Annotated in this window: 116 protein-coding genes, 1 tRNA gene and 2 pseudogenes (1 of these 119 cut by a window edge); 47 read left to right on the forward strand and 72 right to left on the reverse strand. The window is 62.6% G+C overall.

The genetic code is table 11. The features are described 5' to 3' along the window. From HJB91_RS04855 to HJB91_RS04870, 4 genes are all read right to left on the reverse strand, one after another. A partial coding sequence (locus HJB91_RS04855) for an ACT domain-containing protein (RefSeq protein WP_221154066.1) occupies positions 1-148 on the reverse strand: 148 nt, incomplete at its 3' end. A 312-nt stretch (positions 149-460) separates the two neighbouring features. Further along, entirely contained in the window at positions 461-1,477 is a 1,017-nt protein-coding gene (locus HJB91_RS04860; protein ID WP_210629561.1) for an acyltransferase, read from the reverse strand. A gap of 54 nt (positions 1,478-1,531) precedes the next feature. Then, positions 1,532-2,812 (reverse strand): hypothetical protein, encoded by a 1,281-nt coding sequence (locus HJB91_RS04865; RefSeq protein ID WP_221153565.1) that lies wholly within the window; start codon positions 2,810-2,812, stop codon positions 1,532-1,534. A gap of 2 nt (positions 2,813-2,814) precedes the next feature. Further along, positions 2,815-3,864, reverse strand: coding sequence for a glycoside hydrolase family 5 protein (locus HJB91_RS04870; RefSeq protein WP_221153566.1), 1,050 nt, complete (start codon positions 3,862-3,864; stop codon positions 2,815-2,817). A gap of 135 nt (positions 3,865-3,999) precedes the next feature. Between HJB91_RS04870 and HJB91_RS04875 the strand changes: the two genes are divergently transcribed. From HJB91_RS04875 to HJB91_RS04885, 3 genes are all read left to right on the forward strand, one after another. Next, the gene (locus tag HJB91_RS04875) at positions 4,000-5,637 is read left to right on the forward strand and encodes a GumC family protein (RefSeq protein WP_221153567.1); all 1,638 of its coding nucleotides are present in this window, start codon (positions 4,000-4,002) and stop codon (positions 5,635-5,637) included. Positions 5,638-5,698: 61 nt separating this feature from the next. Further along, entirely contained in the window at positions 5,699-6,031 is a 333-nt protein-coding gene (locus HJB91_RS04880; protein ID WP_210629557.1) for a hypothetical protein, read from the forward strand. Between the two features lie 183 nt (positions 6,032-6,214). Further along, the gene (locus HJB91_RS04885) at positions 6,215-6,505 is read left to right on the forward strand and encodes a DUF982 domain-containing protein (RefSeq protein ID WP_221145690.1); all 291 of its coding nucleotides are present in this window, start codon (positions 6,215-6,217) and stop codon (positions 6,503-6,505) included. Positions 6,506-6,634: 129 nt separating this feature from the next. Here HJB91_RS04885 and HJB91_RS04890 read toward each other — a convergent pair. Continuing rightward, positions 6,635-6,719 (reverse strand) — tRNA-Leu (locus tag HJB91_RS04890). 169 nt (positions 6,720-6,888) lie between these two features. Between HJB91_RS04890 and HJB91_RS04895 the strand changes: the two genes are divergently transcribed. Continuing rightward, positions 6,889-7,302: a BA14K family protein gene (locus HJB91_RS04895; RefSeq protein WP_221153568.1), complete on the forward strand. Its 414-nt coding sequence runs from the start codon at positions 6,889-6,891 to the stop codon at positions 7,300-7,302. A gap of 10 nt (positions 7,303-7,312) precedes the next feature. Here the strand turns inward: HJB91_RS04895 and HJB91_RS04900 are convergent, their stop codons facing one another. Beyond that, on the reverse strand, positions 7,313-7,606 hold the full coding sequence (locus HJB91_RS04900; RefSeq protein ID WP_210629554.1) for a SelT/SelW/SelH family protein: 294 nt from the start codon (positions 7,604-7,606) through the stop codon (positions 7,313-7,315). Between the two features lie 125 nt (positions 7,607-7,731). Here HJB91_RS04900 and HJB91_RS04905 point away from each other — a divergent pair, with 125 nt between their 5' ends. The 3 genes from HJB91_RS04905 (at position 7,732) to HJB91_RS04915 (ending at position 9,561) form a co-directional block, all read left to right on the forward strand. Then, entirely contained in the window at positions 7,732-8,469 is a 738-nt protein-coding gene (locus HJB91_RS04905; protein ID WP_221153569.1) for a type 1 glutamine amidotransferase, read from the forward strand. An 11-nt stretch (positions 8,470-8,480) separates the two neighbouring features. Continuing rightward, positions 8,481-9,038: a sugar O-acetyltransferase gene (locus tag HJB91_RS04910; protein WP_210629552.1), complete on the forward strand. Its 558-nt coding sequence runs from the start codon at positions 8,481-8,483 to the stop codon at positions 9,036-9,038. A 70-nt stretch (positions 9,039-9,108) separates the two neighbouring features. Beyond that, positions 9,109-9,561, forward strand: coding sequence for a GFA family protein (locus HJB91_RS04915; RefSeq protein ID WP_210629551.1), 453 nt, complete (start codon positions 9,109-9,111; stop codon positions 9,559-9,561). Between the two features lie 3 nt (positions 9,562-9,564). On the opposite strand, the gene HJB91_RS04920 is transcribed toward HJB91_RS04915, so the two are convergent. The 4 genes from HJB91_RS04920 to tenA form a co-directional block, all read right to left on the reverse strand. Further along, positions 9,565-9,864, reverse strand: coding sequence for a CcdB family protein (locus tag HJB91_RS04920; protein ID WP_210629550.1), 300 nt, complete (start codon positions 9,862-9,864; stop codon positions 9,565-9,567). Positions 9,865-9,951: 87 nt separating this feature from the next. After that, positions 9,952-10,182, reverse strand: a complete 231-nt coding sequence (locus tag HJB91_RS04925) for a type II toxin-antitoxin system CcdA family antitoxin (protein WP_210629549.1) — start codon at positions 10,180-10,182, stop codon at positions 9,952-9,954. A 57-nt stretch (positions 10,183-10,239) separates the two neighbouring features. Next, a complete protein-coding gene (gene lepA, locus HJB91_RS04930) occupies positions 10,240-12,072 on the reverse strand; it encodes a translation elongation factor 4 (protein ID WP_085776615.1) in 1,833 nt (610 codons plus the stop codon). A gap of 77 nt (positions 12,073-12,149) precedes the next feature. Further along, positions 12,150-12,848: a thiaminase II gene (gene tenA, locus HJB91_RS04935; RefSeq protein WP_221153570.1), complete on the reverse strand. Its 699-nt coding sequence runs from the start codon at positions 12,846-12,848 to the stop codon at positions 12,150-12,152. A 137-nt stretch (positions 12,849-12,985) separates the two neighbouring features. Here tenA and HJB91_RS04940 point away from each other — a divergent pair, with 137 nt between their 5' ends. Both HJB91_RS04940 and HJB91_RS04945 read left to right on the forward strand, forming a co-directional pair. Beyond that, positions 12,986-13,555 (forward strand): XRE family transcriptional regulator, encoded by a 570-nt coding sequence (locus HJB91_RS04940; RefSeq protein ID WP_210629547.1) that lies wholly within the window; start codon positions 12,986-12,988, stop codon positions 13,553-13,555. A gap of 24 nt (positions 13,556-13,579) precedes the next feature. Then, complete coding sequence (locus HJB91_RS04945) at positions 13,580-14,098, forward strand: GNAT family N-acetyltransferase (protein ID WP_210629546.1); 519 nt, start codon at positions 13,580-13,582, stop codon at positions 14,096-14,098. Between the two features lie 15 nt (positions 14,099-14,113). Here HJB91_RS04945 and HJB91_RS04950 read toward each other — a convergent pair whose 3' ends face one another. Further along, on the reverse strand, positions 14,114-14,725 hold the full coding sequence (locus HJB91_RS04950; protein WP_221153571.1) for an HAD-IA family hydrolase: 612 nt from the start codon (positions 14,723-14,725) through the stop codon (positions 14,114-14,116). Between the two features lie 134 nt (positions 14,726-14,859). Between HJB91_RS04950 and HJB91_RS04955 the strand changes: the two genes are divergently transcribed. From HJB91_RS04955 to HJB91_RS04965, 3 genes are all read left to right on the forward strand, one after another. Further along, positions 14,860-15,885, forward strand: a complete 1,026-nt coding sequence (locus HJB91_RS04955; RefSeq protein WP_221153572.1) for a histone deacetylase family protein — start codon at positions 14,860-14,862, stop codon at positions 15,883-15,885. Positions 15,886-15,894: 9 nt separating this feature from the next. Further along, the gene (gene recX, locus HJB91_RS04960; protein ID WP_221153573.1) at positions 15,895-16,446 is read left to right on the forward strand and encodes a recombination regulator RecX; all 552 of its coding nucleotides are present in this window, start codon (positions 15,895-15,897) and stop codon (positions 16,444-16,446) included. Positions 16,447-16,539: 93 nt separating this feature from the next. Further along, the gene (locus tag HJB91_RS04965) at positions 16,540-17,433 is read left to right on the forward strand and encodes a DMT family transporter (RefSeq protein WP_221153574.1); all 894 of its coding nucleotides are present in this window, start codon (positions 16,540-16,542) and stop codon (positions 17,431-17,433) included. Here HJB91_RS04965 and HJB91_RS04970 read toward each other — a convergent pair whose 3' ends face one another. Then, on the reverse strand, positions 17,434-17,901 hold the full coding sequence (locus HJB91_RS04970; protein WP_221145706.1) for a group III truncated hemoglobin: 468 nt from the start codon (positions 17,899-17,901) through the stop codon (positions 17,434-17,436). It abuts the gene before it with no gap. 171 nt (positions 17,902-18,072) lie between these two features. Between HJB91_RS04970 and mbfA the strand changes: the two genes are divergently transcribed. After that, entirely contained in the window at positions 18,073-19,056 is a 984-nt protein-coding gene (gene mbfA, locus HJB91_RS04975; protein WP_221153575.1) for an iron exporter MbfA, read from the forward strand. 261 nt (positions 19,057-19,317) lie between these two features. Here the strand turns inward: mbfA and HJB91_RS04980 are convergent, their stop codons facing one another. Both HJB91_RS04980 and HJB91_RS04985 read right to left on the reverse strand, forming a co-directional pair. Next, positions 19,318-19,917 (reverse strand): transglutaminase-like cysteine peptidase, encoded by a 600-nt coding sequence (locus HJB91_RS04980; RefSeq protein WP_210629540.1) that lies wholly within the window; start codon positions 19,915-19,917, stop codon positions 19,318-19,320. A gap of 137 nt (positions 19,918-20,054) precedes the next feature. Continuing rightward, on the reverse strand, positions 20,055-20,906 hold the full coding sequence (locus HJB91_RS04985; protein WP_210629539.1) for a carboxylesterase: 852 nt from the start codon (positions 20,904-20,906) through the stop codon (positions 20,055-20,057). A 179-nt stretch (positions 20,907-21,085) separates the two neighbouring features. On the opposite strand from HJB91_RS04985, the gene infC reads away from it, so the two are divergent. The 5 genes from infC (at position 21,086) to pheT (ending at position 26,306) form a co-directional block, all read left to right on the forward strand. Beyond that, positions 21,086-21,622, forward strand: a complete 537-nt coding sequence (gene infC, locus HJB91_RS04990; protein WP_073990355.1) for a translation initiation factor IF-3 — start codon at positions 21,086-21,088, stop codon at positions 21,620-21,622. 366 nt (positions 21,623-21,988) lie between these two features. Further along, positions 21,989-22,192, forward strand: coding sequence for a 50S ribosomal protein L35 (rpmI, locus tag HJB91_RS04995; RefSeq protein ID WP_011423646.1), 204 nt, complete (start codon positions 21,989-21,991; stop codon positions 22,190-22,192). Between the two features lie 39 nt (positions 22,193-22,231). Beyond that, positions 22,232-22,636, forward strand: a complete 405-nt coding sequence (rplT, locus tag HJB91_RS05000) for a 50S ribosomal protein L20 (RefSeq protein WP_011423647.1) — start codon at positions 22,232-22,234, stop codon at positions 22,634-22,636. Between the two features lie 147 nt (positions 22,637-22,783). Then, a complete protein-coding gene (gene pheS / locus HJB91_RS05005; RefSeq protein ID WP_210629538.1) occupies positions 22,784-23,866 on the forward strand; it encodes a phenylalanine--tRNA ligase subunit alpha in 1,083 nt (360 codons plus the stop codon). A 16-nt stretch (positions 23,867-23,882) separates the two neighbouring features. After that, complete coding sequence (gene pheT / locus HJB91_RS05010; protein ID WP_221153576.1) at positions 23,883-26,306, forward strand: phenylalanine--tRNA ligase subunit beta; 2,424 nt, start codon at positions 23,883-23,885, stop codon at positions 26,304-26,306. A 51-nt stretch (positions 26,307-26,357) separates the two neighbouring features. Here pheT and HJB91_RS05015 read toward each other — a convergent pair whose 3' ends face one another. Continuing rightward, positions 26,358-26,717, reverse strand: coding sequence for a nuclear transport factor 2 family protein (locus HJB91_RS05015; RefSeq protein WP_210629536.1), 360 nt, complete (start codon positions 26,715-26,717; stop codon positions 26,358-26,360). A gap of 91 nt (positions 26,718-26,808) precedes the next feature. Then, entirely contained in the window at positions 26,809-27,804 is a 996-nt protein-coding gene (locus HJB91_RS05020) for an aldo/keto reductase (protein ID WP_221153577.1), read from the reverse strand. A gap of 129 nt (positions 27,805-27,933) precedes the next feature. On the opposite strand from HJB91_RS05020, the gene HJB91_RS05025 reads away from it, so the two are divergent. Next, complete coding sequence (locus HJB91_RS05025) at positions 27,934-28,842, forward strand: LysR family transcriptional regulator (RefSeq protein ID WP_221153578.1); 909 nt, start codon at positions 27,934-27,936, stop codon at positions 28,840-28,842. Between the two features lie 27 nt (positions 28,843-28,869). Here HJB91_RS05025 and HJB91_RS05030 read toward each other — a convergent pair whose 3' ends face one another. Next, positions 28,870-29,367: a ferritin-like domain-containing protein gene (locus tag HJB91_RS05030; RefSeq protein WP_210629533.1), complete on the reverse strand. Its 498-nt coding sequence runs from the start codon at positions 29,365-29,367 to the stop codon at positions 28,870-28,872. A 148-nt stretch (positions 29,368-29,515) separates the two neighbouring features. On the opposite strand from HJB91_RS05030, the gene HJB91_RS05035 reads away from it, so the two are divergent. Continuing rightward, a complete protein-coding gene (locus HJB91_RS05035) occupies positions 29,516-30,133 on the forward strand; it encodes a hypothetical protein (protein ID WP_221145999.1) in 618 nt (205 codons plus the stop codon). Here HJB91_RS05035 and HJB91_RS05040 read toward each other — a convergent pair. Both HJB91_RS05040 and HJB91_RS05045 read right to left on the reverse strand, forming a co-directional pair. Continuing rightward, positions 30,123-30,566 carry a GNAT family N-acetyltransferase gene (locus HJB91_RS05040; protein WP_221145714.1) on the reverse strand — a complete coding sequence of 148 codons (444 nt, stop codon included), beginning with the start codon at positions 30,564-30,566 and terminating at the stop codon, positions 30,123-30,125. The two genes, HJB91_RS05035 and HJB91_RS05040, sit on opposite strands and share 11 nt — an antisense overlap. 11 nt (positions 30,567-30,577) lie before the next feature. After that, positions 30,578-31,525, reverse strand: a complete 948-nt coding sequence (locus tag HJB91_RS05045; protein ID WP_221145716.1) for an aldo/keto reductase — start codon at positions 31,523-31,525, stop codon at positions 30,578-30,580. Positions 31,526-31,712: 187 nt separating this feature from the next. Here HJB91_RS05045 and HJB91_RS05050 point away from each other — a divergent pair, with 187 nt between their 5' ends. After that, the gene (locus HJB91_RS05050) at positions 31,713-32,699 is read left to right on the forward strand and encodes a Gfo/Idh/MocA family protein (RefSeq protein ID WP_210629531.1); all 987 of its coding nucleotides are present in this window, start codon (positions 31,713-31,715) and stop codon (positions 32,697-32,699) included. A gap of 9 nt (positions 32,700-32,708) precedes the next feature. Here HJB91_RS05050 and HJB91_RS05055 read toward each other — a convergent pair whose 3' ends face one another. Together HJB91_RS05055 and HJB91_RS05060 are read right to left on the reverse strand one after the other, a co-directional pair. Further along, complete coding sequence (locus HJB91_RS05055) at positions 32,709-33,086, reverse strand: GtrA family protein (protein ID WP_210629530.1); 378 nt, start codon at positions 33,084-33,086, stop codon at positions 32,709-32,711. Continuing rightward, positions 33,083-34,090 carry a glycosyltransferase gene (locus HJB91_RS05060; protein ID WP_221145718.1) on the reverse strand — a complete coding sequence of 336 codons (1,008 nt, stop codon included), beginning with the start codon at positions 34,088-34,090 and terminating at the stop codon, positions 33,083-33,085. The genes HJB91_RS05055 and HJB91_RS05060 overlap by 4 nt, the downstream gene beginning before the upstream one ends. A 162-nt stretch (positions 34,091-34,252) precedes the next feature. On the opposite strand from HJB91_RS05060, the gene HJB91_RS05065 reads away from it, so the two are divergent. Continuing rightward, positions 34,253-36,100 (forward strand): hypothetical protein, encoded by a 1,848-nt coding sequence (locus HJB91_RS05065; protein WP_221153579.1) that lies wholly within the window; start codon positions 34,253-34,255, stop codon positions 36,098-36,100. Positions 36,101-36,128: 28 nt separating this feature from the next. On the opposite strand, the gene HJB91_RS05070 is transcribed toward HJB91_RS05065, so the two are convergent. Continuing rightward, positions 36,129-36,371, reverse strand: coding sequence for a hypothetical protein (locus HJB91_RS05070; protein ID WP_020920162.1), 243 nt, complete (start codon positions 36,369-36,371; stop codon positions 36,129-36,131). A 338-nt stretch (positions 36,372-36,709) separates the two neighbouring features. Between HJB91_RS05070 and xseA the strand changes: the two genes are divergently transcribed. Both xseA and HJB91_RS05080 read left to right on the forward strand, forming a co-directional pair. Next, complete coding sequence (gene xseA, locus HJB91_RS05075; RefSeq protein ID WP_210629527.1) at positions 36,710-38,290, forward strand: exodeoxyribonuclease VII large subunit; 1,581 nt, start codon at positions 36,710-36,712, stop codon at positions 38,288-38,290. A gap of 2 nt (positions 38,291-38,292) precedes the next feature. Next, positions 38,293-38,883: an NAD(P)H-dependent oxidoreductase gene (locus tag HJB91_RS05080; RefSeq protein ID WP_210629526.1), complete on the forward strand. Its 591-nt coding sequence runs from the start codon at positions 38,293-38,295 to the stop codon at positions 38,881-38,883. A gap of 169 nt (positions 38,884-39,052) precedes the next feature. Here HJB91_RS05080 and HJB91_RS05085 read toward each other — a convergent pair whose 3' ends face one another. Then, positions 39,053-39,550, reverse strand: a complete 498-nt coding sequence (locus HJB91_RS05085) for a MarR family winged helix-turn-helix transcriptional regulator (protein ID WP_221122707.1) — start codon at positions 39,548-39,550, stop codon at positions 39,053-39,055. An 82-nt stretch (positions 39,551-39,632) separates the two neighbouring features. Here HJB91_RS05085 and HJB91_RS05090 point away from each other — a divergent pair, with 82 nt between their 5' ends. Then, positions 39,633-40,544 carry an EamA family transporter gene (locus HJB91_RS05090; protein ID WP_221153580.1) on the forward strand — a complete coding sequence of 304 codons (912 nt, stop codon included), beginning with the start codon at positions 39,633-39,635 and terminating at the stop codon, positions 40,542-40,544. Here the strand turns inward: HJB91_RS05090 and HJB91_RS05095 are convergent. Both HJB91_RS05095 and HJB91_RS05100 read right to left on the reverse strand, forming a co-directional pair. Further along, the gene (locus tag HJB91_RS05095; protein WP_210629523.1) at positions 40,492-41,745 is read right to left on the reverse strand and encodes an aminopeptidase; all 1,254 of its coding nucleotides are present in this window, start codon (positions 41,743-41,745) and stop codon (positions 40,492-40,494) included. The two genes, HJB91_RS05090 and HJB91_RS05095, sit on opposite strands and share 53 nt — an antisense overlap. A gap of 252 nt (positions 41,746-41,997) precedes the next feature. Further along, complete coding sequence (locus HJB91_RS05100; RefSeq protein ID WP_210629522.1) at positions 41,998-42,681, reverse strand: glutathione S-transferase family protein; 684 nt, start codon at positions 42,679-42,681, stop codon at positions 41,998-42,000. Positions 42,682-42,760: 79 nt separating this feature from the next. Between HJB91_RS05100 and HJB91_RS05105 the strand changes: the two genes are divergently transcribed. Beyond that, positions 42,761-43,204: a MarR family winged helix-turn-helix transcriptional regulator gene (locus HJB91_RS05105; RefSeq protein WP_210629521.1), complete on the forward strand. Its 444-nt coding sequence runs from the start codon at positions 42,761-42,763 to the stop codon at positions 43,202-43,204. Here HJB91_RS05105 and ybaK read toward each other — a convergent pair whose 3' ends face one another. From ybaK to HJB91_RS05120, 3 genes are all read right to left on the reverse strand, one after another. Then, the gene (gene ybaK / locus HJB91_RS05110; RefSeq protein ID WP_221145727.1) at positions 43,205-43,678 is read right to left on the reverse strand and encodes a Cys-tRNA(Pro) deacylase; all 474 of its coding nucleotides are present in this window, start codon (positions 43,676-43,678) and stop codon (positions 43,205-43,207) included. A 3-nt stretch (positions 43,679-43,681) separates the two neighbouring features. Beyond that, positions 43,682-44,032 carry an ArsC family reductase gene (locus tag HJB91_RS05115; RefSeq protein WP_210629519.1) on the reverse strand — a complete coding sequence of 117 codons (351 nt, stop codon included), beginning with the start codon at positions 44,030-44,032 and terminating at the stop codon, positions 43,682-43,684. A gap of 90 nt (positions 44,033-44,122) precedes the next feature. Next, positions 44,123-45,184 (reverse strand): succinylglutamate desuccinylase/aspartoacylase family protein, encoded by a 1,062-nt coding sequence (locus HJB91_RS05120; protein WP_221153581.1) that lies wholly within the window; start codon positions 45,182-45,184, stop codon positions 44,123-44,125. A 291-nt stretch (positions 45,185-45,475) separates the two neighbouring features. On the opposite strand from HJB91_RS05120, the gene HJB91_RS05125 reads away from it, so the two are divergent. Beyond that, the gene (locus HJB91_RS05125) at positions 45,476-46,039 is read left to right on the forward strand and encodes a methylated-DNA--[protein]-cysteine S-methyltransferase (RefSeq protein ID WP_210629517.1); all 564 of its coding nucleotides are present in this window, start codon (positions 45,476-45,478) and stop codon (positions 46,037-46,039) included. Between the two features lie 31 nt (positions 46,040-46,070). Here HJB91_RS05125 and HJB91_RS05130 read toward each other — a convergent pair whose 3' ends face one another. The 3 genes from HJB91_RS05130 to HJB91_RS05140 are packed head-to-tail and all read right to left on the reverse strand — an operon-like array spanning position 46,071 to position 48,113. Continuing rightward, complete coding sequence (locus HJB91_RS05130) at positions 46,071-46,805, reverse strand: SDR family oxidoreductase (RefSeq protein WP_210629516.1); 735 nt, start codon at positions 46,803-46,805, stop codon at positions 46,071-46,073. Positions 46,806-46,843: 38 nt separating this feature from the next. Then, complete coding sequence (locus HJB91_RS05135; protein ID WP_221153582.1) at positions 46,844-47,695, reverse strand: oxidoreductase; 852 nt, start codon at positions 47,693-47,695, stop codon at positions 46,844-46,846. A 43-nt stretch (positions 47,696-47,738) separates the two neighbouring features. Then, complete coding sequence (locus tag HJB91_RS05140) at positions 47,739-48,113, reverse strand: Atu4866 domain-containing protein (protein ID WP_221145731.1); 375 nt, start codon at positions 48,111-48,113, stop codon at positions 47,739-47,741. A 126-nt stretch (positions 48,114-48,239) separates the two neighbouring features. On the opposite strand from HJB91_RS05140, the gene HJB91_RS05145 reads away from it, so the two are divergent. The 3 genes from HJB91_RS05145 (at position 48,240) to HJB91_RS05155 (ending at position 50,717) form a co-directional block, all read left to right on the forward strand. Then, positions 48,240-49,136 (forward strand): LysR family transcriptional regulator, encoded by an 897-nt coding sequence (locus HJB91_RS05145; protein ID WP_210629513.1) that lies wholly within the window; start codon positions 48,240-48,242, stop codon positions 49,134-49,136. A 142-nt stretch (positions 49,137-49,278) separates the two neighbouring features. Then, positions 49,279-50,133, forward strand: coding sequence for a helix-turn-helix domain-containing protein (locus HJB91_RS05150; protein WP_221145733.1), 855 nt, complete (start codon positions 49,279-49,281; stop codon positions 50,131-50,133). Between the two features lie 38 nt (positions 50,134-50,171). Beyond that, positions 50,172-50,717, forward strand: coding sequence for a YbhB/YbcL family Raf kinase inhibitor-like protein (locus HJB91_RS05155; RefSeq protein ID WP_210629511.1), 546 nt, complete (start codon positions 50,172-50,174; stop codon positions 50,715-50,717). Positions 50,718-50,833: 116 nt separating this feature from the next. On the opposite strand, the gene HJB91_RS05160 is transcribed toward HJB91_RS05155, so the two are convergent. Further along, positions 50,834-51,364 carry a dihydrofolate reductase family protein gene (locus HJB91_RS05160; protein WP_221145735.1) on the reverse strand — a complete coding sequence of 177 codons (531 nt, stop codon included), beginning with the start codon at positions 51,362-51,364 and terminating at the stop codon, positions 50,834-50,836. A gap of 107 nt (positions 51,365-51,471) precedes the next feature. On the opposite strand from HJB91_RS05160, the pseudogene HJB91_RS05165 reads away from it, so the two are divergent. After that, positions 51,472-52,099, forward strand: a pseudogene (locus tag HJB91_RS05165) (GyrI-like domain-containing protein); the annotation flags it as partial. A gap of 25 nt (positions 52,100-52,124) precedes the next feature. Here the strand turns inward: HJB91_RS05165 and guaA are convergent. From guaA to HJB91_RS05180, 3 genes are all read right to left on the reverse strand, one after another. After that, on the reverse strand, positions 52,125-53,687 hold the full coding sequence (guaA, locus tag HJB91_RS05170) for a glutamine-hydrolyzing GMP synthase (RefSeq protein ID WP_210629509.1): 1,563 nt from the start codon (positions 53,685-53,687) through the stop codon (positions 52,125-52,127). A gap of 112 nt (positions 53,688-53,799) precedes the next feature. Further along, positions 53,800-54,438, reverse strand: a complete 639-nt coding sequence (locus HJB91_RS05175; protein ID WP_011423682.1) for a 5'-methylthioadenosine/S-adenosylhomocysteine nucleosidase — start codon at positions 54,436-54,438, stop codon at positions 53,800-53,802. Beyond that, entirely contained in the window at positions 54,435-54,884 is a 450-nt protein-coding gene (locus HJB91_RS05180; RefSeq protein WP_064707699.1) for a PaaI family thioesterase, read from the reverse strand. Before HJB91_RS05180 ends, HJB91_RS05175 begins: the two co-directional genes overlap by 4 nt. 241 nt (positions 54,885-55,125) lie before the next feature. On the opposite strand from HJB91_RS05180, the gene HJB91_RS05185 reads away from it, so the two are divergent. Continuing rightward, complete coding sequence (locus HJB91_RS05185; RefSeq protein ID WP_221153583.1) at positions 55,126-56,202, forward strand: DUF2252 family protein; 1,077 nt, start codon at positions 55,126-55,128, stop codon at positions 56,200-56,202. Here the strand turns inward: HJB91_RS05185 and HJB91_RS05190 are convergent. From HJB91_RS05190 to HJB91_RS05230, 9 genes are all read right to left on the reverse strand, one after another. Beyond that, on the reverse strand, positions 56,184-57,281 hold the full coding sequence (locus HJB91_RS05190; protein ID WP_221145745.1) for a DUF1513 domain-containing protein: 1,098 nt from the start codon (positions 57,279-57,281) through the stop codon (positions 56,184-56,186). The two genes, HJB91_RS05185 and HJB91_RS05190, sit on opposite strands and share 19 nt — an antisense overlap. A 4-nt stretch (positions 57,282-57,285) precedes the next feature. Further along, positions 57,286-58,386: an imelysin family protein gene (locus HJB91_RS05195; RefSeq protein ID WP_221153584.1), complete on the reverse strand. Its 1,101-nt coding sequence runs from the start codon at positions 58,384-58,386 to the stop codon at positions 57,286-57,288. Beyond that, entirely contained in the window at positions 58,386-60,161 is a 1,776-nt protein-coding gene (locus HJB91_RS05200) for a di-heme oxidoredictase family protein (RefSeq protein WP_259669837.1), read from the reverse strand. Before HJB91_RS05200 ends, HJB91_RS05195 begins: the two co-directional genes overlap by 1 nt. A 43-nt stretch (positions 60,162-60,204) precedes the next feature. Further along, on the reverse strand, positions 60,205-61,479 hold the full coding sequence (locus HJB91_RS05205) for an imelysin family protein (RefSeq protein WP_221153585.1): 1,275 nt from the start codon (positions 61,477-61,479) through the stop codon (positions 60,205-60,207). A 202-nt stretch (positions 61,480-61,681) separates the two neighbouring features. After that, positions 61,682-62,971 carry an RsmB/NOP family class I SAM-dependent RNA methyltransferase gene (locus HJB91_RS05210; protein WP_210629504.1) on the reverse strand — a complete coding sequence of 430 codons (1,290 nt, stop codon included), beginning with the start codon at positions 62,969-62,971 and terminating at the stop codon, positions 61,682-61,684. Positions 62,972-63,114: 143 nt separating this feature from the next. Beyond that, positions 63,115-63,477 (reverse strand): septal ring lytic transglycosylase RlpA family protein, encoded by a 363-nt coding sequence (locus tag HJB91_RS05215; RefSeq protein WP_184457978.1) that lies wholly within the window; start codon positions 63,475-63,477, stop codon positions 63,115-63,117. Between the two features lie 398 nt (positions 63,478-63,875). Next, complete coding sequence (locus HJB91_RS05220; RefSeq protein WP_221153586.1) at positions 63,876-64,745, reverse strand: SDR family oxidoreductase; 870 nt, start codon at positions 64,743-64,745, stop codon at positions 63,876-63,878. Beyond that, entirely contained in the window at positions 64,745-65,896 is a 1,152-nt protein-coding gene (gene queG / locus HJB91_RS05225; protein ID WP_221153587.1) for a tRNA epoxyqueuosine(34) reductase QueG, read from the reverse strand. The genes HJB91_RS05220 and queG overlap by 1 nt, the downstream gene beginning before the upstream one ends. Positions 65,897-65,908: 12 nt before the next feature. Then, positions 65,909-66,601, reverse strand: coding sequence for a glutathione S-transferase family protein (locus tag HJB91_RS05230; RefSeq protein WP_210629501.1), 693 nt, complete (start codon positions 66,599-66,601; stop codon positions 65,909-65,911). Between the two features lie 258 nt (positions 66,602-66,859). On the opposite strand from HJB91_RS05230, the gene HJB91_RS05235 reads away from it, so the two are divergent. Next, positions 66,860-67,657 (forward strand): undecaprenyl-diphosphate phosphatase, encoded by a 798-nt coding sequence (locus HJB91_RS05235; protein ID WP_210629500.1) that lies wholly within the window; start codon positions 66,860-66,862, stop codon positions 67,655-67,657. A gap of 232 nt (positions 67,658-67,889) precedes the next feature. Here HJB91_RS05235 and HJB91_RS05240 read toward each other — a convergent pair whose 3' ends face one another. The 8 genes from HJB91_RS05240 to dnaN all read right to left on the reverse strand — a co-directional run bounded on the left by HJB91_RS05240 (position 67,890) and on the right by dnaN (position 73,845). Continuing rightward, positions 67,890-68,042: a hypothetical protein gene (locus tag HJB91_RS05240; RefSeq protein ID WP_041678526.1), complete on the reverse strand. Its 153-nt coding sequence runs from the start codon at positions 68,040-68,042 to the stop codon at positions 67,890-67,892. 328 nt (positions 68,043-68,370) lie between these two features. Beyond that, positions 68,371-69,351, reverse strand: coding sequence for a complex I NDUFA9 subunit family protein (locus HJB91_RS05245; protein ID WP_210629499.1), 981 nt, complete (start codon positions 69,349-69,351; stop codon positions 68,371-68,373). A 108-nt stretch (positions 69,352-69,459) separates the two neighbouring features. Next, entirely contained in the window at positions 69,460-69,747 is a 288-nt protein-coding gene (locus HJB91_RS05250) for a DUF1330 domain-containing protein (protein ID WP_221145761.1), read from the reverse strand. Between the two features lie 25 nt (positions 69,748-69,772). Beyond that, positions 69,773-70,480 (reverse strand): orotidine-5'-phosphate decarboxylase, encoded by a 708-nt coding sequence (gene pyrF, locus HJB91_RS05255; protein ID WP_210629497.1) that lies wholly within the window; start codon positions 70,478-70,480, stop codon positions 69,773-69,775. Further along, positions 70,459-71,067, reverse strand: coding sequence for a histidine phosphatase family protein (locus HJB91_RS05260; protein ID WP_221145763.1), 609 nt, complete (start codon positions 71,065-71,067; stop codon positions 70,459-70,461). Before HJB91_RS05260 ends, pyrF begins: the two co-directional genes overlap by 22 nt. Before the next feature lies 1 nt (position 71,068). Next, a complete protein-coding gene (gene pmtA, locus HJB91_RS05265) occupies positions 71,069-71,668 on the reverse strand; it encodes a phospholipid N-methyltransferase PmtA (RefSeq protein ID WP_210629495.1) in 600 nt (199 codons plus the stop codon). A gap of 96 nt (positions 71,669-71,764) precedes the next feature. Further along, positions 71,765-72,670: a DUF72 domain-containing protein gene (locus HJB91_RS05270; protein WP_221153588.1), complete on the reverse strand. Its 906-nt coding sequence runs from the start codon at positions 72,668-72,670 to the stop codon at positions 71,765-71,767. A 56-nt stretch (positions 72,671-72,726) separates the two neighbouring features. After that, positions 72,727-73,845: a DNA polymerase III subunit beta gene (gene dnaN / locus HJB91_RS05275; protein WP_004673935.1), complete on the reverse strand. Its 1,119-nt coding sequence runs from the start codon at positions 73,843-73,845 to the stop codon at positions 72,727-72,729. A gap of 259 nt (positions 73,846-74,104) precedes the next feature. Here dnaN and rsmI point away from each other — a divergent pair, with 259 nt between their 5' ends. The 5 genes from rsmI to HJB91_RS05300 all read left to right on the forward strand — a co-directional run bounded on the left by rsmI (position 74,105) and on the right by HJB91_RS05300 (position 78,723). Next, on the forward strand, positions 74,105-75,022 hold the full coding sequence (gene rsmI, locus HJB91_RS05280; protein WP_210629493.1) for a 16S rRNA (cytidine(1402)-2'-O)-methyltransferase: 918 nt from the start codon (positions 74,105-74,107) through the stop codon (positions 75,020-75,022). Further along, positions 75,012-75,380: a YraN family protein gene (locus tag HJB91_RS05285; RefSeq protein ID WP_210629492.1), complete on the forward strand. Its 369-nt coding sequence runs from the start codon at positions 75,012-75,014 to the stop codon at positions 75,378-75,380. Before rsmI ends, HJB91_RS05285 begins: the two co-directional genes overlap by 11 nt. A 117-nt stretch (positions 75,381-75,497) precedes the next feature. Further along, positions 75,498-76,001, forward strand: a complete 504-nt coding sequence (locus HJB91_RS05290; protein ID WP_221153589.1) for a cupin domain-containing protein — start codon at positions 75,498-75,500, stop codon at positions 75,999-76,001. A gap of 87 nt (positions 76,002-76,088) precedes the next feature. Continuing rightward, complete coding sequence (gene gshB, locus HJB91_RS05295; protein ID WP_210629490.1) at positions 76,089-77,036, forward strand: glutathione synthase; 948 nt, start codon at positions 76,089-76,091, stop codon at positions 77,034-77,036. 154 nt (positions 77,037-77,190) lie between these two features. Then, positions 77,191-78,723 (forward strand): YifB family Mg chelatase-like AAA ATPase, encoded by a 1,533-nt coding sequence (locus tag HJB91_RS05300; protein WP_221153590.1) that lies wholly within the window; start codon positions 77,191-77,193, stop codon positions 78,721-78,723. Between the two features lie 88 nt (positions 78,724-78,811). On the opposite strand, the gene cysK is transcribed toward HJB91_RS05300, so the two are convergent. From cysK to HJB91_RS05315, 3 genes are all read right to left on the reverse strand, one after another. After that, on the reverse strand, positions 78,812-79,774 hold the full coding sequence (cysK, locus tag HJB91_RS05305; protein WP_221145771.1) for a cysteine synthase A: 963 nt from the start codon (positions 79,772-79,774) through the stop codon (positions 78,812-78,814). Positions 79,775-79,917: 143 nt separating this feature from the next. Then, positions 79,918-80,535: a LysE family translocator gene (locus HJB91_RS05310; protein ID WP_210629487.1), complete on the reverse strand. Its 618-nt coding sequence runs from the start codon at positions 80,533-80,535 to the stop codon at positions 79,918-79,920. Positions 80,536-80,649: 114 nt separating this feature from the next. Next, on the reverse strand, positions 80,650-81,549 hold the full coding sequence (locus tag HJB91_RS05315) for a DMT family transporter (protein ID WP_210629486.1): 900 nt from the start codon (positions 81,547-81,549) through the stop codon (positions 80,650-80,652). 112 nt (positions 81,550-81,661) lie between these two features. Between HJB91_RS05315 and HJB91_RS05320 the strand changes: the two genes are divergently transcribed. Beyond that, positions 81,662-82,126, forward strand: coding sequence for an Lrp/AsnC family transcriptional regulator (locus HJB91_RS05320; RefSeq protein WP_221153591.1), 465 nt, complete (start codon positions 81,662-81,664; stop codon positions 82,124-82,126). A gap of 85 nt (positions 82,127-82,211) precedes the next feature. On the opposite strand, the gene HJB91_RS05325 is transcribed toward HJB91_RS05320, so the two are convergent. Together HJB91_RS05325 and dut are read right to left on the reverse strand one after the other, a co-directional pair. After that, the gene (locus tag HJB91_RS05325; RefSeq protein ID WP_221153592.1) at positions 82,212-82,982 is read right to left on the reverse strand and encodes a hypothetical protein; all 771 of its coding nucleotides are present in this window, start codon (positions 82,980-82,982) and stop codon (positions 82,212-82,214) included. 56 nt (positions 82,983-83,038) lie between these two features. Further along, a complete protein-coding gene (gene dut / locus HJB91_RS05330) occupies positions 83,039-83,509 on the reverse strand; it encodes a dUTP diphosphatase (protein ID WP_221145776.1) in 471 nt (156 codons plus the stop codon). A 90-nt stretch (positions 83,510-83,599) separates the two neighbouring features. Here dut and HJB91_RS05335 point away from each other — a divergent pair, with 90 nt between their 5' ends. Beyond that, complete coding sequence (locus HJB91_RS05335; protein WP_221153593.1) at positions 83,600-85,183, forward strand: peptide chain release factor 3; 1,584 nt, start codon at positions 83,600-83,602, stop codon at positions 85,181-85,183. 33 nt (positions 85,184-85,216) lie between these two features. On the opposite strand, the pseudogene HJB91_RS05340 reads toward HJB91_RS05335, so the two are convergent. Continuing rightward, positions 85,217-85,498, reverse strand: a pseudogene (locus HJB91_RS05340) (HlyD family type I secretion periplasmic adaptor subunit); the annotation flags it as partial. Positions 85,499-86,116: 618 nt separating this feature from the next. Between HJB91_RS05340 and HJB91_RS05345 the strand changes: the two are divergent. The 3 genes from HJB91_RS05345 to HJB91_RS05355 all read left to right on the forward strand — a co-directional run bounded on the left by HJB91_RS05345 (position 86,117) and on the right by HJB91_RS05355 (position 87,784). After that, a complete protein-coding gene (locus HJB91_RS05345) occupies positions 86,117-86,383 on the forward strand; it encodes a BON domain-containing protein (protein ID WP_168295355.1) in 267 nt (88 codons plus the stop codon). A gap of 130 nt (positions 86,384-86,513) precedes the next feature. Further along, the gene (locus tag HJB91_RS05350) at positions 86,514-86,909 is read left to right on the forward strand and encodes a DUF1236 domain-containing protein (protein WP_221153594.1); all 396 of its coding nucleotides are present in this window, start codon (positions 86,514-86,516) and stop codon (positions 86,907-86,909) included. Between the two features lie 101 nt (positions 86,910-87,010). Continuing rightward, the gene (locus tag HJB91_RS05355; RefSeq protein WP_221136311.1) at positions 87,011-87,784 is read left to right on the forward strand and encodes a DUF1236 domain-containing protein; all 774 of its coding nucleotides are present in this window, start codon (positions 87,011-87,013) and stop codon (positions 87,782-87,784) included. Between the two features lie 296 nt (positions 87,785-88,080). On the opposite strand, the gene HJB91_RS05360 is transcribed toward HJB91_RS05355, so the two are convergent. The 4 genes from HJB91_RS05360 to HJB91_RS05375 form a co-directional block, all read right to left on the reverse strand. Continuing rightward, positions 88,081-88,482: a GFA family protein gene (locus tag HJB91_RS05360; protein ID WP_221153595.1), complete on the reverse strand. Its 402-nt coding sequence runs from the start codon at positions 88,480-88,482 to the stop codon at positions 88,081-88,083. A 10-nt stretch (positions 88,483-88,492) separates the two neighbouring features. Then, on the reverse strand, positions 88,493-90,019 hold the full coding sequence (locus tag HJB91_RS05365) for a S10 family peptidase (RefSeq protein ID WP_210629479.1): 1,527 nt from the start codon (positions 90,017-90,019) through the stop codon (positions 88,493-88,495). Between the two features lie 88 nt (positions 90,020-90,107). Continuing rightward, entirely contained in the window at positions 90,108-91,397 is a 1,290-nt protein-coding gene (locus HJB91_RS05370; protein ID WP_221153596.1) for an MFS transporter, read from the reverse strand. After that, positions 91,394-92,071 carry a FadR/GntR family transcriptional regulator gene (locus HJB91_RS05375; RefSeq protein WP_210629477.1) on the reverse strand — a complete coding sequence of 226 codons (678 nt, stop codon included), beginning with the start codon at positions 92,069-92,071 and terminating at the stop codon, positions 91,394-91,396. The genes HJB91_RS05370 and HJB91_RS05375 overlap by 4 nt, the downstream gene beginning before the upstream one ends. Before the next feature lie 506 nt (positions 92,072-92,577). Here HJB91_RS05375 and HJB91_RS05380 point away from each other — a divergent pair. Continuing rightward, positions 92,578-93,390 (forward strand): class II glutamine amidotransferase, encoded by an 813-nt coding sequence (locus HJB91_RS05380; RefSeq protein WP_221145787.1) that lies wholly within the window; start codon positions 92,578-92,580, stop codon positions 93,388-93,390. A gap of 37 nt (positions 93,391-93,427) precedes the next feature. On the opposite strand, the gene coaBC is transcribed toward HJB91_RS05380, so the two are convergent. Beyond that, on the reverse strand, positions 93,428-94,636 hold the full coding sequence (coaBC, locus tag HJB91_RS05385) for a bifunctional phosphopantothenoylcysteine decarboxylase/phosphopantothenate--cysteine ligase CoaBC (protein WP_221153597.1): 1,209 nt from the start codon (positions 94,634-94,636) through the stop codon (positions 93,428-93,430). Between the two features lie 198 nt (positions 94,637-94,834). Next, positions 94,835-95,599, reverse strand: a complete 765-nt coding sequence (locus HJB91_RS05390) for an SDR family oxidoreductase (RefSeq protein ID WP_221153598.1) — start codon at positions 95,597-95,599, stop codon at positions 94,835-94,837. A gap of 126 nt (positions 95,600-95,725) precedes the next feature. Between HJB91_RS05390 and HJB91_RS05395 the strand changes: the two genes are divergently transcribed. Both HJB91_RS05395 and HJB91_RS05400 read left to right on the forward strand, forming a co-directional pair. Continuing rightward, entirely contained in the window at positions 95,726-96,631 is a 906-nt protein-coding gene (locus HJB91_RS05395) for a LysR family transcriptional regulator (protein WP_221153599.1), read from the forward strand. A gap of 33 nt (positions 96,632-96,664) precedes the next feature. Next, entirely contained in the window at positions 96,665-97,903 is a 1,239-nt protein-coding gene (locus HJB91_RS05400; protein ID WP_221146012.1) for an MFS transporter, read from the forward strand. Positions 97,904-97,983: 80 nt separating this feature from the next. Here HJB91_RS05400 and HJB91_RS05405 read toward each other — a convergent pair whose 3' ends face one another. The 8 genes from HJB91_RS05405 to ubiE all read right to left on the reverse strand — a co-directional run bounded on the left by HJB91_RS05405 (position 97,984) and on the right by ubiE (position 108,148). Further along, positions 97,984-99,645: a urocanate hydratase gene (locus tag HJB91_RS05405; RefSeq protein WP_221153600.1), complete on the reverse strand. Its 1,662-nt coding sequence runs from the start codon at positions 99,643-99,645 to the stop codon at positions 97,984-97,986. Between the two features lie 67 nt (positions 99,646-99,712). Then, positions 99,713-100,042: a TfoX/Sxy family protein gene (locus HJB91_RS05410; protein WP_064800414.1), complete on the reverse strand. Its 330-nt coding sequence runs from the start codon at positions 100,040-100,042 to the stop codon at positions 99,713-99,715. Between the two features lie 3 nt (positions 100,043-100,045). Next, positions 100,046-101,143, reverse strand: a complete 1,098-nt coding sequence (locus HJB91_RS05415) for a DUF917 family protein (RefSeq protein ID WP_221153601.1) — start codon at positions 101,141-101,143, stop codon at positions 100,046-100,048. Beyond that, entirely contained in the window at positions 101,124-102,404 is a 1,281-nt protein-coding gene (locus tag HJB91_RS05420; protein ID WP_221153602.1) for a Zn-dependent hydrolase, read from the reverse strand. The genes HJB91_RS05415 and HJB91_RS05420 overlap by 20 nt, the downstream gene beginning before the upstream one ends. After that, positions 102,401-103,780, reverse strand: a complete 1,380-nt coding sequence (locus tag HJB91_RS05425) for a dihydroorotase family protein (RefSeq protein WP_221153603.1) — start codon at positions 103,778-103,780, stop codon at positions 102,401-102,403. Before HJB91_RS05425 ends, HJB91_RS05420 begins: the two co-directional genes overlap by 4 nt. 131 nt (positions 103,781-103,911) lie before the next feature. After that, complete coding sequence (locus HJB91_RS05430) at positions 103,912-105,489, reverse strand: aromatic amino acid lyase (protein ID WP_221153612.1); 1,578 nt, start codon at positions 105,487-105,489, stop codon at positions 103,912-103,914. An 88-nt stretch (positions 105,490-105,577) separates the two neighbouring features. Then, entirely contained in the window at positions 105,578-107,152 is a 1,575-nt protein-coding gene (gene ubiB, locus HJB91_RS05435) for a 2-polyprenylphenol 6-hydroxylase (protein ID WP_221153622.1), read from the reverse strand. A gap of 219 nt (positions 107,153-107,371) precedes the next feature. Then, entirely contained in the window at positions 107,372-108,148 is a 777-nt protein-coding gene (gene ubiE, locus HJB91_RS05440) for a bifunctional demethylmenaquinone methyltransferase/2-methoxy-6-polyprenyl-1,4-benzoquinol methylase UbiE (protein WP_210629466.1), read from the reverse strand. A 148-nt stretch (positions 108,149-108,296) separates the two neighbouring features. Here ubiE and mutM point away from each other — a divergent pair, with 148 nt between their 5' ends. Further along, on the forward strand, positions 108,297-108,637 hold the beginning of the coding sequence (gene mutM, locus HJB91_RS05445) for a bifunctional DNA-formamidopyrimidine glycosylase/DNA-(apurinic or apyrimidinic site) lyase (RefSeq protein WP_221153631.1). The gene runs 550 nt beyond the window's last position; 341 of the gene's 891 nt are visible here — the first part of the coding sequence; the start codon lies at positions 108,297-108,299; its stop codon lies beyond the right edge, outside the window.

A 108,637-nucleotide genomic window follows, 5' to 3' on the forward strand; every position in this document is an offset into this window, starting at 1 on the left:
TGACGCGCATGAAGAACCTGCCGGTATCGAGATCGTCGAACTGGCTGGAGTCGATGATGTTGCAGCCTTTGTCGGCCAGATAGCTCGAAATCGCCGCAACGATGCCGCGCGTCGATTTGCAGGATACCGTCAATACATAGCTTCTCATGTCTCTCCCTCTTCCCTCTTGGAGGCCGCAGCCCGTGCTTAGATCAAAGCCCGTGCCGCGAATAGGCCGGCGCACTTTCATTCATGCGACAAATTGCAAGATAAACCATCACGTTCCAGCAAGTTCTCTCATGGCCGTATCGGCTTAGGAGAAGTCGCTCAACGCCGCACCGCCAGCGCCGTCCGGATGTGTATTCTCGCCTTCAGTGGATGAAATTAAAGCATGTCGCTGAAAGCTGATGAGCAATATGCGACATCGAGAGGCGGGAAACCAAGCATGTGAAGGGCGGAAATTGAATCCGAAGGTTCACATCTAGGCCGGCGGCCTGCCTGCCACGGCCACCTTCCGGCGCGGCGTGGTGATTTCATGGACGATTGCGCCGCCGATTGACGAAAGCACCAGCGCCAGGATCACGAAGAGCACCGGTTGCTGCAGGATGCCGATCGGCAGGCGGTCCGAAGCCACCCTCAGGAAAGCGAGGGTGAAGGCGTGGGTGATATAGATGCTGTAGGAGCAGTCGCCGAGATAGTTCAGCCATCCCAGAACCGGCAGACGGGAAAAGTCGATGGAAACAGCGCCGTAGAGGATGAAGATCGCCGGGATGCCCCAGGCGTAGAACCGGCTCTCCGGCGGCATCAGCGCTTCGTTGACGACGAGGAACACAAAACCCGTGGCCAGTGCCGCCCATGCCCAGCGGTTCGGCAGAAGCACCTTCTGCCGGTAAAGCCAGCCGAGCACGACGCCGGCAAGAAATTCCAGCATGATCGGCTCGCCGTAGAACCGGGTGGCCGTTGATTCCGGAAGCAGCCGGCAGGCAATCAGGATGACGGCAAAGACGGCAAACATCACCGGAATCCGGCGGGTTTCCGAGAGCGGCAGCAGCAGTGCAAACACGAAATAGAAGAACATTTCGTAATTCAGCGTCCAGCCCGGCACGACAACGGGGGTGATCGTGCCGGGATCGGCGGCATTGGCCCATGGCAGGAACAGCAGCGAGGCAATGAGATGCGGAAGGTCGAACACCGTGGATTTGAGCAGTGAGGGGGCAGCAAGCGCCACGACAGCCGAAAACAAGGTTGCCAGCCAGTAGAGCGGGACGATCCTCCTGATGCGGCGGCGGGCGAAATCGATGGGGCGGATCGCCCGCCCGCTCGTCGTCAGCCACATCACGAAGCCGCTGAGCACGAAGAAGATGTCGACGCCGGTTTCGCCATAAAGAAAAGCCGTGGCGTCGACGGCGGGATTGACCTTGGCCAGCTGCAATATTGCATGGAAATAAACGACCATCAGCGCCGCAACCGCGCGCAGATATTGAAGCTGGACAAGCATCTGATGTCTTGCTCCTCGAGCTCGCGGACGCCGGTTTCCACCGTGCCGCTGCGGTCAACTCAGTACATCTGCCGCACGACCCTGCCGGATGCGCGGGCTGTCGTGGAAGCGCATATATCCGACGACGAACCACAAGAGGCCGGCAATCTTCATCGAGAAAACGGCGGTGCCCCCGATCATCATATTCAGAAAAATGAAAAGAGAAAGTGAATGGGCGCAACGCCGCTGCGCCGCCGTACGGCCGGCAGGGAACAGGCAGACGAACAGCCAGAGGGCGACGACGCCGAAGATCGTCGCCGCGTAGATCAGATAGACGTAGCCGCTGTCGGCGAACTCGGCGACCCTGTCGACCGAAAGCCCGAGAACGGCGAGCGGATCGAGCTCCATGATCTTCTTCATCGTCAGGTTGATGCGGCCGGTGAAATTGTCACCCGTCGCATTCGGTTTGAGGGTATAGACGATGAAGCCCGCGGCGACGATCAGCGGCATCAGCGCCAGATTGAGATTCCGCGGGATCTTCGGAAAGACGAAATAGCCGACGATGCAGGCAAAACAGAAGATCAGCATTGTGCGCGTGTCGTTCGTCACCAGGATCAGCACCGCCGTGCTGATGAAGAGCAGCCGGTCCCAGCGCCCCAGTCTTTCCCACATGGAAATCAGGTAGATCGCGATCACGCCGCAAAAATTGGCAAGCGACACCTGTTCGAGGAAGATCGACGACGAGCGATGGTCGATGATGCCGAAGGAAAATCGCTCGGGAAAGCCCAGCGCGTTCTGGAACAGGCCTGTCGTGTTGTAGCTCAGCGGCAGCAGCCCGCGCGTATTGGCGAAATAATCGGACGGATGCACGATGCTGACATAGAAGGGCACGCTGACGATCTCGAAGATCAGGAAGATTAGCACCGTAAGGCTTGCCCAGCGGAAGGCCAGCTTCATCGTTCTCTCGTTGCTCCAGCCGCCGAGGCCGGTAAAGCAGAAGATGATCAGCACGTTGCGGAAATGATCGACGAACGGCATGCGATTGAGCACGCTGACATAGATGGTCACGACAAGCGTGAACAGCAGGAACAGGAAGGCCGGCAGATCCGTCTCGTAGATCCCCTTATGAAGGATGTAGATGATTGCGCTTGCCAGAATCAGGCCTTCGCTGGCGGCGACATGCGTCATCGACAGCGGCATGATGTTGTGGTTGATGAAGGCGAGAATGCCGTTATAGAGCATCGAAAGCAGGCCGAGCCAGAGCACTGGATGGTCGATGCGCGACGTCCCCCCGGCCGCCTCGACGCGGTTGCCCGCCACGGTGAAAGTCGCTGCCTTCTGATCGACTGTCGCCACGGTCAGTTCCCCGCAGGCTTGACGGCGGTGCAGGCGCCGGCGTCCGCTTTCGCCGACGCGGCGAGAAGCCGCATCTGCGGTCGCTCGGGGCCCTTGCCCGGCTGAACGTTGAGAGGTTCGTCCGCCGGCCACCATTCGCCCGCCGCCCAATAGGACCAGCCGAGCCAGACATCGCTATTGTCGGACATGGTCGCGTAGATCTTGGTCAGGCCGCTCATGCAGTCCTTATCGGCGGAGCCGCCGAATTCGCCGAGAAAGCCGCGTTTATGGTTCCGCTTCAGCCAGGCGGTGACGCCGGCGATGGCCTCGACCGCGGTGGCGGCGCCTTCGCAGGTGGCATGGGTTCCCGACGAATCGACGTCGAGATATTGGTGGACCTCGTAAGCGTAGAAATCGAGCGGATCGCGCACGCCGAGCATCACCGTAGCGTTGGCGCCGCCGATCACATCCTCCTCCCAGCTGTGAGCGCCGCTCCAGGCGGTGCCTGGCACGAGGATAAGGTTGCGAGCGCCGACGGCGCGGATGGCGCGGATCGCCGCGTTGGCGGCATCGAGCCAGTCGGTGGCCTTGATGTCGTGCGGCTCGTTCATCAGGCCGAAGAGAACGCCGTCCTGATTGGCGAATTCGACCGCGAGCCTTGCCCAGAAGTCGGCGAATGCGGCGTCCGTCGCCGGCGGGTTGCCGATCTGCGCCTTATCGTAATAGCCGAAATTATGCGGGTCGAGCAGAACGGCCATGCCCTGCTTTCGGATCAGGCCGACCGTATCCTTGATCCGCTTGAATTCGTCCTCGTCCAGCCGCCCGCCTAGCGCCGGCTGCAGCCGCTCCCAGCGGAAGGGCAGCCGAATGATCGTCATGCCCTTCTTGGCGAAATAGCGGATCGTCTGCTCGCTCGGATAGATGTAGTTCGTGCCGTAGATGGCGCCGCGCTCGCTATATTCGCCGCCGGAAAGATTGATGCCGCGATAACACGGCGCGCCGGCCGCAAAGACCGGCGACGGCATGAGGGCGGCCGCAAGCAGCAGCGCCACCAGATGGCGTGTCGTCCTCATGGCTATCCTCGCAATCACGGCAACTCGCAACATCGACGTCGCTGCGCCTATCTTAACGGTCCGTTAGCTAAGAATTTCTAAAGTCTCGGCACCTCGGCTTCAGTCTTTCACGCTGGGCGGGACACGAGTGCGCGTATGAGCCAGTATGACAGGAACAGGGTAAGCCGGCTGCCCGGCTGGCGGAGTTACGAGCCGTCTCCGACTGCGTCGGAAGGCGTGCGCCCGCGCAGTCCCGTCGTTCGTCCGGATGATTTCGCCCGTCCCGAGCCCGAGCCAGCCCCTCCGCCTTTCGTGCCGCCCTCGGCACGGGTTGCAGAAATCCGTCGATCCGAGCAGCCGCCGCCCGCTGCAGTCGAACCGCCTGCGGCCATAGAACCGCCTGCGGCCCCAGAGAGGCCTGCGGCCAATGTGCCGCTGCAGAGCACAGCCGCCCCGCTTCTCGATCTCCGCTCCAGCATCGCGGCGATCTGGAGCCGCCGGCTGGTGGTATTTGTGCTGGCCCTTGTCGGAGCCGTTGGGGGTGGCGCGGTGGCGCCGCTGATCGGCCAGAAATTCACAGCCGTCAGCAGCCTTTATTTCGATCCGCGTCAGATCGGCCTGGCCGAGGCCGGCGCGCAATCTTCGGGCCCATCGCCGGAAATGATCTCGGCGCTGATCGACAGCCAGGTGCAGATTCTGACCTCGGGCAACGTGCTGCGCCGCGTCGTCGAGGCGATGAAGCTCGACCAGGATCCGGAATTCAACGGCGGCAGGACGGATGGCGCGGCCGTGATCGGCGCCCTGCAGAAGGCGGTTGTCATCACCCGCCAGACCGGCACCTATGTCGTTTCGCTCGCCGCGACGACCAACGATCCCGAGAAATCGGCACGGCTTGCCAACCAGGTGGTCACCTCCTTTACCGAGGAGGAAAACAGCGCCTCGAACGGCCTCTACGAAAACACCTCCTCGACGCTGGACGGACGCCTTGCCGACCTGCGCCAGAAGGTGCTGGAGGCCGAGCAGGCGGTCGAAACCTTCCGGGCCGACAACGACATGGCCGCGACCGAAGGCAACCTGATCTCCGACCAGCGCCTCGTCTCGCTGAACACGCTCTTGGTGACGGCGCAGGAAAAGACCATCCAGGCGAAGGCCCGCGCCGATGCCGTCGCCAATCTGCGCGTCGAAGACATCGTTGCCGGCAACCAGGCGGAGGGCGGCGTCACCTCGCCGCTCGTCAGCCTGCGTCAGCAATATGCTGCCCAGGCCGCCGCCGTCGGCAGCCTCGAAAGCCAGATGGGCACGCGTCATCCGCGCCTGCAGGCGGCGCGCTCCTCGCTGCAGAGCATAGCAGGCGAAATCAGGGGCGAATTGCAGCGCCTCGCCACCTCGGCAAAGGGCGAATATGAGCAGGCCAAGGCCGCTGAGGACAGCATTGCCAAGGAGCTTGCCGTTCAGAAGGCGCTGCAGGCAACCGTCTCCGACAAGCAGGTGGAACTGAACGAGTTGCAGCGCAAGGCGACGGCGGCGCGCGATATCTACGAAACGGTGCTCAAGCGCTCCAGCCAGACGAGCGAGGAGCAGAACCTCAGCCAGAGCAACATCCGCGTCATCTCGCCGGCTGAGCCGCCGGTCAAGGCCGATGGCCCGGGCAAGAAGATCCTGCTCGTCGCCGGCATCGTCGGCGGCCTCCTTGCCGGCTTCTTCATCGGCGCCGCCTTTGCCATTCTCGCCGGTCTCTTCGGCCACCCCGTCATCAGAGGTTATTTCAGGAAATCGCCCGCCGCGGCGGCTTGATGCGCGCCGTCGGTTTTCCTACATGGAGCAGAAGCGCTTTGTCGCCGGCAGGAGAATTCCCATGCGGCTGTTGATGATGCTTCTGATATCGCTTGGCGTCCTGTCCAGCCTCGCCCCGGCGTCAGCCCTCGCTGTCGATTGGACGAAATCCGTGGATTCGGCTGTTCAACCCCTCTACCCCTACAAGGGCCTTCCCGGCGTCAAGGCGCAGCCGGACAAGAAGGAAGAGGAATCCTATAATTGCCGCACCGAGACCGTCCAGCTTCGCCGCCGTTATGACGATATCTTCCGCTCTGGCGGCATGCCGACGCTGATGTATGTCTGCGAGCGCGACGGCTTCGTCACCATGGGCGGAAAGGTTCCGCTCCGCGGCCATTACCAGCCGGTGCGGTAAGGCCAATCGCCTTTCTCGGAGAAGACATGCAACTCGGCCGGTTTGTCCCCGAGCCCCGAAAGATTTCATCTCTTGCCGAGATCATTCACGAACCGCTGCTCGATCGGGCAACGAACGTGCCTCCGCTCCCCGGCACGCTTCTTGCATCATTACTAATATTCTAACCTTTGGGGAGAAAGTGTCATGCAATGGAACGCATCGGCGAATTTTGCGCCTCTTGTCCTCTTTCTTGGCGGCCGGCGAAGGGTCGTCAAGACGCTCCGAGACGCAGCCGAAGTTCTGATAATAGATTGGCCGTTCGACGATGGAGAGGAATATGTCGCGGCCGTAAAGGCTTGCGACGATGCCATCGCCGGGGAGGCCGGCTTGGAGGAATTGAGGGAATTGCTTCTTCGCGCCGCCAGGGAAGCCGGCATTACGGCTTTGTCGGTCATATCGGATAGCGGGAAGACGACCCCCCATATGGCGGCGTGACAGGGCTTCAACCTGCACCGCTCCTCGAACCGGTATCCAGACAAGCACGTGGATGGCCTCTGTCAACAGAGCCAAACGCGTAATTTTGGAAAGATTTGATATTTGATCTTGGCAACGATCAAAAGGAAATGGTGCCCAGAAGAGGACTCGAACCTCCACGCCTCGCGGCACAGGTACCTGAAACCTGCGCGTCTACCAATTCCGCCATCTGGGCGACGGAGAGCGATGTAAGGGGGCGGCTCATGACTGTCAACTGGGTTTTTGAAGTTTTCCTGACAGTTGGCAAAAAACTGCGTCTCGCATCGGGAGGAGTGCGGGCCGGGCCGGCATAGCGCTGTCGCCGGCGCGCCCTATATAAAGAGAATATCGAAAGGAAATGCGTCATGCCCGCTCCTCGCACGCTTCTGCTCGCCAGCCTCTTGGCCGTTCTGTCGCCCGCAACGGCAGCCGCCGATTCGCTGAATGTGGGTAGGCCTGGCCTCGGCTCGGTCAACACGGGATCGACGCTCTGCGATTTTCGTGGCTGCTTCGGCTTCGGGCCGCAGCAATGGCATCGCCCCGCGTATGTTCAGCCAAATTACCGTCCGAGGGGCGCGGGGCCGACCTATTACCTGCCGGGCGCGGCGGGGCGGCCGCAGCTCACCTATGATCCGCCGCCGGTGCCCCGTGTGCAGCCGAAGCAGGTGAATAAGCACATCGCCTGGTGCACCAATGAATACCGTTCTTATAATCCGCGGACGGATCACTTCCTCACCTATGAAGGCGTCTACAGGGTCTGCCGCTCGCCCTATCGCTGAGCGAGCTTGATCAGCTTTCGTGCGACACGCGGTCGACATGGCCGAGATCGCGGCCGGGCTCGATGATGTCGCGGACGCGTTGCTTGAGCTCCTTCGGCCCGGGAAAGCCGCCGTCGCGCTTACGCTCCCAGAGGAGATCCCCATTGATGCGGATTTCGAAATTGCCGCCGGTGCCCGGGATCAGCGCCACCTCGCCGAGACTGTCGGAAAAGGTGCTCAACAGCTCCTGCGCCATCCAGGCGGCGCGCAGCAGCCAGTTGCACTGGGTGCAGTAGAGGATCGAGACGCGGGCTTTTTCGGTCATGGCGTTTTCCTTTCGTTTGGCGTGATTTAAGCCCTTGCGGCGTGCGGACGCAATCGCACATGCGCAAGCATCTTGCGCGCCGTTCTTCGGCATGGTCTCTTCCTGCCGACCACCGGGGAGAACCTATGCGAGTCGCAGTCGTCGAAAATATGCGCAACACCGGCCTCGGCGCGCTTGCCACGGCGCTCGACGAGGCGGGTGCTGAGATCGAGTGGTTCCGGGTCTGGCGGGATGGCATCCTGCCGAAAGACATATCCGGTCATGACGCGCTCGTCGTTCTCGGCGGCGAGCAAAGCGCGCTGGATGACGAGACGCATCCCTATCTGCCGGAGCTCGCCCGGCTCGCGCGCCGTTTCGGCGATGCCGGCAAGGCCGTGCTCGGCATCTGCCTCGGCAGCCAGATTCTTGCGCGCGCCTATGGCGCCGACAACCATCTCGGAACCGCCCGCGAATTCGGCTGGCACAGTATCGGCGTCACCGATGAAGGCCGGGCCGATCCGCTGCTCTCGGCGCTTGGCGGCGAATTCACCATCTTCGAGTGGCATGCCGACACCTTTTCCCTGCCTGCAGGCGCCGTTCGTCTCGCGACAAGCGCTGTCGCCGAAAATCAGGCCTTCCGCATCGGCCGCGCCGTCTACGGCACCCAATTTCATTTCGAGGCCGATAGAATGGTTGTCGAGCAGTGGAAGGCGGAATTCCCTGACACGATAGAACGCATCGCGCCCGGCTGGCTGGAAAGCTATGCCGAGCTGACTGCGCGGCATGCTGGTGACGCCGATGCCGCTGGCCTTGCCATCGCCCGTGCCTGGGTCGGGCAGATCGAACAGCAAAAGGTCGAGATCCTGTCGCAGGTCCCGGCTTGAAGGGCAATGCGATGACACTAAGCGAACGCGAGAAGATGGCGGCGGGTGAGTGGTATTGCTGCCTTGACGATGAGCTCGATCACCTGCGCCGGCAGGCGCGGCTCGCCGTCCACGCCCACAATACGCTGCCGCCGGACGAGCGCGGCCCCGCTGCCCCCGCCCTCAGCGCGCTTTTTGCACGGGCCGCCTCCGATATCTTTATCGAAGCGCCGTTTCACTGCTCCTATGGCATCAATATCGTTCTCGGCGAGCGCGTCTATGTCAATGCCGGCTGCACCATCCTCGATTCCGGCAGCGTGACGATCGGCGATCGCACCATGTTCGGCCCCGGCGTGCAGATCTATTGCGCCGAGCATCACAATGACCCTGCGCTTCGCGGCGCGGGGATCGAGATCGCCCGGCCGGTCGCAATCGGCAGCGACGTCTGGATCGGCGGCGGCGCCATCATTCTCGGTGGCGTGACGATTGGCGATGGCTCGATCGTCGGTGCTGGTGCCGTGGTGACGAAGGATGTGCCGACGGGCGCGACGGTGGTTGGCAATCCCGCGCGTCCGATAAACCGCGTTTGAGATACGCGTCTAGGACTCTCGACAATGACGCCGCCTCCGCTAGATCAGGGGACGGAAGGGGAGAGATATCATGACATCACCGAATTTGCCCATGGAAGGCGGCTGCCGTTGCGGCCGGGTGCGCTTGAAGATCAGCGCTCCGCCGCTGCTCACCATGGCCTGCCATTGCACGGGCTGCCAGAAGATGACGGCGAGCGCCTACTCGCTGAGTGCTGCCATCCCCAGCGAGGGCTTCGAGGTTACCAAGGGCGCGCCTGTTATCGGCGGGCTGCACGGCGCCACCAAGCATTATTTCTGCCCGCATTGCATGAGCTGGATGTTCACCCGGCCGGAAGGCATGGACTGGTTCGTCAATCTGCGCGTCACCATGCTCGACGACCCGAGCTGGTTCACGCCCTTCATCGAGACATGGACGAGCGAGAAGCTGTCGTTTGCCGAGACAGGAGCGGTGTATAGTTACGAAGCGCTACCCGAGATGGACGCCTATGAGGGGTTGGTGAAGGAGTATATGAGCAGGGGATAAGGCTCAGAAGCCTTGGAAGAGAAAGTCCATGGCGCCGATGATGGCATCGCTTTTGCCCGATAGATCTGTGACGGCTTCTCCAATTTCCGATGTCGGGACAGACGCCATGCGCTGGGTGGCCATCACGTATGGTTCATTCTCAATGAGAAAGCGTGGGTTCAGTCGCGAGATCGTCCAAGTCAATTCCTGGACTGGATGCAAAGGAACCATGACTCTTGAAGGCAGATCGTCAAGCAGATTGGCTTGAAGGTCGACGGCAAGGACATTCCCACTTTTCAGGCGATAGACGTGAAAGCGTGCCATGGAGCAATTCCAGGAAAAGTGTGAAGCGGGTTTTCCGTCAGGAATTGCGTAATACAAGACTGCGCTTCAATGAAAAACTGAACCGCTCTAAAACTGACGGTACTTGGCGAGCGGCAGGCCGTGTTTTTCGACATATTCGTTTTCGAGCCGGATCGCCTCGGCGTTCTCGATCCGCCACAGCCGCTCGCGTTCCGCCTTTATCGCTTTCGCGATACCTTCTTCCGCCGCCCTGGATATGTTGATCTTGAGCTCGCGGGCCTGGGAAACGAGGCCTTCATCAAGTGAAAGATTCGCTGCTTTTCTCGCCTGATGACCCATAACGATCTCCTCGTCTTATGCGCAAATCATATGCGCATAAGACGTCATTGAGAAGCGTTATTCATCGCCCATCTTGAGCGCGGCGATGAAGGCTTCCTGCGGAATCTCCACCTTGCCGAACTGGCGCATGCGCTTCTTGCCTTCCTTCTGCTTGTCGAGCAGCTTGCGCTTGCGGGTGGCGTCGCCGCCGTAGCACTTGGCCGTCACATCCTTGCGCAGGGCCGAGATGGTCTCGCGGGCAATGACGTTGCCGCCGATCGCCGCCTGGATCGGGATCTTGAACATGTGCTTCGGGATCAGCTCCTTCAGCCGCTCGCACATGTCGCGGCCGCGCTTTTCGGCTGCCATGCGATGCACGAGCATCGAGAGCGCATCGACCGGCTCGCCATTGACAAGGATCGACATCTTCACGAGGTTGCCTGCGCGGTAGCCTTCGAGGTGATAGTCGAAGGATGCGTAGCCCTTGGAGATCGATTTCAGCCGGTCGTAGAAGTCGAAGACCACCTCGTTGAGCGGCAGTTCGTAGGTCACCATCGCCCGGGTGCCGACATAGGTCAGCTCGGTCTGGATGCCGCGGCGGTCCTGGCAGAGCTTCAGGATGCCGCCGAGATAATCGTCCGGCGTCATGATCGTCGCCTTGATCCAGGGCTCGCGGATTTCGGCAATCTTGACGACATCGGGCATATCGGCCGGATTGTGCAGTTCGCGCTCGCTGCCGTCGGTCATCGTCAGCTGATAGACTACGGAAGGCGCGGTGGCGATGAGGTCGAGGTCGAACTCACGCTCCAGGCGCTCCTGGATGATTTCGAGATGCAGCAGGCCGAGGAAGCCGCAGCGGAAGCCGAAGCCGAGGGCTGCCGACGATTCCATCTCGAAGGAGAAGGAGGCGTCGTTGAGGCGAAGCTTGCCCATGGCGGCGCGCAGGTCTTCGAAATCGGCGGCATCGACCGGAAAAAGGCCGCAGAAGACGACCGGCTGCGCCGGCTTGAAGCCCGGCAGGGCTTCCGCGGTCGGGCGCTTGTCTTCGGTAATCGTATCGCCGACACGCGTATCGGCCACTTCCTTGATCGAGGCGGTGATGAAGCCGATCTCGCCGGGGCCGAGGCTGTCGACATTGACCATCTTCGGCGTCAGCACGCCGACGCGCTCCACCTGATATTTCGCATCGGTGCCCATCATGCGGATCGTCTGGCCCTTGGTCAGCACGCCGTCGATGACGCGCACGAGAACCATGACGCCGAGATAGGTGTCGTACCAGCTGTCGACGAGCAGCGCCTTCAGCGGCGCCTTCTCGCCGCCCGGGCTCTTCGGCGCCGGCAGCTTATGGACGATCGCTTCCAGCACGTCGGGAATGCCGAGGCCGGTCTTGGCCGAGATCAGCACGGCCTCGGAAGCGTCGATACCGATCACTTCCTCGATCTGTTCCTTGATGCGGTCGGGTTCGGCGGCCGGCAGGTCGATCTTGTTGAGGACGGTGACGAGTTCGTGGTTGTTGTCGATCGCCTGGTAGACGTTGGCGAGCGTCTGCGCTTCGACGCCTTGGCTGGCGTCGACGACGAGCAGCGAGCCTTCGCATGCTGACAGCGACCGCGAGACTTCATAGGCAAAGTCGACGTGGCCGGGCGTGTCGATCAGGTTGAGAATGTATTTCTCGCCGTTGTTTGCCTGGTAGTGCAGGCGCACGGTCTGGGCCTTGATGGTGATGCCGCGCTCACGCTCGATCTCCATATTGTCGAGCACCTGCTCGGACATTTCGCGCTCGGCAAGTCCGCCCGTCGTCTGGATCAGGCGGTCGGCCAGCGTCGATTTGCCGTGGTCGATATGGGCCACGATCGAGAAGTTGCGGATATGGGACAGCGGAGTGGTCGAATTGGTGCTCATGCGCGCCATATAGCAGCGCCGCCCCCTGCCGCAAAGCGGTAATTATCCCCGAATTTACGCTATTTTGCGGGTCCGCGGCCAGCGTGTCAGATCGGCCAGGTCTCCAGCCGCCAGGCCGAATCCCAGAACATCCATTCATATTGCGAGGCGCGCACGAAAACGTCCATCATCGCGGCACGTTCCGTCTCCGATGCGGCGCGTGCGGCGATATCGGTCAGCGCGATCACCTCGCGGGCGCCGGCTGCAAATTGCGGATCGCCATAGGTGTTGATCCAGGCCTGGAAGACATTGCCATCGATTGCCGGCCTGCCTTTGATGCCTTCGCCGACATGCATGTAGATCCAGAAGCAGGGCAGGATGGCCGAAAGCGCAACGGCATAGGAGCTGTGATAGGCGGTCGCCAGAAGGAAATTCGTATAGGCGAAGCAGGAAGGCGAGGGCTCGGCGGCCGTCACGTCCGCGCTCGAAATGCCGAATTGCGAGAGGAAGCCCGCATGCAGGCCCTGCTCGACGGTGATGGCCTTCTGCGCCGAACCGAGGAAGCGCAGCACCTGTGCATTGTCGGGCGCCTTTGCCGCGACGATGGCGAGGCACCGGGCATAATGCTTCAGATAGATTGCGTCCTGCAGGATATAGTGACGGAAAACCTCCGGGGGCAGCGTGCCGTCCGAAAGCCGTTCCAGGAGCGGCAGTTGCTCGATCTCGGCCATAAGAGGCTTGATCCGCTCCCAGGCGGCGGCCGTGAAGCTTCCCGTGATTTCGGTGTTATGCATGCTGCCGTCCATGAGGTCCTCCGCTCTGCAAGCGCCGCTGCCATATATCGGCGGCGCGGCGGTGAAGGCAAGCGAGATGAAGCATCGACGGAGGCTTGATTCCATCATGAGATAATGTATTTCTCATATAGTAGAATAATGGATCGGCGATGGAACGGGAACTCGAACAGGCGATCGGTATCCGCATTCGCACATTGCGGCTGCAAAAGGGCCTGACGCTGGATGAGCTTGCCGAGGCGTCGGGCGTCAGCCGCGCGATGATCTCGCGCATCGAGCGGGCGGAGGCGAGCCCGACCGCCTCGCTGCTGGCAAGGGTCTGTGCCGCGCTCGGCCTGTCGCTGTCAGCCTTCTTTGCAGAGGAGGGGCAGCAGGCCTCGCCGCTGGCACGCCGGCAGGAGCAGCAGGTCTGGCGTGATCCGGAGACCGGTTATCTCAGGCGCGCGGTATCGGCGCCCGGCACCGGCTCTGCCGTCGATATCGTCGAAGTCGAATTTCCACCCGGCGCTCGCGTCAGCTTCCCACCGCATGCGGCATCCCATGACATGACGCAACATGTCTGGCTCTTCGACGGCGAGTTGGAGATGACGGCGGGTGAGGCGGTCTACCGGCTGCGTCCAGGCGATTGCCTTTTCATGCCCGTCGGCGAGGGCCATTCCTTTCATAACCCGGGTCATGCGCCGGCGCGCTATTGCGTCGTGCTCGATCGCGGCGGCCGATGACGACCTTCATTTCAGGAGAAGTACATGTCTGACATTCGCATCCTTTCCGCCGAGGAGGCCCGCGCTTCCATTCCGGCCCTCTCGGAAGTGCTGGCCGATTGCGTCACGGGCGGCGCCTCCGTCGGCTTCATGCAGCCCTATGGACCTGAAGATGCCGAGCGCTATTGGCTGGACGTTGCCGATTCGGTTGCCGGCGGCGGCAGCCTGCTTGTTGTCGCCGAACTCGATGGCCGGATCGTCGGCACGGTGCAGGTGGGCGCCGCGCTGATGCCGAACCAGCCGCATCGCGGCGATCTGAAGAAGCTCCTGGTGCATCGTTCCGCCCGCGGGCGCGGCCTTGCCCGGCTGCTGATGGAAGCCGCCGAACGCGAGGCGGCCGCCCGCGGCAAGACCCTGCTCGTGCTCGATACGGCAACCGGCAGCGATGCCGAGGCGATCTATCCGCGCCTGGGCTGGCAGCGCGTCGGCGTCATCCCCGATTATGCTCTGTGGCCGGAAGGCGGCTTCTGCGACACCACCTTGTTCTACAAGCGGCTCGCCTGATTGCGCCCGCGCCGCTCATGCCCACCTTGCGAATATGGGAAGCGCGCCGGCCAAGGTCGCCCCCGCCGTCCATTGTGCCGCGTTCCAACCGAACTGCCGCGCCGTTTCGACATTCGCCGCCATATCGTCAATGAATGCGATCTCCGCGGCCAGGACCCCGGCACGTTCGGTCGCCATCCGGAAGAAGTCGGGCGAAGGCTTGCTGTGTCCGAGTGCTGCCGAATAGACGATGTCGTCGAAATGGGCGCCAAGGTCCAGCTGTTCCATCAGGTAACGCGCCCGCCTGTGCTCTTGGTTGGTCGCCAGGAAGAGAGTGACGCCGCTTCGCCTGAGAGCGGCGAGATCCTCCAGCAGATTGCGGTCGAGCCGGGAATCGTTTTCGAACCAGTAATCGATCAGCGCCGCGGCGCTGAGATGGGGCGCGATCTTTGCGAGCACGTCGGCGAGCCTTGGCTCCAGTGCTTCGCGGCCGATAATGATGTCTCCCCAGTGAACCTGGAAAAACTCCTGCTGCAGCAGATCGGGTCGCAGGCCGAGATCGCGCTCGAGATAGGTGAAGTGGGGCAGCCCGTTGGTCGGACGGCCATGGATGAGCACGCCGTCGACATCGACCATCAGCACTTTCATGCGGCAGTTTCCTTCGGACTCAAAACCTCGCGAAGGGTGAAGTCATTTACTTTGGCGATCAAGGGCGCCGCGCCGGCTTTTTCGTCGCGGCCGACCCATGTAAATCTCGAATTCCAATCAAGGACGGATCCGAAATGCGCGTCATCTATTCCGAAGAGCACAAGCTGCGCGATGCCAGGACCGAGCTCTATGCCGGCCAGCTGGTGACGCCCTTCGAGGCGCCGTTTCGGGCCGAGTGGATCCTGGCGGCGGTCAAGGAAGCGGGTTTTGCCGATGTCGCAGCGCCGGATGCGCATGGGCTGGAAACGGCCCGAAAGGTGCATGATCCCGCCTATCTCGATTTTCTCGCCACCGTCTGGGATCGCTGGGTGGCGGCCGGCTTCGAGGGCGAGGCGATCGCCAATTCCTTCCCGGTCCGCCGCACCAGCCAGCGCGTGCCCGACAATATCGTCGGCGCGATCGGCCATTACGCCAATGCCGCCGACACCTCCATCACCAAGGGCTCCTATGAAGCGGCGATCGCCTCGATGCGTTGCGCCATCACCGGCGCGGATTGGCTGAATGCCGGCAACCGTTTCGCCTTTGCGCTTTGCCGGCCGCCTGGCCATCATGCCGGCATCGATCTCTTCGGCGGCTATTGTTTCATCAACAATGCGGGCGTCGCGGCCCAGCGGCTCATCGATCACGGTGCGAAGAAGGTCGCCGTGCTCGATGTCGATTTCCATCACGGCAACGGCACGCAGGACCTCTTCTATCACAGAGGTGATGTCTTCACCGCTTCGCTGCATGGCGACCCCATGTTTGCCTTTCCCTATTTCCTCGGCCATGCCGACGAAGAGGGCGAAGGAGAGGGCACGGGTAGCAACCACAATTATCCGATGCCGCCCCACACGCCCTGGCAGGTCTGGTCTTCGGCCCTTGCCGATGCGCTCGCCCGCATCAAGGCCTTCGGTGCCGAGGCGATCGTTGTGGCGCTCGGCGTCGATACCTTCGAGCGAGACCCGATTTCCTTCTTCCAGCTGAAATCGGAAGATTTCATTCGCATGGGGGAGATGATCTCCGCCGCCGGCCTGCCCGTCGTCATCTGCATGGAGGGCGGTTACGGCGTGCCGGAAATCGGCCTCAACGTCGCCAATGTCCTCAAGGGCCTGGAAGCCTGATCGCTTGATATGACCGACGACACCATTCCATCCGATATACCGACGCCGCGCATGCTGAGCTGGGCGCGCAATTCCGCCATCTACAGGCTGGAGCGGCGGATGATGACGGAAAAACAGCTGTTTGACGCCATCACCCGTAAGGCGAAGGAGAAGTTCGAGGATATCGGCGCGGCGCAACTCAAGGCCCTTGCCGATTTTGCCGTCAGGTTCGCTTATGACAACAAGGCGCTCGATGATCGCGCCTATGCCGAGATCAGCACGCGCTCCCAGCTGTGCGGCGGCAAATCGAAGCGCGCCATCGCCCGGAAACTTGCGGCCAAGGGTGTTGCTGGCGATAAGGTCGAGGCCGCCCTTGCGGAGGCTGACGATCTCTACGCCGCGGCGATATTTGCCCGCAAACGCGCCTTCGGTCCCTTCCGCCGCGTCCAGCTTGACGAAAAGCGAAAGGCCAAAGAGCTTTCGGCCTTCGCCCGTAACGGCTTCAGCTTCGATATCGGCAGGAAAGTGTTCGACATGAGTTTGGAGGATGCCGAAGACGTCATCCTGGCCCGCCGTCTTTGATATCGCATAAGGCCTTTTGCTGGCCGGATCAGAAGTTTGAATTTGTCGCTCGCAGGCCGTCTTCGTAAGAAGAGCGCACAATCGGGGGCGAGCATGGAAGAAAGAGCAAATGCTGGCGCGGGCACGCTGACCGCAGAGGCGTCAACAGCATTTGGCGGGGTAGCGACCGGTGGGCTGATGTGCCTCCTGTCCATGTCGTCGATCCAATTCGGCGCCGCACTCTCATCCTCGGCCATCTCAACCTATGGGCCGGCCGGCGCCAGCTGGCTGCGCCTGGCTTTTGCGGCCATCATTCTCGCCCTTGTCGTGCGGCCGCGCATCGTCAGCTACAACAGGGCGCAATGGACGAGCGCACTGGTTCTCGGCGCGACGACAGCGCTGATGACCATGAGCTTCTTCGCGGCGATCGAGCGCATTCCGCTCGGTCTCGCCGTAGCGATAGATTTTCTCGGTCCGCTGTCCGTTGCGACCATCGGCTATGGCCTCAGCCGGCGTCTCGTCTGGCCGCTCATTGCAGCACTTGGCGTTCTGGCCCTCGCCCATGACGGTAAAGGCTGGGTCGGCGATACCGGGGGCATTCTTTTTGCGCTCGGCGCGGGAACCGGGTGGGCGATCTATATCGTCCTGACAAAAAAGATCGGCGCGAGCTTCAAGGGGCTGGAAGGACTGTCCATGTCGCTGATGGTCGCCGCTCTTGTCGCCACACCCTTTGGCTTCGCCGGCGCCGTGCCGAAGCTCGATGCTTACGGCCTGGTTGAAATGGCGGGCCTTGCCATCCTTGTGCCGCTGCTGCCCTACACTCTGGAACTGATCGCCCTGCGGCGCATGCCGACAGCGTCCTTCGGCATTCTCATGAGCCTCGAGCCGGCCATTGCGGCACTCGCGGGTTTCGTCATTCTGGCGCAGCCGATGACGCTGCTGCAGATGGCCGGAACTGCCCTGGTCGTGGCCGCAAGCGCCGGCGCGACCTTTTCCGCACGGCAGTGATCAGCCTGCCTTTTTCGCCGGGTCGTCGAGAGCGGGATTGTAGAACAGCGACAGCGTCAGGCTTTTGGCGATCCGCTCTGCGGTCGCCATGAACCAGTCCTTGGCTTCCGGCGAAGGGGCGACATCGTCAAGTGTTGCGGCAAATAGCGACAGCCACTTCGGAAAAAGATCGGGCGTCAGGTTCTGAACGGTGGTATGCGCCTGCACCGGCTTGCCGCCATAGGCGCCGCTGCGGAAGGCGACGGCCGACCAGAAGCTCTTCATCTTCTCCAGATGCTCCGGCCAGCGGCCGGAAAGCCGCGCATCGAATACCGGGCCGAGATCGGGATGCTCCAGCACGCGCCCGTAGAAAGTCTCGACCAGCCTGCCGATAAAGGCCTCGTCGACCCCCATCGCCCGCATCTCGGCCTCCGCCTTTTCGCGGATCGCCGCGACATGGGCAGGGCGGCCCTGAATGTCATTGTTCATCATAAACCCCGGCGCCGCATGATGCGGCAGCCTCCATATAGGCCTTTACCCCAGCGAACCAAAGCCGCTCGTGCGGATTGCGGCAATCTGTCAGCCGGTCCGCCCCGGCCACTTGACCGCCATCGCTTCCTTGCTTAGATTTAGAATTATTCTAAATTATTGGAGAGATTTATGCTGGCGCGTTTTTTCAGATCGCCGAAACGATCCTTCGAGTCCCTCTCCGAGCAGGAGATTCTCGCCCTTGCGATTGCCTCCGAGGAAGACGACGCCCGCATCTATCTGGCCTATGCCGATAGGCTGCGCCCTGAGTTTCCGGCTTCGGCCAAGGTCTTCGAGGATATGGCCGAGGTCGAGGACGCGCACCGCAAATCGCTGTTCGAAATCCACCGCCAGCGTTTCGGCGAGCGTATCCCGCTGATCCGGCGCGAGCATGTGCAGGGCTTTTACGAGCGCAAGCCGGACTGGCTGAGAGCCAACCTGTCACTCGATGCGATGCGGCAGGAGACTGAGGCGATGGAGGAGCAGGCCTATCGTTTTTATGTCGAGGCGGCAAAGCGCACCACCGACGCCTCGACGCGTGAGCTTCTCGGCGACCTCGCACTCGCCGAACAAGGGCACGAAGACATCGCCCGCATGCTTGGCGACAAACATACGCCTGAGGATATCAGGCACGACGAGGACGAGACCGCGCACCGGCAATTCGTGCTGACCTATGTGCAGCCGGGCCTTGCCGGCTTGATGGACGGCTCTGTCTCGACGCTGGCGCCGATCTTTGCCGCCGCCTTCGCAACCCAGGACACATGGCAGACCTTCCTCGTCGGTCTTTCCGCCTCCGTCGGCGCCGGCATCTCGATGGGCTTCACCGAGGCCGCCCATGACGACGGCAAGATCTCCGGCCGGGGCTCGCCGATCAAACGTGGCCTTGCCTGTGGCATCATGACGGCGCTCGGCGGCCTCGGCCACGCGCTGCCCTATCTGATCCCGCATTTCTGGACGGCGACGATCACCGCCGCCATCATCGTCTTCTTCGAACTCTGGGCAATCGCCTTCATCCAGAACCGCTACATGGAAACCCCCTTCCTGCGCGCCGCCTTCCAGGTGGTGCTCGGCGGCGGCCTGGTCCTCGGCGCCGGCATCCTGATCGGGAATGGGTGAGGAGCGGTCGGCGAAGCCGAGCAATCGATCCAGTGAATCGATTGCAGCGACGAACGCCCTGAGCCAAAGCGAAGGGCCGGGAGACGGTGCGGCATATCAACACCTCATCTCCGGCGGCACGCACGATCAACGCTCAATGAGGTGCACAGCACGGACCTCGAAGGAAGAGGACTGCGAAAGCTAACGACGACGCGTCTCCAATCTCCAAAAAGCAAAAGGCCGGCTTTCGCCGGCCTTTTCCCCCGCATCCCCTTGAGATCCCTATCGAAGAGCGCCGACCAGAAGGTCGCGGCCGTTCTCGATGGTGACCCAGCGGCCAGCATTGTAGCTCGACTGGCGCTTGACGAAAGTATAGGCCGTCGCGAACCAGGGCTTCACGTCGGCAGCGAGATTATCGAGCACGAAATCGCCCTCGGCGGTGCGCAGCGTCAAGACAGCATGGCCTTCACCGTCAGGCTTGCGCACGACGGTCATCAGCAGGTCGGCGGCCGAAAAGCCGCGCTGGATCAGCATGCGGCGCTTCAGCAGCGCGAAATCTTCGCAGTCGCCGGCGGTCGTCGGATAGGCCCAGACCTCGTCCTTGCCGTAGATTTCCTTGTCGGTCATCGGCTTGATCGTGCTGTTGACCGTGGTGTTGAGCGAACGGACGAGCGACCACTTCGCCGGCGTCATCTCGATCGGGCCCGCATTGCGGTTCGCGCCGCATTCACTGCTGTGGATCTGACAGAAATCGTAATGGCCGATCGGCTGCGAAGTGGCATTGCCTGTTACCATGGAAGCATTTCTGCTTGGAGCTGGGATGGCGGCAGTCGCCATCGCAAACACGGCCATCATGGCCACAAAGACACCCTTGATCCGCACGCCCGCTCTTTCCTTGATCGCCCCTTAATTATTAACAAATTGTTAATGGAGAGGGCGGAGAAGAGTCAATCGTTACTTCTTGGGAGAGCGTTGCAACGCGCCAACATGGTTAAAATGCAACGGGTTGGCGGCTTGCGTTAGGGGAATTTCTCGGGCGGTGCTGTTCGAATGGGCATCTGCATATTTGTTGATGAACGAATGATGCCTTTGACGGCGCTGAGGAGAAGGGCGATATCGCCCGGGCGGGAAAGGCGGTGGTCGCCATCGCGGATGAAGGTCAGCACCACGTCGTCGGCGGGAAGGTGCTCCAGAAGCTTCATCGCGTGCGCATGCGGCACGTCCGGATCTTTCATGCCCTGCAGGATATGGACCGGGCAGCCCGTCTCGATCATGCCGTCGAGCACCCGGTTTTTGCGCCCGTCCTCGATCAGCGCCTGCGTATAGATGTTCGGTTCCGGGCTGTATTGGGAGCGCTCTTCGAAATAGCCGCGCTCCGCCAGCGACTTGCGTTCCTTGGCCTTAAGGTTCGGCTCGATCAGTTCGGAGGTGAAATCGGGCGCCGGCGCGATCAGCACCATGCCGGCGAGCTTCGGACCACCCTGTCGGGCGAGTTCCTGCGCCAGCCGGAGCGCGATCCAGCCTCCCATCGAGGAACCGACGAGAATGAAGCGCTCGGGCGCAACATGGCGGATGACGGCAAGCGCTTCCTCCAGCCAGCGCGAGATCGTGCCGTCGCGAAAGCTGCCGCCGGAAAGCCCATGGCCTGAATAGTCGAGGCGGATGCAGGCCGCACCGAGTTCGGCCGCCAGCCCATCGATCTCCGCCGCCTTGGTGCCGCTCATGTCGGAACGGTAGCCGGATAGCCAAACCAGCGATGGGGCAGCATTGCCGGCCTGCGCCGGACGCAGGAGCATGGCGATCTCCCGTGCCGCCTCGCCTTCGCCGACGGTCAGGAACTGCGGTTGGGCATTGCTGATCTGATCGGACATCGGCGAAACCTCCTGTTGTTTCGGCCTATAAAACAGATTCTTGGCAGGCTGACAGCTGGTGATTTTTCCGCTAAAGGATGATATTGACTCCGTTGCAGCGATAACGAGATACGTTTGTGCACCCAAGATTGAGCGTGCGCGGCTGCAACGTTCCGAAACAACGCGAGGAGAATACGACCATTCGCAGACCTTTTAAGACCGATGCGCCCGTGAAGGACGGACCGCGCTCGAATCGTGAAATCCGCATTCCCAAAGTTCAGCTGATCGCGGCTGACGGACAGAATATGGGCGTCGTGCCCACCGACCAGGCCTTGAGAATGGCGGAAGAAGCCGGCCTCGATCTTGTCGAAATTTCCCCGAATGCCGAACCGCCGGTGTGCAAGATCCTCGATCTGGGCAAGCTGAAATATGCCAACCAGAAGAAGGCTGCCGAAGCGCGCAAGAAGCAGAAGATCGTCGAAGTCAAAGAAATCAAGATGCGCCCGAACATCGACACTCATGATTATGAGGTGAAGATGAAGGCGATGGGCCGCTTCTTCGACGAAGGCGACAAGGTCAAGGTGACGCTGAAATTCCGCGGCCGTGAAATGGCCCACCAGGAACTCGGCATGAAGCTTCTGCAGCAGGTCAAGGCGGATACGACCGAGATTGCCAAGGTCGAGGCCGAGCCCAAGCTCGAAGGCCGTCAGATGATGATGGTGCTGGCGCCGAAGTAAGCGCCAGTCACTTCTTGCCCAAGGCCGTCCGCAAGGGCGGCTTTTGTGCGTTTGGCTACCCTGTCTTCAGCCTTTGTTTTATGCATGTCGTTATCCCGGAACCGCCGCACACTTCCGGGCGACATGCGTAGCCGAAGATTCCTCCGGGGCCCCGTTGCACTTTCGTGACGCTGCGGTTATAAGCGCGCGTCCGAACTGACCGGCAGGGCATGCCGTGGCAGTTTCGAATGCTTGCGGAACGGTTCGTCGCCGATGCCGCAGATCAACAACAAACGCTCCCGCACCTTGTTGCGACGACCGGAGAACCGGACTTCGCAAGGAGGGCTTTTTGATGAAGCGCGCAGGGAGGACAGAAGGAGTAGCAAAATGCCCAAGATGAAGACGAAGTCCGCTGCCAAGAAGCGGTTCAAGATCACCGCATCCGGCAAGGTCAAGGCGGCTGCCGCTGGCAAGCGCCATGGCATGATCAAGCGCACGAACAAGTTCATTCGCGATGCACGCGGCACGATGGTTCTCGCAGAACCCGATGGCCGCAAGGTCGTGAAGAACTATCTGCCGAACGGTCTCTGAGACTATTCCGGTAACGCGTTAGATTAAGGAGATCATGATATGGCACGTGTAAAAAGAGGCGTCGCAGCCCACGCCAAGCATAAGAAGGTTCTGAAGGCCGCGAAGGGCTTTTACGGCCGCCGCAAGAACACCATCCGTACCGCCAAGGCTGCCGTCGATCGCGCCAAGCAGTACGCCTACCGCGACCGCAAGGTCAACAAGCGCAACTTCCGCGCCCTCTGGATCCAGCGCATCAACGCTGCCGTCCGTGAATTCGGCCTGACCTATGGCCGCTTCATCGACGGCCTGAACAAGGCTGGCATCGAAGTCGACCGCAAGGTTCTGTCCGACATGGCGATCCACGAGCCGGAAGCATTCGGCGCCCTGGTTGCTGCCGCTAAGAAGGCCCTTGAATATCTCAAGGAAACCGGCACGGCTAACGAGTTTGAAGGCGCGGTTCGGTAACCAGCGCTTCCCAAGCTTGACGCTTTTTGAATTTTGGGAAACCCGCGCTGGTTTGGGCTGGCGCGGGTTTTTCTTTCTTTATATTCCTTGCGCCGGCCTCTCCAGCCTGCCTTTCGAACGCCGCCTGATCTGGACGGAAAGAAGACGATGTCAGATATCGACCAGCTTAAATCTACCTTGCTTGCCGAAATTTCCGCCGCTGGTGATGAGCCCGCGCTTGAAGCCGTGCGCGTGTCCGCGCTTGGCAAGAAGGGCTCCGTCTCCGAACTGCTGAAGACGCTCGGCGCCATGACGCCGGAGGAACGCCAGACCCGGGGGGCTGCGATCAACGCCCTGAAGAATGCGGTGACGGACGCCATTGCCGAACGCAAGTCAGTGCTGAAGGTTGCGGCTGTCAATGCGCGGCTGAAGGCCGAGACGGTCGATATCAGCCTGCCGGTGCGCTCCTCGCCCGCCGAGCGCGGCCGCATCCACCCGATCAGCCAGATCGTCGACGAGATCACCGCGATCTTCGCCGACATGGGCTTCTCGATCGCCGAAGGTCCCGATATCGAAACCGACTACTACAATTTCACGGCGCTGAACTTCCCCGAAGGCCATCCGGCCCGCGAGATGCATGACACTTTCTTCTTCAATCCGGATGAGAATGGTGAGCGCAAAGTGCTGCGCACCCATACCTCGCCGGTGCAGGTGCGCACTATGGAGACGCAAAAACCGCCGATCCGCATCATCATTCCCGGCAAGACCTATCGCCAGGACTCTGACGCCACACATTCGCCGATGTTCCATCAGGTCGAGGGCCTGGTCGTCGACAAGAAGGCCAATGTCGCCAACATGCGCTGGGTGCTGGAAGAATTCTGCAAGACCTTCTTTGAGGTCGACAGCGTGACGATGCGTTTCCGCCCGTCCTTCTTCCCCTTCACCGAGCCCTCCTTCGAGGTCGATATTCAGTGCGACCGCTCCGGTCCGATCGTCAAGTTCGGCGAAGGCACCGACTGGATGGAGATCCTCGGCTGCGGCATGGTCCACCCGAACGTGTTGCGCTATGGCGGGCTCGATCCGGACGAATATCAGGGTTTTGCCTGGGGCATGGGCCTCGATCGCATCGCCATGCTGAAATACGGCATGCCCGACCTGCGCGACTTCTTCAATGCCGACGTCCGCTGGATGACGCATTACGGCTTCCGCCCGCTCGACATGCCGACGCTGTTCGGCGGTCTGAGCGCTTGAACGGAGATTTGGGACGATGAAATTCACGCTCTCCTGGCTGAAAGAGCATCTCGAAACGGATGCCACGCTGGATGAAATCTGCGCCCGCCTCACCGAGATCGGGTTGGAAGTCGAGGATGTCGATGACAAGGCGGCGTTCAAGCCCTTCGTCATCGCCAAGGTCCTGTCGGCGGAAAAACATCCCCAGGCCGATCGCCTGAAGGTGTTGATGGTGGATACCGGATCCGGCGCGCCGGTGCAGGTCGTGTGCGGTGCCCCGAATGCACGCGCCGGCCTGGTCGGCGCCTTTGCCGCACCTGGAACCTATGTTCCCGGCATCGAGGTGACGCTGGCCGTCGGCAATATCCGCGGCGTCGAAAGCCGCGGCATGATGTGCTCCGAAAAGGAGCTTGAGATTTCCGACAATCATGACGGCATCATCGATCTGCCGGAGGATGCGCCGGTCGGCCAGAGTTATGCTTCCTATGCCCATCTCGACGATCCCGTCATCGAGATCAACCTGACGCCGAACCGGCCGGACTGCACCTCGATCCACGGCATCGCCCGTGATCTCGCCGCCTCCGGTCTCGGCACGCTGAAGACGCGGTCTGCGCCGTCCTTCGCTATCGAAGGCGAAACGCCGGTGAAGCTGACGCTCGATCTCGATGATCCCAGGCTCTGCCCAGGCTTTGCGCTGCGTCTCGTGCGCGGCGTCACGAACGGCCCGAGCCCGCGCTGGATGCAGCAGCGGCTCACCGCCATTGGCCTGCGCCCGATCAATGCGCTCGTTGATATCACCAATTACATGACCTTCGATCAGGGCCGCCCGATCCACGTCTTCGATGCCGCCAAGATAAAGGGCAATCTCACTGTCCGCCGGGCAAGGGAAGGTGAGACTGTGCTGGCGCTCGACCAGCGCGAATACAAGCTCGGCCCGAACAATGTCGTCATATCAGATGAAGAAGGCATCGAATCGATCGGCGGCATCATGGGCGGCGAACGTTCCGGCTGCGACGACAACACCGTCGACGTCCTGATCGAATCCGCTCTGTGGGATCCGATGAACATCGCCAAATCCGGCCGCAGTCTCGGCATCATCACCGATGCCCGCTATCGCTTCGAACGCGGCGTCGATCCGGAATACATGGTTCCCGGTCTCGAACGCACGACGGAACTGGTGCTGGAACTCTGCGGCGGCACCGCCGCCAGGGCCGAGATTGTCGGCTATCACGGCCACGAACCGAAGGTCGTCGATTTCCCCTATTCGGAGGTCAAGCGCCTGACCGGCCTCGACGTCTCGAATGAGGAAAGCAACACGATCCTGACGCGTCTCGGCTTCACGGTCTCCGGTTCCGGCGAGCGCGTCTCCGTCGCCGTTCCCTCCTGGCGCCCGGATGTTGACGGCAAGGCGGATCTCGTCGAGGAGGTCATGCGCATCCATGGCGTCGACAATATCAAGCCGGCGCCGCTCGAAAGCCATGCCGCCGTCAACGGAAAGATTCTGACGACTCTGCAGATCCGCACCCGTGCGGCCAAGCGGGCGCTGGCCGCGCGCGGCATGCTCGAAGCCGTCACCTGGTCCTTCATTGCGGAGGAACATGCGAAGCTGTTCGGCGGCGGTTCGCCAGCCCTCAAGCTTGCCAATCCGATCGCTGTCGAAATGTCGGACATGCGCCCGTCGTTGCTGCCGGGTCTGCTGACCGCAGCTCAGCGCAATGCCGACAAGGGTTATGCCGACGTCGCCATCTTCGAGGTCTCGGGCACCTATGAAAACGACCGGCCGGAAGGCCAGCGCCGCGTCGCCGGCGGCATCCGCCGCGGCACGGCCTCGCTCGCCGGCGCCGGCCGCATGTGGTCGAATGCAGCCAAGGGCGGCGGCAAGCCGGTCGACGCCTTCGACGCCAAGGCCGATGCGCTCGCCGTCATCGAAGCCTGCGGCCTGCCGACGAGCAACATCCAGATCGAGCAGGGCGGGCCCGAATGGTTTCATCCTGGCCGCTCCGGCACGATCAAGATGGGGCCAAAGATCGTGCTCGGCTATTTCGGCGAATTCCATCCGTTGACGCTGGAAGCCCTTGATGTCTCCGGCGCTCTCTGCGGCTTCGAAGTCTATCTCGATGCTATGGCGGAGCCGAAGAAGAAGGCGACCCGCACCAAGCCGGCGCTCGATCTGTCGCCGTTCCAGGCCGTCAAGCGCGACTTCGCCTTCGTCGTCGACAAGACGGTGGAATCAGGCGCGATCGTCAAGGCTGCGACCGGCGCCGACCGCAAGCTCATCACCGGCGTTAATGTCTTCGACATCTTCGAGGGCGCATCGGTCGGCGAGGGCAAGAAGTCGGTGGCGATCGAGGTTCAGATCCAGCCGGTCGAGCGCACGCTGACGGATGAGGATTTCGAGGCGCTGACGCAGAAGATCGTGGCGAGCGTGACGAAATTCACCGGCGGTGTGCTCAGAAGTTGAGCTTCATCTTCCGAAAACTGAAGAGACCGGTCGCGTAAGCGGCCGGTCTTTTCACGTATGAAGATGGTAGAGCTTGCTGACGATCACCCAGCGTCCTTCGATCTTCAGCAGCGAGAGATAGTCGGTAAAGCGCATTCCGGCGAAATCGTCGGTGACCTTGACGCTTGCCGCGTCACCCTCGACATCGACGTTCTGGATGTCCATGAAAGGCTGCGTGCCGGGCGCGGCGGGCTCCTCCGCCAGGATCGCGGCGATGAATTCGTCCCGCGTCAGCCATTCGACGGCATTCTGGTAATAGCCGATGATCGAGCTTTTCGGGTGAAAGGCCTTCTTCAAGGCTGCCGCATTGGCGAAGGCCATGCCTTCGACATAGAGATGAACCGTCTGTTCGACTGCCTGCCTGTCCGACATGTTTCCATCCCGTTCTCCAAGATGACGTTAGATAGTTTCGCCGGCCGCGAAGGCAAGCCCGACCTATGCGACCGGCCGGGCTTGTCCGTTTTCAAATGTTCGTCATGGCAAGCGAGGCATCCGAATAGCGCTTGCCGGCGACCTGTGCCGCTGGGATCGCTTCGCCGAGCTGATCAAGCTCCTCCGCGCTGAGCGTGATATCGGCAGCGGCGACATTTTGTTCGAGGTGGTGAAGCTTGCGCGCGCCGGGGATCGGCACGATGTCGTCGCCCTGGTTCAGCACCCAGGCCAGTGCCAGCTGCGCCGCGGTCACGCCTTTGGCGGCGGCTAGCTTTTCGAGCGTTGCGACAAGCGCGGCATTGGCGTCGAAATTCTCCGCCTGGAAACGCGGCACCTGCCGGCGGAAATCGTCGGCGACAAGGTCGTCGGCCTTGCGGATCGCTCCTGTCAGGAAACCGCGCCCGAGCGGGCTGTAGGGCACGAAGCCGATGCCGAGTTCGCGGCAGGTGGCAAGCACATCCTCTTCGGGATCGCGCGTCCACAGCGAATATTCGCTCTGAAGCGCTGCGATCGGATGGACCCCATGCGCGCGCCGGATCGTGGCGCTGCCGGCTTCCGAGAGGCCGAGGGCGCGAACTTTCCCTTCCTTCACAAGCTCGGCCATGGCGCCGACCGTCTCCTCGATCGGCACGTTGGGGTCGACCCGGTGCTGGTAGAGCAGATCGATCGTCTCAATGCCCAGACGCTTGAGTGAGGCTTCGGCGACCGCACGCACATGTTCGGGACGGCTGTCGACGCCGGCGATGGCGGCAGCGCCGGCCTGGCTGGTATCGATCCTGAAGCCGAATTTGGTGGCGATCACCACGCGGTCACGGAAGGGCTTCAGCGCTCTTCCGAGAAGAACCTCGTTGGTGAAGGGGCCATAGACCTCGGCGGTGTCGAAGAAGGTGACGCCGAGATCGACGGCGCGGTGCAGTGTCCTCACTGATTCCGCTTCGTCGCTGGCGCCATAGGCAAAGCTCATGCCCATGCAGCCGAGGCCGACGGCCGAGACCGACAGATCGTTTCCGAGTTTTCTGGTTTTCATGATGCGCTCCTTTTCTGAGCTGGCGCCGAACCGCTTGGGAGATCATTGCGGCAGGGGCAGACTATATCGGCGCCGTATCAATCAAAAAATGCATGCAGTTTCTAACAGCCTGTTCTATAATTTCGATCAATGAACAGAAGGCAACTCTCTCAACTCGCCGTTCTCGCCGCCGTCGCGGAGCATCGCAGCTTCCGGGCCGCGGCCAAGGAACTGCTCGTCGCGCCGTCGGCGGTCAGCCACGCCATTTCGAGCCTGGAGGACAGTCTCGGCGTCAGGCTTCTGGCACGTACGACCCGCAGTGTCGCGCCGACAGAGGAGGGCCGGCTGCTTCTCGAAAGGTTGCGTCCGGCGCTCGAGGAGATCGGCGTCGCGTTGGAGGCGGTCAACGATACGCGCGGCAAACCGGCCGGAAACCTGCGCATCACTGCGCCGCGCTTTGCCTCCGATATCCTGCTCGCCCCGCGCCTTGGCGATTTTCTCAACACCTATCCCGATATCACGCTGGAGATCGCCAATGAGGACGGCTTCACCGATATCGTCAAGGAGGGTTTCGACGCGGGCATCCGGCTGGAGGAGAGCCTGGAGGCCGATATGATCGCAGTCAGGATCTCACCCAATCTGACGACGGTGATCGCGGCCTCGCCGGAATATTTCGAGCGCTATCCGAAGCCGGAGCACCCGCGCGATCTCGTCCATCATCGTTGCATCAAGCGACGCTTCACCAACGGCTCCATCTATCGTTGGGAATTCGAAAAGGATGGGCAGGAACTGATCGTCGCGGTCGATGGGCCGCTTGTTGTCAGCGAGGACCGGCTGGCCCTGCTCGCGGCGCTGAACGGCGCCGGCCTTGCCTATCTCTTCGACATGCGGGTGCATACCGAACTGACGGCCGGCAGGCTGGTGCGGGTGCTGGAGGATTGGTGCGCGCCCTATCCCGGGTGGTTTGTCTATTATCCGAGCCGACGGCAAATGCGGCCGGCGCTGCGCGCCTTCATCGATTTCTTCAGGTATGCGGTGAGGGATGCGGGCGGCCGATGAGGGCCGCCGCTCGTTTGCCTCGTTTCGTCAGGCGGCTTTTGCCTTCTGGTTTGCCGCAGTCGTGGCGAGCTTGGTAAGGATCTTGTCGGTGGCCGTTTCCTCCTGCAGCGTCTGGTCGAGCAGGGCGACGACATCCTTCTGGCCGAGCGTCGCGGCCCATGTCTTCAGCGTGCCGTAACGGGCGATTTCATAGTGCTCGACCGCCTGGGCAGCCGAGATCAGCCCCGCATCCAGCGCCGGTGTGCCCTTGAATTCTTCCATGATCTCTTCTCCCTCGGCGATAATGCCCTGGATCGCCTCGCAGGTCTTGCCCTGGGCGCGCTTGCCGATCTTTTCAAAAACCTGCTGCAGCCGCTCGACCTGGGCTTCCGTTTCCTCGAGATGCTTCTGGAAACCGGCCTTCAGTTCGGAGGACTGGGCGGCGCGCGCCATCTTCGGCAGGGCGCGCAATATCTGCCGCTCGGCAAAATAGATGTCCTTGAGCGTGTCGTAGAAGAGGTCTTCCAACGTCTTTTCCTTGGCCATTTTCTCGATCCTTGTTTTGGGAAAGGCCGCGAATGCGGCGACACACTAAGAAGCAAAGATCGCGCAATTTGTTCCCGATCGATTTCGGGTGGACTGGAAAACCGCGCCGGGCAATCATTCGGCCGCTGAAGTGGAGGACGAAAAGATCATGCGAAAGCCGGGTTCGATGAAAGGTCTGGAGGATCTCGGCCGCGTGCGGCTGTCGCAAAACTTCTTCTTCCGCGATTTCCTGCATTCGGAAATCGCGGATTTCTACCGGATTCCCAATATCCCCGAGGATCCCGACCTGGCGATCGAAGCCGGCAAAAGACTTTGCGAGGAACTGCTGGAGCCGCTGGAAGCGACGTTCGGGCGTCTTCACATCCGCTCCGGCTACCGCTCGCCTGAGGTCAACCGCTTCGGCAACGCGAACAATCTGAACTGTTCCACCAATGCCGCAACGGCTGCGCATCACATCTGGGATATCAGGGATATCGACGGCTGCATGGGCGCCGCCGTCTGCATTGCCGTGCCCTGGATGATCGACCGCTATCGCGATGAAAGCGATTGGCAGCGGCTCGCCTGGTGGATCCACGACCATCTGCCCTACGCCTCGCTCTGCTTCTTCCCAAAGCTTTCGGCCTTCAATATCCAATGGCACGAACGGCCGAAGCGGGTGATCCAGAGCTACGTCAGGCCGCGCGGCATCCTGACCAAGCCGGGCATGGGGAACTGGGAAGGCGACCATTCGGAATGGTATGAGGGATTTCCCGCCCTCAGAAACTGATGCGGTAGCGAATGTGGCCGTCACTCTCGACGTAGCTGTCGTAGAGCGCACGGGCAGTCTTGTTTCCTTCGCTCGTATGCCAATAGAGCCGCGACCAGCCCTCGGCCTTGCAGAGCGCGACGAGATCGTCCAGCAGCGCCCGGCCGACACCCTTGCCGCGCGCATCGGGATCGACGAAGAGGTCTTCGAGATAGCAGTCCCTGCCGCGGATCCAGGTGCCCTCATGCGTCAGGAAAAGAGCGAAGCCCATGATCCTGCCGTGGGCCTCGGCGACGCGCATGCCGATCGCCGAGGCCGGATCGAAGATTCGCCGCCACGTCTGGTCGGTGATGTCAGCGTCAACGCTCACCTCGTAAAAGGCCAGATAAGCTGCCCAGAGTTCACGCCAACGGGCTTCGTCTTCCGGGCGGGCATCGCGAATGATTACGGTCATGGCATTCCTGTTCAGGCACCGGCTTCGTCGAGCAGCGCCATTGCGTCGTTGGAAAGGGAGAGTGTTGCTGATTTCACCAGGCTTTCAAGCTGCGACAGGCTGGTCGCACTGGCAATCGGCGCCGTGACGCCTTTCTTGCGCAAAAGCCAGGCGAGCGAGATTTCCGCGGGTTTGGCGCCGGTCTCGGCCGAGACCTGATCAAGCGCGGCGAGGATGCGCAGGCCCTTGGCGTCGAAATATTGCGAAACCCGGCCTTCGCGGGCGCGGCCTTGCGTATCGGCCTTGCTGCGGTATTTGCCGGTCAGGAAACCGGCTGCGAGGCTGAAATAGGTGATGACGCCGATATTCTGACGGATGCACAGTTCGGCCAATTGCCCCTCGAAGCTCGCGCGCTCGTAAAGATTATATTCCGGCTGCAGCACGTCGTATCGCGGCAGGCCAGCCTTCTCGGCTGCGTCGAACGACGCCTGGAGCAGATCCGCATCATAGTTCGAGCAGCCGATGGCGCCGATCTTGCCCTGTTGCTTCAGCTTGGCGAAGGCGCCAAGCGTTTCCTCGTGTGGCGTATCGGCATCCGGCCAGTGCGAGAGATAGAGATCGATATAGTCCGTCTGCAATCGGCGCAGCGAACCCTCGACCGCCTTCAGGATGTATGCCTCCTTGAGGGTCTTTCCCTGCCCCATGTCCGAGCCGACCTTGGTAATGATGACGGCCTTGTCGCGGGAGATCCGCGATTGCTTTAGCCAGCGCCCGATGATCTCCTCGGAATCGCCACCCTTGTTGCCGGGAACCCATGTGGAATAGACATCCGCCGTGTCGATCGTGTTCAGCCCCGCGTCGAAGAAGGCGTCGAGAATGGCGAAAGATGTTTTCTCGTCGGCCGTCCAGCCGAAAACATTGCCGCCGAAGACGATCGGCGAGATCGAAGGACCTGTTTTTCCAAGCCGGCGCATGTTCATGACGCTCTCCAAAATGGGTGAATATAAAAGGCTGTATTGAATCGCGGATACGGCAGAACGCCGTCTGGCCAAGCTAGCGCGATCCCGGCGCCAGGCAAACCCGGCTTCCGCAATTTCATGTCGCGCCATTGCGTCGCGGCGGAGGCCTGAATATGGTTCGCCGACATTGGTTTTGGGAGGCTCGCACATGCTGCGTTTCGGTATCATTTCAACGGCGAAGATCGGTCGCGACAATGTCGTTCCCGCCATCCAGGACGCGGAAAATTGCGTCGTCACGGCGGTTGCCAGCCGTGATCTCACGCGCGCAAGGGAGATGGCCGATCGCTTCTCCGTGCCGCATGCCTTCGGCTCCTATGAGGAAATGCTGGCTTCCGACGTCATCGACGCGGTCTATATCCCGCTGCCGACGTCGCAGCATATCGAATGGTCGATCAAATCAGCCGATGCCGGCAAACATGTGCTCTGCGAAAAACCCCTGGCCCTGAAGGCCGACGATATCGACGCGGTAATCGCTGCCCGCGACCGCAACCGCGTGGTGGTCACCGAAGCCTATATGGTCACCTATTCCCCGGTCTGGCAGAAGGTGCGCTCACTGATAGCCGAGGGTGCGATCGGTTCGCTGCGACATGTGCAGGGCGCCTTCACCTATTTCAACCGAGACCCCGCCAACATGCGTAACGTTCCGGAACTCGGCGGCGGCGGCCTTCCCGATATCGGCGTCTATCCCGTCATGAGCACGCGTTTTTCCACCGGCAAGGAGCCGCTCTCAGTCCAGGCGATCACCGAGCGCGATCCGGATTTCGGCACCGATATCTACTCCAGCGTCAAGGCCGATTTCGGCGATTTCGAGCTGAGCTTCTATGTCTCGACACAGATGGCCAACCGTCAGGTCATGGTCTTCCACGGCACCGAAGGTTACATCGAGGTCAAATCGCCCTTCAACGCCAATCGCTGGGGACCGGAAGAGATCGAACTCGCCGATCGCAGCCACAATGAATCGCGCATCTTCCGCTATCAGGACAGCCGCCAATACAGGCGCGAGGTCGAGGCCTTCGCTCGCGCGGTCAAGAACGGCAAGGAAGAGATCGTCACGCTCGAAAACTCGAAGCTGAACCAGAAGGTGATCGATGCCATCTACCGCGCCAGCGAGAAGGACGGCTGGGAGGCAGTCTGATCATTCCGCTCATTCCGCGCGGAAGACGAAGCGCGAATAGCCGAAGAAGCTGAAGACCATCGAGGCGACGCTGGCGATCACCATGGCCGCCAGCGGTTGCAGCGCCGGCAGCGAAAGCAGCAGCGCAGAGTATAGCCCGTAATTGACCAGTGCCGCCGTCACGCCGACCGAGCCGTAGCGGAAACCCTCGGCGGCAAGCGACCGGCCGGAACGATCGAAGGTGAAGCTGCGGTTGAAAGCCCATGTGGTCGCCATTGCCGTCGCGATGGCGACGAGCCGGGCCAGAAACGGTCCGAGTGGCGTCAGATGGAGCAGCGCCGCCAGCATGCCGGCATCGACAAGGAAGCCGATGCCGCCGCCGATCGCGAAGCGGACGAGCTTTCTCATGCCGCATCCGCCTTGCCGGGACGATCGCGCGATGCCGGTTTGGCGTCGGCGAGCGGTGCCTTGACCGCACTCGGGGTCTCCAGGCTCATATAATGGATACGAAGCTGCTCGGCCCGGGCGCGGGCCACGGAATCCAGGATGACGCCGGCGGTAAAAAGCATGAAGGAGATCATCATCAGCGCCATCGACAGCACCCAGGTCGGCATGCGGCTGACGAGGCCCGTGTCGAAATATTCCGCCAGCACCGGCGTCATGAAGCCGAGGCTCGTCAGCATGAAGGCGGCGCTGATCGCGCTGAAGAAGGCGAAGGGCCGGGTTTCCTTCATCAGCATCGCGAACATCCAGAGGATTTTTCCGCCGTCGCGGAACGTCGAAAGCTTGGAATGCGAGCCTTCCGGGCGCCGGCCATAGTCGAGTTCCAGCTCGCTGACCGGAAGCTTCAGCCGGGAGGCATGCACCGACATCTCCGTTTCGATCTCGAAGCCGCCGGATACCGCCGGGAAGCTTTTGACGAAGCGACGTGAGAAAGCGCGGTAGCCGGAAAAGATATCGGTGAAGTCGGGGCCGAAGATCGTTCGGTAGAGCAGGTTGAAAAGCCGGTTGCCAAGCGCATGGCCCTGACGGCCGGCATCGGCATGCACGCCGCGCCGGGTTCCCACGACCATGTCGGCGCGCTCGGTTAGAAGCGTTCGCACGAGCTCCTCGGCGTCGCCAGGCGCATAGGTTCCGTCGCCGTCGGCGATGATATAGATGTCGGCCTCGATGTCGGCGAACATGCGGCGCACGACGTGCCCCTTGCCCTGGCGCCGTTCGCGCACGACATGCGCTCCGGCCAGCATCGCCTGCAGCGCGGTGCCGTCGGTGGAATTATTGTCGTAGACGTGGATCGCGGCATCCGGCAGCGTCGCCCGGAAGCCCCGCACCACAGCGCCGATCGTCGCAGCTTCATTATAGCAGGGAAGCAGGACGGCAATGTCCGGGTGATGGGTAAGCGTTCGGGCCATGACTCTACTCGTTACACTGAAAAGCCGCCACCAGCCTAAATCACGCAGCGTTAATAAGACCCTATGACGCAGGCAAAATCGGCTGCGGTCTCAGACGGCTTTACACTTTCTTGATCGGTGCCCGCTAAGGTTCGGGCATCTGGAAACGAAGCGCTAACCACGATGAACGCCGTGCAGCCGATCGCTGATGCATCCGCCGTGACCGCCGCCCGCCGGAGCCGGCTCGGGGGGCTGCTGACGCGTCTGTGGCCGGCTGTCATTGCCTATAGTGTCATCCTCGCCGCCGTTATCCTTGTTACCAAATTCTCCGGCTCCACCGATTATGTCGGTCCCGACAACGACGACGGCATGCGTCTCGTCGAGGTTCGCGATTTTCTTGCCGGCCAGGGCTGGTTCGATCTGACGCAATATCGTCTCGGCCTTGCCGGCGGTACGCTGATGCACTGGTCGAGGCTGATCGATCTGCCGATCGCTTCGCTGATCTGGTTCTTCGGCCTGTTTGCGCCGCATGAAACCGCCGAGGCGCTGGCGCTCGCCGTCTGGCCCGTATCGCTCATCTTTCCTGCCATGCTGGCCATGGGCGTCGCCGGCCGCCGGATCGGCGGCGTCGCGGGCATGCATATCGCCCTCGGTCTCACCGCTCCGGCGATCTACACCGGAAACCGCTTCGCCCCGGGCGCCATCGATCATCACAATGCGCAACTGGCGCTGGTCGCGACGATGGTGGCGATGCTCGTGGACCCCCAGCGTCGCGGTTGGAGCTACTCAGTCGCCGGCGTTGCGGCGGCTGTCGCCATCGCCATCGGGGCCGAGACCACCCCGTTCGTCGCCGGCGTCTGCCTCACGGTCGCCCTGCTCTGGGCATGGGAAGGGGAGAATTTCGCCGTCGCCGCCCGGGCCTTCGGGCTGTCGCTGACGATTACGATCAACATTCTTTTCTTCGCAACGGTACCGCCCCGGCTCTATTCGATGGTCACCTGCGACAATCTCTCGCTCGGCTATTACAGTCTGGCGGCGATTGGTGGCGGCCTGCTGCTGTTTTTGGCCGTTTTTGCCAGCGGCTTGCGTCGGCCCTTGCGCTTTACCGCGCTCGCCTTTATCGGCGTCGGCGTTTTTGGTGCGGCGATCGTCATCGCGCCGCAATGCCTGAGCGATCCGTTGGGCAATCTCGATCCGATGCTGGTCGAGCTCTGGCTGCGGCATATTTCGGAAGCCCAATCGCTCCTGGCGCTGGCGCGCACCGATCCCACCGCGGTCGGCGCCTTCTATGCGGCAGGCCTCTTCGCCATTGCCGTCTGCATCTTTCGCCTCATTCAGCGCGACCGCGTGCAGATCCACCTGATCCTGCTCTTCCTGATCGCCACGAGTTGGGCAATCGCGCTGGTCCAGGTGCGCGGCTCTTCCTTCTCGAACCTGCTTTCGATCCTGCCGCTCGCCCTGCTGATCATTGATGTCAGGCGCATCTCCAACAGCGACAGCGAGAATGTCGCCGCTGCCTTCGTCTATGTGATGAGCGTGCTTGCAAGCGTTCCGGCGGTCTGGGCCGTCGGTGGCGGGCTTGTCTCGCTGCAGATGGAGAACGATGCGCAGAAGAAGGCGGCGGAGCCGACAAAAGCGCTTTCCTGCACATCGAAAGAGGCGCTGGCACCGCTTGCCGAACTCCCGCCCGGCCTGGTCTCCGCGCCATCGGAAATGGGTGTGCCGATCCTCCGCTTCACGCAGAACCGGGTTCTCTCTGCCCCCTATCATCGCGATCAGGGCGGCATGCTGACGGAAATGCATATCGGCCTGGCAACACCGCAGGAGGCGGAAGCCTTCCTGAAGGAAGCCGGTGTGACGGCGCTTGCTTTCTGCCAGAAGGACCTGCAGACGCGCGAACTCGCCAAATTGAAGCCAGATGGGCTCTATGCCGAACTCGGCAAGGGGAATATTCCGCCCTATCTGGAGCGGCTGGCGCAGGTGCCGGGTACGGGCGTCCAGTTCTTCCGCTACCGGCCGACGGCGAATTGACGCCGACAGCCTTTATGTTGCGCTGACGTCAGTGAGACGTGCGGACGGCCCGCAGACGGTCGCTGGCATAAAGCCCGAGCACGAAGAGGATAAGGCCGCCATTATAGCCGAGAATGGCATAAACAAGCGCCAGAAGTGACACCGGCCCCGGCGAGGTTATCGCCGCCAGCGTGAAGCTCATTCCGATCAGCGCGGCGACCAATGCGATACCGGCGGCCGAGCGCATTAACCCGGCGCTGATGCCCAATGCTGCTGCTGTGAGAATAATCATTTCAGCACCTTCCCAGAGAGAACGAGGGGAAGAATAGGAAGCGTCAACTAACAAAGATTTACCGGCTCTCTCGGCTGAAAATCCTTTGTATTGCGGTGGTTAGCAATCCCTTTCAGAGAAAACGCGCGTTTTATCTATGCGTTCCCCGACGGAGCGAATTTTCCCGTTTTTCTTGTCATTCTTATCGCTGCAACGACCGCATGCACGCAATGCCCGGAGCGTGAATCTTGATGCAACGGCGACGACTCTGCCTCGCCACCGGTTTCAGCAGTCGGGAAAACGGTCTCTCCGGCTGTCGCGACCTTCCCGTTTCCCGCCAATGGAAATAGAAAGGAGGGATGAGCAACCTCTTCGACAGCGATTCGCCGACCAACCTTGCCGAATATTCGGTTTCGGAGCTTTCCGGCTCGATCAAGCGCACCGTCGAAACCGCCTTCGATCAGGTTCGCGTGCGCGGCGAAATATCCGGCTATCGGGGTCCGCACTCCTCCGGCCACGCTTATTTCGCACTGAAGGACGATCGCGCCCGTATCGACGCCGTTATCTGGAAAGGCACTTTCTCGCGGCTGAAGTTCCGTCCTGAGGAAGGCATGGAGGTGATCGCCACCGGCAAGGTCACCACTTTTCCCGGCTCATCGAAATATCAGATCGTCATCGAGACACTGGAGCCGGCAGGCGCCGGCGCGCTGATGGCGCTGATCGAGGAGCGCAAGCGCAGGCTCGGCGGCGAAGGCTTGTTCGATGCGGCCCGGAAGAAGCGGCTGCCCTTCATGCCGCATGTGATCGGCGTCGTCACCTCGCCGACCGGCGCCGTCATCCGCGATATCCTTCACCGCATCTCCGACCGGTTTCCCGTGCAAGTCCTCGTCTGGCCGGTGAAGGTGCAGGGGGAGGGATCCGGCGAGGAGGTGGCGAACGCCATCCGCGGCTTCAACGCGCTGGACCCCGCCGGCGCCATTCCGCGTCCGGATGTGCTGATCGTCGCGCGCGGCGGCGGCAGCCTGGAAGATCTCTGGAGTTTCAATGACGAGATCGTCGTGCGCGCTGCTGCCGAAAGCCGCATACCGCTGATCTCGGCCGTCGGCCATGAGACCGACTGGACGCTGATCGACTATGCCGCCGATGTGCGCGCTCCGACGCCGACCGGGGCGGCGGAGATGGCTGTGCCCGTCAAGGCGGAGCTCGAAGCGCAGGCGGCCGCACTTGCCGCCCGCCTGCAGGGTTGCATGAACCGGCAGATGGATCAGCGCCGCCAGTCCGTCCGTAGTCTGATGCGGGCATTGCCCTCGCTTGATCAGCTTCTCGCCTTGCCGCGCCGCCGCTTCGACGAGACGGCGGCCGGCCTCGGCCGCGGGCTGGAACTCAACACCATCAACAAGCGTCGCGGCTTCGAGCGCATCGCCTCGCATCTCCGCCCGGATGTGCTCTCCAATCGCATCGCCGAGCGACGCCAGCTTCTGAGCGAGCGCATGGCGCGGGCCGAGCGCACCGTCGAGCGCCTGGTCGATCGCTCGAAGTCCCGCATTGACCGCGCCGAGGCCATCCTCGCCTCGCTGCCGGCCCGGCTGAAGACCGAGACAGACCGCAGTCGCGAGCGGCTCGGCAACCTTTCGCGCCATGCCGATACGGCGATCCGCCACCAGCTGACGCGCGGCCGCGCCGAGCTCTCCGCGCAGGACCGCGTGCTGCAGTCGCTCTCCTACAAGAACGTGCTGAAGCGCGGCTACGCCGTCATTCGCGACGAGGACAACAGGCCGGTCTCGCAGGCGGCCGCACTTTCCGCCGGCATGGGCATCGCCATCGAATTTGCCGACGGCCGTGTCGGCGCAATGACCACGGAAGGCAGCATCTCGCCTGGCGGCGCCAAGAAGCGCAGCACAAAACCGGCGGAACCGACGAAGCAGGGAAGCCTGTTCTAACGATGCGGATCCTGCTGGTGCTCGCCCATCCCTTGTCGGACAGTTTTGCTGCCGCGGTGGCGCACACGGCTCGCCAAGCGCTGGAAGCTTCCGGTCATGCCGTCGATCTGCTCGATCTCTATGCCGAGGATTTCGATCCACGACTCTCCGAGGCCGAGCGCCGTGCTTACTTCGATATGCCCTACGACACCTCTGATGTGGCCGATATCGTTGCCCGGCTGAAGGCGGCCGATGGTCTCGTCCTCGTCTTTCCGCAGTGGTGGTTCAATTTCCCAGCCATCCTGAAAGGCTTCTTCGATCGCGTCTTCGCGCCAGGTGTGGCCTTCACGCATGACGCCGCTGGCGGCCGGATCGTGCCTGAGCTCACCAATATCAGGCTGCTCTATGCGCTGACGACGACGGGCTCGCCCTGGTGGCTGGTGCATCTCTATATGGGCGATCCCGTTCGCCGCCTGCTGAAGCGCGGTATCGCCAACTTCTGTTCGAGGAAGCTTATCTTCCGCATGCTGAGCCTCCACGATATGGACCGCGCCACGGAATCCAGGCGCAGGGCGCATCTGGAGCGTGTCAGCAAGGCGCTCGCCGCCATCTAAAGAGCCTTTCCTGATCAGATTGAAGCATTCTGCCGGAGGGCTGAAACGGGCCGGCTGATCGACCGGCCGGCTTGGCCGTAGAGCTTGGCTACGACGCGCGCCGGCCGGTCGACCATCCGACTCCGTTTGAGCCAACAGAATGCTTCAATCTGACCTGGAAAGGCTCTTATTATTCGAAATCCGCGAGGAATTTCTTCAGCAGTCGGTCAAACTCGGCCTTGTCCTCGGCCGTCAGGTTGCGCGTCAGCCGCTGCTGGTTGGCGACATGCGCGCCGACCGCCTCTTCGACGGTCGCAAGCCCCTTTTCGGTCAGCGCGATCAGCACGCTGCGCCGATCCTGCGGATTGACGATGCGCTCGACCAGGCCCGCCTTCTCCAGCTGGTCGATCCGGTTCGTCATCGTGCCGGAGCTGACCATGGTCATTTCCAGGAGCTCGCCCGGCGAAAGCCGATGAGGTGCGCCGGAGCGGCGAAGTGTGGCCAGCACGTCGAAGGCCGAGGTGGAAAGCCCGTGCTTCATGAGCATGGCTTCGACTTCGCGGCCGAGATGGGTGCCGAGGCGTTTCAGGCGCCCGAGGATGCCCATCGGCTCGACGTCGAGATCCGGCCGCTCGCGCCGCCATTGCGCCAGAATCCGGTCGACGTGATCTTGCTTCGCTTCACCCATGTGGGATGGATACCACTGCATATCTTGACGTCAAGATAAATTGCGTTATGTTCGAATTTATCTTGATGTAGAGATTCTTGAGATGAAGACAAATTCTCGATACTTGGCGGATGTGCTGACGACCGCTGTCGCCCCCGCTATCTGGGGCAGCACCTATTTCGTCACCACATCCTTCCTGCCCCAGGGCTATCCGTTGACGGTCGCTCTGCTGCGCGCCCTGCCGGCGGGCCTGCTTCTGCTACTGTTTGTTCGGAAGCTGCCGACGGGCGTCTGGTGGGGCCGCGCCTTCCTTCTCGGGGCGCTGAACTTCTCGTTCTTCTGGGCGATGCTGTTCGTCTCCGCCTACCGGCTGCCCGGCGGCGTTGCCGCGACCGTCGGTGCCGTGCAGCCGCTGATCGTCATCGCCCTGTCGCGGCTTTTCCTCGGCAAGCCGGTCCGGCCACTTGCCGTGCTGGCGGGTCTTGCCGGCATGGCCGGGGTCGCGCTGCTGGTGCTGACGCCGAAGGCGAGCCTCGATCCCGTGGGTGTCGCCGCCGGTATCGCCGGCGCGGTTTCGATGGCGTTCGGCACCGTGCTGTCACGGCGCTGGGCGCCGCCGGTGTCGAACCTCACCTTCACCGCCTGGCAACTGTCGGCAGGCGGTATTCTCTTGGTACCCTTTGCGCTCTTCCTGGAACCGGCGCTGCCGTCGCCGAACATCGCAAACATTGCCGGCATTGCCTATCTCGGTCTGGTGGGTGCGGCTTTCACCTATCTGCTCTGGTTCCGCGGCCTGTCGCGCGTCGAGCCCTCGGCGATTTCCTCGCTCGGCTTTCTGAGCCCTGTGGTCGCGACCCTGCTCGGCTGGCTGGCGCTCGGCCAGAGCCTGACGCCGGTGCAGATCGCCGGTTTCGCCCTGGTGCTTGCCGGCGTCTGGCTCAGTCAGCGCAAGGTGATGCCGCTCAGGCCCATTCGCCCTGCCGCATCACCGGGACCCGCGAGCCGTCCGGTGTGATGCCGTCGATATCGACCTTGTTGGAGCCGATCATCCAGTCGATGTGGATCAGGCTGGAATTGCCGCCCTGCGCCTTGATCTGCTCCTGGCTGAGGGTCGCGCCGTTGAGGAAGCACTTGGAGTAGCACTGGCCGAGCGCGATGTGGCACGAGGCGTTTTCGTCGAACAGCGTGTTGTAGAACAGGATGCCGCTCGCCGAGATTGGCGAGGAATGCGGCACGAGCGCCACTTCGCCGAGCCGGCGCGCGCCCTCATCGGTATCGAGCACCTTGTTCAAGACCTCTTCGCCGCGTGACGCCTTGGCTTCGACGATCCGCCCGCCTTCGAAGCGCACCTGGATATTGTCGATCAGCGTGCCCTGATGCGACAGCGGTTTGGTGCTCGAGACATGACCTTCGACCCGCAATGCATGCGGCGTGGTGAACACCTCTTCGGTCGGAATATTCGGATTGCAGGTAATGCCGTTCTTCGCGGTGGAGGCGCCGCCGTGCCATTCATGTCCGTCGGCGAGGCCGACCGTCAGATCGGTGCCCGGCCCCCGGAAATGCAGCGAAGCAAAACGCTCGCCGTTCAGCCAGGCTGAGCGCTTGGCGAGATTGGCATTGTGCTCCGCCCAGGCGGCGACGGGGTCGCTGACATCGACACGCGAGGCAGCAAAGATCGCCTTGGCGAGCTTGGCGATCGCGATCGGCTCCGGGTCGTCGGGGAAGACCACCTTGGCCCAGGAGGGGTTGGGATAGGAGACGATGTTCCAGTTGATGTCGAAATTCGAGATCTTTTCCAGCGCCGGCTTATAGGCGGTGGAGGTGGCGCGATTGGCGCGGCCGACCTTGCCGGCATCCTGTTCGGAAAGCAGCATCGGGTTGTCGCCGGCGACGGCCAGGCGGGCCGCCCCGTTGGCATAGGCCTTGGCCATGCCCTCGTAGAGCCAGTCGGAGGCGCGGTCGAAGCTCTCGTCACTGCCATATTGGAAGCGCGCCAGCGTCGTTTCCTCGTCGGAGTAGAAGGCGCTCACCAGCCCGGCGCCGGCCTGATAAGCGTGTTTGGTGATGAGGCGGACAAGCGGCAGCGCCACGACAGGCGCGGTGATCACCAGGTCCTGGCCCTTCTGCAGCTGCAAACCGACCTTGACGGCGACTTCCGCGAGCTTCTCGAGCTTGACGGGATCAACGGTGTTCTGGCTCTGGGGCATGAAAGTCATGATTCAACCTGCCTTCTGTCATCGACGCTAGAGCAATTCCAGGAAAAGTGCGATGCGGTTTTCTCAGGCAAAGCGCAAAGCGCTTTTGCCGGGAATTGCGTAAACAAAAGAGTAGAGCGGTTCTGCGCTTCCGTGAAAGCTGAACCGCTCCAAGAGGCTGAAAGACTTAGACCCGTTTGCGGCGAAAATGAAGCGCGCCGCTGCCGATTCGAAACCGGCCGGCGCGATGCCCGACCGGTTTCAGCGCAAGCGTCAAGCCGCGGCAGGCAGGCCGAGCAGGATCGACTTGTGCTTGTCGAGGAATTCCATCAGCCGCTGCGGATAATCTTCGCCGACGGCGTCTTTCACGCTTCGCCGTTCGCCGAGCGCGCTCCGCCAGCGCGTCACCCGTTCAAGCCCCGCGAAGATGCCGCTATCTCCCAGCCTGTCGAAAACATCGAAATACCGAAAGATCGGCGCGAAAACGGCATCGACGAGGCTGAAGCTGCTGCCGGAAAAATAAGGTCCGTCCGCGAGTGCTCCTTCGAGCGTCGTGAACTTGGCGATCAGCATCTTGCGCTTGGCCTCCAGCTGTTCCGCGTCCGTGGCGGTTTCATAGCCCCAGAGATCGGAAAGCACGGATGAGCCGAATTCCATCCAGCCGCGATGGCGGGCGCGGGCAAGCGGATCGGCAGGATGCAGGGCGGGCCCCGGCTGCGTCTCCTCCAGATATTCGCAGATGACGCTGCTTTCGAAGAGGACGGCCTCGCCGCCTTCTTCGTCCTCGATCCTCAGCAGCGGCACCTTGCCGAGCGGCGAGATCTGCAGGAACCAGTCCGGCTTGTTGGCAAGGTCGATGTTGATGCGCTCGAAGGGAACACCCTTTTCGCGAAGTACGATGGCGGCGCGTTGCACATAGGGGCAGAGATGGTGGCTGATGAGGGTAAGCCTGCTCATGAACGTCTCCTCGTTTTAATAGATGCATTTGCATATAATAGCGCTTGCGGCCTTATGCAAGATAAATGTATTTGCATCTATGATGGAAAAGACAACGAAGCTGAGCGAAGCCGCCACCTCCGCCTGGATCAGCATCATGCGCGCCGGCGAACGGCTGCTCGCCGCGATCGAAGCCGATCTGAAAACGGCCGGCATGCCGCCGCTTGCCTGGTATGACGTGCTGTGGGAATTGGCGCGCTCGAAAGACGGCAAGCTGCGGCCCTACGAGATCGAGGAGCGAACCTTGCTGGCGCAGTATAATCTTTCCCGGCTGATCGACCGGCTGGAAAGAGAGGGCCTGGTCCGGCGCGAGGTCTTCGCCGAGGACGGCCGTGGGCGCTGGGTTGTGATTACCGATGCCGGCCGAACGCTTCGCACACGGATGTGGGCTGTCTATGCGGCAGCGATCGAGGCCCATGTCGGCAGCAAGCTTGCCGAAGACGAGGCGAAGGCGATTTCCGGTCTACTCGCGCGTTTCCTCTAATCAGGCGATCAATGATGCACCGACCGCTTTCAACGCTCTCAGCGCATCTTTCGGATCAAGCCGCACCTGCAGCCCGCGCTGTCCGCCATTGATATAGACCAGCGGTTCGGCGAGAGCGGTTTCCTCGATCGCCGTCGGCACGGCCTTCCTCTGGCCGAAGGGACTGATGCCGCCGACATGGTAGCCGGTCAGCCGCTCGGCATCGGCCGGCTTCATCATATTGGCCGACTTGCCGCGAAAGGCGCTGGCGAGCTTCTTCATGCTGACCTCGCGATCCGAAGGCACCACGACGCAGACCGGCTTGCCGTCCACCTCGGCCATTAGCGTCTTCAGCACCCGCTGCGGCGCCTCAGCAAGGGCTTCCGCCGCCTGCAGCCCGACGCGCTCCGCGCCCGGGTCATAAACATAGATGTGGATGGTGAAGGCGACGCCTGCCTGGGAAAGAACCTGTGTCGCGCGCGTGGTCTTGGACATTGCTCAGCGCCCGAATATATCCGCGTAATTCTCCGGCTTGAAGCCGATCACCAGCTTGCCTTCGGTCTCCAGCACCGGCCGCTTGATCATCGACGGCTGGTCGAGCATCAGCGCGATCGCCTTTTCCCGGCTCAGATTCTCGCGCTCGGCATCGGGCAGTTTGCGAAAGGTGGTGCCGGCGCGGTTGAGCACCGCATCAAGGCCGGCCTGGTCGATCCAGGCTTCGAGATGGGGGCGGTCGATGCTGAACGCCTTGTAATCGTGAAACTCATAGGCGACGCCGTGTTCTTCCAGCCAGCTGCGGGCTTTCTTCATCGTGTCGCAATTCTTGATCCCATAGATGGTGACGGCCATGCCCGATCGTTCTCCCTGTGATGGCAGCGGGATAACATGCGCGAGAGACGGCGCAAATGCCGCCCGGCATTTATCCCGGGCACCGTTTGTTCAACTCTCCAGCGTGCCGGCCTTGCGTGCGGCCTTGCTCGGCCTGGCGCAGACGATCTTCATCAGGTCGCCGCGCCGGCGCACCAGCCGATCCGAGGTTCGGGTCAGGACCAGCCCATCCTGCGGTGCATGCAGATCGATGCTGCCGTCAGGCCGACCGGGCCGGGTGACGATCGTCGCCAGAAGCTCGCCCTCTGCAACCCTGTCGCCGATCGTGCGATGGAAGAGCACGGCGCCGCCTTCGGGAGCGCGAATGATCTCGACATTGTCGAGCGGCACGGCGGGACCGGCAAACATGGCCGGCGCCATTCTGTCGTCGCTCACGATCCCCCGTGCCGCGAGAAAACGCCAGAGCCCGTCCGCATCCCGCTTCGCCAGCAGCGGATCGACGTCGCGCTTGCCGCGCAGCTCGACCGTGACCGAAAGCTTGCCCGGCAGCCGGGATTGTCGTTCACCGGGAACCGCATATTTCCATGCAAAACCGACGGCCTCCTCGAAGGCCGAGCTTTCGCCATCCGAAAGCAGCACCGCCTCCATGTCGAGCGCGGCGGCAAGATCGGCCGCCTCCGGCCAGAAGGCCTCATCGATATAGGCATATTGCAGCGATTCATCGTCGCAGTGCAGATCGAGGACGAGATCGGCGCCGAGCGCCATATCCAGAAGTCGCCGCTTCAGCTGGTCCGTAGCCGGATAATCATTCAGGTCTTCCGTCAGCATCGGCCGATCGGCGACGCTGATCAGCGGAAAATCCCGATTGAAATTGGTACGCGAGCCGAGATCGAAGCGGCCCTGCAAGTCGCCGAAATGCGATTGCGCCGCGCCGATCGGGTTGGCCTGCGGCACGATGGTGATGTCGCCGGCGACCGCGCCTTCGCTTTCCGCCCGCCGCAGGCGCTCGCAAAGGAAATGCAGGAGCGCCGTTCCCGGCAGCTCACCGGCGTGAAGCGCCGACTGGATATAGGCCTTCGGAGCCTTCGGATTACGGCCCGCAAAACGCAGCACCGGCAGCCGCCACTCCGTTCCCGGCGTATCGCCTGGGATGATGATCTCCGAACCTTCCATGCTGTCCTTGCTCCGCGTTCACCAGCCGACCAGCTTTATGCGCGGAAATCCGGCGAGCGCAAGCCTCACCGGCACCCTTGTCTCAACCGGGGGCAATCCCGAAGAAAAGCAGGTTGCCGCTATGTTGATCTTGCCTTGCCGTCGAGATCACGGACGAACATCAAAAGGCGCCTGCTTCATCGGCTTCCAAGCCGATAGGAACAAAAAAAGAACGATTTTCGCAAGAAACGGGTTGAAACCGGGGTCTCGCCATAGGATCCTTTGGGAGATCGTAAATGCGGAGGCTGTGTCATGGCCGAGACGATGCATCACTATCTCATCTTCGAAACCGCTGGCGGCTTCTGCGGCATCGCCTGGAGCGACGCCGGCATCGCCCGTTTCCAATTACCGACGAAAACCGCGGAGGCGACGGAACGGCTGCTGCTGCGCCGCCTGCCGGATGCCCAACCCGGCGCCCCGACGCCTGAGGTGGTGGAGACGGTAGCGGCCGTGAGGCGCTATTTCCAAGGCGAGGAAACCGATTTCTCGGGCGTCGAACTCGATCTTGCCGACCAGAATGACTTCTTCCGGGATATCTATGCGGCGGCAAGGCGTGTTGGCTGGGGCAGCACGACCACTTACGGCGCGCTGGCCAGGGAACTCGGCGCCGGGCCGGAAGCGGCTCGCGACGTCGGCCAGGCGATGGCCAAGAACCCGGTCGCCCTGATTATCCCCTGCCACCGGGTGCTTGCCGCCGGCGGCAAGATCGGCGGCTTCTCGGCGCCCGGCGGCTCGTCATCGAAGGCCCGCATGCTGGAGCTCGAAGGCGTCAGCCTCGGCCCGCCGCCGCCTGCCCAGCAGTCGCTGGGCTTTTGAGCGGCCGGACAATTCCACGGGACGTGGCTGCTCAATGCGGGCTGGCCGTCGGGCGGATGATGATTTCGCTGACATCGACGTCGTCAGGCTGGCTGATGGCATAGAGGATCGCATTGGCGACGGCTTTCGGGCTGATGGTGATCGCCCTGAAAGCCTTCATGGCGTCCCGCGCCGTCGTGTCGGTGATCGTGTCGGCAAGCTCGGATGTCGTCGTGCCGGGCGAGATGACGGTCACGCGGATACGGTCGGTCTCCTGCCGTAGCCCGTCCGAAATCGCCCGCACGGCAAATTTCGTTGCGCAATAGACGGCCGCGGTCGGCGAGACGCTGTGGCCGCCGATCGAAGACAGGTTGATGATCTGCCCCGATCCCTGTGCCTTCATGATCGGAAGCGCTGCCGCTATGCCGTAGAGGACACCCTTGATGTTGACGTCGACCATCCGGTCCCACTCGTCGACCTTGAGCGCGTCGAGCGGCGACAGCGGCATGACGCCGGCATTGTTGATGATGACATCGAGCCGGCCGAATTCGGCCTTGGCGAAGCCTGCAAAGGCTTCCACCTGGACACGGTCGGTGACGTCGAGCTTGCGCAGACGCACCGTTCCACCCCCGGCTTCGATTTCGCCGGCGAGCGCCTCCAGGCGGTCGCTGCGGCGCGCGCCGATCACGACTCGCGCGCCGGCGGCGGCCAGCACTTTTGCCGTGGCCTCTCCAATGCCGCTGCTGGCTCCGGTGATGGCAATGACTTTTCCTTCGATATCAGACATTTCAAACTCCATGAGCAGATTGAGGATTTTCGTGATGGTCAACTCGGAAAATCGGCGCTGAGAGTCGTCTTCGCCCACGCATCGAAATTGGCGCGCAGCGTGTCGAGCCGATCGCGGGCGATCTTCAGGGAAGCTGCCCCGAGCAGCAGACGCAGCGGCGGTTCGCCCGCCTCGAAGGCCGATATGATTGCGCTTGCCGCGCGCGCGGGATCGCCCGGCTGCTTGCCGGAGATTGAGCGGGTGGCCTGGCGCCGCTTGCCCGCGGTCTCGGCATAGTCTTCGATGATCGTGCTGGATTCGACCATCGACCGGCCGGCCCAATCCGTGCGGAAGCCGGCGGGCTCCAGGATCGTCACACGAATGCCAAGCGGCCCGACCTCATGGGCCAGCGATTCCGACAGGGCTTCGACCGCGAATTTCGTGGCGTGGTAGTAGCCGGTCGCGGCGAAGGCGACGAGCCCGCCGAGCGACGAGACGTTGAAGATATGCCCCTGCCGGCGTGAGCGCATGCGGGGCAGAACCTGTTTGGTCACGGCGATCAACCCGAAGACATTGGTCTCGAATTGGGCGCGGATCTCGGCATCCTCGCCCTCTTCGATCGCCGAGAGATAGCCGTAGCCGGCATTATTGGCGAGAACATCGATGGCGCCGAAATGCGCCTCGGCGGCGTGGACCGCAGCGGCGATGGAGCGGCCGTCGGTTAGGTCGAGGGCGAGGGCCAGCGCCCGCTTCCCATGCGCTGCTGTGAGATCGCTGAGCGTATCGGGTCTGCGCGCCGTAACGGCAGCGCGCCACCCGCGCGCCAGGACCGCTTCGGCGAGTGCCCGGCCGAGGCCGGATGATGCGCCGGTGATGAACCAGATGGGTGTGGTGGAAGACATGGTCGTCATCCTTTCCGGCCGTCCTATGCGGCCCTTTCCTGTGCGCGAGCGGTCATTTGCGGCGAAGCACCATGCCGCCGTGATGGAGCGTATTGTCGTCGACGAAATCGCCGTCGGCGGTGAAGCCCGTATCGTCCCAGTATTCAATGTGCGTTCCGGTGACTTCGTAGCGTCCGCGATAGGCGCTCTCCCGGCTTCCGCGGGCCTCGTCGTAACGATTGTCGGGCAGGAGTCCGTGTCGGACGCGGCCGTCGTCGGTGACCCACATTCCGACATAGGGATGCTGCTGCATGGTGTTCTCGCTTGGCTGTTGGAACTTGGTTTTTCGCACGTTCGGAGCGTCGGCCGACCACGCCGGCGTCGCGGTGCCGGTCAGAATGATGGCGGTGAAGAGATGCAGAACTGGGCTGCTGTAAAACTTTCGCATCGCGCCTCCTTTCGAGCGGGGAGCGCTTGGGGCTAGGCCATGCCTTGACCTCGACAGGAAGATAATCTTGGCGAGCCGCGCGATTAAGTTGCCAATGCCGGATGGCTTGGTTAACATTGCTAACCAATGGCCGATGATCTCGAAGGCATTTCAGTCTTTCTCGCCGTAGCGGAGGCCCGGAATTTCCGGCTCGCCGGCGAGCGTCTGGGCGTGACCCGCTCCGCCGTCAGCCAGGCCTTGCAGCGTCTTGAGGACCGGCTTGGTGCGCCCCTGGTTCAGCGCACGACGCGCAGCGTCAGCCTGACCGAGGCCGGCGAAGTCTTCCTTGAGGTGGTTCGTCCCTCGATGCGCCAGGTCAGGGATGCGATGCAGACGGTGCGCGACATGCAGGCGCGCCCGAGCGGCCTGCTGCGGATCACCGTTTCCTCCATCGCCGAGCGCTTCCTATCCGGGACTTTGCTCGCCGGCTTTATGCAGGCCTGCCCGGGCATCAAGCTCGATATCACCATCACCGATGACGAATTCGACATCGTCGAAGCCGGCTTCGACGCTGGTGTGAGACTGGGCGAGGTGATCGAGCAGGATATGATCGCGATTTCGGTTTCGTCTCCACAGAGACAATGCGCCGCCGCATCGCCAAGCTATCTCGAGCGTCACGGTTCGCCTCGCCATCCCCGCGACCTGGAGAACCACGCCTGCATCGGATGGCGGCCGCGCCCGGATACCGCGCCCTATCGCTGGGAGTTCACGGAGAACGACCGCGACTTCGACGTCGCCGTCGATCCCGTGGTCACGACCAATGACATGGGAATGATGATCCGCATCGCCTGCGCTGGGGCCGGAATCACCTTCGGCATGGTGGAAACTTTCGAGCCCTATATCGATCGCGGCGAACTCGTGCCGCTGCTGGTGGAGTTCTGCCCGCCATTTCCGGGCTTCTATCTCTATTATCCCAGGCGCCAGAGGCAGCCAGTGAAACTGCGCGCGCTGGTCGACTATGTGCGCCGGTCGGCCGGTAATTAGGCCTAATCAAGTGCCGTGCCGCTGGCATGGTTGCTGCCGGCATGTGGTTTTGGTATTCCCGAGCACCTAGTCGATGGCCGAGCGGGCGACGTCATGCTGGCCCCTCCGGTCGCCGTTCTGAACATCCGCTGGCGGAGAAAATATGCTCGACGACGTCTTTCCCATTCCGACCAGGGCATTGATCCGCCAGGGTGGGCGAGCCTGCTTCCATCGCCTCGTCACGACCAGCCCGCTGCTGATCCAGGTCCAGTCTGGAACGAAGATCGTCATGTCGGATGACAAGCCTTTGCGCCTTGAGGCCGGCGATTACGGCCTCTTGCCCGACCACCGGCCGTTGACGATGGAGAACATTCCGAAGGCGCCGCAGAAATACCAGACCCTGGCGCTTCCAATTCCGCGACAGCTTTTCGAGGACGCTTATGATAGGATGGGATCGGTCGCCGTGCCATCACGGCCTCTTCCGGCCAGCACCTCGAGGCTGCCGGAGGAAGCTGCTGCCTTGTTCGAATATTGCAGTCAGCCGGGCAATCTGGCGCGGCTTCCGGGCGCCATCGCCAAGGCCCGTCTGATGGAACTCGTCACCTGGTTCGCGCTCTGCGGGGCGGTGCTCGGCCGATGCGAAAGCCCTCGACTTGAGGACCGGCTGCGGCAGATGATCGAAGCTGATCCGGCCGGCGCCTGGACGCTGGCGAATGCTGCGGGCTTGTTCAACATGAGTGAGGCGACGCTGAGGCGGAGGCTCTCCGCCGAGAATACCGCCTTCAGCGAGGTCTTGAGCGATACCCGGATGAACCGCGCTCTGGCGCTTATCCAGACGACGACATTGCCGATGGCGCAGGTTGCGCTGGAGGTCGGTTACGATTCGCCTTCGCAATTTTCCGCACGCTTCAAGGAGCGGTTTGGCGTCAGCCCGCGTCATGTACGCAGCGGCCCCGAGCACTTTGAGCGGATCGGGGCAGAAATTGAGCAGAGCGGGGCAGATGCGCTGGAGCGGTGACGATAGTTTCCCGGCATCGTCAACCAAGGAGAACAACAATGCGTTTGATCACAGCAGCACTTATGGCCGCCTCCGTCTTCGGCGCCACGGCCGCCCACGCCGAAATGAAGCTCACCTCGAAGGATCTAGCCGCCGGCAAGGCCATGGCCGACGCGCAGGTCTTCAACGGCTTCGGCTGCTCGGGCGGAAACATTTCGCCGGAACTGGCCTGGTCGGGCGCGCCCGAGGGTACCAAGAGCTTCGCCGTCATGGCATACGATCCGGATGCGCCCACAGGCTCCGGCTGGTGGCATTGGTCGGTGTTCAATATCCCCGCAGATATTTCGAAGATTGCCACCGGCGCAAGTGGTGGCAAGAAGCTTCCCGCAGGCGCCGTGGAAGGTCACACCGATTTTGGCACTTCCGGATATGGCGGCGCATGCCCGCCGACCGGCGATAAGCCGCACCGCTACCAGTTCACCGTCTACGCGCTCAAGGTGGACAAGCTTCCGCTTCCGGAGACGGCGCCGGGCGCCATGGTCGGCTTCTATGTCAGGGCCAACACGCTCGACAAGGCCTCGATCGAGGTGACTTACGGCCGCTGAAGCTGGCTCTGGATCCGCAACGTCCTTACACAATCAAGGCCGGCCGTGGTGACTGAACCTCGGCCGGCCTATGCGTGCCTTCCGTCTTCGCCGGCAACGTCACTTGCGGCTCCTCATTAGGCAGGAACATAGGTGAGCTTGATCACATTCTCGTCGATCAGATTATGGCTCACAAGACGAAGCGGCGGTCGGGGCCCGGCGAAATATGGTTTGCCGTGGCCAAGCACGACGGGATGCAGGTAGATGTGATACTCATCAATCAGGCCGAGTCCGGTAAGGCTTTGCGCCAGGTCCGGCCCGGCAACTTCGATCTCTCCGTCACGCTCGGCCTTTAGAGCGCGCATCGCGCCCTCGAGATCATCCCCGACAAGGCTGGCGTTGGGGCCGACCGACGTCAATGACCGCGAGACCACCCATTTCGGCTGCTTCCGCCACGCCGCTGCAAAGGCCTGTTCCTCTGCATTCCACTCGGGATGATCCTCATCCCAATAACGCATGACCTCATACGTCCGACGGCCGTAGACGCTGCCCGCCTGCCTCCGAGCCTGCTCGACGAAGTGGCGGAAGAGGATGGGGCTTGGCCCGAAGGCCGTGTGGTCGACGTAGCCGTCCAGCGACTGGTTCATCCCGAATACGAGCTTGGCCATGCCAACTTCCCTTTTTGAACGGAGCATCCACGTGCGTTCGGCTGCGCACCGATAGGAAATAGGCTAGATCAACTGATTTTAATTTGCAATTGGTTTTTGGCTATACGATGAAGGCCGGCTACACCGCACCGGATGCTTTCGCCCGCGCCTTTCGGCAAAGGTTCGGTCAATCGCCTTCGTCGTTCCGGAAGTCTCCCGACTGGGAGCCGTGGCTTGCGGCCTTCGGACCTCTCGACAACGCCAGGAGCAAGCTGATGCAGAAGACTTTTACCCCCAACGACATGACGATCCGCAATGTGCCGCCCACGCCGGTGGCGATCATGCAGCATCGGGGTGACCCGGCGATGCTCGCCGCCACCATCCAGCGGTTCATCGCCTGGCGCAAGGCCGCCGGTCTGCACCCCAGGACAAGTCCGACCTTCAACGTCTGGCGTTCAGAACGGCGCCCTGCTGAGCCTGCCGATTATAGCGTCGACCTCTGCGTGGGGACCAGCCGGCCGATCGAGGCGGGCGAAGGGATCAAAGCCGGCGAGATCCCCGGCGGGCGCTGCGCGGTGCTGCGCGTCCTCGGCAATACCGATAATCTGGAGGCCGGCACTCTACCTTTATCGCGACTGGCTTCCGGCGAGCGGCGAGCAAGCACGCGATTTCCCGATCTATTGCCAGCGGCTAAGCTTCTTCCCGGAGGTGCCGGAGCATGAGGCGGTGGCGGAGCTGTTTCTGCCGCTGAAATAGCGGTCTCGGAGGGCGGCTTCTGCCCTCATTCCCATTCGATCGTGCCGGGCGGCTTCGATGTGACGTCGTAGACCACGCGGTTGATGCCGCGCACCTCGTTGATGATGCGGGTGGCGGCGCGGCCGAGGAATTCCATGTCGTAGTGGTAGAAATCCGCCGTCATGCCGTCGACTGACGTGACCGCGCGCAATGCGCAGACGAATTCGTAGGTGCGTCCGTCGCCCATGACGCCGACGGTCTGGACGGGCAGCAGCACGGCGAAGGCCTGCCAGATGGCGTCGTAGAGCCCGGCCTTGCGGATTTCGTCGAGATAGATCGCATCGGCTTCGCGCAGGATCTCCAGCTTCTCGCGGGTGATGCCGCCGGGGCAACGGATCGCAAGGCCCGGACCGGGGAAGGGATGGCGGCCGATGAAGCTGTCGGGCAGGCCGAGCTCGCGGCCGAGCGCGCGCACCTCATCCTTGAAGAGTTCGCGCAGCGGCTCGACGAGCTGCATCTTCATGCGCTCCGGCAAGCCGCCGACATTGTGATGCGACTTGATCGTCACCGACGGGCCGCCGGTGAAGGAAACGCTCTCGATGACGTCGGGATAGAGCGTGCCCTGGCCGAGGAAATCGGCGCCGCCGAGCTTCTTCGCCTCTTCCTCGAAGGTCTCGATGAAGAGCCGGCCGATGATCTTACGCTTGGTCTCCGGATCGCTGACGCCTTCGAGCTCGCCGATGAAACGGTCCGACGCATCGACATGCAGGAGGTGCAGATTGTAATGCTCGCGGAACATGGCGACGACATTGGCCGCCTCGTCCTTGCGCATCAGGCCGTGGTCGACGAGGATGCAGGTCAGCTGGTCGCCGACGGCCTCATGGATCAGCAGCGCCGCGACGGAGCTGTCGACGCCGCCCGAAAGCGCGCAGATGACGCGCTTGTCGCCCACCTGCTTGCGGATCTCTTCGACCGCCTTCTGGCGATAGGCCGACATCGACCAGTCACCCTTGATGCCCGCGACATTGTGAATGAAGTTGCCGATCAGCTTGGCGCCGTCGGGCGTATGGACGACCTCCGGATGGAACTGCACGCCGTAATATTTGCGCTTCTCGTCGGCGATGAAGGCGAAGGGCGCATTGGAAGAGGTGGCGACCACCTCGAAACCATCCGGCAGCGCCGTGACGCGGTCGCCATGGCTCATCCACACCTGATGGCGCGAACCGGAGGACCAGAGGCCTTCGAACAGCTGGCAGTCCTTGTCGACGTCGAGGAAGGCGCGGCCGAATTCGCGGTGATGGCCGCTTTCGACCTTGCCGCCGAGCTGCATGCACATCGTCTGCTGACCGTAGCAGATGCCGAAGAGCGGCAGGCCGCTGTCGAAGATGATCTGGGGTGCTCGCGGCGACCCTTCGTCGACCGTCGAAGCCGGACTGCCGGACAGAATCACCGCCTTCGGCTGCAGGCGCTTGAAGCCCTCTTCGGCGGATTGAAAGGGAACGATCTCGCAATAGACGCCGGCCTCGCGCACGCGCCGTGCGATGAGCTGGGTCACCTGGCTGCCGAAATCGACGATGAGAACGGAGTCGGGATGTGCTGTCTGGGTCATGGCGAGGCTTTAAAGAAAAGCGCTTCGCCTGGCAATCCGGGAAATCGGCGGCGTCGAGTTTTTATTGTTCCGATTGTCCCCGCGCGTCGGAGAAGACGCGCGGCGCTGAACTCTAAAACCAGAAAACCCCGTCCTCCAGCGCCGTGAACAGGCTGTCGACGCCGTAGGAGAGCTTGCGATCGACGATATGCAGATATTCTGTCCAGCCGGAGATATGCTGCAGTTCGACCGCACCGTCGGAAATGCCGCGCAGGCCGATCAGCGGCAGCTTGTAGCCCTGGCAGGCGCGCAGCACTGCATAAGTCTCCATGTCGACCATGTCGGCGTCGATGTCGCTATAGGCGGCGCCCGAGATGACGTTGCCGCCGGTGGAAAGGCTTGCTTCGGGAATGCCGGGGATGCGCAGCGGCAGCTCGAGCGCCGCGGGCAGGTCGAGAAACGGCGTCCTACCCTTTTCGAAACCGAGCGGCGAAGCGTCCATGTCGCGATAGGAGACCGAGCTCACCTGATAGACTTCGGTCTGCTCCAGTTTCGCCGAACCGGCCGAGCCAAGCGAAACCACGAGATCCGGCAGGTCGTCGGCCGCATCCAGCCGTGCCAGGGTCTTGGTCAGCGCGACCGCCGCCTCGACCGGGCCGACGCCGGTCATCAAGGGTTCGATGCGCGAACGCAGGAAGGAGCCGTATTCGGCCTCCGCCGCCATGACGAAAAGCATGGATTTTCCTGCGACCGACTTCAGCTCGAACTTCATCCTGTGATTCCTTCTCTGCCGCGGATGACCATCATCGTTCCGGTCATGGAGGCGATGAGTTTCGCCGGCCCGTCGCTGATCGCGTAGCCTCGTCCGTCGGCGACGATAATGGTGGAGCCGGGTTTGGTGATTTCGCCGCGAAACAGGAAGCGCTCGCCACGCCCCGGCGACATCAGGTTGACTTTGAACTCGATCGTCAGGATCGAGGCCTCGGGATCGATGAGGCTGTAGGCCGCAAAGCCGCAGGCCGAATCCAGCGCCGCCGAAATGATGCCCGCATGCAGGATGCCGTGCTGCTGTGTCAGTTTGACGTCGAAGGGAAGCTCGATCTCGACGACGCCGTGCTCGACGCGCGTCAGCTCCGCGCCGATCGTCTGCATCGCCGCCTGGCGCGCAAAATTGCGGCGGATTCGCGCGCGGAAATCGCCCCTGTCAGTCTCGCTCATGGCTGCCCCTCTCGAAGCCGGGAAAGTGGCATGACGGGCCGGATTCGACAAGCTGGACCTTGCCGAAATCCGTGCCGATGCCGCCGGAAACCGGAAACCGTGTCGCTGGGGCAACCTTTCGCCGTGCCGTCGCTCCACAAGCCTGCTTCATCAGCACCACCGAAACCGTGCAATGGCGATTGCAGCCTCGCGCGGAGCGCGTATTCTCGCGTCGAACTCGAAATGATGGTGCATCAGCGGCATGACGACGATATCGCAATCGGTGCGGAATTTCGAGAACTGGCTGGCTGGCGAACTCGGCAACGATCTCGTCAAGAAGGATCTGCGGGAGAAGCACAAGAAGATGCGCAGCAACGCGTTCGTCTTCCTGCGCGCCACCTATTGGCGCTGGTGCGAAACCATCCTCGATATCTGCTCGGACCTCGCAGGTGCGCCTGAAGTGCTGGCAGTCGGCGATATGCATCTGGAAAATTTCGGCACCTGGCGCGACGTCGAGGGCCGGCTTGTCTGGGGCGTCAATGATTTCGACGACGCGGCGGTCATGCCTTATGCGCTCGACCTCGTTCGTCTGGCGGCAAGCGCCATCCTGGCGCGCGGCGACAACGGCCCGTCCGTCCGCATGGTCGGCGAACTGATCCTCACCGGCTATCGCAGGGGCCTTGAGAATCCGCTGCCCGTCATCCTCGAGCGCGACTACAAATGGCTCCGCAAGGCATTGGTGCTGCCGAATGCCGAACGCCGGGAATTTTGGGAGAAATACGAGACCCTGCGTCCCGGCGAGAAACCGGCGCCTCCCGCCTATATCAAGGCGCTTACCGGTGCATTGCCATCCGGCTCAGGTCGCTTCGTGGCCAAGCCGCATCGCGCCGGCACCGGCAGTCTCGGTCGGCCACGTTTCGTCGCCTATTGCGAATGGCAGGGCGGGCCGGTTCTGCGCGAGGCGAAGGCGCTGGTGCAGTCGGCCTGGTCGCTTTGCCACGGGCCGCAGCACGGGACGATCCATGCGGACAAGATTGCCGGAGGGCGTATGCGCTCGGCCGATCCTCACTATACCGTCTCCGGGCATATCCTCCTGCGCCGGCTCTCGCCGAACAGCCGCAAGATCGAGATCGACAAGCACCCGGAAATCCTGCTTGCGCCGACGATGCTCGAGCTGATGGGCTTTGAGATCGCCAACTGCCATTCCGACGATCCGACGGCGGCGGTGGCGATCCTGGACGATCTGCGGGTGCGCGGGACCGAATGGCTGCATGAAGCGGCAAGGGCCGCGGCGTCGGCGATCAGTACCGAGCAGAAGGCCTATGCGCGCGTCGGCTGAGAGATCCGAACGATGTGCTGATCCCAGGCGACGGCGCTGCGGGTCGACAGGAAGTCGCCATCATAGGAGGAGACGGCAAAGCCCTCTCTTGCCGGCGCGATGCCCGCGGCATCCGCAATGACCGTCTCGGCCAGCACCTTGCCGGTTTTCGCGTCGATCGTCACCGAGGCGCCGCCTTTCGGGGAGGTGATGCCGACGAGGCCTTCGCTGCGATTGACGGCGATCGCGCCGACGTAGTTGGCAAGCCTGCGCGTCGTCTCTTCCGGCAGCTCGACGAAGGAAAGATCTTCGCCCTTGGCGAAATGACCGACAAGCGGCGGCAGGTCCTTGCGGTGGCCTTCATACTGGCAGGCGAACCAGATGCGGCCGTCGCCGTCGAGGTCGACGTGGCGGGTCGACAGCTGCGACCATTCGGCCGGCAGCACATGTTTTTCGATCAACGCGCCCGTCGCCGCATCGATCAGCACAAGCGATGGCTGCATCGCCCCGAGATTGAGCTTGGTGCGGCCGAAATCCGGATGCGTCTCGATGCCGCCATTGGCAACGATGAGCAGGCGTCCGTCATCGGAAACGGTCATGTCGTGCGGGCCGATGCCGTAGGTCTCGAATTCGCCGATGCGGGTGAAGCGGTCGGTCGCATCGTAGATTCCGATCATGCCGCGGTTGGCGTCGAAATCGTTCTCGCTGGCGTAGAGAATGCGGCCGTCGGGCGAGAAGACGCCGTGGCCGTAGAAATGCCGGTCGTCCCGGGAGCTGATGACGATCGGCTGACCCTTATTCCGCGGATCGAAGATCATCGCATAGGTGCCGGGCCGGCGCGCAAAGGCGACGGTCTTGCCGGTGGCGGCGCTGAAGGCCATGCCGTGAGCCCGGGCGGGAAGCGCCACCTGATCGATGATCTCGCCGCGTTCCGTCACCGTCGCGATGGCAAAGGAGCCGTCGGCGGCGCGAATGCCCGAGGCATAGACGGCGTCCGAGCGCTCCAACGCCATCAGCGACCTTGGCGTCAAGGCCGCAAGGAAGCCGATCCCTGCCGCCTTGACGAAGCTGCGTCGATCGATCGTGGTGCTTCGTATCATCGCTTCAGTCTCCGTCCGAAAAGGAAAAGCCGGCCGACAGGCCGATGGCCGAGCCATATTCGTCGCTTATACTGGTAATCAGCTGGCGGCTGTCGGCAAGCAGCGCATCGAGCTTGGCCTTCTCGGCATCGCTCACGGCGACGTCGATGTCCGGATTGAGCTTCGGCACGCTGTCGAGCAGCGATTTGAAATCCGCGTCGATCAAGGCGGCAACCGACCGCTTGTCTGCCGGCAGAAGCTCGGCCATGCCGGCCTTCTGCCAGAGCGTGCGCAGGCCTTCCAGATTGGCAGCCATCGCTTTCCAGGTGTTCTTCGAACGCCAGTAGATGGCCATGCGCGGGCGCGGCGCGGTGTCCTTGCCCTTGTAGAACTGCTCCAGCCGCTGATCGCGGACATTCTCCGCACCGTGGACGAGAATGCCGAGCAGTGCGGTCACGGCTTCCTTGTTGTCCATGAAATCATTGCTCTGCGGGCCCGGATGTTTCCAGCTCGCCTGCACGCCATCGGGTTTTTCCCAGGCAGCGACGACTTCGCCGGCCTCACGCTGGATATTGCCGGCGACCGCTGCGCCGTAAAGGCAGCGGAAGCCGCCCTTCTGCTTGACGAGGTCCTCCGAGCCGTTGCCGTAGAGCACATATTCCAGCGCTGTCAGGCCCTGCAGCGCCACACTCTTGCCGGCGATCGCATCGACGGTCGCGTCCTTCGGATCGGCCTTGGCGATCAGCGCCTGCACCTGCCTCAAGCCGACACCCTTGCGGTCGGGATAGAACAGGATGTGCTCGAAGAGATTGTCCTGGATAACGGGCCCGGTCTGGACGATCTCGATGATCGACCAGTAGCGGATCGTGTCGTCGAAGGCCGATTTCGCTTTGTCGAGCGTTTGCTGCGTGCCGCCGTCGCAGAGATCCTTCATCGCCGTCGTCAGCCGGGCGGCCGATTGCTGCATGTTGCGATAGCCGGGGCGGATCACCTCGTCGACGGCGCGCTGCAAGACGGCGGGAACGGCATCCTCGTTCAACCCTGCCGGAGGCGCGGCGGTCTGGGCGGCCCCCGATGTGGCGAGGCCGATCAGAGTGAGGCAGAGCAAGGGGTGCCAAAGGCGCATCAAAGTGACTCCAGGAACGTAATCAGGGCCGCCCGGTCGTCTTTAGACAGGGAGGAGAAAGCGTTGCGGGCCTTTTCAGCTTCGCCGCCATGCCAGAGAATCGCCTCGGTGACGTTTCGCGCACGGCCGTCATGCAGGAAAAAGCTGTGTCCGCTGACAGTCCGGGTCAGTCCTATACCCCATAGCGGCGGCGTGCGCCATTCACGTCCACTTGCAAGCCCGACCTGTTGCCCATCAGCAAGGCCGTCGCCCATGTCGTGCAGAAGAAAATCGGAATAGGGCCAGATCAGCTGGAAGGATTGCGCCTCGTCGGGCGTATTCCGGGCGGTGACGAATTTCGGCACATGGCAGGAAATGCAGCCGGTTTCGTAAAAAATCCGCTTTCCCCGCAGCGTGTCGGGAAAGCTCGCCTTGCGCCGCGCCGGCACGGCGAGATTTTCCGAATAGAAAGTCACGAGGTCAAGAACGGGACCCGGGGCTTCTTCTGCACCCAGCCGTTTCTGCACCCCGGTCGGCATCTCAAGGCATTTCTCTTCCGCCTTGGTGCAATCGCCCTGCGCGTCCGGCTGATCGGGCGTCGAGATGCCGACATCGTTGGCGAAAGCATCGGCGCTCTGGTCGCGAACTGTAGCGTTCTGCGCTTTCCAGCCGAACCGGCCGAGCGTGATCTTGCCGCTGCGGTGGTCGCGAACGATCGCCGCCTTGCCCGAAATGCCGTCGCCGTCGGTATCGTCCGGGTCGGCGTGGGCAAGGATGTCAGCCTCGGGAATGGCCTCGATCAGCCCGAGCCCGATCATCGCAGGAGCGACACGCGCCGAGATCGTCGTTGCGGGATCGAGCGGTCCGTAGGCAAGGTTCTTCACCCCGTAAGCAGGCCGGCGCAGCGACACGGTCTCACCATCACCGAGCGTCACTTTTTCGTCGTGATAGCTGATCGTCATCCGACCTTCGGCAGCAAGGCCCGGAACGGCAAGATCCTGCAACTGATGGCCATAGGCCGGGTCGGGGAAATTGACGACATCCGCCCGTGCTATCGCCTTCTTTTCCACCGGTGTTGCGACGGCACGGGAAAGCCGCAGGACCATCGAGACGGCGCTCGGCCCCCCCTCCGGCGGTTTGCCGCGGCCATCATTGACATGACAGCTCATGCAGGAGCGGGCGTTGAAGAGCGGTCCGAGGCCATCGGAGGCCTGCGTCGAAGAGGGAGCGGAAACCCAGAGCTTGCGGAAGAGCGCGTTGCCAAGCCTGAAATTCTGCTCTTCCTCGAAGGGGATATTGGCCGAAATATGCGAGAAGCTGTCTTCGGTGACAGGGTCGATCGAGGTCGTAGCCCCTGCCTGCATCGCTTCATATTGTTCGGCCTTGGAAAAATCCTGGGTCGGCTGCGTGATGTCGGCGACGCGTGCGAGATCGGCCTCGGAAAGGTCGGTGCGTTTCGCCGGCAGGTCGAAGCCGGAGGCGAAAGCGAGGGGCGCTCCCGCAAGGGCGGCGAAGGTGGCGATGCGGAGGGAGAGGCGGAGTTTCGAGAAGAGGCGACCTTTCCGAGCGCCAAGCTCGACGATGCTGGCGCCTGTTTCCCGCTCTACTCCCTCATTCTCTTCCTCGGGTTTAACGCGAGGGATGTCACAGGAATCCAGTGCGCCCAAGTCTTTGGGCGCGGAAGACTCTCCCCTGACCGAGTCATTCACGGCGCCGACACGCCGTGGCTGGATTCCTGTGACATCCGTCGGGCGGAGCCCTGAGGACACAGGAATGAGGGAGGTAATAGACGGCATTTCAGAGTCCGGGCCGCTCCACTGAGAGCGGCCCGCCTTTTGCTTATTTGAAGACGGCGTTAGGATTATCCAAGCTGTCGGAACCTTCAAGCTGAACCGCGCCGAGATCGAGTGCGGCAACAACGCGCTGGATCGATTTCGTCTGGTCGATCAGACCGTCGATGGCGGCCTGGACGACCGCGTTGCCTTCCTTGTTGCCCTCGGCGATCATCTGGTCGTACTTCTCGACCGTCTCGCCGCGCTTTGCCATGGCATTCATCGCATCGAGCGTCTTGTTGAGCTTGCCTTCCATCTCGGCATCGAGCGCCTTGTCCTTGGCGGCGACGAGGTCTTGCAGCGACGGGCCGCTGAGCTTGGTGCCGTCGACGCGGGTATAGTTGCCGGTATAGGCGGCGGCGATGCCGATCGCGTCGTTGAGATGCGAATTGTAGGTATTGTCGGAGAAGCAATCATGCTCTTCCTCCGGATCGTGCAGCAGCAGGCCGAGCTTCATGCGCTCGCCAGCAAGTTCGCCATAGGAAAGCGAACCCATGCCGGTCAGGATGGCGACGAGGCCGGCCTTCGGATCTGCTTCGACGGTCTTCGTCGCCACCCCGTCCGGCTTCCAGTCATCGGTCATTTCCTTGAGGTCGGAAACGAGCAGGGTGGAGGCGGACTTCAGATATTCGGCGCGCCGGTCGCAATTGCCGTGCGTGCAGTTCTTGAGGTCGTAATCGGTGGCCGGGCGGTTGCCGGCGCCCGGTCCGGTGCCGTTCAGATCCTGGCCCCAGAGCAGGAATTCGATGGCGTGGTAGCCGGTCGCGACATTGGCTTCGATGCCGGCGGCTTCGGCGAGCGTGCCGGAGAGGAATTCCGGCGTCAGCTTCGAGGCGTCAACATCCTTGCCGTCGATCTTGATCGTCTTGTTGGCGATGACGTTGGCCACATAGAGCGAGTTTTCGTCGCTCTCGGTGCCGTAGGAGGCGTCGACATAGTCGATCAGGCCCTCGTCGAGAGGCCATGCGTTGACCTTGCCTTCCCAATCGTCGACAACAGGATTGCCGAAGCGATAGACTTCGGTCTGCTGATAGGGTACGCGCGCCTTGATCCAGGCATCCCTGGCGGCCTTCAGCGTCTCGTCGGTCGGCGCCTTCAGGAAGGCGTCGATGGCGGCGTCGAGCGCCTTGGCCGTCGTCAGCGAGTCCTCATATTTGGCATGCGCCACCTCGGCATAATGTTTCACCACGGCGCCAGCATCGGTCTCGGCCTGCGCGGGAAGGGCGAGCAGGGCGGCGGGGGCAATCGCCAGCACGGCTGCGCGGAATGTATTGAGCTTCATAATCCTCTCCTGTGACGGATCTTCCGTCTAATCGGGCTCCGTCTCTTCGCGCAAAAGTAAACTGGTGTCAAACGCTCTAGTTTGGAATGATTTTAAGAATGGCGCGGGCCGGCGCACCCCGGTCTTTCAGGTGCATTTGGCTGAAGATCAGCACTTCACGTCGAAATGACGGGCCCCAGTCTGCGCATGCAGCGGGGGGGCGTCAGCCCTTCCGCTGCATGCGGCAGAAGAAGAAGCCGTCCGTGTCGGTGGAGGCGGGCGTCAGCGTCACGGTCAGGCCATCGGAAGAGTGCGGACGCGGCGCCTGCTTTCCGAACAGGCCGTCCCAGGCGGGCAGGGCGCCGACGATCTCAAAATCAGGGTTCCCGGCCGTAAAGCGGCGCACCTGTTCCTCATTTTCCTGCGGCAGCACCGAGCAGGTGACATAGATCAGTTCGCCGCCCGGTTTGACGAAGCCGCTCGCCTGCGCCAGCGCGTCCTGCTGCTGGGCGGTGCGTTCGTCGAGGTTCTTCGCCGTCAGCCGCCATTTCGTGTCGGGGCGGCGGCGCCATGTGCCGGTGCCGGTGCAGGGCGCGTCGACCAGCACCTTGTCGCAGCGCCCGGCAAGACCCGACAGCCCCCTGGCGTCGTCATGCACCTGGACATTGCGCGTGCCTGCCCGCTTCAGCCGCTCAATGATCGGCGCCAGCCGTTTGCGGTCGGCGTCATAGGCGTGCACCTGACCCTTGTTCTGCATGGCGGCGGCCATGGCGAGCGTCTTGCCGCCGCCGCCGGCGCAATAATCGAGGATCTGTTCGCCCTCGCGCGCGAGCACCAGATCGGCGACGATCTGCGAACCTTCGTCCTGAACTTCGAACCAGCCTTTCTGGAACGAAAGCTCGGCTGTCACGTTGGGAAGACGCGAGGCGCCTTCGCCGGCGGCAATCCGGATGCCGTAGCGGGCGATCTTCGCGGCATGCGCGCCGGCTCTTTCGAGCGCCTTGACCGCCTTGTCGCGCGAAGCCTTCAGGATGTTGGCGCGCAGATCAAGCGTCGGGCGGGCGGCAAGCGCCTGTGCTTCGGCGAGCCAGCCGGCGCCGAAAGCCTGTTCGAAGGAGGATTGCACCCATTCGGGAATATCGCCGCGGATATGCGGCGGCGCGTCCTCGAGCGAGCGGCTTGCAAAGGCGGCTGCGGCCTCGGGTGAAAGCGGCGCCGGCGCGAACTTGTCGTCGGCGAGTTCGGCGGCAAGACTGTCTGGGGTGAAGCCCCATTGACGGAACATGACGGCGTGGGCAATAGCCGCAGCGCTGTCGTCATTCATCAGCCAGGCATGCGAAAGCCGCATGCGCAAGGCGTCGTAGACGATGTTGCCGATTGCCGCACGATCGCCGGAACCGGCGAAGCGATGGGCAAGGCCCCAGTCCTTGAGTGCGTCGGCGACGGGTCGCTTGCGGGCATCAATGTCCGCGAGCACAGAAATCGCCCCTTCGAGGCGGCCGCCCAGACGCATTCACATATCTCCTGTTGCCGTGCCGTGTGAACGATCCGCACACAGTGCCGGGCGGATGGTTTACAGGTTTCAACCGCGTGGTAACCGCGATTGGCGGCAAGAGCAAGCGCCGCTGACGGCGCAGGCGGTTGCAAGCTCCGGGCTTAGCTGATCACCTGGTAGCAGACCTTCGCCGTGCCGGAGCTCACCATGCCGATATTCTGTGCGGCGGCGCGCGACAGATCGAGCACACGGCCGCGGATGAACGGACCGCGATCATTGATGCGAACGACGACGGTGCGGCCATTGTTGCGGTTGGTGACCTTGACCTTGGTGCCGAATGCGAGCGAACGATGCGCGGCAGTCAAGACGGCGGGGTTCATACGTTCTCCGGAAGCAGTTTTGGAGTGAAGAGCGTACCATGAAGCACCGCCGCAGCCATTTGCAGCAAAACCTTCCGCCGGAAGCAGGGAAGAGCAGGCCGCAATAGTTGCCGCAGCGATAATAGAACGGCTGATTTTCTTCAAAACGGAGTATCCCTCAACTATTGAACACACGCCTTTGCAGGCGGCGGGGCTTAAATCCGTCGAAAAATGGCAAAAAAGTGCCGCTCACGATCACGGAATGTTGCATTCTGTAATATGTGTGATGCTATTGATAAAATTTCGGAATTTGCCCCATGCGGTCGGACGTAGAAAAAACCTAATGGAATCAGCTAAAATTCAAATGAATTTTCCGACGAAGCGTTAAACTGCGCGGTCCTCACGGAAATCACGAAATTTTTTTCCCGCCTTCGCCATATTTGCTGCCACATTTGAGCAAATTCAAAGGCTATTAACCATAAGATGCGGCGAGAATTGTTCGTAAGAGTGCCGAAAGTAGGAATTTCCTACTCATTTTGGGTGATAACTCTGGCCGACCGGATCTAACCGCGCCAGCGCCTGTCCAGCCACAATTGTGCAAGCGACATCGGATAGTTCGGGAATGAGAATTCGAAACCGGCCGACTTCAGTTTTGCGTTGGAAACCCGCTTGTTCTCGCCGTAGAAAGAACGCGCCATCGGCGTCAGCTCGGCGGTTTCGAAGGCCTGTTCCGGAGGCGGTTCGACGCCCATCAGCCGTGCCGCCTCGACGATCACGTCCTGCGGCGGCCCCGGTCGGTCGTCGGTGATATTATAGATGCCGCCGAGGCCGCGCTCCGACAGGAAGCGCGCCGCCGCGCCGATATCCTCGACGCGGATGCGGTTGAAGACCTGGTCCTTCTTGATCAGCCGCCGCGCCGTGCCCTTTTCGAGATTGCAGAAGGCGTTGCGCCCCGGCCCATAGATGCCGGAAAGACGCAGCACCGCCGCCGGCACGCCACGCTCGCGGCCCATTGCCAGCCAGCCCTCTTCGGCCTCAAGCCGCTCCTTCGACCGCCCGGAAACCGGCAGGCACGGCGTGTCTTCGCTTACCCAGGCGCCCTGGTGATCGCCATAGACGCCGACGGTGGAGAGATAGCCGATCCATTCGAGCCTCGGCAGCAGGCTCGCGCCGTTTTTATTGAGCAGTCCCAGCAACGGATCGGCCTTTCCAGGCGCGATCGACTGCACGACATGGGTGACATCGGCCAAAGCCCGGACGAGTTCCTCTTCCATCGTCTCGCCATCGAACAGGAATGCCTCGATGCCGGCGCGGCGGAGCGCTTCCATCTTCTCTGCGGAACGGGTCGTTCCGGACACCCGCACGCCGTCGCCGGCGAAGGCCTTGGCGATTGCCGTGCCGGAATAACCGCAGCCAAAGATCATCACATGCATCAGCCCACTCCCGCCAGCCGCCATTCGTTCAGCACATTTTCGTCGCTCTCGTCGGTCCTTTGTGCGGCAAAGGCGGAGAATTCGCCAGCCTCCATCAGCCGGGAAAGCGCCCAGACAGCCATGCCGCGGACCGCCGGGGCGGAATCGCCGGCGAGCGCACGACATTGCGCAATGAGCGCCGTCTCGCCGGAATTGCCGGCAGCGATCAGCACGTTGCGGATGAAACGGTCGCGACCGATCCGTTTGACCGGCGAACCACTGAAGAAGGCGCGGAAGGCGGCATCGTCCAGCGTCAGCAGAAAGGCGATCGACGGCTCCTTCAGCTCTTCGCGCGCCTGCAACTTCATTTCGGAGGCGGAGCTTGCGAACTTGTTCCAGGGACAGGCGGCGAGACAGTCGTCGCAGCCATAGATGCGGTTGCCGATCAGCACCCGCAGGTCGGGGTCGATTGGTCCCTTGTGTTCGATGGTGAGATAGGAGATGCAGCGCCGCGCGTCGATCTGGTAGGGCGCCGGGAAGGCGGCGGTCGGACAGATATCGAGACAGGCGCGGCAGGAGCCGCAATGATCGATCTCCGGCGCGTCGACGGCAAGATCGGCGGTGGTGAACATCGAGCCGAGAAACAGCCAGGAGCCTCGTGTGCGGCTGACGAGATTGGTGTGTTTGCCCTGCCAGCCGATACCGGCCGCCGCCGCCAACGGCTTTTCCATCACTGGCGCGGTGTCGACGAACACCTTCACATCGGCGCCGGCGCGTGCGGCAAAGCGTGTGGCGATCTCCTTCAGCCGGCCCTTGATGATGTCGTGATAATCGCGATTGCGGGCGTAGACGGAGATTGCCGCCCTGTCCGGCTTGCCGAGGACGTCGCGCGGGTCCTCCTCCGGAGCATAATTGAGGCCGAAGACGACGACGGACCGGACCTCGCTCCAGAGCGTCAGCGGATCGCCGCGCCGCTCGCGCGTCTCCGCCATCCACTCCATCGTCCCGTGGCGTCCGGCATCGATGAACTCACCGAGACGCTGTTTGGCTTCGGGGATCGCGTCAGGGCGGGTGATGCGGCAGAGATCGAAGCCCTTGGCGGCAGATTCCGCCCGGACGAACTCGGTCAAATTGTCGCGGCGGCGGCGCTCTTTGTCATCATTGTCGGGCATGAGGCGCCCTCGTCAGAAATCCAGATCGGCATAATGCGAAACCGGGGTCAGGCCGCGCACCCGCTCGGTCAGCATCGGCCGGAAGGAGGGGCGCGATTTCAGCCGCTGGTACCATTCCTTGACGACCGGAGCCTCGGCCCACTCGATCTCGCCGAGATAATCGAGGATCGAGATCGAGGCGGCGGCGGCAAGGTCGGCATAGCTCATCCGCTCGCCCGCCAGCCACTGACGCGAGCCGGCAAGCCAGGTGAGATAACGCATATGCTGGCGGATATTCGCGCGGGCCGTGCGCAAAATCTTCGAATCCGGCGCTCCGCCGCCCTGATCGGCGGTCATCTGCAACTTGTAGACACGCTCGCGGGCGAGCGGCTTCGTCACGTCGTTTTCCATTTTCTGCATGAACCATTCGCTCAGCCGGCGGATTTCCGCCCGCTGGAACGGATCCTCGGCGAGCAGCCGCCGGTCGCGCTTCAAGACCCCGTGCGTCTCGTCCAGATATTCGGAAATGACGCTCGCGCCACAGAGCGCACGCATGCTGTCGTCGACATAGACCGGCAGCGTACCGGCCGGATTGAGCGCCAGGAAATCGCGGCGCTTCTCCCATGTCTGCTCTTCGATCAGATCCGCCTGATAGCCGTATTCCGCCAGGATCAGCCGGACGAAGCGAGATGCGGAGGACATGGGATGATGATAAAGCGTGGGCATCGATACTCGGGCTTTATGATTGCTGTTACAGGACTGTGTGGCAGCTCGTTTATAGCGCCTTAGTCATGACTCATTGGTTGAAGCTATAGGAGTTTGGCCCGGCCAACACAAGCGAATCGGCTTTCACGCCATCTGACAAGGGACAAAACACACGTCTTGCGCACGAGGATAACGGCTGCTTGATCGGCTCAGACGCAGCTCCGAGCATTTCCCGCAGGAAGTGCTCGGTCCGAACGACCTTTAAACCGGAGACAATTTATGGACTATATCAATGCCGCCATTCTCGGTGTCATCGAGGGGATCACCGAGTTTCTGCCGATCTCCAGCACCGGCCATCTCATCATTGCGGAGCAATGGCTCGGCCACCGGTCGGACATGTTCAACATCGTCATTCAGGCGGGCGCCATCCTTGCCGTCACGATCATCTACTGGCGCCGCCTGCTGGATCTGGTGCTTGGCTGGCGCGAGCCCGAGAATCGGGACTATGCCTCCAAACTGATCGTCGCATTTCTCATCACCGCAATCCTCGGCCTCGCCGTCAAGAAGCTCGGCTTTGAACTTCCCGAGACCGCGACGCCGATCGCCTGGGCGCTCATCATCGGCGGCATCTGGATGATCTTTGCCGAATGGGCCGCCGCGCGCCGGCCGCCGCATAAGCAGATCACCTGGCTTGTCTCTATTCTGGTCGGCATCGCCCAGATCGTTGCCGGCGTCTTTCCGGGGACGTCACGCTCCGGCGCCACGATTTTCGTCGCCCTGCTGGCCGGCACCGGCAATCGCGCCGCGGCGACCGAATTTGCCTTTCTCGTCGGCATCCCTACGATGTATGCCGCAAGCGGCTATGAGTTGCTGAAGACCTTCAAGGATGGCGGCGCGGCAGGTGAAGACTGGACGGCGCTCGCCATCGCGTTCGTGGTCTCCACGATCGTCGCTTTCATCGCCGTCAAATGGCTGCTCGCCTATATAAGGAGCAACCGCTTCACGCTCTTTGCCATCTACCGCATCATTCTCGGCGTCCTGCTGCTCGGCATGGCCGCGACCGGCATGATCGCCTGAGGCAGCTGCAACTGCATTCGCGCAACTCCCGGCGCGAATGCATTGCCCTGTCGGAAGTTTGCGCACAAGGACCCGCTCGCCGGCAAACGTCGAGTTTTCAGATCTATCTTGAGGAAGGACGCTCGTCGCCGCTTTGAAGCAGGCAATATCGAGCCTTCATTGCGGAACGCCTGGTTCGGCGTTCCCGACGGCTTGTCTTCGTGGATGCCGGCGCAAGGTGCCGGCCTTTTCGTCAGTGGCTGATCGAAGCCGTCGAGCAAGGATCGACGCCGTAGGCCGGCGAGCAGTCGCCCTTGACCGCCGCGACCGAACCGGGCGCAACGAAGGAGCCTGCCATGATAATCAGCGCCGCACACGCAAAAAGGAGCGCGATTGACTTGCCCATCGATAAATGCCTTTCACAGTGATTGCCGCACGCCTTCGCAGACGTTGAGTCCGTTGGAAGACGCGGGGTTTGGTAGTCAGTGGAATGACAAATAGCAATAAACGTTCCTGCTAAATTTGGCGTTAATTCCACAAAATTTCCGCTGCGCCTTTTATGCAACGCTGCTCGATACAGCCGGCAGGAAAACAGGCCGAGCTTGCGCCGGCATCGTGGCGCCGCGCGCCGTTCAGGACGCGCAAAGGACGCCGCAACTGTTAAGGTGCTGCGGCAAAGCAAAACGCCGCCCGCGGGATCGGCGGACGGCGTTATCGTTCCTCGGGAAAGATGGTCAGGCGGCCTTGCCGGAGCCGGTATACTGGCCGTGCGGACGGTACTGCACGAGATAGGAGCCGAGCACCGATGCCGGCATGGTGGGCGTAATGCCGAGTCCCTTCAATGTGCGGCCTTCCGCCTCGGCCTCTGGGGATACGACGTTGTCGCGCTTGAGCAGGCGCACCTGGTCCGGCGTGATCGGCGGTGTCACAAAGGGGATCAGCGAGGCGATGCTGCCGATCAGCGAAGCCAGGCCGAAGGGCAGGGACACCAGCGGGTTCTTGCGGCTCGTCACCTTCAGCATCATCTCGAGACATTCGCGGAAGCTCAGCACCTCGGGTCCGCCGAGCTCATAGATCTTGCCGCCGGCAACCTTGCCGTCGACGGCGCGGGCGACCGCCTCGGCGACGTCCTCGACATAAACAGGCTGGAATTTCGTCCTGCCGCCGCCGACCAGCGGCAGGACAGGCGACATGCGCGCCATGTCGGCAAACTTGTTGAAGAAGCTGTCCTCCGGTCCGAAGACGATCGACGGACGGAAGATCACCGCATCGGACTTGATGGAGAGAATGGCCGCTTCCGCGCGGCCTTTGGTGCGGCCATAATCCGAATCGGAATTGGCGTCGGCGCCGATCGCCGAAATATGGGTGAGAGTCGCGCCGGCATTGCGCGCCGCTTCTGCAACCGCGCGTCCGCCGAATTCCTGTACCGCGTCGAAAGTGTTGCGGCCGGTCTGATGCAGAATGCCGACGCAGTTGATGACGTGGCTGGCGCCCTCGACGGCACGGTCGATCGAGTTGCGATAGCGCAGGTTCGCCTGCACGAAGGAAATCTGGCCGACATTGCCGAGCGGCTGCAGGAAGCCGGCGAGATCAGGTCGGCGCACGGCGACCCGGATGCGATAGCCGCGCTTGGCGAGCGCCCGCACCACGTGCCTGCCCACGAAACCGGACCCTCCGAACACGGTGACGAGCGGCGGCAGGTTGGCAAGGGTCATGGCAGGTTCCTCGAAAGGCTTGGGGATGCTTTGTCGGCACCGTATTAGCCCAATCCCGAGGCGACGGGAAGGCCTATCGCGCCGTCAGTTTTTGGCGGTGCGCGCAGCTTAGACGCCTTCGACGACGACCATTTCCGCATCCGCCACTTCCTGGCGGATCTTGGCGGCGATCTGGTACTCCGGCGAATTGTAGCAATCCACCGCATGCTGCATCGAAGGGAATTCGATCACGACGTTGCGGGCGCGCGCCTTGCCCTCGAGCTCGGTGATGGCGCCGCCGCGCGCCAGGAAATTCGCGCCGTATTTTTCGAAGGCCGGTTTGGCCGCCGCCACGTAATCCTTGTAGCGCTCGGCGTCAAGAACGTCGACGCGGGCGATCCAATATGCCTTGGCCATGATCTTCTCCCTTGTGCTTTTGAATTCAGCGGTTTGCCGGCCAGAGCGCGCTCACCATCTCGTTGAGGACGGCGCGGGCCGCCTCTTTCGGATCGGGCGCCTTGACGATCGGCCGGCCGACGACGAGATGGGTTGATCCCGCTTTCAGCGCATCGAACGGCGTCATCACCCGCTTCTGGTCGCCCTTGTCGCTGCCGGTCGGGCGAATGCCGGGCGTGACGATCGCCATGTCGGGACCGACGACCTCCCGCACCTCGGCTGCCTCCGCCGCCGAGCAGACGATGCCGCCCATGCCGGCGACGCGCGCCTGTCCGGCGCGACTGAGCACCAGGCTGTGCGGGTCCTGGCTGTAGCCGGCCTCGGCAAGGTCCTCGGCATCCATCGAGGTCAGCACGGTGACGCCGAGCAGGCAGAGACCGGAGCCGGCCGCCGCCTCCACCGCCGCCCGCATCGCCTTCGGATAGGCATGCAGCGTCAGCATCGACATGCCCATCTTGGCGATATTCTCGACGCCTGACGCGACCGTGTTGTCGATGTCGAGCAGTTTCATGTCGAGAAAGATCTTCTTGCCGCTTGCGGCAAGGTCGCGGGCGAATTCGAGGCCGCCGGCAAAGACCAGCTGATAACCGATCTTATAGAAGAGAATGTCGTCGCCGAGCGTGGAAACCAGTCCTTCTGCCTCGCCGATCGTTGGGACATCCAGGCCGACGATCAACCGCTCGCGTGCATCCATGTGAAGTCACCCCGCCAGTTTTCGATGGACGTCCAGTCGCATGTCAGGCCGAGATCCGCAAGGCTGAAAGCATAGAGATTGCCGCCGCCGGCCGGCTGGTCGCGGTCGCGGGCGATCGGCCGTCCCGCCAGATGGCATTTCAGCAGCGTGCCGACGCCGCCATGGCCGACGAAGGCGATCGGTGCGGCCGCATCATGTGTGGCGAGAACGGCCTTGACCGCCGCGACGATGCGGGCCTGCGCGTCGACGGCGCGCTCCCAACCTTTGAAGCTTTGTTCCGGATTGGCAAAGAACCAGTTTGCCGCCTCTTCGAACTGCGGCGGCGGCAGGAAGCCGGTGGCCGAGCGGTCGTTCTCGTGCATGCCATGGACGATCTCGACGCTGATGCCGGAAGCGGCCGCCAGGCTTTCGGCCGTTTCGATCGCCTTCGTCTCGTCGCTGGAGACGATGCGGGTCAGCCGGCTGGCCCAATCGCTCTCGGCAGCTTTGCGGGCGCGGGCGGCGCCGACCTCGGAAAGGCCCCATTTCGGCACCGGAACATTCGCATCGATCTTGACCTGCGGATGGGTGATATAAAGGCCGAACATCTCAACCGCGCCGGTAGATCCAGAGCTGCGCCGGCGGGATGTTGCGCATGACGAAGTCGAAATGCTGAATGTGATAGCGGTCGGGATTGGCGGCGATCGGCGAGATCGCGCCATAGGAAATCTGCACCACCGGTCGGCCGGCGGGCAGGCGGTCGAGCAGGCTTTCGAGCAGCGAGACGCGCATCGCCATCGGGAAATTCAGCAGCGGAATGCAGGAAATGACGCAATCGAACGTCCGGTCGCCGTAGTCGCCGAGCGTGGTCTGCAGATCGAAAGCATCGCCGTTGATGAAGTGCACGCCGGGATAGGTCCGCAGCAGATGCTGGTGGAAATCCGTCGAATATTCGATTGCGATGAGATTTTCCGGTTTCACGCCGCGGCCGAGGATGGCCTTGGTGATGGCGCCCGTGCCCGGGCCGAGTTCCAGCACCGGCAGCCCCGAATGCATATCGATGACGCTGGCCATGCGCTTGGCGGTAATCGAAGAGGTCGGCACGATCGAGCCTACCGTCTTCGGCCCCTGCATCATGCCCCGGAAGAAACGGATTTCCTCATCAAATCTCTTCCCGAGGTGTTCCTTCACCTTGACCCGTAAGCGCATTCTCCACCCATCCGCACGTTGATCGACTGTCTTACATATGCTGCTTGTCGCTCCCGGGACAAGGATTTTCGCAACGAGGATATCGGCATCAACAGCTCATGCGGCCTTTCGCTGGGTATGAGGCATGAGGTCGGCAAGTCTTTCGCTCAAATGGCCAGCGTCGACAGGGGCGCGCAGTTTCTTATCGGTGTTGTCGAAATAAAGATAGACGTCGCGGCCCTTGGCGCGCGCCGGCAGCGGCACAACTATCCGCGTCGCATTCTCCGGTTCTCCGCCCTGTGCCCAGGCGCGGATGCGCTCGGCCCATAGATCGAGCGCTTCGTCTTCATAGCCGCTGACATAGAGCTTTTCGGATCCATGCAGGCGGCAATAGATGAAGTCGGCGGTGATATCCATCAGCAGCGGCCATTTCACCGTATCGGCGCAGACGAGCGCCGCCTTGTGTCGCCGGAGCATCTCGATGAACTCGACTGAGCGGAAGCTGTCGTTGCGGATTTCGAACGCATGGCGGATCGGCTGGTGTCCGTCGCTTTTGAGCCAGGCCTGTTTGAGGCGCTCGTCATGCCGCTTGGCAAGCGTTATCGCCGCATCGTGATCATGCGGCAGCAACGACAGGAAATATTCGAAGCGATCAGGATCGAAGACCATATTGGCCGGAAACTGCCAGAGGATCGGCCCGAGCTTGGGGCCGAGCCTGAGCAGGCCGGAGGCGAAGAAATTGGCAAGCGGCGCCTCGATCTCCCTCAATCGCCGCACATGGGTGAGGAAGCGCGGCCCCTTGACCGCAAAGACGAAATCGTCAGGCGTTTCATCCCGCCAGCGGCCGAAGATTTCGGGCCTCTGCAGCCCATAGAAAGTGCCGTTGATCTCGATCGAGCGGAAGTGACGGGCGGCGTAGGAAAGCTCCTGCTTCTGCGGCAGTCCCTCCGGATAGAATTGCCCGCGCCAGGGCGCATAGGTCCAGCCTGAAATGCCGATGCGCACCGCTCCGGTTTTTTTCATTCTGCAATCCTCCTGTTTGACAGGAGGAAAACCGGAAGCGGACGCCTTCGTTCCCGTCAGACGCGCATCGGCATCAAGACGTAGAGCGCGTCGTCACCGGCAGTGTCGCGGATCAGCGTCGGCGAGCCGGCATCCGCCAGCAGGAAGATCGCTTCCTCGCCGGAAAGCTGCGCGGTGATGTCGAGCAGATATTTGGCGTTGAAGCCGATTTCCATCGCATCCGTGTCGTAGCCGACGGCGACTTCTTCCGTGGCGCTGCCGGAATCCGGATTGTTGACGGTCAGCATCAGCTGACCTTCGGACAGCGCCAGCTTCACGGCGCGCCCGCGCTCGGAGGAGATCGTCGAGACGCGGTCGACGGCCTGGGCGAAGGTCGTGCAATCGACGCGCATTTCCTTGTCGTTGCCGGTGGGGATGACGCGCTGGTAATCCGGGAATGTGCCGTCGATCAGTTTCGAGGTCAGAACGATCGAGCCGATCGTCATGCGGATCTTGGCGTCGGAAACCTCGACGGTGACGATTGCTTCCGGATTGTCGACCAGCTTCTGCAGTTCGCCGACCGTCTTGCGCGGAATGATGATGCCGGGCATGCCCTCGGAGCCCGACGGCGCGTCGACATCGGCGCGGGCCAGCCGGTGGCCGTCGGTCGCGACCGCCCTGAGCTTCAGCTCACCATTGCTCTCGATCGTGTGGAAGAAGATGCCATTCAGATAATAACGTGTCTCTTCCGTCGAGATCGCGAACTGGGTGCGGTCGATCAGCATCTTGAGATCGGTCGCCTTCAGCTTGAAGGAATGCGTGAAGGTGCCGGCGGTCAGATCCGGGAAATCGGATTCCGGCAGGCACTGCAGCGAGAATTTCGAGCGGCCGGACTGGACGGTCATCGAGCCGCCATCGGTGCTGGTCGCCAGCAGCACTTCCGAGCCGTCGGAAAGCTTGCGCACGATGTCGTAGAGAAGATGGGCGGGAACGGTGGTGGCGCCTGCTTGTTCGACGCTTGCCGGCGTCGCCTCGGTGATTTCGAGGTCGAGGTCGGTCGCCTTCATGTCGAGGTTCTGGCCGTCGGCCTTGAGCAGTACGTTGGACAGGATCGGGATCGTGTTGCGACGTTCGACCACACGGTGGACGTGGTTCAGCGATTTCAGAAGGTTTGACCGCTCAATAGTAATACGCATGGGATGCTACCGCTTTCGACCGTGACTGCCCGGGCGCATCGAAGGCCCGAAGAATGCTTTCCCGATTTAGGTCGGGGGAGTGGACGGGCAAAATGGCAGACTTCAGCATTGGATGGCAAGAGGCATGGACGGCCGAGCCCTCGCATTTCAGGTTTTCCGGAGCAATCCTCACAGAAATCCCAACCCTTGCCGAAGCCGCAGCACTCGCCCATAAAGGCCGATGAACCGGCAAGGCGCCGGCGGCACGAAGGCAAAGGGCATGAACGAGCAAACCACAGCCGAGGACGCCACGAGGCGAAGCTTCCGCCTGCACAACATGGCGGTGCCGGCGCGGCCGCTGGAGCCGGCGCTCTATCTGGTTGCCACTCCCATCGGCAATCTCGGCGACATCACGCTGCGCGCATTGGAAACGCTGGCCGGCGCCGACGTGCTGGCATGTGAGGATACGCGCGTCACCCGCGTTCTGCTCGACCGCTACGGCATCCAGAACCGCCCCTTCGCTTACCACGAGCACAATGCTGACGAAGCCGGCCCGCGGCTCATCCAGGCGCTGGAAGCCGGCCGCTCGGTAGCGCTGGTGTCCGATGCCGGCACGCCGCTCGTCTCCGATCCCGGCTACCGGCTGGCCCGGCAGGCGATTGCCGCCGGTTACCGCGTCATTCCCATTCCAGGCGCCTCGGCGCCGCTCGCCGCCCTTGTTGGTTCCGGCCTGCCGAACGACGCCTTCCTCTTCGCCGGTTTTCTGCCGCCCAAGGACAAGGCCCGCCGCGATCGTCTCGGTGAATTGGCCGCAACTCCAGCGACGCTGATCTTTTTTGAATCGCCCCATCGCATCGGCGCGACGCTTCTTGCTGCCGCCGATGTGCTCGGCCCGGAGCGGCCGGCTTGCGTCTGCCGTGAATTGACCAAGACCTATGAAGAATTCCGCCGCGGCACGCTGGCCGAACTCGCCGCCCATTACCAGCAGGTGGAAAACGTCAGGGGCGAGATCGTCCTCGTCGTCGGTCCGCCGCAGCCGGCGGAAACGTCCGAGGCCGATGTCGAGGCCGTGCTTGCCGACCTGTCGACGTCGATGCCGACGGCAAAGGCTGCGACCGAGGCCGCCCGTCTCACCGGCCTGCCGCGCAAGGCGCTCTATCAGCGCCTGCTGGAGCTGAAGGGCGGCAATGGGCGATAAAGACCCCACTGCCATCAAAAGGAAAGCGCTGCGCCGTGGCCGCATGTCGGAATATGTCGCCGCCGTCTTCCTGATGCTGAAGGGATACCGCATCCTGGCGCTGCGCCACCGCACCCGGCTCGGCGAGATCGATATCGTCGCCCGCAAGGGCGATCTCGCCGTCTTCGTCGAGGTCAAGGCCCGGTATGGCGAGGCTGCGGCCATCGACGCCGTCTCTCTCGCCGCGCAGAAGCGGATCCGGGCGGCAAGCGATCTCTGGCTCGCCCGCCAGGCCGATCACGCCCGCCTTTCCCAGCGCTACGATATCGTCGCGGTCATGCCCGGCCGGTTGCCGCGGCACTTTCCCGACGCCTTCTGAGCGCTTTGCCCGGCCGAGTTTCCGGATTGTTAAAATTTTAGTCCCGGGTTGAACGAGCTCCTTACCTCTCTCTGCTACCCACCATCGCGGTAGGGATTAAGAATTGGGGGTTGTTGCGTGGCCTGGAAGATGATGCTTGCAAGTGCGGTCGGCATGGCTGCGCGCTCGGTGCCTTATATCGCGCTGAAGCCGGCCGGGAAGTCCTTCGTCGCGCATGCGAGCGACCACCTGCCGCTGAAATCGACGCCGATCAATCCCGACTGGATCATCAGCGGCAATCCGGATGCCCGCACCGCCGAACATTCGCGCGGCCATGACGAGGCGTCGCTGACGGCGATCTGGGACTGCACGGCGGGCGAATTCCGCTGGTATTTCGGCTGGGACGAGACCGTGATGATCCTCGAAGGCGAGGTCCATATCACCGCCGAGGACGGCACGGAACGGACCCTGTGCGCCGGCGACGTCGCCTTTTTCGCAGGTGGAACCTGGGCGAGCTGGCGGGTCGACAGTTACGTCCGCAAGGTCGCCTTCCTGCGCAAGCCTTTCCCGAAGCCTTTGGCAATCGCCTACCGTCTGCGCAACATGCTGCGCAACGGCGGCAGCCAGGGCATCGCCGCCTGAAAATGGCGACTGCCGCAAGCCTTCGATGACCGTTGCGTTTGATGCCGGGCCGACCTACATCTGTCCGGCATTCAGCGAGGGACGGAAATGGCCAAGATCACCAATGTAGCGGTCCAGATGGATCATGTCGCCGGCATCAATATCGCGGGGGACTCCACCTTCGCCATGAGCCTGGAGGCGCAGGCGCGCGGCTACAGGCTCTTCCATTATACCCCCGAGCGCCTGAGCTTCCGCGACGGCAAGCTCTTTGCCAGCGTCGAGCCGATGCTGCTGCGTGACGTCAAGGGCGATCACTTCGAACTCGGCGCGCCCGAGCGCGTCGATCTCTCGACCATGGACGTGGTGCTGCTGCGCCAGGATCCGCCCTTCGACATGGCCTATATCACCTCGACGCATCTCCTCGAGCGCATCCATCCGAAGACGCTCGTCGTCAACGATCCGGCCTGGGTGCGCAATTCACCGGAGAAGATCTTCGTCACCGAATTCGCCGATCTGATGCCGAAGACGCTGATCACCAAGGATCCCGCCGAAATCCGCCGCTTCCGCGACGAGATGGGCGACATCATCTTGAAGCCGCTCTACGGCAATGGCGGCGCCGGCGTCTTCCATTCGACCCGCGACGACCGCAACCTCTCCTCGCTGCTGGAAATGTTCGGCCAACTCTTCCGCGAGCCCTTCATCGCCCAGCAATATCTGCCCGACGTGCGCAAGGGCGACAAGCGTATCATCCTTGTCGACGGCGAGTTTGCCGGTGCCATCAACCGCGTGCCGGCCGAGCATGACAGCCGCTCCAACATGCATGTCGGCGGCCGCGCCGAGGCGACCGAACTGACGCCGCGCGAAAAGGAAATCTGCGCCCGCATCGGCCCCGCGCTGAGGGAACGCGGCTTCCTGCTCGTCGGCATCGACGTGATCGGCGATTACATGACCGAGATCAACGTCACCTCGCCGACCGGCATCCGCGAGGTCAGGAAGTTCGGCGGCGCCGATATCGCGGCCCTGCTCTGGGACGCGATCGAGCGCAAGCGCGGCTGAGGCTGCGATCGGGTACAACCGCGATTACTGCTGCTTATCCGCCTGCGTTCTTTTATTGTTCTTGTTTTAGTCCTGCTTCCGTGCCAGATTGCAACCGCTGGCTTTCAACGGCCACGGGGCGGTCTCTAAGAGTTTGCGGGACAAGGGTGGGCATATGGTCGCGCGTGTCAGTACGGTAGCATTCCAGGGCATCGAAGGCGTGCCGGTCGAGGTCCAGGTCATGATCGCGCCTGGCAAGGTCGGCATGCAGATCGTCGGCCTGCCTGACAAGGCGGTCGCTGAAAGCCGCGAGCGCGTTCAGGCCGCCCTTCACGCCTCCGGCCTGGCGCTGCCGGGCAAGCGGGTGACCGTCAACTTGGCGCCCGCCGATCTGCCGAAGGAAGGCTCGCATTTTGATCTGCCAATCGCGCTGGCGCTGATGGCCGCTCTCGGCGCCATTCCCGCCGATGCGCTGTCGGATTTTGTCGTCGTCGGCGAGCTCAATCTCGATGGCACCATCGCCGCCATCGCTGGCGCGCTGCCGGCCGCGATCGGCGCCAATGCTCTCGGCAAGGGGCTGATCTGCCCGGCCGAAAGCGGCGCCGAGGCTGCCTGGGCCGGCGCCGAGGTCGATATTCTCGCACCGCGCAGCCTGATTGCCCTTGCCAATCATTTTCGCGGCACGCAGGTGCTCTCCCGGCCGGAGCCGTCGATCCGCGCCAATGCCGCCAACCTGCCGGATCTTGCCGAGATCAAGGGCCAGGAAAGCGCAAAACGTGCGCTCGAGGTGGCGGCCGCCGGCGGCCACAATCTCCTGATGGTCGGGCCTCCCGGTTCCGGCAAATCGATGCTGGCGTCGCGGCTGCCGTCGATCCTGCCGCCGCTTTCGCCCGCCGAACTGCTTGAAGTGTCGATGGTCCATTCGATCGCCGGCCAGCTCACCGGCGGCAAGCTGTCCGATCGCCGGCCCTTCCGCACCCCGCATCATTCCGCCACCATGGCCGCCCTTGTCGGCGGCGGTCTGCGCGCCCGGCCGGGCGAGGCCTCGCTCGCCCATCACGGCGTGCTCTTCCTCGACGAGTTCCCCGAGTTCACGCCGCAGGCGCTCGATGCGCTGCGCCAGCCGCTCGAAGGCGGCGAATGCGTCATTGCGCGCGCCAATCACCGCGTCTCCTATCCGGCGAAATTCCAGCTGATCGCGGCGATGAACCCCTGCCGCTGCGGCATGGCCGGTGAGCCCGGCCATACCTGCGCCCGTGGCCCGCGCTGCATGAGCGACTACCAGGCCCGCATCTCCGGGCCGCTGATGGACCGCATCGATATCCGCATCGATGTGCCGGCCGTCTCCGCCGCCGATCTGATCCGCCCGATGGCGGCCGAGGCCAGCGCCGATGTCGCCCGCCGCGTCGCCCGCGCCCGCGAGCTCCAGCAGGAGCGCTTCGCGCGCGCCGGCGCCAGGGATATCGGCACCAATGCCCGCTGCTCCACATCAATGATCGAAAAACTCGCCGAGCCCGATGCGAGCGGCCTGCAACTCCTGCGCGACGCCGCCGAGAAGATGAAATTCTCCGCCCGCGGCTACCACCGCGTCCTCAAGGTCGCCCGCACGCTGGCCGATCTCGACGACAAACCGACCGTTGGCCGTTTGCATCTGGCTGAGGCGATCTCCTACCGGATCGCCGGCGAGAGGTTGACGGCGGCCGCCTGAGCGCAAGCGAATAGGGAGTTGCGAATAGCGACTAGTTAATCGGCTTGCCCGCCGCAAAGCAGGTTACATCCTATTCGCTATTCGCTATTCAGCTCCCCAACCCCTCAAACAGCGCCGTCGACAAATACCGTTCCGCAAAAGACGGTATGATGATGACGATATTCTTGCCGGCATTTTCCGGCCGGCTGCCGACCTTGATCGCCGCCGTCAGCGCCGCGCCGGAGGAGATGCCGACCGGCACGCCTTCGAGCCTTGCGATGAGGCGGGCCTGTTCGAAGGCCTCGTCGTTGGTGACGGTCACGACCTCGTCATAGATGCCGGTATCGAGGATCTTCGGCGCGAAGCCGGCGCCGATTCCCTGGATCTTGTGCGGGCCGGGATTACCGCCTGAGAGCACCGGCGAATCGGCAGGCTCGACGGCGATGATCTGGATCTCGGGCTTGTGGCTCTTCAGCACCTGGCCGACGCCGGTGATCGTGCCGCCGGTGCCGATGCCCGAGACGACGATATCGACCGTGCCGTCGGTATCGTTCCAGATTTCCTCGGCCGTCGTCTTGCGGTGGATCTCGGGATTGGCCGGGTTTTCGAACTGCTGCGGAATGATGGCGTCGGGAAGGGAGGCGGCGAGCTCCTCGGCCTTGGCGATGGCGCCCTTCATGCCCTTCGACCCTTCCGTCAGCACCAGCTCGGCGCCGAGCAGCGCCAGCATCTTGCGGCGTTCGACCGACATGGTCTCGGGCATGGTGAGGATCAGCCGGTATCCCTTGGCGGCGGCGGCAAAGGCGAGTGCGATGCCGGTATTGCCCGAGGTCGGCTCGATCAGCACCGTTTTGCCTGATGTGATCTTGCCTTGCGATTCCAGGCTTTCGATCATTGCCACACCGATGCGGTCCTTGACGGATGCGATCGGATTGAAGAATTCGAGCTTGCCGATCAGGTTTGCCACCACACCCTTTTCCCGCGCCAGCTTGTCGAAGCGCACCAGCGGCGTGTCGCCGATGGTCTCGGTGATCGAGGAATAGATGCGGCCGCGGCCGGGTTTGTGCGACATGGTTCTCTCCCTTTGGACTTCATTCCCTGAAATCGAGGAGGAGAATAGGGTCAAAGACGGAATGAGACCAGAGCGCGTTCGCGCCGGGCGGGGTGGCGGAGAGAAAATAAGCTTTGAAAACCGCCTCTTGGCGGATGTTTATTTCAGGCTGCCCGCGTCGCGATGAACGCCGCCGTGCCCGCAAGGATGCCGGCTGCAACCCGGTTCAGCGCCCGCAGGGCGCGCGGCTGTTTCAGCATCGTGCGGGCGCGCGCGGCAAGCAGCATATAGGGCACCAGCACGGTGATCAGCACCACGAAGGTGACGGCGAGCAGAAGCGCATAGTCGCGCAGGGTGATATTGCCGATATCGATCAGCGTCGGCGCCAGTGCGACATAAAACAGCATCGTCTTCGGGTTGCCCAGCGTCACCAGCAGGCCGGAGAGGAAGGACAGGCCGACATTGCCGGATTTTTTCGCGGCAATATCCTGCGGCAGCAGCCCTGCCGTCCACAGTTTCCAGGCGATGTAGCCGAGATAAAGAGCGCCGGCGACCTTGATGATGAGGAAGACTTCCGCGAAGGTCTGCGCGACGAAAGCTAGGCCCAGAATGACCGCTGTGAGATAGGTCATATCGCCGAGCACCAGGCCGAGGCCCATGAAGAAGGTCTCGCGGAAATTCGAGCCGAGCGCACGCGCTACGATGGCGGTGATGCCGGGGCCGGGAATGGCCGCGGCGATGAACAACGCTCCGGCATAGGCAAGCAAGGCGGCAAAGCTCATGGGGTGGCTCCTCTTCCCCGCCGTTTTATATCCGCTGGGCCGTGCCATCAATCCACCGGCGCTGATGGATGCATCACCAGAAGGAATGCCTGCCGCCGCGTGCCTGCCGATACCTCAGCCCTGAAGCGCCCTCGGCCGCAGCCATCTTGGGCTCCAGCCGAGGTTCATGCCGGCGGCGGCAAGCAGGATGATTGCAGCGCCTGCGATCTGCATCGGCTGCAGCGCGTGGCCGAAGGCCAGCCGGTCGACGAGGATCGCGGCGATCGGATAGAGGAAGGACAGCGCCCCGGTCAGATGAGTCGGCAGCCGCTGGATCGCACCGTAGAGCAGCACATACATCAGCCCGGTATGGACGACGCCGATCGTCACCAGGATCGCCCAGCCGCCGGCATCGCCGGGAAGCTGCGAAAACGTCGTCATTGGCGCCAGCATCAGCATGCCGGTTGCGACCTGGATCAGCGCGATCAGATGTGGCGGCGTTCCTTTCAGCCATTTCGCGGCAAGGGCTGCCAGCGCGTAGAAGAAGGCCGCACCCAGCGCCATCAGGATGCCGAGGCCGTAGCCATCCGATGCCCCGCCGGCCTCAGGTTTCGCTTCGACGATGGCCGCCATGCCGGCAAAGGCGAGCGTCAGCCAGAACAGCTTGGCGGCGGTGATCTTCTCGCCGAGGAACAGCGCCCCCAGCACCAGCAACATGAAGGGCTGGGTGTTGTAGACGGTCGTGGCGATCGAGATCGTCGCATGCGAATAGGAGGCGAAGAGCAGCAGCCAGTTGACGACGATGGCGACGCCGCCGAAGACGGCGATGCCGAAGGCGCGCAGCGTGATGATGCCGGGCCGCAGCAGCCCGAGGGCGCCGCAGACGACGAGCAGCGTCAGCGCGCCGAACAGGCAGCGCCAGAAGACCACGCCGCTGACCGGTTGACCCGACATGACGACGAACCAGCCGATCGTCCCCGAGATCAGCATCGCTGCCGTCATTTCCACCGAACCTCTTTTGATATCGCCGCTCATGGTCGCCTCCGTTTTTGCTGAGGTGATAATATTGCGGCTGTACGCGAAATTATATAAAGATAGGAATGAATTTCCCCGATGTTGCCTAATAATAAAAGGAAAGGAAACGCTGATGCCTAACGGCGTCCAGATGCTTGATGAAATCGATCAGACCATTCTCGAAGCGCTGGCCGGCAATGCCCGCATCTCGCTGAAGGAGCTGGCACAGCAGGTGGGCCTCTCCTCGCCCAGTGCCGCCGAGCGTCTGCGCCGGCTGGAGGAGCGCGGCGTCATCAAGGCCTTCACAATCGATCTCGATCCGGCCGCCGTCGGTTATCCGCTGCAGGCGATCATCCGCGTGCGGCCGCTGCCAGGACAGCTGCACATCGTCGAGCGCCTCATTCAGGAAATTCCCGAGATCGTCGAATGCGACAAGGTGACGGGCGAGGATTGTTTCATCGCCCGTCTGGTGGTGCGCTCGATGACCGAGCTCGACGGCATCCTCGACAAGGTTGCCGAACGGGCAGAGACCAACACCTCGATGATCAAGTCGTCGCCCGTCAAACGCCGTCTGCCGCCGCTTTCACGGAAAAGGTAGATATTGGCTGAGTAGGAGCCGAAATTCGCCATCGACGCGTCTCGTGCGAAAACTCGAGGCGGCGGCATCGACCAATCCACGGTCCTTAGTTGCCTTCCTTGAGAACTCCTCTCAGGCATTTCTCAAGCTGATTTTTTTTATCAACGGCGTCCCGACATTCACGAACGGCATATGCTGCCGCCATTTCAGCGTTGATCCTGAAGCCGGGAATCCTTCCGGGACTGAAAGTCGCGGCAGCTCGACCAAAGGCATCGGTAAGTCCGATTGATTGCAGCAGTACTCCATAAAGGCAACCTACAGGATTGACGTCGCGGTCGACGATAACATTGATAACCGGGTTTCCTATTCGGCTCTCATGATAGCATGTCGACGTGTCCGGCTTGCTTCGAAGCGTGTCTATGTCGTGGACTGCTATTTGGCCCAACTTTGCCAGTTCAAGCGCATCACGATCGATGAATACGTTGAGAGTCTGGGTGTTTGGCGGCTGGTTCTGATCGTTGAACGGTGCATACGGCGTTGCAGGCGAGTAATCGATGGATCGACTAGCATCGAAATTGATACCGATTTCCGCGTAAGCCCCGATCGCAGAGAAGACGCGCAAAAGCTCAATCTGTAAGGATTGAACATCGCTCCTCTCCATACCCTTCACGTTGAGGACGATGTTCATTTCGATTGCTTTGTTGATGTCGAGAATCGGCGCTGTCGACTTCGCCATGGCAAAAGCCACGATCTCTTCCACAGACAAAGATGAGCGAATTGACTGAAGCTTTGTTGAATCGATCGCAAGCGCCGGCGTCGCAATCAGCGCTGCCGCTAGACCCATCACTACGCCCCATCGCGCTTTCTTGAATAGCATAAGCGCCCCCACAACGCTGCTCATCAACCGTTCGGCTGCTTCATTCGAACCGTTGATCAAACGCCGGTGGAGCCGAAGCCGCCTGCGCCTCGTATGGTCTCGCTCGCTTCGGTGATCTCCAAAATCCGCGCCCTTGTCACCGGCGCGATCACCATCTGGGCGATGCGCATGCCGCGCTCGATGGTGAAGGCTTCCTCGCCGAGATTGGCGAGGAGCACCTTCACCTCGCCGCGATAGTCGCTGTCGACGGTGCCGGGCGAATTCAGGCAGGTGATGCCGTGTTTGAAGGCAAGGCCGGAGCGCGGCCGCACCTGTCCTTCGAACCCTTCGGGGATTTCGAAGATGAAGCCGGTCGGCACCAGCGTCCGCTTGCCGGGCGAGAGCGTTAGCGGTTCGCCGTCGGCGACGGCGGCGCGCAGGTCCATGCCGGCCGCCCCTTTGCTTTCATAGGCGGGCAGGTCGAGGCCCTCGCCATTGGCCAGGCGGATGAGGTTCAGCGTCGGGCTGAGATCGTGATGAATGGTCATGGCCCATTACTTTGCGCGTGAGCGGCCGGGGTCAATTGCAATCGCGGCCTTTAATCGCTAGTTAAGCGGCAATTCCACAGGATTCACATCATGGCCGAAAGCCTCGCCGAGGCGGTCTCCCGCCGCCGCACATTCGCTATTATCGCCCACCCGGACGCGGGTAAGACGACGCTCACTGAGAAGCTGCTGCTGTTCGGCGGCGCCATCCAGCTTGCCGGCGAAGTCAAGGCGAAGAAGGACCGCATGCAGACGCGCTCCGACTGGATGAAGATCGAGCGTGAGCGCGGCATCTCGGTCGTCACCTCGGTGATGACCTTCGAATATAACGACAATGTCTTCAACATCCTCGACACACCAGGCCACGAGGATTTCGCCGACGACACCTATCGTACGCTGACGGCCGTCGACGCCGCCGTCATGGTCATCGATGCCGCCAAGGGTATCGAGCCGCGCACGCTAAAGCTCTTCGAAGTCTGCCGCATGCGCGATATCCCGATCATCACCTTCATCAACAAGATGGACCGCGAGAGCCGCGATCCCTTCGAGATCCTCGACGAGGTCGAAGAGAAGCTGGCGCTGGATACGGCGCCGATCACCTGGCCGATCGGCCGTTCGAAGACCTTCTGCGGTTCTTATCATCTCGCCAACAGCACCGCCCGCGGTTCCGACACCGAAGTCGAGACGACGCCGGTCAACGGCCCGCAAGCCGTCGCCGACAGGCTGCCGGAAAATGAGCGCCAGGCCTTTATCGACGAGACCGAGCTTGCCATCGAGGCCTGCCGCCCCTTCGACCGCGATTCTTTCCTCGAAGGCCATATGACGCCCGTCTTCTTCGGCTCGGCGCTGCGCAATTACGGCGTTCGCGACCTCATCAACGCGCTCGGTGAATTCGCGCCGCCGCCGCGCGACCAGGTCGCCGACACCAGGACCGTGCATGCGACCGACGACAAGATGACAGCCTTCGTCTTCAAGATTCAGGCCAACATGGATCCGAACCACCGTGACCGCATCGCCTTTGCCCGCATCTGCTCGGGTAAGCTCGAACGCGGCATGAAGGCGAGGCTCGCCCGCACCGGCAAGCAGCTCGGCCTGACGGCGCCGCAATTCTTCTTCGCCTCGCAGCGCCAGCTCGCCGACGCGGCCTATGCCGGCGATGTCGTCGGCATCCCCAATCACGGGACGCTCCGCATCGGCGATACGCTGACCGAAGGCGAATCGCTGGTCTTCCAAGGCGTGCCGAACTTCTCGCCGGAAATTCTGCGCCGCGTGCGTCTCGAAGATGCGATGAAGGCGAAGAAGCTCAAGGAAGCGCTGCAGCAGATGGCCGAGGAAGGCGTCGTCCAGCTGTTCTCGCCGGAAGACGGTTCGCCAGCGATCGTCGGCGTCGTCGGCGCCCTCCAGCTCGACGTCCTGAAGGAGCGGCTGATGGCCGAATACGGCCTGCCGGTCTCCTTCGAAATGTCCCGCTTCTCCGTCTGCCGCTGGATCTCGGCCGATCAGCCAGCCGATCTGGAAAAGTTCCTCACCGTCAAACGCGGCGATATCGCCCGCGATCTCGACGGCGATCCCGTCTTCCTCGCCCAGGACGCCTTCTCATTGCGTTATGAGGCGGAGCGTTACCCGGCAATCAAGATGGTCGCCATCAAGGAATATCACGCCGCCAAGGCGGCGTGATTGGGGTTCTTGGAAGCGTGGGCGTTGCGGTAATTTTTCCCGCATCGCCCGGCGAAAGTTTTGTGTGATCGGCTCGGCCGGATAAGAAAGCACGGTTCGGGCACCGGTCCGGATAATCGTCTCGCTCGACATGCCGGGCAGGAGTTTGCCGCCTTCCAGCTTGGAAAGTTCGCTCTGGTCGATCAAAACGGTCGCGGCGAAACAAGGAGCGCAGCTGCGCTCCTCCACCATCATGTCGGCCGATACGATCTCCACGACGCCGTCGAGCAGCGGCAGGTTGTAGCGGGCAAAGGCCGGGAAACTGACGCGCGCCGGCTATCCGGGAGCGACATGCCCGCAGGCATTCCGTGTAGCGGAGGAACCATATCCTATCGGTAGCGCTCTGCCGGGACACTCAAGATCCCTCGGAGGATAACATAAAAATACTGGTCATCTCTGCCGTATCGGTGTTTCTATCACTTGGGGGAGTTGCGGTCGCGCAGACTGCGACGCTTGTCGTTCCTGGCGAGGTCAAAACCTATGTCATGAACCAGGAAACGCCATCCGTCACTGTCGGCCATACCGCGACAAGGGCTCCGGCAACCTTGCCAAGCGATCGGATCAACCATTCTTTTCTTGACCGCTCGTTGCAAGCATAGGAAGGGCGAAGCTTCGCTTCTATGCCAATCCACTATCCAATCGTTTGCATGAAGAGCCCCTTTACTCTCAAAAAGCGACGCCCGACATGGGTCGACAACGCTTCACCAGCGAAGTTCTGACTGAATACGGCAACATCGCTAAAACCTCTCTCCTTTCAGCAGGGATGAGGAAACCTAGCCTGATCGTGCCGACGGAAAGACGGACCTAAGTCGGACTGGCCGTCTCAGGACGGGCTGCGCATATACTGATTCAAATAACGTGAAGGTCCGCGGAGGGGTGTATCAGGAGGAGGATATGAAGTTCGGCGCCAACAATCATGAGGAGCGTTGCTCGGAAGGTCATCGCTCTGCCTCGATCATCGCAACGATCAAAGCAGCCCTTTCTGCCGATCCGGACATCGACAGCAGCGCCATCGAGATCAGGATGCTCGGCCCTGTCGTACTACTCGAAGGCTATATCACAAAAGCCGCAGACCGTGACAGAGTCATCTCGGTTGCCGCGCTGATCGTGGGCGGGGAGAACGTCCACGACCGGATGCTAAGCCGCTTCCCGACGCAGTAATGGACTGTACTTGCGGGCTAGGACTAAAGTCCGACAACGTCCACGGCACGAAGTCCCGGTGCCGGAACACTTGTTCCGGTTTCAGGTTTGACCCTCCAGCGGAATCAACCGCATCAAAGGAGGAAAACACATGGATATCAAAGCAGTAGGAATTGCCGCTAGTATTCTATTGGCATCGACGTCTGCCTTCGCTCAGTCATCTACGGTGACTGGTGCTGCAGGTGGCGCTGCAGCGGGTGCAGTTGTCGGCGGCCCGGTGGGCGCGGCGGTTGGCGGCATTGTCGGCGGTGTTGCGGGCAGCGTCATCGATCCGCCGCCGCAGAAGGTCGTCACCTATGTTCAACAGGCTCCCGCCCCGACCAAGCGCGTCGTCGTGAAGGAAAAGGTCGTCGTCGGACAGCCTCTGCCGGAGACCGTCGTCGTGACGCCGGTTCCCGATGATCCGAAATATGCATACGCGATCGTCAACGATGAGCGTGTGATCGTCGAACCTTCCTCCCGGAAGGTGATCCAGGTCCTTCAGTGACCGAAGGGCAGCTCCCGCCGCCCCTTCCAAATAATCAGGGCATGCATGTGGCGCATTGGAATGCGGACTGCAGGGCGTGTTCGAACGTTGGAGAATGAATTATGAAAAGCAACCATTTTGCCATGCTCGTGGCAGCACTGTCACTCAGCGTATCGCCGCTGGCGACACTGCCGGCTGTAGCCCAGCAGGACACCAAGAGCGGCAATCAAGCCCAATCCGGTTCCCAGAGCACGGACTCCGGTTCGCAGGCGGGCTCCGGCAAGACCGGCACCGACTGCACCCCCGACGCTTCGGGAGCCTGCCCACAGGGCAAGGCTCAGTCATCGCAGCAGAAGTCCGGCAGTTCGGACACCCAGAAGAGGGCCGAGCAGCCTGCGACCGATAGCTCGACGAGCGGAACTGCTTCCGGTAAGGCTTCAACGGAAACTAAATCCGGATCGCAAGACGCCGGCGGTGGCACCACCACCGAACAGAAGCCCACCGCCAAATCCGGCAGCACCGAGACCAGCGGCGGGGCCACCTCAGGGGCAAAAAGCACCACCACGCAGGGCGGCGATGCGACGAAGCAGTCGACCGACCAGAATGCGACGACAAACAAGAGCTCGTCCGAAACCAACGTCAACATCTCGGTCGAACAGCAGACCGAAATTCGGTCGGTGGTGAAGGAGGTCCATGTAGCGCCGGTGAAGGAGGTTGACTTCACGGTCTCCCTCGGGGTGAAAATCCCGAAGAAGGTGCGGCTCGAACCACTGCCGCCGCGCATCGTGAAGATCGTTCCGCAGTATGAAGGCTATCGCTTCTTCATCCTTGCGGATGGCCGGATCGTTATCGTCGATCCGAATGCTTTGACGATCGTCTACATTATCGAGGCCTGACGCCCGGGTCTTGGCGGCGTTTGCCGATCGACATCTTGCCTCGCTCCATGTCGAGGCAGCCGGCCAACAAGCAAAATGCCCCGCAAATTGCGGGGCATTTTGCACTACCCGTGCCGCCGGCCGGAGGGACTCGACAACGTAGAATAGGATGACATGGTTCAAAGATGGTCAATTAGCTCTGAGTTACTAACCTTATTGCGAAACTTCTCTCGCGCTGAGATCAACTCGATGGATAACCTTAGACCCCAGCGTTCCTTGCCGGTTATAGTTGGGCCCTCGCAACCTCCTTCGGCTAGCTAGTCCTCGCCATCAAACCGCGGCAGCGGCTGAATATTTTCCGCCCAGGCCAGAGCCGACCGGCACCATATCTGTTTCTTTGGCGTCAGGTCCCGCCGCTGGTCGATGCTGCCGAGACGGATACCGATCGAGCCGCCTTCGCCATCGGTTCGATAGAGCGGTGATCCGCAATTCGCACAGAAGAATTGCCGGCTGAGGGCGCCGCTGTCGCCATGTTTCGGATAGCTGCGCGGTTCACCCGAAACAAGCGTGAAGCTTTCCGGTTGCGCCGGGGCGGTGACGCGGTAGGCCGAGCCCGTCAGTCGCTGGCAATCGGTGCAGTGGCAGATCGACACCCGCTCGGGATCGATCTCCGCCTGATAGCGGATCGCGCCGCAATGACATCCTCCCGTTATATGCATCGGCAACTCCTCAATCCGCCGGCTGTGCGGCCGGGCGGGCGGCATAGAAGGTCTTGGCATCCGCCGTAAAGGCGGCCCGTTCATCGGCACTTGTGTAGAACATATGGCCGCCATGGTAGAGTTTCAGCCCGACACGGACACTGGCGAGCGATGGCGGCAGGTGGTCGACCACATAGCGGCTGACGCTGTACGGCGTCACCAGATCGCTGTAGCCATGTGCGATCAGCAGATGGAAGGCCGCGTTCGAAGCGAGCAGCTGCCTGATGTCGTCGGTGGCGCTCGCCTGGAGGCGTGACCCGCCGCGGCCGCCGCCCCAGTCCCAGCGCCGGCTGATGTCGCTGTCGAGCAGCGAATAGGTCATTTCGGTTTTGAAGCCGAGCTCGTTACGGGCATAATCGGCGAAGGCGCCGCCATAGGCGCGCGTGAAGCCATCGAGGATGGCGTCATCGCCGCGGTCGTAATCGGATTCCGGATAGGGATCGGGCGCCGCGAAGGAAGCATCGTAGGGGCTTGCCACCTGGCCGCCGCCGTCCGAGTGCTTGACGAAGGAATTGCCGAGGAAACCGCGATTGCGGGCGACGATATCCTGCGGAATGCCGGTTAGCCCGGCGATTCTGCCATAGAAGGCTGCGGCATCGGCGCCCGTCGGCGGCGGGCCGGCGAGCGTCGTCAAATAGTCGCCGAGCGCGAAACGCTCCGCTTGCCTCTGCTTCTCCTCGGTAAAGCCATTTTGCCGGTCGAGTTCGGCCGCAGCCAGCGATGGTAGCTCGAGCGCCGCGCCGAGCGCGAACTGGTCGGCATTGAACATCAGCTGCCCTTCGAGCAGCGGCGAGAGCATCACGGCGCCGGCGACGACGATGCCCTGGCTTTCCTGCAGGGCGGAGGCGACCTTGGCGGCGCGGAAACCGCCATAGCTTTCGCCGAGCAGATATTTCGGCGAGTTGGAACGATTATTATGCGCGACATAGAGCGCGATCGCCTTGGCGATGCTCTGGGCATCCGAGTTGACGTTGTAATAGTTGGAGGCGTCGTCCGCCTTCGCCGTCCGGCTCCAGCCGGTCCCGATCGGATCGATCAGCACGAGATCGGTAAAATCGAGCCAGCTTTGCTCGTTATCGACGAGTTTCGCATGGGCGCCGTCACGTGCCTGCGGCCCGAAATCGAGCACTTTGGGCCCGACCAGCCCGAGATGCAGAAAGGCGGAGGCCGCGCCCGGCCCGCCGTTGAAGGCAAAGGTCAGCGGCCGATCCGACCCGCCACCGCTGGCGACATAGGCGGTGTAGAAGATCGCGCCGGTTTGCGCTCCGTCCTGACCGAAGAGATCGAGAGTGCCGGCGGTCGCGGTGTAGGCGATCTTCCGGCCGTCGACCGTCAACTCGTGCTCCGTGACGGAGTCGGCCGGCAGCAGCTTCAGCACGCCGTCGCGCGCACTGCGCTCGACATTTGCCTGGCGCCCGCCGCTTTCCTGCGCTGGGGAAAGGGCAGGCCCCAGCGACGCCATCAACGCGGTGAGCAGAAACAGGGTTCGTATGCGCACGATTTGTCCTCCGGGCGGATGCAGGCTGAGATAGCGTAGCATCCGCGGCTGGCGACCGGCATCAAGAGATGGTGATGGACCGGTGGGGCTAGACTTTCTCGACCGCGTGCACATTCACCTCCAGCGCTCGGCCGGCCCTCCAGCCGTTGATCGCGGCCCCCAGCCCGAGCGCGATGAACAGAACCGCGCACCAGGAAAAGCTTCCGGTCCAGCCACGGATGAGGCCGACGATCAGCGGGCCGATTGCGGCGAGCAGATAGCCGACGCATTGCGCCATGCCGGAGAGATGGGCGGCCACATCGGGATCGCGCGAGCGCAGCACGATCGTCGTCATGGCGGCCGCGATCAGTCCGCCCTGGCCGATGCCCTGCAGCACCGCCCACAGCCAGACGCTCGAAAGCGGCGCAAAGAGCAGCCCGAGCAGAGCGGTGACGGCGACGCCGCAGAGGCCGGCATTGATCAATCGCTGATCGCGGCCGCGCACGGCGATATGCGGCACAACGAGGCAGGAGGCCGCCTGCACCATAACCGAGAGCGAAACGATCGCCCCGGCCGTGACGCCGTCGAGCCCGCGTTCGCGCAGGATGGGAACCAGCCAGCCGAAGACGCAGTAGGCAAGCGCCGATTGCAGCCCCATGAACAGCGTCACCTGCCAGGCCAGCCGGTCCCGCCAGAGTCCGTCGACGCGAAAGCCGTTTCGCCTTGCTTCGGCACCGCCGCGAAGGACCTGCGGCAACCAGATGAGGCCGACGGCGAGCGCCGGCAGCGCCCAGGCGGCGAGCGCGCCTTGGAGAGAGCCGCCGAGCGCATGTTCGATCGGCAGCGTCAGCCCGGCCGCACTGGCAGCACCTACGCAGAGCGCCATCGTATAAAAGCCGGTCATCAGCGCGGCGCGCGTGAGGAAGTCCCGCTTCACCAGTCCCGGCAGCAACACGTTGCCGACGGCGATGCAGGCACCGGCAAGGGCCGTGCCGATAAAGAGCAGCGGCACGGAGGAAAGCCCGCGCATGGCTGTGCCGAGCGCAAGCAGCAGGACAACGCCGAGCAGTGTGCGTTCGGTTCCGATGCGCTGGGCAAGACGAGGCGCAAGCGGCGAGAAGACGCCGAGGCAGACGACCGGAAGCGTCGTCAGCAGACTGGCGCCAAGCGCGCTCAGCCCGAGTTCGGAGCGGATCTCCGGCAGCAGCGCCGAGGCGCTCGAAAAGACCGGGCGCAGGTTGAAAGCGATCAGCACGAGGCTGGCGCCGAGCAGCAAACTGTCTGCTCCATCCCGTACCGGCACTGCCTGCGGGGCGGGAAAGCTGCCTGCCTCGGCATCGATCAGCAATTCGTCGGCCACGTCAAGCGTGATGGCGGCATTGTTGGAAGGCGTGTTCATGACAGGATCATCCGATCGAGTGCAGCAAGAACGGGCGCCATGAATCGGCGCACCGCCGCATCCGCCTGGCCGGGATCGCCGGTGTCGATCGCATCGACGATATCGACATGCGCCTGCATGTCGGGTTCGGGAATATCCTTGCCGAGCGTCGCCGCAATCGTGTCGGCGATCGAAGCCGAGAAGAAATCGTAGATCTCGATCATCGCCCGATTGCCGGAAGCAGCGATGACCGCCTTGTGGAAGGCGAGGTCCCGTTCGATGAAGGCGGCTTCATCGCCGCCGGCGTAACTGCCGCGTTCGTTCAGCAGCCGGCGCAGCTCGGCAATCGTCTCCGGCGTCTTGCGCATTGCTGTCAGTCGTGCCGCCTCGACATCGAGTGCTAAGCGCGCTTCGAATTGATCGCGCAGGCTGGCGCGCCGCGCCATGGTCAGCGGGCGGCCGGCGTCGCTGGTCGAACGCACATAGGTGCCCGACCCCTGCCGGGTTTCGAGATAACCCTGGGAGACAAGAACCCGCACTGCCTCGCGCACCGTGCCGCGGCTGACGGAGAGCATGGCCGACAACGAGGCCTCGTTCGGCAGCTTGTCGCCGACTGCCCAGCGCTTGCCGACAATGTCGCTGCGGATTGCCTCGATCGCCTCATCGGCGAGATTGGTCTTGCTGAGCGCCTGCATCCTCTACTCATAAAGTCATCAGATGACTTTATGAGTAGAAGAATTCCGATCATGCGTCAATGTCGGAAACTCAGGCAACAAAAAAGGGCCGCCTCGGCGGCCCTTTCCATGAGTTTGGCCTCGAACTGGCCTGGACTGTCAAAGCAGCCCCAGGAAGGCGGGTCTTAGAGCGAGGGCTGCCTCGCTTTCATCACCACTTCCATGCCCGATACGAGGTCCGAAATCTCATTAGACATTGGATCACCTTCCTTTCGTTCTGTTGCTGATAGGGAAAAGGTAGGACGATTCGCGCCAGATGCAAGAAGAAATTGCACTCGAGACATCCACCTGGGTCGGACCCGCGTTCACAAAAGAACACAGGCTTTTGCCGAATTTGAAGTTCCACTCGGTCACCAAACCGTCATGATCGGCCTGCAAATCAGTCGCGCGTTAAGCTGTTATTAGCCGTGGCGTTCGACAATTTAGAGCATGCCCGCCGATGCCGCGGGTTCCGGAGCAAAAGAGCCATGTGTCGCTGGGCAGCCTATCGCGGAGACCCTCTCTACCTTGAGGAGCTGGTATCCTCGCCCGCCCATTCGCTGATCGAGCAGTCCCATTGCGCCACCCGCGCCAAGACGGCGACCAATGGCGACGGCTTCGGCATCGCCTGGTATGGCGACAGGCCCGAGCCCGGCCGCTACCGCGATATCCTGCCGGCCTGGTCGGATTGCAATCTCAAGAGCCTGGCGCGGCAGATCCGCTCGCCGCTCTTCCTCGCCCATGTCCGCGCCGCCACCGGCGGCGGCACGCGCCGGGACAATTGCCATCCCTTTACCCACGATACTTGGTCATTCATGCACAACGGCCAGATATCGGGCTTCGAGCGCTTGCGCCGGCCGATGGAGGCGACGCTTGACGACGAGCTGTTCAATGCCCGCAGCGGCACGACCGATTCCGAGCTGATGTTCTTGCTGGCGCTGCAATTCGGCCTGCGCGAGGCGCCGATCGCCGCTATGGCTGACATGATTGGTTTCGTCGAGGATCTGGCCGAAAACACCATCGGCTCGATCCTGCTGCGCTTTACCGCCGCCTTCTCCGACGGCAAGTCGCTCTATGCGATCCGCTATGCCACGGATCGCAAGGCGCCGACGCTCTATGCCTCGCCCGTCGGTGCCGGCTACTGCCTGGTCTCCGAACCGTTGAACGACGATGTCGACGCCTGGGCGGAGATTCCTGATGGCAGCGCCGTCATCGTCGGCAAAAACAGTATCGATGTCGCGGAATTCCGGCCGGAAAAGCCGAGCAAAGCCAAATCGCAACGCATGGCTGTCTCGGCATAATCCTTTCCGAAAAACGGGATCGATTTTCGATGAGGGATTATGCGCGGAAGCGTTCGGTGATCAGCGCCGCCAGCCTTTCGGCGACCTCTTCCTTCGTCAGGTCTGGCCATTGCTCGACGCCGTCGTGGCGAATGAGTTTGACGCTGTTGCGGCTGCCGCCCATGATGCCGGTCGCAGGAGAAACGTCATTGGCGACGATCAGGTCGGCGCCCTTTCGCTCGAGCTTCGCCTTGGCATTGCTTTCCACGTCCTGCGTCTCGGCGGCAAAGCCGATCACCAGCCTCGGTCGCATCGTGTGATGTCCGAGGGTCTTCAAGATGTCTGGGTTCTCGGTCAGCGCCAGCGTCGGAATGGATTCACCCGGATGTTTCTTCAGTTTCTGGTCGGCGGCCGAGGCCACCCGCCAGTCTGCCACCGCCGCCACCATCACGGCGATATCGGCCGGCAGCGCCGCCAGCACGGCATCGCGCATCTCCTCGGCCCGCTCGACATGGACAACATTGGTGCCGATCGGGTCGGCGATCGACACCGGCCCGGAGACCAGCGTCACGTCGGCTCCGAGCTTCGCCAGGGCTGCGGCGATCGCGTGCCCCTGCCGGCCGGAGGAGCGGTTGGCGATATAGCGCACCGGATCGATCGGCTCATGGGTCGGTCCCGAGGTGACGATCGCCTTGCGTCCTTTCAGCGGCTTTTCCCCCTCCTCGAGCATGGTGTCGGCCGCCGCGACGATCGCCAGCGGCTCCGCCATCCGGCCGAGCCCCGCCTCCCGGCTCTCAGCCATCTCGCCGGCCATCGGCCCGACGAAGCGCACGCCGTCGTCCCTGAGTCTCGCCGCATTGCGCCGTGTCGCCGGATGCGCCCACATTCTGGGGTTCATCGCTGGTGCGGCCAGCACCGGCCTGTCGGTCGCGAGAAGCACGGTCGAGGCGAGATCGTCGGCTAGGCCGTTCGCCATCTTCGCCATCAGGTCGGCGCTGGCGGGGGCAATCAGCACGAGGTCGCAGTCGCGCGCCAGCCTGATATGGCCGACATCCTGTTCGTCCTGCCGCGAAAACAGATCGACAAAGACGTGGTCGGCAGCCAGAGCGCCGACGGCAAGCGGCGTGACGAATTCCTGCGCCCCCTTGGTCATGACCGGACGCACGCTCGCGCCGCGCTCCCGCAGCCGGCGGATCAGATCCAGGCTCTTATAGGCGGCGATGCCGCCCGAGATGATGAGGAGGATGCGTTTGCCGCTGAGAGCCATGGTCTTGTACCCGTCGCTTTTCTGACCGGCCTCGACCCTAAGCCTTTGGCGGAGAACATGCAATCGCGCGGACGACAGGTATCGGATCTGCTCGAGACGGGCGACTGGTTGCGTCGGCGAGGACCCCTCCCCAACCCCTCCCCACAAGGGGGAGGGGTCTTTCCGCGCCCGACCCTGGTCGATGGCGGCAGCCCGGTCTCAACTGCGGGTGATCGAGATGCCGCCGTCGACCAGCGAGGCCGTACCGGTGACGAAGCTCGCATCGTCGGAGGCGAGGTAGAGTACCGAGCGGGCGACTTCATCCGGTGTCGCGACGCGTTTCAGCGCGTGCATATTGGTGATGGCGGCCTGCTTGTCGGGCGTATTGTTCACGTCGCGGTACATGTCGGTATCGACGGCGCCCGGCAGGATGGCGTTGACGCGCACGCCCTGCGGTCCGAACTCGGCGGCCAGCGCCTGCGTCAGGCCGATCAGGCCGGATTTGCTGGCGGCATAGGCGGCAATGCCGGGAAAGGCGAAGCTGTAGCCGACGAAGGTCGAGGTGAAGATCACGGAGCCGCCGCCATTGTTCGTCATCGCGACGATCTGATGCTTGGCAGCGAGAAAGGAGGCGGTCAGATTGACGGCCAGTGCCTCGCTGAAGTCTGCTTCCGAGATACCGGTGCTCGGCCCAGCTTCGCCGATGATGCCGGCATTGTTGAAGGCGATATCGAGCTTGCCGTAGTTGGTGACGGCAGCCGCGACCAGCGCCTTATGATAATCTTCCGAGCGGACGTCGCCTGCAACGGCAATGGCTTTGCCGCCTTCTGCCTCGATCTCCGCGACCAGGCTGTCGAGTTCACGCTCGCGACGGGCGCCGACGACGACCTTCGCACCTTCGGCCGCAAAGAGCTTTGCCGTGACGCGGCCGATGCCGGAGCTTGCGCCGGTAACGATCGCGACCTTGTTGTTTAAGCGGTTCATGGTTCCATCTCCTGTTGTTGATCCGAGGCGGCCCCTGCCGTCCCTTTCGTTGACCAGAAGATGGCATGTTCATTTCGTTCGGGTTAGTCTCCAGATTAAGGAACTCGAATTCGGAAATACCGAACGATGATCAGGATAGAAGGCATTGCGGCTTTCGTCGCCGTGGCGGAGGCAGGCTCGGTCAGCGAGGCGGCCAGGAGGCTGCGGCTCTCCAAGTCCGTCGTCAGCGAAAGGCTGGCGGAATTGGAGAAGTCGTTGGGCGGCGTCCTGCTGCACCGAACGACCCGCAAGCTCACCTTGACGGAGGACGGATCTGCATTTCTCGAGCGCGCCGCGCGCATCGTGCGTGAGATTGACGAGGCCGCCGTCGACATGGCCGAGCGGCGCGGCACGCTGTCCGGCCCGATCCGCATCGCCGCCCCGGTCACGTTCGGCCGCATGCATCTCGGCCCGGCGCTCTACCCCTTTCTTGCCGACCATCCCGACATCGAGTTGACGCTCGACATCGATGACCGCCGCGTCGATGCGGCCTCGGACGGCTACGACGCCATCATCCGCAACGGCCCGATCGCCGACAGCCGACTGGTCGCCTGGAAGCTCACCCGCAGCCGCCGGCTTCTCTGCGCTTCGCCGGATTATCTCGCCCGCGAGGGAACGCCATCGTCGCTCGCCGATCTGAACCGCCATCGCGGCGTCTTCTATACCAATCGCGGCGTTGCCGACTGGCGCTTCGAGACCCCGGAGGGGGCGGTCGTCGTCCGCGCCAAACTGGCGCTCGGCATCAACAATGGCGACATGCTGCGCGATGCCGCGATTGCCGGCCTCGGCATCGCCCTGCTGCCGGCCTTCATCGCCGGCCCGGCCATTCGCGAGGGCCGGCTTGCCGAAATCGATGTCGGTCACAGGCCGGAGGCCGAATTCATCTATTTGGCCCATCCCGAGGGCCGAAATCCCTCGGCCAAGCTCCGCGCTATCGCCGATCACTTGAGGAAGAGCTTCGGGGATCCGCCCTATTGGGATCCAGCGGGTTAACACATGAATTCGAACGCCCACCAGAATGAAGATATGCCGCCGCCAGCGCGAACCGTGAAAACCGTGATCGCAGGAGAAAAGCATTACCTGACGCGCGGCACAGGTGCCTATCGCCGCGCCAGCCTGGCGCTCTTTCTCTCCGGTTTTTCCACCTTCTCGCTGCTCTATTGCGTGCAGCCGCTGTTGCCGGTCTTATCGCAGGAGTTTTCCGTCAGCCCGGCCGGAAGCTCGCTGTCGCTGTCGCTCTCCACCGGTTTCCTGGCGGTTGCCATCGTCTGCGCCGCCGCCGTCTCGGAAGGCCTTGGCCGCCGCAGCCTGATGTCGATATCGCTGGTCGGTGCGGCGTTGCTGACGATTGCTACGGCTTTCGCCCCGAATTGGCATCTGCTGCTCGTCATCCGCGCCCTCCAGGGTCTCGTTCTCGGCGGCGTGCCCGCCGTCGCCATGGCCTATCTTGCCGAGGAGATCGATCCCCGCGGCCTCGGCGCCACCATGGGCCTTTATGTCGGCGGCACGGCCTTCGGCGGCATGTCCGGCCGCGTGCTGACAGGCATCTTCGCCGAATATCTTGGCTGGCGCCCGGCGCTCTTCTTGATCGGCGCCATCGGACTTGCCGCGGCGATCGGCTTTATCGCCCTCCTGCCGCCGTCAAAGAATTTCGTCCGTCGGCCGGGTTTCGATCCGCGTTTTCACGCCAGAGCCTGGCTTGGCCATCTCAGAAATCCGGCGCTGCCCTTCCTCTTCGCCATCGCCTTCCTGGCGATGGGCTCCTTCGTGACGATCTACAATTACGCTGGTTTCCGCCTCATGGCGCCGCCTTACGGCCTCAATCAGACCGAACTCGGATTGATCTTCACCGTCTATCTCTTCGGCATCGGCGCCGCCTCGATCGGCGGCCTGCTGGGAGACCGGATCGGCCACTTTCCGGTGCTTCTCTTCGGCCTCGCGCTGACGGCCGCCGGCAGCGCATTGACGCTCTTCGCGTCGCTGCCGTCGATCATCCTCGGTATCATCGTGCTGACGACCGGCTTCTTCATGAGCCATTCCATCGCCAGCGGCCTTGTCGGCAAGCTTGCCCTCGGCAACAAGGGGCACGCTTCATCGATCTACATGCTGGCCTATTATGTCGGCTCCAGCCTCATCGGCTCGGCCGGCGGCTGGTTCTTCGCGGTCGAAGGCTGGGCAGCCGTCGTCATCTTCACCCTTGCCATGCTGGCGCTCGCCTTTATGTCGGCCTGTGTCGCGCACCACTTCGCAAGGAGAAAGGCATGATCAGCATCGACCGTCTCGGCCATCTCGTGCTGACCGTCGCCGATATCGCCATCATGCTTCAGGTAAGGCCCGCCCTTGAATCAATCTAGTCTGAGATAGGGCACGTCCTTCCTCGCCACCTCATCAAGCGCCTCGTCATATCCGGCATCGGCATAGCGCATCACGCCGAGCGCCGTGTCGTTGGTGAGCGCGTGGTCGAGCCGTTCTTCGGCGGCATCGGTGCCATCGGCGATCACGGTGACGCCGCAGCTCGTCATGTAGCCGGCATAGCCGCCGCCGCCGGAATGGACGACGACGAGATCGGCCATCGAGGAGCAGAGCATCATCGCATCGATCAGCGGCCAGTCGGCGATCGCGTCGGACCCGTCCTTCATCCGCTCGGTCATGATATTCGGATGCGCCATGGCGCCGGCATCGAGATGGTCGCGGGAGAAGGCGACGGGACCTTTCAGCACACCGCTCGCCACCAGCGCATTGACGCGAAGAGCAAGCGCCGTACGTTCGCCATGTCCGAGCCAGGCGATGCGTGCCGGCAGCCCCTCGAAGGGCACGTGCTCGCGCGCCAGCCGGATCCAATTGGTGATGATCTTGTTGTCGGGAAACATCTCGATGAGCAGGTCGTCAATCCGGGCGATATCGCTCTCCTCGCCCGACAGCGCCATCCAGCGGAACGGCCCGATCGCCCGGGCAAAGAGCGGCCTGAGATAGGCCTCGGTGAAGATCGGAATATCGAAGGCGTTGGCGACACCGCCCCCTTTCGCCTGCGTGCGGATGAGGTTGCCATTGTCGAAGACTTCGGAGCCCTTCTTCTGGAACTCCAGCATCGCGGTGACATGATCAACGATCGAGGCGCGGCTTGCCGCCATCAATTGCCCCTGGCCGTCGTCGCGCAGGCCTCTGACCTGATCAAGGCTCATGCCCTTCGGTACGTAGCCATAGACGAGGTCATGCGCCGAGGTCTGATCGGTGACGATATCGGGCACGATGCCGCGCCGAGCGATCTCGGGATAAACCTCCGCCGCATTGCCGACGAGGCCGACGGACAGCGCCCGCTTCTCCTTCGCCGCCGCATCGATCATTTCAAGCGCGGTATCGAGATCGGGAGCGATTTTCTGGAGATAGCCGATCTGCTGGCGTTTTCGCGCCCGCTCCGGATCGATGTCGACGCAGAGGATCGCCGCGCCTGCCATGCGGCCGGCGAGCGGCTGCGCCCCGCCCATGCCGCCGAGGCCGGCCGTCAGCACGAATCGGCCATGGAGATCGCCGCCGAAGCGGCGTTCGGCGATGCGCATGAAAATCTCGTAAGTACCCTGGATGACGCCCTGACTGCCGATATATTGCCAGGCGCCGGCCGTCAGCCCGCCCCAGCAGATCAGCCCTTTGCGCTGCAGCTCGTAGAACACTTCGGCCTTTGCCCATTGCCCGACGATGTTGCAGTTCGCCATGATGACGAGCGGCGCCTTTGCATGGGTCTTTACGACCCCGATCGGCTTGCCTGACTGGATGAGCAGCGTCTGGTCCTCATCCATCTCCGTCAGCGCCTTGACGATGCCCTTGTGCGCCGGCCAGTTGCGCGCTGCCTTGCCGAGCGCGGCATAGACGATCAGATTGTCGGGATCCTCGCCGACGGCGAGCACGTTTTCGAGGAGCCGCAGCAGCGCCTCCTGTCGCCAGCCCTTGGCACGCAACTCCGGTCCGCCGGGAATTGGAAATTTCGGATGGCGTGGATTGGCCTTCGGCATCACGGGTTCCTCGCTTGGTTCTCTGCTTTTTCCTTCTCCCCGCTGGGGAGAAGGGGAAGCTAATTGGTCACTTGCCCGGCAGCGATTCCACATAGGCAAGCGCCGCATCGAGCAGACGCCGTCTCAGGGCATCGTCGCCGTAAGCCTCGGCGGAGGCGCGCAGCCAGCCGTGCATGACCCGCTCGCCCATCAGCATCCGGATTACGCCGGGCAGAGCCAGCGCCCAATCATCATTGCCCTTGCCGAGACGGATCAACATGCCGTCACTGCGCGCGCCGCAGAGAAGATTGCCGTTCAGCAGGAAGGCGCGGCCGCCGAACATGGATTTTTCGCTGAGGCCAGGGCGATCGCCGAGTTCCTCACGCAGCAGTTCTTCAAGGCCGGGATCGCGTGCCATGGCTCAGGCCTTCGCCGCCAGTGCATAACGCGCGATCTCGATGCCCATAGCCTTTTCGACGACGGGATAAACTGTCGGATCGAGCACGCTAGCCGACAGCGGAATGATATCCATCGGCACATGCAGGATGAAGACATGCATGCCCGCCTGCAACTGCCCGACGCTCAGCGGCTCGCCCTCAGACGACAGCGTAGTGATCACGGCGGGGAAGGTCGCAAGCCGCCCGCCGCCCGCATCGTCCACGGCCATGTATTCGTTCATCACATGCAGCGTCACCGATTTATCACCCGAGCCGACGGCGATGGTGCCGATATCGAAGGCTTCCTTGGTATAGACGACGTCCTTCCGGCTGATGACGCCTTCGGCGAGGACATGCCCGCCCGTCGTCCTGCAGATCGCATCGATGACCGCTGGCCCGCCCCGCTTCTCCGCCGCAATGATCGCTTCTCCGAGCGCAAGCGCCATCGAGATGCCGCCGAGGGCCGCATGCGCCCTGATATAGGAGGCCCGGAGCGGATTGCGGCAGCTGGCGACGAAACCGCCGGACTGATCGGCGGCGGCGCGCAACACCGGCGAGATCTTTGCCGTCGCGCCCTTCACCACCAGCTCGATGTAACGGTTTTCGGCCCTGTTGCCGCCGACGGCGGTCTGGATCATCGGCTCGGGTGAGGCGGCCATGCCGATCGAGCCCATGTCGCCGGTCGGGTGGGCGCGGATATCGCCGACGGCATCGACCACCTTGGTGCCGAGGATCGCCGACGGCAGCCAGCCGTTCAGCGTCGAGGATTTGCCGTTCTGGCCGATGATCAGCCCGGAGAGCCTTTCGCCGAGCGCCTCCTGCAGCAATTGCACCGCCTTCACATAATCGACGCCCTGCATTTCCCAGGGCGTCGTGGAGGCCGGCGCGCCGATCGCGGCCGCAGTGGCGATCCAGTCGTCATCCTTCAATTCGTCGACCGATACCAACTCCGGTTTGCCGATGGTGACGGCCGCAAGCCCAAGCATCCGCCCGTGATCGGCCCAGCCGCCGCCGCCGGCGGCATAGACGGAGCCGCCTTTGACGGCGGCTTCGACATCCTTCTCAACCAGTATGCGTCCCATCGGCCTTCTCCCGCTTCGAATCCTTGTCCATCTCGCGCACCGCTTGGAAAAGCACGGCTGCGCCGAGCGCGATATCGTCATTGTCGGCCCATTCGTCGGGGCAGTGGCTGCGACCTCCCCGGCAGGGCACGAAGATCATTGCCGCCGGTGCCACCTTGGCGATCCAGGCGGTATCGTGCCCTGCGCCGGAGGCCATGCGCCGGTATTTTGCGCCGACGCGTTCGCAGGCGGCCTCCAGCGTCGAAAGCAGCGCGGCATCGCTGGGCGTCGGCAGATTGTCGGAAACCCGATTCGGCGCCTCGATCGTCACGCCGTAAGCGGTCGCCAGCTTTTCGACATGGCCGTCGAGCCAGCGGCAGAAGGCCTCCATATCTGCGCGGATTTCCGCGCGCCCGTCGATCAGCAGCACGACCTTGGAGGGCACGACATTGGCCGCATTCGGCTCGATCCTGAACTCGCCAACTGTCGCCGCGAAATGTCCCGGCGTTCTGGCAAGCTCGGCGGCGGCGTTGCGGATGTCGAGCACCAGCTCCGAAGCCGCGACCAGCGCATCCGCCCGCCTGTCCATCGGCGTCGTGCCGGCGTGGTCGGCCCGCCCCTCGATGGTGATCTCGATACGGGTGATGCCCGATATTGCGGTGACGATGCCGATATCCTCCCTTTCGGCTTCGAGCACCGGCCCCTGCTCGATATGGAGCTCCAGGAAGCCTGCCAAATCGGGCCGCTTCTGCCGTCCCAGCACGCCAGGCTCGCCGCCCACCTGGGCGATGCCGCCGGCAAGATCGAGGCCGCCGCCTGCCCGCGACAGCCAGGCTTCCGGCAATTGCCCGGTCATGCCGCGGCTGCCGATGCAGGAGACACCGAAGATGCTGACCTCCTCGGCAAGAAAATCGATGATCTCGAGATCGTGGTCCAGTTCCATGCCGTGGTCACGAAGCGCCCGCGCCACCTCAAGCGCCGAGACCACGCCGGCAATGCCGTCGAAGCGGCCGCCGTCCGGCACCGTGTCGGAATGCGAGCCAAGCATGATCGTGCCGAGCCAGGGTTTCCTGCCGGTGCGCCGGCCGATCAGATTGCCGGCGGCATCGATCCGCGTTTCCAGCCCTGCCGCCTTCATCCGCGCCTCGATATAGGCCCGGCCTTCCAGAAAGACCGGCGTGAAAGCCCGCCGTGTCCAGGCGCGCGCCGGCTCGGTAATATCGGCAAGCGCCTCAATATCTTCAGCGATCCGGCCGGCATTCACGGGAAGATTGCGGCTCATGCGGCTGCTCCCGAAATGACCTGGCGCGACGGCGGCCGGACGAATCGGCCGGTGCCGGGCGCGGCCAGCACCTTGCCGCCCTCGGCGATCCTTTCGCCGCGCAGATAGGTGGCGGAGACGGTCCAGGGCAGGCGAATGCCATTATACGGGCTCCAGCCGACGACATTGCTGCCGCTCGCCGACGCATCGTAGATGCTTTCGCGCGGCTCCAGCACGGTGATGTCGGCGTCCTTGCCTGGTGTCAGCGCCCCCTTGATGTGGTCGAGCCGGAAATGTTTCGCCGGATTCTCCGCCATCAGCCGCGCCGCCCAGGTCAGGGGAATGCCGCGCTCGAGAGCGCCTTTGACGAATAGCGGCACCATAACCTCGAGGCCGGGAACACCGGATGCATTGGCGAGCATGTCGGGATTGGTCTTGCGGTTCTCCGACCAGCTGACGTGATCGGTCGAGACCAGCCAGACGTCGCCCTCGGCCACTTTCCGCCAGAGCCGCTCCACTTCGGCGCGCGGCCGAACCGGCGGATTGATCTTCGCCTTGCCGCCGAGGCGCCTCACGTCGTTTTCCTCGTCCAGCGTCAGGTAATGGATGCAGCACTCGACAGTCGCGGCAAAACCGTCGCGGCGGTAGGCGCGCGCGATGTCATAGCCGCGCCCGAGCGAGCAGTGCACCACATGTGCGGGGCAGCCGGTATCTGCCCCGGTCTCGAAGATCGTGTGCATCGCCAGGAGCTCGGTAATCGCCGGCCGAGACAGGCCGTGCGCCCGCCAGTCGGTGATGCCGCTTGCCTTCACCTGCTCCATATAGCTGCGCACGGCCTCGTCATCCTCATTATGCACGCCTGCCGTCAGCCCAGTCGGCGCGATCGCCGCGAAGCAGGCCTCGAGCAGGGCAGGCGGAATGCGCGGAAATCGTCTGGGATCGGTGCCGAAGGTCGAAAACTTGAAGGCGGCGACGCCGGCCTCGACCATCTCCGGGATTCGCGCCGGGCCTTCTTGCGGATCGATGGTGCCGTAAAGCGCGAAATCGACGCGCGCCTGCGGGGCGGCATGGTCGATCTTTCGCTTGACCGCCGCCGCCGAGCAGACGAGATTGCCCTCGTCATAAGGCATGTCGACGATCGTGGTCACGCCGCCGGCCGCTGCCGACCGCGTCGACCAGACGAAATCCTCCTGATCCTTCTGGGACAGCGAATGCACCTGCGCATCGATGGCGCCGGGCAGGATCAGCGCTCTTCCGAGCAGATGCCGTTCGCGCGCCGCGGGCGGCACGCCGAGGCCGACTTCGGCGATCTTGCCGGCGTACACGGCGACATAACCCGCTTCGACGATGCGGTCCGGCAGCACCACCGTGCCCTGCAGAACGAGATCGAAGTCCATGCCGCTTCCTCCTAGACTGACGTCGGAACCGTTGCCGGCTGGAGCATGATGCCAAGGCTTGAACGCCTTTCGGATGGATCACGCACCGGTTAATGTAGAGCAGGATTGAGATTTTGGGCCTCGGCCCACAATCATCCTGCTCGGCTGGCCAGGCGCCCTTCGATGGGCTCCGGCGAACCGAGAGCGAAGAAATCGTCGAAGGAGGCGATCGGAACCTGCTCGGTCAGCTTCGCGAGAAAATCGTCCGATCCGAGCTCTTCCTCGATCGCCTCCACCTCAGCTGAAAGCGGCCGGTCGACGGTGTAAAAAGCCGCATGTTTGCGCACGACCTCAAAGAGCATGCCGGCCACACCCTTCGGTTCATCGCCGAGAATGTCGATCGCCTGGGCAGACAAGAGCGCCTCGAGAGCGGCGAGGCGCTTCAGCGCCTGCATCTGCCGCTCGAAACGCTCGATGACCAGCGGCAGGAAGGCGGCCTCGTCCTCCAGGCCGGCCGCAACGACCAGCGACTGCGCCGAAACGGGACCGGACATCGACAGGACACGCGAGAAGATTTCGCCGGCAAGCTTGATGATCGGCCCGAAGCCGGTGGCAATCCGTCCCGGCGGCACGAGGTTGACCGGGAGGTCGCGCCGCTGGCCGTTGCCGAGAATGACGCAGCGGTTGAAGGCGTTGCGCGCCGCATGCGCCATACAGAGTGCGGCCGATTCGAGCAGGATCGTCACATCGAGCGGAAGCGAACCGCCTGATGTCATCACCCGGCCCTCGACGACGACAGGATTGTCGTCCGAGCGTCCGGTGGCGGCAAGGATCTTGTGACCGGTCGAAAGCAGATTTTCGATGACGGCGCCGAACACCTGGGCGATCATGCGCAGGCTGAGCGGATCCTGCACATGCGTTGCAACCGGCCAGTCCCATTCGTCCGAGGCGTTGCAGAGCCAGGCGCCGATCAGCGCCTCGCGCGCTGTGCCGACATGGCGCACTGCCTTCCATGGATCGCGGGAGGCGCCGAGCGCGCCGGCCGCCATCATCCCGGTGGCGAGCAGGATGCGGATCGAGGCCGCGGCATTGCGCGTCGTTTCCGCTGCCGCCGCAAAGCTCACCGCATTGACGCTCAGCGAAGCGAGGCTGTCGCGCGGCGCCATCCGCACCGGTTCTATCCCCGCTGCCCGGAAAGCGTCGGCCGCCTGCATCCGGCTGCCGCGGTAGACTGCTTCGCCGACGCCGGTCAACACCGCGCCGATCTGTCCCATCAGGCCGATATCGGCGCAGCCGATCGAGCCGGTGCGGCGCACGACTGGGATGAGATCGGCCTCGAGCATTCTGATATAGGCCTCGATCAGCTCCGGCGTGCAGCCGACCTGGCCGGTCAGCGCCGTGTTGACGCGGATGGCCATGGCGTTGCGCACCACATTGCAGGAAAAGGGTGTGCCGGTGCCGAAGTGATGGGCACGCACCAGGCCGAGATTGAAGGTGTCGAGTTCGTCGGCCGACCACTCCACGTCCTTCATGGCGCCGACGCCGGTCGTCGATCCGTAAACGGGCGTGCCTGAAGCAATCGCGTCCTCGACGATCTCGCGCGCAATCGCGATGCGGGCCATGCCGGTCGGTGAAGCCGAAATCCTCGCCTTGCCGGCACCAATCGTCACCATCTCGGCAAAACCGAGCGGTCGTCCGGAAAGTTCGATGCCAGGGCGTTCGTGCTGCATGTGCCGTATCTCCTAAACTGCGAGACTAAGCCAGCCCTCCGTCACATGGGATATCCTAAATGCCGAACACAGCATGTTATCGGAATGGTCAGCTCAGCATCCAGGCAATATAGAGGAGCGTCAATGCAATCACCCAGAGCGCGATCCTGCCCGAGCGGTTGTGCCGCGCCTCGGCCTTGCCGATCGCCTCGGCCGTCTGATCGTCGAAACGCAGGCCGTGCTCGCTCATATGCAGCAGCTGATGGTGGAATTTCTCAGTTTTCGCCGCGATTTCCGGCGCGGCTTCGGCGAGCTTGACCGCCGCCTTCAGCCCGTCCTTGAGATCGGTGACGATCCGCTTCGGGCCGAGATTGGTGCGGATCCAGTCGCCGACGACAGGCTCGGAGGCCTTCCACATATTGAAGCGCGGGTTGAGCATGCGCGACACGCCTTCGACCACGACCATGGTCTTCTGCAGCATCACCAGTTCCGGCCGTGTCGCCATGTCGAAGAGTTCGGTCACTTCGAACAGCAGCGTCAGGAGCTTGCCCATCGAGATCGTTTCGGCCGGCTGCCCGTGGATCGGCTCGCCGATCGCCCGGATCGCCTGGGCGAAGCTTTCGACATTGTGGTGGCCGGGCACGTAGCCGGCCTCGAAATGCACCTCTGCGACGCGGATGTAATCGCGGGTGATGAAGCCATAGAGGATCTCGGCCAGGAACCGTCGCTCCTTCTTGCCGAGCCGCCCGACAATGCCCATGTCGACGGCGACGATCAAACCGCCGGCATCGACGAAGAGATTGCCGGGATGCATGTCGGCATGGAAGAAACCGTCGCGCAGCGTGTGGCGCAGGAAGGACTGGATCAGTGTATCGGCGAGCAGGTTGAGGTCGTGGCCGGCCGCGCGCAAGCCCTCGACATCGGACATTCTCGTGCCGTCGATCCATTCCATGGTGATGACGTCGCGCCCTGTGCGCTCCCAGTCGACCTTCGGCACGCGAAAGCCGGGGTCGCTGCCGGTGTTTTCGGCGATCTCCGAAAGCGCTGCCGCCTCTAGGCGAAGGTCCATCTCCACCTTCGTCGTCTGTTCCAGCGTCTTCGTCACCTCGACCGGCCGCAGCCGCCGGCTGGACGGCATGAACCGCTCCTGCATGTGGGCGACCAGATACATTGCCTCGATGTCATGGACAAAACGCTGGCGCACGCCCGGCCGGACGACCTTGACGGCGACCTTCCTTCGGCCTTCTACCGTTTCGACTTCGGCCGGATGCACCTGCGCGATCGAGGCGGCGGCGATCGGCTCGCCGAAGCTCGCATAGAGTTCGTCGACCGGCCGCCCGAGCGATCCTTCGATACTCGCCTTTGCGGCCGCCGAGGGGAAGAAGGCCATCCGGTCCTGCAACTGTGACAGGTCGTTGGCGAATTCGACGCCGACGACGTCGGGCCGCGTCGCCAGGAACTGACCGATCTTGACATAGGAGGGGCCGAGCCGCTCGACCGCCTGTGCCAGCCGATCGCTGCGCTTCTGATACCGCGCCCTGCCGCGCTCGAATATCGTGACGAAGGATTTGGCAAGCGCGACCGAAGGCGGCAGGCCTTCGGACGGCAGGGCCGACACGACGCCCTCACGCACGAGCACCCAGCCGACGCGCCAGAGGCGGAAATAGGCTCCGAAAGTGCTCATGCAGGCTGGCCTGCTTGTGAAGGCGCGGCCAATCTCTCCTCCCTCATTCCTGTGCTCGTCACAGGAATCCGGCCACCGCGCGTCTGCGCGGTGAATGAGTCAGGAAATATAAAAGAATCTTTTGCAGCCCGGGACCGGGCTGCGCTGGCTTCCTGTGACATCCCTCGGGCAAAACCCGAGGAAGGGAATGAGGGAAAACGTGGAGACTGCATCATTCCCTCAGAGCTTCCAGCCGGAATGCAGCGCAGCGATGCCGCCGGTATAATTGGTGTAGGTGACGCGCGAAAAGCCGGCCTGGCGGATCATCGCCGCGAAGTTCTCCTGGTTCGGGAATTTGCGGATCGATTCCACCAGATACTGGTAGGGTTCGGCATCGCCCGTGATCACCTTGCCGAATTGGGGAATAGCGTTGAACGACCAGGCGTCGTAGATCTTGTCGAGAAGCGGCATGTCGACTTCGGAAAATTCCAGGACCAGCAGCCGTCCGCCGCGCTTCAACACGCGATGGGCCTCAGACAGCGCCTTGTCGATCCTCGGCACATTGCGGATGCCGAAGGCGATCGTATAGGCGTCGAAGCTGGCGGCCTCGAACGGCAGTTCCTCGGCATTCGCCTCGATGAAGGTGAGATTGTCGGAAAGCTTCTTCTTTGCCGCCCGTTCGGCGCCGACGCCGAGCATCGAGCCGTTGATATCGAGCACCGTCGCGCGTGCCTGCCGGCCCGAGGCCTCGATGATACGAAAGGCGATGTCGCCGGTGCCGCCGGCCACGTCGAGCACCTTGTAGCCCGCCTCCTTGCGCGGGTTGAGCGCCGAGATCATCGCATCTTTCCAGACCCGGTGCATGCCGGCCGACATAACGTCGTTCATGATGTCGTAGCGCTTGGCGACCTTGTGGAACACCTGGTTGACCAGGCCCTGCTTCTCGCCGCCCGGCACCTCGCGGAAGCCGTAGGAGGTCTCCATGCCGCCATCGGCGGAAGTGCGGCTTTCTGACATCAGGCTGCTCCGTTCCTTGAAGATCGGCGCGGCGACCGTAGCGAAAGACCGCGCGCGACGTTATCACTGGACCGCGCTCTCCGCGGCACACTGGCGCTATAGCGCACATCGTCCTCGGTTGAAACACGTTCAATAGAGATGGGTTAAGATGCCGGAATTGCCAGAAGTCGAAACCGTCAAGCGCGGCCTGGCGCCGGCGATGGAAGGAGCTCTCATTGCCAGGCTGGAACTGCGGCGTAAGGATTTGCGCTTCCCCTTTCCCGATGCCTTGGCGGACAGGGTTTCCGGCCGCACCATCATCGGCCTTGGTCGGCGCGCCAAATATCTGCTGGTCGATCTCGACGACGGCAACACGCTGATTTCCCATCTCGGCATGTCCGGTTCCTTTCGCATCGAGAAGGGCTCCGCCTCCGCAATGGCGGGCGAATTCCACCACGCCCGCTCGAAGGATGAGAAACACGATCACGTCGTCTTTCATCTGCAGGGTCC

It is taken from the genome of Rhizobium sp. NLR10b, from assembly GCF_019685435.1.
Classification (GTDB): domain Bacteria; phylum Pseudomonadota; class Alphaproteobacteria; order Rhizobiales; family Rhizobiaceae; genus Rhizobium.

What these genes read in the sequence shown, in the direction of transcription:
- HJB91_RS05050 (WP_210629531.1), top strand. Translation starts at nt 31,713, where the DNA reads ATGCTGCGTTTCGGTATCATTTCAACGGCGAAGATCGGTCGCGACAAT.
- HJB91_RS05250 (WP_221145761.1), bottom strand. Translation starts at nt 69,747, where the DNA reads ATGGCCAAGGCATATTGGATCGCCCGCGTCGACGTTCTTGACGCCGAG.
- ubiE (WP_210629466.1), bottom strand. Translation starts at nt 108,148, where the DNA reads ATGTCAGAAAGCCGCACTTCCGCCGATGGCGGCATGGAGACCTCCTAC.
- rpmI (WP_011423646.1), top strand. Translation starts at nt 21,989, where the DNA reads ATGCCCAAGATGAAGACGAAGTCCGCTGCCAAGAAGCGGTTCAAGATC.
- HJB91_RS05135 (WP_221153582.1), bottom strand. Translation starts at nt 47,695, where the DNA reads ATGACGACCATGTCTTCCACCACACCCATCTGGTTCATCACCGGCGCA.
- HJB91_RS05310 (WP_210629487.1), bottom strand. Translation starts at nt 80,535, where the DNA reads ATGAGCTTTGCCGCCTTGCTTGCCTATGCCGGAGCGTTGTTCATCGCC.
- mbfA (WP_221153575.1), top strand. Translation starts at nt 18,073, where the DNA reads ATGCTGGCGCGTTTTTTCAGATCGCCGAAACGATCCTTCGAGTCCCTC.
- HJB91_RS05150 (WP_221145733.1), top strand. Translation starts at nt 49,279, where the DNA reads ATGCTCGACGACGTCTTTCCCATTCCGACCAGGGCATTGATCCGCCAG.
- coaBC (WP_221153597.1), bottom strand. Translation starts at nt 94,636, where the DNA reads ATGGCTCTCAGCGGCAAACGCATCCTCCTCATCATCTCGGGCGGCATC.
- HJB91_RS05085 (WP_221122707.1), bottom strand. Translation starts at nt 39,550, where the DNA reads ATGGGTGAAGCGAAGCAAGATCACGTCGACCGGATTCTGGCGCAATGG.
- ybaK (WP_221145727.1), bottom strand. Translation starts at nt 43,678, where the DNA reads ATGTCCAAGACCACGCGCGCGACACAGGTTCTTTCCCAGGCAGGCGTC.
- HJB91_RS05060 (WP_221145718.1), bottom strand. Translation starts at nt 34,090, where the DNA reads ATGGCCCGAACGCTTACCCATCACCCGGACATTGCCGTCCTGCTTCCC.
- HJB91_RS05355 (WP_221136311.1), top strand. Translation starts at nt 87,011, where the DNA reads ATGAAAAGCAACCATTTTGCCATGCTCGTGGCAGCACTGTCACTCAGC.
- HJB91_RS05325 (WP_221153592.1), bottom strand. Translation starts at nt 82,982, where the DNA reads ATGCTATTCAAGAAAGCGCGATGGGGCGTAGTGATGGGTCTAGCGGCA.
- HJB91_RS05345 (WP_168295355.1), top strand. Translation starts at nt 86,117, where the DNA reads ATGAAGTTCGGCGCCAACAATCATGAGGAGCGTTGCTCGGAAGGTCAT.
- HJB91_RS04915 (WP_210629551.1), top strand. Translation starts at nt 9,109, where the DNA reads ATGACATCACCGAATTTGCCCATGGAAGGCGGCTGCCGTTGCGGCCGG.
- HJB91_RS05130 (WP_210629516.1), bottom strand. Translation starts at nt 46,805, where the DNA reads ATGTCTGATATCGAAGGAAAAGTCATTGCCATCACCGGAGCCAGCAGC.
- HJB91_RS05185 (WP_221153583.1), top strand. Translation starts at nt 55,126, where the DNA reads ATGACGACGATATCGCAATCGGTGCGGAATTTCGAGAACTGGCTGGCT.
- HJB91_RS04955 (WP_221153572.1), top strand. Translation starts at nt 14,860, where the DNA reads ATGCGCGTCATCTATTCCGAAGAGCACAAGCTGCGCGATGCCAGGACC.
- HJB91_RS05095 (WP_210629523.1), bottom strand. Translation starts at nt 41,745, where the DNA reads ATGACTTTCATGCCCCAGAGCCAGAACACCGTTGATCCCGTCAAGCTC.
- HJB91_RS04905 (WP_221153569.1), top strand. Translation starts at nt 7,732, where the DNA reads ATGCGAGTCGCAGTCGTCGAAAATATGCGCAACACCGGCCTCGGCGCG.
- HJB91_RS05020 (WP_221153577.1), bottom strand. Translation starts at nt 27,804, where the DNA reads ATGAAAACCAGAAAACTCGGAAACGATCTGTCGGTCTCGGCCGTCGGC.
- HJB91_RS05045 (WP_221145716.1), bottom strand. Translation starts at nt 31,525, where the DNA reads ATGAACATGCGCCGGCTTGGAAAAACAGGTCCTTCGATCTCGCCGATC.
- HJB91_RS04860 (WP_210629561.1), bottom strand. Translation starts at nt 1,477, where the DNA reads ATGCTTGTCCAGCTTCAATATCTGCGCGCGGTTGCGGCGCTGATGGTC.
- HJB91_RS05040 (WP_221145714.1), bottom strand. Translation starts at nt 30,566, where the DNA reads ATGACCGTAATCATTCGCGATGCCCGCCCGGAAGACGAAGCCCGTTGG.
- HJB91_RS05220 (WP_221153586.1), bottom strand. Translation starts at nt 64,745, where the DNA reads ATGCATGTGATGATCTTTGGCTGCGGTTATTCCGGCACGGCAATCGCC.
- HJB91_RS05240 (WP_041678526.1), bottom strand. Translation starts at nt 68,042, where the DNA reads ATGGGCAAGTCAATCGCGCTCCTTTTTGCGTGTGCGGCGCTGATTATC.
- HJB91_RS05260 (WP_221145763.1), bottom strand. Translation starts at nt 71,067, where the DNA reads ATGTTCGGCCTTTATATCACCCATCCGCAGGTCAAGATCGATGCGAAT.
- HJB91_RS04920 (WP_210629550.1), bottom strand. Translation starts at nt 9,864, where the DNA reads ATGGCACGCTTTCACGTCTATCGCCTGAAAAGTGGGAATGTCCTTGCC.
- HJB91_RS04925 (WP_210629549.1), bottom strand. Translation starts at nt 10,182, where the DNA reads ATGGGTCATCAGGCGAGAAAAGCAGCGAATCTTTCACTTGATGAAGGC.
- HJB91_RS05025 (WP_221153578.1), top strand. Translation starts at nt 27,934, where the DNA reads ATGAACAGAAGGCAACTCTCTCAACTCGCCGTTCTCGCCGCCGTCGCG.
- HJB91_RS05335 (WP_221153593.1), top strand. Translation starts at nt 83,600, where the DNA reads ATGGCCGAAAGCCTCGCCGAGGCGGTCTCCCGCCGCCGCACATTCGCT.
- gshB (WP_210629490.1), top strand. Translation starts at nt 76,089, where the DNA reads ATGGCCAAGATCACCAATGTAGCGGTCCAGATGGATCATGTCGCCGGC.
- HJB91_RS05180 (WP_064707699.1), bottom strand. Translation starts at nt 54,884, where the DNA reads ATGAGCGAGACTGACAGGGGCGATTTCCGCGCGCGAATCCGCCGCAAT.
- HJB91_RS05030 (WP_210629533.1), bottom strand. Translation starts at nt 29,367, where the DNA reads ATGGCCAAGGAAAAGACGTTGGAAGACCTCTTCTACGACACGCTCAAG.
- HJB91_RS04965 (WP_221153574.1), top strand. Translation starts at nt 16,540, where the DNA reads ATGGAAGAAAGAGCAAATGCTGGCGCGGGCACGCTGACCGCAGAGGCG.
- HJB91_RS05115 (WP_210629519.1), bottom strand. Translation starts at nt 44,032, where the DNA reads ATGGCCGTCACCATCTATGGGATCAAGAATTGCGACACGATGAAGAAA.
- pmtA (WP_210629495.1), bottom strand. Translation starts at nt 71,668, where the DNA reads ATGCGCTTACGGGTCAAGGTGAAGGAACACCTCGGGAAGAGATTTGAT.
- lepA (WP_085776615.1), bottom strand. Translation starts at nt 12,072, where the DNA reads ATGGCGCGCATGAGCACCAATTCGACCACTCCGCTGTCCCATATCCGC.
- recX (WP_221153573.1), top strand. Translation starts at nt 15,895, where the DNA reads ATGACCGACGACACCATTCCATCCGATATACCGACGCCGCGCATGCTG.
- HJB91_RS05070 (WP_020920162.1), bottom strand. Translation starts at nt 36,371, where the DNA reads ATGATTATTCTCACAGCAGCAGCATTGGGCATCAGCGCCGGGTTAATG.
- HJB91_RS05350 (WP_221153594.1), top strand. Translation starts at nt 86,514, where the DNA reads ATGGATATCAAAGCAGTAGGAATTGCCGCTAGTATTCTATTGGCATCG.
- HJB91_RS04875 (WP_221153567.1), top strand. Translation starts at nt 4,000, where the DNA reads ATGAGCCAGTATGACAGGAACAGGGTAAGCCGGCTGCCCGGCTGGCGG.
- HJB91_RS05120 (WP_221153581.1), bottom strand. Translation starts at nt 45,184, where the DNA reads ATGGAAGGTTCGGAGATCATCATCCCAGGCGATACGCCGGGAACGGAG.
- HJB91_RS05360 (WP_221153595.1), bottom strand. Translation starts at nt 88,482, where the DNA reads ATGCATATAACGGGAGGATGTCATTGCGGCGCGATCCGCTATCAGGCG.
- pheS (WP_210629538.1), top strand. Translation starts at nt 22,784, where the DNA reads ATGTCAGATATCGACCAGCTTAAATCTACCTTGCTTGCCGAAATTTCC.
- HJB91_RS05100 (WP_210629522.1), bottom strand. Translation starts at nt 42,681, where the DNA reads ATGAGCAGGCTTACCCTCATCAGCCACCATCTCTGCCCCTATGTGCAA.
- HJB91_RS05270 (WP_221153588.1), bottom strand. Translation starts at nt 72,670, where the DNA reads ATGAAAAAAACCGGAGCGGTGCGCATCGGCATTTCAGGCTGGACCTAT.
- HJB91_RS04970 (WP_221145706.1), bottom strand. Translation starts at nt 17,901, where the DNA reads ATGAACAATGACATTCAGGGCCGCCCTGCCCATGTCGCGGCGATCCGC.
- HJB91_RS05105 (WP_210629521.1), top strand. Translation starts at nt 42,761, where the DNA reads ATGATGGAAAAGACAACGAAGCTGAGCGAAGCCGCCACCTCCGCCTGG.
- HJB91_RS04880 (WP_210629557.1), top strand. Translation starts at nt 5,699, where the DNA reads ATGCGGCTGTTGATGATGCTTCTGATATCGCTTGGCGTCCTGTCCAGC.
- HJB91_RS05320 (WP_221153591.1), top strand. Translation starts at nt 81,662, where the DNA reads ATGCCTAACGGCGTCCAGATGCTTGATGAAATCGATCAGACCATTCTC.
- HJB91_RS05090 (WP_221153580.1), top strand. Translation starts at nt 39,633, where the DNA reads ATGAAGACAAATTCTCGATACTTGGCGGATGTGCTGACGACCGCTGTC.
- xseA (WP_210629527.1), top strand. Translation starts at nt 36,710, where the DNA reads ATGAGCAACCTCTTCGACAGCGATTCGCCGACCAACCTTGCCGAATAT.
- dnaN (WP_004673935.1), bottom strand. Translation starts at nt 73,845, where the DNA reads ATGCGTATTACTATTGAGCGGTCAAACCTTCTGAAATCGCTGAACCAC.
- HJB91_RS05015 (WP_210629536.1), bottom strand. Translation starts at nt 26,717, where the DNA reads ATGTCGGACAGGCAGGCAGTCGAACAGACGGTTCATCTCTATGTCGAA.
- HJB91_RS05420 (WP_221153602.1), bottom strand. Translation starts at nt 102,404, where the DNA reads ATGAGCCGCAATCTTCCCGTGAATGCCGGCCGGATCGCTGAAGATATT.
- HJB91_RS05230 (WP_210629501.1), bottom strand. Translation starts at nt 66,601, where the DNA reads ATGCCCACGCTTTATCATCATCCCATGTCCTCCGCATCTCGCTTCGTC.
- HJB91_RS05300 (WP_221153590.1), top strand. Translation starts at nt 77,191, where the DNA reads ATGGTCGCGCGTGTCAGTACGGTAGCATTCCAGGGCATCGAAGGCGTG.
- HJB91_RS05080 (WP_210629526.1), top strand. Translation starts at nt 38,293, where the DNA reads ATGCGGATCCTGCTGGTGCTCGCCCATCCCTTGTCGGACAGTTTTGCT.
- HJB91_RS05125 (WP_210629517.1), top strand. Translation starts at nt 45,476, where the DNA reads ATGGCCGAGACGATGCATCACTATCTCATCTTCGAAACCGCTGGCGGC.
- HJB91_RS05285 (WP_210629492.1), top strand. Translation starts at nt 75,012, where the DNA reads ATGGGCGATAAAGACCCCACTGCCATCAAAAGGAAAGCGCTGCGCCGT.
- HJB91_RS04940 (WP_210629547.1), top strand. Translation starts at nt 12,986, where the DNA reads ATGGAACGGGAACTCGAACAGGCGATCGGTATCCGCATTCGCACATTG.
- tenA (WP_221153570.1), bottom strand. Translation starts at nt 12,848, where the DNA reads ATGGACGGCAGCATGCATAACACCGAAATCACGGGAAGCTTCACGGCC.
- HJB91_RS05160 (WP_221145735.1), bottom strand. Translation starts at nt 51,364, where the DNA reads ATGGCCAAGCTCGTATTCGGGATGAACCAGTCGCTGGACGGCTACGTC.
- HJB91_RS05035 (WP_221145999.1), top strand. Translation starts at nt 29,516, where the DNA reads ATGCGAAAGCCGGGTTCGATGAAAGGTCTGGAGGATCTCGGCCGCGTG.
- rplT (WP_011423647.1), top strand. Translation starts at nt 22,232, where the DNA reads ATGGCACGTGTAAAAAGAGGCGTCGCAGCCCACGCCAAGCATAAGAAG.
- HJB91_RS05195 (WP_221153584.1), bottom strand. Translation starts at nt 58,386, where the DNA reads ATGCGCCTTTGGCACCCCTTGCTCTGCCTCACTCTGATCGGCCTCGCC.
- HJB91_RS05200 (WP_259669837.1), bottom strand. Translation starts at nt 60,161, where the DNA reads ATGCCGTCTATTACCTCCCTCATTCCTGTGTCCTCAGGGCTCCGCCCG.
- HJB91_RS04895 (WP_221153568.1), top strand. Translation starts at nt 6,889, where the DNA reads ATGCCCGCTCCTCGCACGCTTCTGCTCGCCAGCCTCTTGGCCGTTCTG.
- HJB91_RS04885 (WP_221145690.1), top strand. Translation starts at nt 6,215, where the DNA reads ATGCAATGGAACGCATCGGCGAATTTTGCGCCTCTTGTCCTCTTTCTT.
- dut (WP_221145776.1), bottom strand. Translation starts at nt 83,509, where the DNA reads ATGACCATTCATCACGATCTCAGCCCGACGCTGAACCTCATCCGCCTG.
- HJB91_RS05140 (WP_221145731.1), bottom strand. Translation starts at nt 48,113, where the DNA reads ATGCGAAAGTTTTACAGCAGCCCAGTTCTGCATCTCTTCACCGCCATC.
- guaA (WP_210629509.1), bottom strand. Translation starts at nt 53,687, where the DNA reads ATGACCCAGACAGCACATCCCGACTCCGTTCTCATCGTCGATTTCGGC.
- HJB91_RS04985 (WP_210629539.1), bottom strand. Translation starts at nt 20,906, where the DNA reads ATGTCCGATCAGATCAGCAATGCCCAACCGCAGTTCCTGACCGTCGGC.
- HJB91_RS05315 (WP_210629486.1), bottom strand. Translation starts at nt 81,549, where the DNA reads ATGAGCGGCGATATCAAAAGAGGTTCGGTGGAAATGACGGCAGCGATG.
- HJB91_RS05415 (WP_221153601.1), bottom strand. Translation starts at nt 101,143, where the DNA reads ATGGGACGCATACTGGTTGAGAAGGATGTCGAAGCCGCCGTCAAAGGC.
- HJB91_RS05065 (WP_221153579.1), top strand. Translation starts at nt 34,253, where the DNA reads ATGAACGCCGTGCAGCCGATCGCTGATGCATCCGCCGTGACCGCCGCC.
- HJB91_RS04950 (WP_221153571.1), bottom strand. Translation starts at nt 14,725, where the DNA reads ATGAAAGTGCTGATGGTCGATGTCGACGGCGTGCTCATCCATGGCCGT.
- cysK (WP_221145771.1), bottom strand. Translation starts at nt 79,774, where the DNA reads ATGTCGCACAAACCCGGCCGCGGCCGCATCTATTCCTCGATCACCGAG.
- HJB91_RS04870 (WP_221153566.1), bottom strand. Translation starts at nt 3,864, where the DNA reads ATGAGGACGACACGCCATCTGGTGGCGCTGCTGCTTGCGGCCGCCCTC.
- HJB91_RS04945 (WP_210629546.1), top strand. Translation starts at nt 13,580, where the DNA reads ATGTCTGACATTCGCATCCTTTCCGCCGAGGAGGCCCGCGCTTCCATT.
- HJB91_RS05235 (WP_210629500.1), top strand. Translation starts at nt 66,860, where the DNA reads ATGGACTATATCAATGCCGCCATTCTCGGTGTCATCGAGGGGATCACC.
- ubiB (WP_221153622.1), bottom strand. Translation starts at nt 107,152, where the DNA reads ATGAGCACTTTCGGAGCCTATTTCCGCCTCTGGCGCGTCGGCTGGGTG.
- HJB91_RS05430 (WP_221153612.1), bottom strand. Translation starts at nt 105,489, where the DNA reads ATGCAGCACGAACGCCCTGGCATCGAACTTTCCGGACGACCGCTCGGT.
- HJB91_RS05425 (WP_221153603.1), bottom strand. Translation starts at nt 103,780, where the DNA reads ATGGACTTCGATCTCGTTCTGCAGGGCACGGTGGTGCTGCCGGACCGC.
- HJB91_RS05370 (WP_221153596.1), bottom strand. Translation starts at nt 91,397, where the DNA reads ATGAACACGCCTTCCAACAATGCCGCCATCACGCTTGACGTGGCCGAC.
- HJB91_RS05205 (WP_221153585.1), bottom strand. Translation starts at nt 61,479, where the DNA reads ATGAAGCTCAATACATTCCGCGCAGCCGTGCTGGCGATTGCCCCCGCC.
- HJB91_RS05410 (WP_064800414.1), bottom strand. Translation starts at nt 100,042, where the DNA reads ATGGCACGCGATCCCGGCCTTGAAGAACTGCTGCGTGAGGAACTCGGC.
- HJB91_RS05245 (WP_210629499.1), bottom strand. Translation starts at nt 69,351, where the DNA reads ATGACCCTTGCCAACCTGCCGCCGCTCGTCACCGTGTTCGGAGGGTCC.
- HJB91_RS05175 (WP_011423682.1), bottom strand. Translation starts at nt 54,438, where the DNA reads ATGAAGTTCGAGCTGAAGTCGGTCGCAGGAAAATCCATGCTTTTCGTC.
- HJB91_RS05395 (WP_221153599.1), top strand. Translation starts at nt 95,726, where the DNA reads ATGATCAGGATAGAAGGCATTGCGGCTTTCGTCGCCGTGGCGGAGGCA.
- HJB91_RS05190 (WP_221145745.1), bottom strand. Translation starts at nt 57,281, where the DNA reads ATGATACGAAGCACCACGATCGATCGACGCAGCTTCGTCAAGGCGGCA.
- HJB91_RS05380 (WP_221145787.1), top strand. Translation starts at nt 92,578, where the DNA reads ATGTGTCGCTGGGCAGCCTATCGCGGAGACCCTCTCTACCTTGAGGAG.
- HJB91_RS05390 (WP_221153598.1), bottom strand. Translation starts at nt 95,599, where the DNA reads ATGAACCGCTTAAACAACAAGGTCGCGATCGTTACCGGCGCAAGCTCC.
- rsmI (WP_210629493.1), top strand. Translation starts at nt 74,105, where the DNA reads ATGAACGAGCAAACCACAGCCGAGGACGCCACGAGGCGAAGCTTCCGC.
- pheT (WP_221153576.1), top strand. Translation starts at nt 23,883, where the DNA reads ATGAAATTCACGCTCTCCTGGCTGAAAGAGCATCTCGAAACGGATGCC.
- HJB91_RS05375 (WP_210629477.1), bottom strand. Translation starts at nt 92,071, where the DNA reads ATGCAGGCGCTCAGCAAGACCAATCTCGCCGATGAGGCGATCGAGGCA.
- HJB91_RS05145 (WP_210629513.1), top strand. Translation starts at nt 48,240, where the DNA reads ATGGCCGATGATCTCGAAGGCATTTCAGTCTTTCTCGCCGTAGCGGAG.
- HJB91_RS04900 (WP_210629554.1), bottom strand. Translation starts at nt 7,606, where the DNA reads ATGACCGAAAAAGCCCGCGTCTCGATCCTCTACTGCACCCAGTGCAAC.
- HJB91_RS05155 (WP_210629511.1), top strand. Translation starts at nt 50,172, where the DNA reads ATGCGTTTGATCACAGCAGCACTTATGGCCGCCTCCGTCTTCGGCGCC.
- HJB91_RS05405 (WP_221153600.1), bottom strand. Translation starts at nt 99,645, where the DNA reads ATGCCGAAGGCCAATCCACGCCATCCGAAATTTCCAATTCCCGGCGGA.
- queG (WP_221153587.1), bottom strand. Translation starts at nt 65,896, where the DNA reads ATGCCCGACAATGATGACAAAGAGCGCCGCCGCCGCGACAATTTGACC.
- HJB91_RS05055 (WP_210629530.1), bottom strand. Translation starts at nt 33,086, where the DNA reads ATGAGAAAGCTCGTCCGCTTCGCGATCGGCGGCGGCATCGGCTTCCTT.
- pyrF (WP_210629497.1), bottom strand. Translation starts at nt 70,480, where the DNA reads ATGGATGCACGCGAGCGGTTGATCGTCGGCCTGGATGTCCCAACGATC.
- HJB91_RS05400 (WP_221146012.1), top strand. Translation starts at nt 96,665, where the DNA reads ATGCCGCCGCCAGCGCGAACCGTGAAAACCGTGATCGCAGGAGAAAAG.
- HJB91_RS05210 (WP_210629504.1), bottom strand. Translation starts at nt 62,971, where the DNA reads ATGCGTCTGGGCGGCCGCCTCGAAGGGGCGATTTCTGTGCTCGCGGAC.
- HJB91_RS04910 (WP_210629552.1), top strand. Translation starts at nt 8,481, where the DNA reads ATGACACTAAGCGAACGCGAGAAGATGGCGGCGGGTGAGTGGTATTGC.